General features: G+C 67.0%; 105 protein-coding genes, 2 tRNA genes and 1 riboswitch (2 of these 108 running past the window's edge). Of the genes, 46 read left to right on the forward strand and 61 right to left on the reverse strand.

The features are described from left to right. The 5 genes from KUD94_RS05375 to ahpC form a co-directional block, all read right to left on the reverse strand. Nucleotides 1-157, reverse strand: the start of a protein-coding gene (locus KUD94_RS05375; protein ID WP_218238770.1) for an ABC transporter ATP-binding protein. Its footprint begins 614 nt before the window's first position; only the first 157 of its 771 coding nucleotides appear in the window; it begins with the start codon at nt 155-157; the stop codon falls past the left edge of the window. 148 nt (nt 158-305) lie between these two features. After that, nucleotides 306-1,496 carry a substrate-binding domain-containing protein gene (locus KUD94_RS05380; protein ID WP_218238771.1) on the reverse strand — a complete coding sequence of 397 codons (1,191 nt, stop codon included), beginning with the start codon at nt 1,494-1,496 and terminating at the stop codon, nt 306-308. Between the two features lie 170 nt (nt 1,497-1,666). Continuing rightward, nucleotides 1,667-3,244, reverse strand: a complete 1,578-nt coding sequence (locus tag KUD94_RS05385) for a class I adenylate-forming enzyme family protein (RefSeq protein ID WP_255569098.1) — start codon at nt 3,242-3,244, stop codon at nt 1,667-1,669. A 91-nt stretch (nt 3,245-3,335) separates the two neighbouring features. After that, nucleotides 3,336-4,898, reverse strand: a complete 1,563-nt coding sequence (gene ahpF / locus KUD94_RS05390) for an alkyl hydroperoxide reductase subunit F (protein WP_218238772.1) — start codon at nt 4,896-4,898, stop codon at nt 3,336-3,338. A 96-nt stretch (nt 4,899-4,994) separates the two neighbouring features. Continuing rightward, nucleotides 4,995-5,570 (reverse strand): alkyl hydroperoxide reductase subunit C, encoded by a 576-nt coding sequence (gene ahpC, locus KUD94_RS05395; protein WP_146913709.1) that lies wholly within the window; start codon nt 5,568-5,570, stop codon nt 4,995-4,997. A 211-nt stretch (nt 5,571-5,781) separates the two neighbouring features. On the opposite strand from ahpC, the gene bfr reads away from it, so the two are divergent. The 5 genes from bfr to KUD94_RS05420 all read left to right on the forward strand — a co-directional run bounded on the left by bfr (nt 5,782) and on the right by KUD94_RS05420 (nt 11,404). Continuing rightward, complete coding sequence (gene bfr / locus KUD94_RS05400; RefSeq protein WP_218238773.1) at nt 5,782-6,258, forward strand: bacterioferritin; 477 nt, start codon at nt 5,782-5,784, stop codon at nt 6,256-6,258. A gap of 130 nt (nt 6,259-6,388) precedes the next feature. Then, nucleotides 6,389-6,934: a polyhydroxyalkanoate synthesis repressor PhaR gene (gene phaR, locus KUD94_RS05405; protein WP_218238774.1), complete on the forward strand. Its 546-nt coding sequence runs from the start codon at nt 6,389-6,391 to the stop codon at nt 6,932-6,934. A gap of 93 nt (nt 6,935-7,027) precedes the next feature. After that, a complete protein-coding gene (ovoA, locus tag KUD94_RS05410; RefSeq protein WP_218238775.1) occupies nt 7,028-9,172 on the forward strand; it encodes a 5-histidylcysteine sulfoxide synthase in 2,145 nt (714 codons plus the stop codon). 37 nt (nt 9,173-9,209) lie between these two features. Next, nucleotides 9,210-10,244 carry a peptidoglycan-binding protein gene (locus KUD94_RS05415; protein ID WP_218238776.1) on the forward strand — a complete coding sequence of 345 codons (1,035 nt, stop codon included), beginning with the start codon at nt 9,210-9,212 and terminating at the stop codon, nt 10,242-10,244. Nucleotides 10,245-10,321: 77 nt separating this feature from the next. Further along, nucleotides 10,322-11,404 carry an ADP-ribosylglycohydrolase family protein gene (locus tag KUD94_RS05420; protein WP_255569103.1) on the forward strand — a complete coding sequence of 361 codons (1,083 nt, stop codon included), beginning with the start codon at nt 10,322-10,324 and terminating at the stop codon, nt 11,402-11,404. Between the two features lie 70 nt (nt 11,405-11,474). Here the strand turns inward: KUD94_RS05420 and KUD94_RS05425 are convergent, their stop codons facing one another. From KUD94_RS05425 to KUD94_RS05455, 7 genes are read right to left on the reverse strand one after another with little or no spacing between them, the layout of a single operon-like run. Beyond that, the gene (locus KUD94_RS05425; protein WP_255569105.1) at nt 11,475-12,014 is read right to left on the reverse strand and encodes a TPM domain-containing protein; all 540 of its coding nucleotides are present in this window, start codon (nt 12,012-12,014) and stop codon (nt 11,475-11,477) included. A gap of 20 nt (nt 12,015-12,034) precedes the next feature. Next, nucleotides 12,035-12,949: a YgcG family protein gene (locus tag KUD94_RS05430; RefSeq protein WP_255569107.1), complete on the reverse strand. Its 915-nt coding sequence runs from the start codon at nt 12,947-12,949 to the stop codon at nt 12,035-12,037. A gap of 26 nt (nt 12,950-12,975) precedes the next feature. After that, nucleotides 12,976-13,575, reverse strand: a complete 600-nt coding sequence (locus tag KUD94_RS05435) for a LemA family protein (RefSeq protein ID WP_218238778.1) — start codon at nt 13,573-13,575, stop codon at nt 12,976-12,978. Nucleotides 13,576-13,602: 27 nt separating this feature from the next. Beyond that, nucleotides 13,603-14,103 (reverse strand): ecotin family protein, encoded by a 501-nt coding sequence (locus KUD94_RS05440; RefSeq protein ID WP_218238779.1) that lies wholly within the window; start codon nt 14,101-14,103, stop codon nt 13,603-13,605. A 26-nt stretch (nt 14,104-14,129) separates the two neighbouring features. Continuing rightward, nucleotides 14,130-14,621: a 2-C-methyl-D-erythritol 2,4-cyclodiphosphate synthase gene (gene ispF / locus KUD94_RS05445; protein WP_218238780.1), complete on the reverse strand. Its 492-nt coding sequence runs from the start codon at nt 14,619-14,621 to the stop codon at nt 14,130-14,132. Continuing rightward, nucleotides 14,618-15,313: a 2-C-methyl-D-erythritol 4-phosphate cytidylyltransferase gene (ispD, locus tag KUD94_RS05450; RefSeq protein ID WP_218238781.1), complete on the reverse strand. Its 696-nt coding sequence runs from the start codon at nt 15,311-15,313 to the stop codon at nt 14,618-14,620. Before ispD ends, ispF begins: the two co-directional genes overlap by 4 nt. Next, a complete protein-coding gene (locus KUD94_RS05455; protein ID WP_218238782.1) occupies nt 15,306-17,633 on the reverse strand; it encodes a xanthine dehydrogenase family protein molybdopterin-binding subunit in 2,328 nt (775 codons plus the stop codon). The genes ispD and KUD94_RS05455 overlap by 8 nt, the downstream gene beginning before the upstream one ends. A 443-nt stretch (nt 17,634-18,076) precedes the next feature. Between KUD94_RS05455 and mfd the strand changes: the two genes are divergently transcribed. The 4 genes from mfd to ccmI all read left to right on the forward strand — a co-directional run bounded on the left by mfd (nt 18,077) and on the right by ccmI (nt 25,977). Further along, complete coding sequence (mfd, locus tag KUD94_RS05465) at nt 18,077-21,679, forward strand: transcription-repair coupling factor (RefSeq protein ID WP_255569110.1); 3,603 nt, start codon at nt 18,077-18,079, stop codon at nt 21,677-21,679. 186 nt (nt 21,680-21,865) lie between these two features. Next, a complete protein-coding gene (locus tag KUD94_RS05470) occupies nt 21,866-23,626 on the forward strand; it encodes a multiheme c-type cytochrome (protein WP_218238783.1) in 1,761 nt (586 codons plus the stop codon). 54 nt (nt 23,627-23,680) lie between these two features. Continuing rightward, entirely contained in the window at nt 23,681-24,718 is a 1,038-nt protein-coding gene (gene haoB / locus KUD94_RS05475; protein WP_218238784.1) for a hydroxylamine oxidation protein HaoB, read from the forward strand. A 29-nt stretch (nt 24,719-24,747) separates the two neighbouring features. After that, a complete protein-coding gene (gene ccmI, locus KUD94_RS05480; RefSeq protein ID WP_218238785.1) occupies nt 24,748-25,977 on the forward strand; it encodes a c-type cytochrome biogenesis protein CcmI in 1,230 nt (409 codons plus the stop codon). A 42-nt stretch (nt 25,978-26,019) separates the two neighbouring features. Here the strand turns inward: ccmI and KUD94_RS05485 are convergent, their stop codons facing one another. The 3 genes from KUD94_RS05485 to KUD94_RS05495 form a co-directional block, all read right to left on the reverse strand. Beyond that, nucleotides 26,020-27,510, reverse strand: coding sequence for a PLP-dependent aminotransferase family protein (locus KUD94_RS05485; protein WP_218238786.1), 1,491 nt, complete (start codon nt 27,508-27,510; stop codon nt 26,020-26,022). 161 nt (nt 27,511-27,671) lie between these two features. After that, complete coding sequence (locus KUD94_RS05490) at nt 27,672-28,133, reverse strand: ATP-binding protein (protein ID WP_218238787.1); 462 nt, start codon at nt 28,131-28,133, stop codon at nt 27,672-27,674. 42 nt (nt 28,134-28,175) lie between these two features. Next, nucleotides 28,176-28,508 (reverse strand): STAS domain-containing protein, encoded by a 333-nt coding sequence (locus KUD94_RS05495; protein WP_218238788.1) that lies wholly within the window; start codon nt 28,506-28,508, stop codon nt 28,176-28,178. Between the two features lie 305 nt (nt 28,509-28,813). Here KUD94_RS05495 and KUD94_RS05500 point away from each other — a divergent pair, with 305 nt between their 5' ends. From KUD94_RS05500 to KUD94_RS05515, 4 genes are all read left to right on the forward strand, one after another. After that, on the forward strand, nt 28,814-29,983 hold the full coding sequence (locus KUD94_RS05500) for an acyl-protein synthase (RefSeq protein ID WP_218238789.1): 1,170 nt from the start codon (nt 28,814-28,816) through the stop codon (nt 29,981-29,983). A 115-nt stretch (nt 29,984-30,098) separates the two neighbouring features. Further along, nucleotides 30,099-32,615 (forward strand): acyl-CoA reductase, encoded by a 2,517-nt coding sequence (locus tag KUD94_RS05505; protein WP_218238790.1) that lies wholly within the window; start codon nt 30,099-30,101, stop codon nt 32,613-32,615. 29 nt (nt 32,616-32,644) lie between these two features. Continuing rightward, nucleotides 32,645-33,931: a phenylacetate--CoA ligase family protein gene (locus tag KUD94_RS05510; RefSeq protein WP_218238791.1), complete on the forward strand. Its 1,287-nt coding sequence runs from the start codon at nt 32,645-32,647 to the stop codon at nt 33,929-33,931. Beyond that, nucleotides 33,924-35,474 (forward strand): GNAT family N-acetyltransferase, encoded by a 1,551-nt coding sequence (locus KUD94_RS05515; RefSeq protein ID WP_218238792.1) that lies wholly within the window; start codon nt 33,924-33,926, stop codon nt 35,472-35,474. Before KUD94_RS05510 ends, KUD94_RS05515 begins: the two co-directional genes overlap by 8 nt. Before the next feature lie 21 nt (nt 35,475-35,495). Here KUD94_RS05515 and KUD94_RS05520 read toward each other — a convergent pair whose 3' ends face one another. Next, nucleotides 35,496-36,434, reverse strand: coding sequence for a LysR family transcriptional regulator (locus KUD94_RS05520; RefSeq protein WP_218238793.1), 939 nt, complete (start codon nt 36,432-36,434; stop codon nt 35,496-35,498). A 153-nt stretch (nt 36,435-36,587) separates the two neighbouring features. Here KUD94_RS05520 and wrbA point away from each other — a divergent pair, with 153 nt between their 5' ends. Then, the gene (wrbA, locus tag KUD94_RS05525; RefSeq protein ID WP_218238794.1) at nt 36,588-37,181 is read left to right on the forward strand and encodes an NAD(P)H:quinone oxidoreductase; all 594 of its coding nucleotides are present in this window, start codon (nt 36,588-36,590) and stop codon (nt 37,179-37,181) included. Between the two features lie 72 nt (nt 37,182-37,253). Here wrbA and KUD94_RS05530 read toward each other — a convergent pair whose 3' ends face one another. Continuing rightward, nucleotides 37,254-38,666, reverse strand: a complete 1,413-nt coding sequence (locus KUD94_RS05530; protein WP_218238795.1) for an MFS transporter — start codon at nt 38,664-38,666, stop codon at nt 37,254-37,256. Between the two features lie 139 nt (nt 38,667-38,805). Next, entirely contained in the window at nt 38,806-39,786 is a 981-nt protein-coding gene (locus KUD94_RS05535) for an MBL fold metallo-hydrolase (RefSeq protein WP_218238796.1), read from the reverse strand. Between the two features lie 95 nt (nt 39,787-39,881). Here KUD94_RS05535 and KUD94_RS05540 point away from each other — a divergent pair, with 95 nt between their 5' ends. Next, nucleotides 39,882-40,460, forward strand: a complete 579-nt coding sequence (locus KUD94_RS05540) for a Crp/Fnr family transcriptional regulator (protein ID WP_218238797.1) — start codon at nt 39,882-39,884, stop codon at nt 40,458-40,460. A 256-nt stretch (nt 40,461-40,716) separates the two neighbouring features. Continuing rightward, nucleotides 40,717-43,173 (forward strand): Tex family protein, encoded by a 2,457-nt coding sequence (locus tag KUD94_RS05545; protein WP_218239201.1) that lies wholly within the window; start codon nt 40,717-40,719, stop codon nt 43,171-43,173. Here the strand turns inward: KUD94_RS05545 and KUD94_RS05550 are convergent. After that, complete coding sequence (locus KUD94_RS05550) at nt 43,170-44,786, reverse strand: 4-hydroxyphenylacetate 3-hydroxylase N-terminal domain-containing protein (protein WP_218238798.1); 1,617 nt, start codon at nt 44,784-44,786, stop codon at nt 43,170-43,172. The two genes, KUD94_RS05545 and KUD94_RS05550, sit on opposite strands and share 4 nt — an antisense overlap. Nucleotides 44,787-44,860: 74 nt before the next feature. On the opposite strand from KUD94_RS05550, the gene KUD94_RS05555 reads away from it, so the two are divergent. After that, entirely contained in the window at nt 44,861-45,523 is a 663-nt protein-coding gene (locus KUD94_RS05555; protein ID WP_218238799.1) for a TetR/AcrR family transcriptional regulator, read from the forward strand. A 55-nt stretch (nt 45,524-45,578) separates the two neighbouring features. Here the strand turns inward: KUD94_RS05555 and KUD94_RS05560 are convergent, their stop codons facing one another. From KUD94_RS05560 to KUD94_RS05575, 4 genes are all read right to left on the reverse strand, one after another. Continuing rightward, nucleotides 45,579-46,754 (reverse strand): acetyl-CoA C-acyltransferase, encoded by a 1,176-nt coding sequence (locus KUD94_RS05560; protein ID WP_218238800.1) that lies wholly within the window; start codon nt 46,752-46,754, stop codon nt 45,579-45,581. Between the two features lie 31 nt (nt 46,755-46,785). Next, the gene (locus KUD94_RS05565; RefSeq protein ID WP_218238801.1) at nt 46,786-48,888 is read right to left on the reverse strand and encodes a 3-hydroxyacyl-CoA dehydrogenase NAD-binding domain-containing protein; all 2,103 of its coding nucleotides are present in this window, start codon (nt 48,886-48,888) and stop codon (nt 46,786-46,788) included. A 153-nt stretch (nt 48,889-49,041) separates the two neighbouring features. Beyond that, on the reverse strand, nt 49,042-50,301 hold the full coding sequence (locus tag KUD94_RS05570; RefSeq protein ID WP_218238802.1) for a D-amino acid dehydrogenase: 1,260 nt from the start codon (nt 50,299-50,301) through the stop codon (nt 49,042-49,044). A gap of 157 nt (nt 50,302-50,458) precedes the next feature. Continuing rightward, nucleotides 50,459-50,554, reverse strand: a riboswitch (glycine riboswitch). Between the two features lie 51 nt (nt 50,555-50,605). After that, a complete protein-coding gene (locus KUD94_RS05575) occupies nt 50,606-52,246 on the reverse strand; it encodes a 3-(methylthio)propionyl-CoA ligase (RefSeq protein WP_218239202.1) in 1,641 nt (546 codons plus the stop codon). A 167-nt stretch (nt 52,247-52,413) separates the two neighbouring features. On the opposite strand from KUD94_RS05575, the gene KUD94_RS05580 reads away from it, so the two are divergent. From KUD94_RS05580 to KUD94_RS05600, 5 genes are all read left to right on the forward strand, one after another. Beyond that, on the forward strand, nt 52,414-53,886 hold the full coding sequence (locus tag KUD94_RS05580; protein ID WP_370625895.1) for a YdiU family protein: 1,473 nt from the start codon (nt 52,414-52,416) through the stop codon (nt 53,884-53,886). After that, nucleotides 53,883-54,290, forward strand: a complete 408-nt coding sequence (msrB, locus tag KUD94_RS05585) for a peptide-methionine (R)-S-oxide reductase MsrB (protein ID WP_218238804.1) — start codon at nt 53,883-53,885, stop codon at nt 54,288-54,290. Before KUD94_RS05580 ends, msrB begins: the two co-directional genes overlap by 4 nt. Nucleotides 54,291-54,301: 11 nt before the next feature. Further along, nucleotides 54,302-54,871: a septation protein A gene (locus KUD94_RS05590; RefSeq protein WP_218238805.1), complete on the forward strand. Its 570-nt coding sequence runs from the start codon at nt 54,302-54,304 to the stop codon at nt 54,869-54,871. After that, nucleotides 54,868-55,161 (forward strand): BolA family transcriptional regulator, encoded by a 294-nt coding sequence (locus KUD94_RS05595; RefSeq protein WP_218238806.1) that lies wholly within the window; start codon nt 54,868-54,870, stop codon nt 55,159-55,161. Before KUD94_RS05590 ends, KUD94_RS05595 begins: the two co-directional genes overlap by 4 nt. A 64-nt stretch (nt 55,162-55,225) precedes the next feature. Further along, the gene (locus tag KUD94_RS05600; RefSeq protein ID WP_218238807.1) at nt 55,226-56,011 is read left to right on the forward strand and encodes a peptidylprolyl isomerase; all 786 of its coding nucleotides are present in this window, start codon (nt 55,226-55,228) and stop codon (nt 56,009-56,011) included. Between the two features lie 51 nt (nt 56,012-56,062). Here the strand turns inward: KUD94_RS05600 and KUD94_RS05605 are convergent, their stop codons facing one another. The 3 genes from KUD94_RS05605 to infA all read right to left on the reverse strand — a co-directional run bounded on the left by KUD94_RS05605 (nt 56,063) and on the right by infA (nt 57,251). Further along, nucleotides 56,063-56,833: a DUF1624 domain-containing protein gene (locus KUD94_RS05605; RefSeq protein ID WP_218238808.1), complete on the reverse strand. Its 771-nt coding sequence runs from the start codon at nt 56,831-56,833 to the stop codon at nt 56,063-56,065. A gap of 64 nt (nt 56,834-56,897) precedes the next feature. Next, nucleotides 56,898-56,974 (reverse strand) — tRNA-Pro (locus KUD94_RS05610). A 31-nt stretch (nt 56,975-57,005) separates the two neighbouring features. Then, nucleotides 57,006-57,251, reverse strand: coding sequence for a translation initiation factor IF-1 (infA, locus tag KUD94_RS05615; RefSeq protein WP_218238809.1), 246 nt, complete (start codon nt 57,249-57,251; stop codon nt 57,006-57,008). Nucleotides 57,252-57,389: 138 nt separating this feature from the next. On the opposite strand from infA, the gene asd reads away from it, so the two are divergent. Further along, complete coding sequence (gene asd / locus KUD94_RS05620) at nt 57,390-58,241, forward strand: archaetidylserine decarboxylase (RefSeq protein ID WP_218238810.1); 852 nt, start codon at nt 57,390-57,392, stop codon at nt 58,239-58,241. Here asd and KUD94_RS05625 read toward each other — a convergent pair. Beyond that, nucleotides 58,223-58,504: a hypothetical protein gene (locus tag KUD94_RS05625; protein ID WP_218238811.1), complete on the reverse strand. Its 282-nt coding sequence runs from the start codon at nt 58,502-58,504 to the stop codon at nt 58,223-58,225. The two genes, asd and KUD94_RS05625, sit on opposite strands and share 19 nt — an antisense overlap. A 117-nt stretch (nt 58,505-58,621) precedes the next feature. Beyond that, complete coding sequence (aceA, locus tag KUD94_RS05630) at nt 58,622-59,953, reverse strand: isocitrate lyase (protein ID WP_218238812.1); 1,332 nt, start codon at nt 59,951-59,953, stop codon at nt 58,622-58,624. Between the two features lie 304 nt (nt 59,954-60,257). On the opposite strand from aceA, the gene KUD94_RS05635 reads away from it, so the two are divergent. The 3 genes from KUD94_RS05635 (at nt 60,258) to KUD94_RS05645 (ending at nt 62,095) form a co-directional block, all read left to right on the forward strand. Then, on the forward strand, nt 60,258-61,208 hold the full coding sequence (locus KUD94_RS05635; protein ID WP_218238813.1) for a ketopantoate reductase family protein: 951 nt from the start codon (nt 60,258-60,260) through the stop codon (nt 61,206-61,208). Nucleotides 61,209-61,405: 197 nt separating this feature from the next. Continuing rightward, nucleotides 61,406-61,711, forward strand: a complete 306-nt coding sequence (locus KUD94_RS05640; protein ID WP_218238814.1) for a helix-turn-helix domain-containing protein — start codon at nt 61,406-61,408, stop codon at nt 61,709-61,711. Nucleotides 61,712-61,744: 33 nt separating this feature from the next. Further along, entirely contained in the window at nt 61,745-62,095 is a 351-nt protein-coding gene (locus KUD94_RS05645; RefSeq protein WP_218238815.1) for an FKBP-type peptidyl-prolyl cis-trans isomerase, read from the forward strand. A gap of 1 nt (nt 62,096) precedes the next feature. On the opposite strand, the gene KUD94_RS05650 is transcribed toward KUD94_RS05645, so the two are convergent. Genes KUD94_RS05650 through ppsA form a run of 3 tightly spaced genes read right to left on the reverse strand, consistent with a single transcriptional unit; the run spans nt 62,097 to nt 66,870 of the window. Next, on the reverse strand, nt 62,097-64,160 hold the full coding sequence (locus KUD94_RS05650) for a VC_2705 family sodium/solute symporter (RefSeq protein WP_218238816.1): 2,064 nt from the start codon (nt 64,158-64,160) through the stop codon (nt 62,097-62,099). Beyond that, nucleotides 64,157-64,468, reverse strand: a complete 312-nt coding sequence (locus KUD94_RS05655; protein WP_218238817.1) for a DUF4212 domain-containing protein — start codon at nt 64,466-64,468, stop codon at nt 64,157-64,159. The genes KUD94_RS05650 and KUD94_RS05655 overlap by 4 nt, the downstream gene beginning before the upstream one ends. An 11-nt stretch (nt 64,469-64,479) precedes the next feature. Further along, nucleotides 64,480-66,870: a phosphoenolpyruvate synthase gene (ppsA, locus tag KUD94_RS05660; RefSeq protein WP_218238818.1), complete on the reverse strand. Its 2,391-nt coding sequence runs from the start codon at nt 66,868-66,870 to the stop codon at nt 64,480-64,482. A 204-nt stretch (nt 66,871-67,074) separates the two neighbouring features. On the opposite strand from ppsA, the gene KUD94_RS05665 reads away from it, so the two are divergent. The 5 genes from KUD94_RS05665 (at nt 67,075) to KUD94_RS05685 (ending at nt 70,469) form a co-directional block, all read left to right on the forward strand. Then, nucleotides 67,075-67,896: a pyruvate, water dikinase regulatory protein gene (locus KUD94_RS05665; RefSeq protein WP_218238819.1), complete on the forward strand. Its 822-nt coding sequence runs from the start codon at nt 67,075-67,077 to the stop codon at nt 67,894-67,896. 94 nt (nt 67,897-67,990) lie between these two features. Then, the gene (locus KUD94_RS05670; RefSeq protein WP_218238820.1) at nt 67,991-68,866 is read left to right on the forward strand and encodes a pirin family protein; all 876 of its coding nucleotides are present in this window, start codon (nt 67,991-67,993) and stop codon (nt 68,864-68,866) included. A 14-nt stretch (nt 68,867-68,880) separates the two neighbouring features. Continuing rightward, on the forward strand, nt 68,881-69,756 hold the full coding sequence (locus KUD94_RS05675) for a pirin family protein (RefSeq protein ID WP_218238821.1): 876 nt from the start codon (nt 68,881-68,883) through the stop codon (nt 69,754-69,756). A gap of 76 nt (nt 69,757-69,832) precedes the next feature. Beyond that, the gene (locus KUD94_RS05680; protein ID WP_218238822.1) at nt 69,833-70,045 is read left to right on the forward strand and encodes a DUF2281 domain-containing protein; all 213 of its coding nucleotides are present in this window, start codon (nt 69,833-69,835) and stop codon (nt 70,043-70,045) included. Beyond that, nucleotides 70,035-70,469 carry a PIN domain-containing protein gene (locus KUD94_RS05685; protein ID WP_218238823.1) on the forward strand — a complete coding sequence of 145 codons (435 nt, stop codon included), beginning with the start codon at nt 70,035-70,037 and terminating at the stop codon, nt 70,467-70,469. The genes KUD94_RS05680 and KUD94_RS05685 overlap by 11 nt, the downstream gene beginning before the upstream one ends. A 115-nt stretch (nt 70,470-70,584) precedes the next feature. Here KUD94_RS05685 and aspS read toward each other — a convergent pair whose 3' ends face one another. From aspS to serA, 11 genes are all read right to left on the reverse strand, one after another. Then, nucleotides 70,585-72,381: an aspartate--tRNA ligase gene (gene aspS / locus KUD94_RS05690; protein ID WP_218238824.1), complete on the reverse strand. Its 1,797-nt coding sequence runs from the start codon at nt 72,379-72,381 to the stop codon at nt 70,585-70,587. 41 nt (nt 72,382-72,422) lie between these two features. Then, nucleotides 72,423-73,055: a DUF502 domain-containing protein gene (locus KUD94_RS05695; RefSeq protein WP_218238825.1), complete on the reverse strand. Its 633-nt coding sequence runs from the start codon at nt 73,053-73,055 to the stop codon at nt 72,423-72,425. A 12-nt stretch (nt 73,056-73,067) separates the two neighbouring features. Next, the gene (locus KUD94_RS05700) at nt 73,068-73,361 is read right to left on the reverse strand and encodes an FmdB family zinc ribbon protein (RefSeq protein WP_218238826.1); all 294 of its coding nucleotides are present in this window, start codon (nt 73,359-73,361) and stop codon (nt 73,068-73,070) included. Between the two features lie 82 nt (nt 73,362-73,443). Then, a complete protein-coding gene (locus KUD94_RS05705) occupies nt 73,444-74,892 on the reverse strand; it encodes a sodium:solute symporter family protein (RefSeq protein WP_218238827.1) in 1,449 nt (482 codons plus the stop codon). A 90-nt stretch (nt 74,893-74,982) separates the two neighbouring features. Continuing rightward, nucleotides 74,983-76,548, reverse strand: coding sequence for a ubiquinone biosynthesis regulatory protein kinase UbiB (ubiB, locus tag KUD94_RS05710; RefSeq protein WP_218238828.1), 1,566 nt, complete (start codon nt 76,546-76,548; stop codon nt 74,983-74,985). Then, nucleotides 76,545-77,105: a hypothetical protein gene (locus KUD94_RS05715; protein WP_218238829.1), complete on the reverse strand. Its 561-nt coding sequence runs from the start codon at nt 77,103-77,105 to the stop codon at nt 76,545-76,547. Before KUD94_RS05715 ends, ubiB begins: the two co-directional genes overlap by 4 nt. A 63-nt stretch (nt 77,106-77,168) precedes the next feature. Beyond that, a complete protein-coding gene (locus KUD94_RS05720; protein WP_218238830.1) occupies nt 77,169-78,155 on the reverse strand; it encodes a Tim44 domain-containing protein in 987 nt (328 codons plus the stop codon). A gap of 96 nt (nt 78,156-78,251) precedes the next feature. Continuing rightward, on the reverse strand, nt 78,252-78,983 hold the full coding sequence (gene ubiE / locus KUD94_RS05725) for a bifunctional demethylmenaquinone methyltransferase/2-methoxy-6-polyprenyl-1,4-benzoquinol methylase UbiE (RefSeq protein ID WP_218238831.1): 732 nt from the start codon (nt 78,981-78,983) through the stop codon (nt 78,252-78,254). Between the two features lie 96 nt (nt 78,984-79,079). Further along, the gene (locus tag KUD94_RS05730; RefSeq protein WP_218238832.1) at nt 79,080-79,499 is read right to left on the reverse strand and encodes a gamma-butyrobetaine hydroxylase-like domain-containing protein; all 420 of its coding nucleotides are present in this window, start codon (nt 79,497-79,499) and stop codon (nt 79,080-79,082) included. Between the two features lie 69 nt (nt 79,500-79,568). Beyond that, nucleotides 79,569-80,024 carry an HIT family protein gene (locus KUD94_RS05735; RefSeq protein WP_218238833.1) on the reverse strand — a complete coding sequence of 152 codons (456 nt, stop codon included), beginning with the start codon at nt 80,022-80,024 and terminating at the stop codon, nt 79,569-79,571. Nucleotides 80,025-80,027: 3 nt separating this feature from the next. Then, nucleotides 80,028-81,257, reverse strand: a complete 1,230-nt coding sequence (gene serA / locus KUD94_RS05740) for a phosphoglycerate dehydrogenase (protein WP_218238834.1) — start codon at nt 81,255-81,257, stop codon at nt 80,028-80,030. 303 nt (nt 81,258-81,560) lie between these two features. On the opposite strand from serA, the gene ugpB reads away from it, so the two are divergent. From ugpB to ugpQ, 5 genes are all read left to right on the forward strand, one after another. Then, nucleotides 81,561-82,877, forward strand: coding sequence for a sn-glycerol-3-phosphate ABC transporter substrate-binding protein UgpB (gene ugpB / locus KUD94_RS05745; protein ID WP_218238835.1), 1,317 nt, complete (start codon nt 81,561-81,563; stop codon nt 82,875-82,877). A gap of 148 nt (nt 82,878-83,025) precedes the next feature. Next, nucleotides 83,026-83,907 carry a sn-glycerol-3-phosphate ABC transporter permease UgpA gene (gene ugpA / locus KUD94_RS05750; protein WP_218238836.1) on the forward strand — a complete coding sequence of 294 codons (882 nt, stop codon included), beginning with the start codon at nt 83,026-83,028 and terminating at the stop codon, nt 83,905-83,907. 82 nt (nt 83,908-83,989) lie between these two features. Continuing rightward, nucleotides 83,990-84,844 carry a sn-glycerol-3-phosphate ABC transporter permease UgpE gene (gene ugpE / locus KUD94_RS05755; RefSeq protein ID WP_218238837.1) on the forward strand — a complete coding sequence of 285 codons (855 nt, stop codon included), beginning with the start codon at nt 83,990-83,992 and terminating at the stop codon, nt 84,842-84,844. Between the two features lies 1 nt (nt 84,845). Further along, entirely contained in the window at nt 84,846-85,868 is a 1,023-nt protein-coding gene (gene ugpC, locus KUD94_RS05760; RefSeq protein WP_218238838.1) for a sn-glycerol-3-phosphate ABC transporter ATP-binding protein UgpC, read from the forward strand. Nucleotides 85,869-85,923: 55 nt separating this feature from the next. Beyond that, nucleotides 85,924-86,676 carry a glycerophosphodiester phosphodiesterase gene (gene ugpQ, locus KUD94_RS05765; RefSeq protein ID WP_218238839.1) on the forward strand — a complete coding sequence of 251 codons (753 nt, stop codon included), beginning with the start codon at nt 85,924-85,926 and terminating at the stop codon, nt 86,674-86,676. Here ugpQ and KUD94_RS05770 read toward each other — a convergent pair whose 3' ends face one another. Then, complete coding sequence (locus KUD94_RS05770) at nt 86,677-86,952, reverse strand: hypothetical protein (protein ID WP_218238840.1); 276 nt, start codon at nt 86,950-86,952, stop codon at nt 86,677-86,679. Between the two features lie 39 nt (nt 86,953-86,991). Between KUD94_RS05770 and hemA the strand changes: the two genes are divergently transcribed. From hemA to grxD, 6 genes are all read left to right on the forward strand, one after another. Beyond that, on the forward strand, nt 86,992-88,296 hold the full coding sequence (gene hemA, locus KUD94_RS05775) for a glutamyl-tRNA reductase (RefSeq protein ID WP_218238841.1): 1,305 nt from the start codon (nt 86,992-86,994) through the stop codon (nt 88,294-88,296). 89 nt (nt 88,297-88,385) lie between these two features. Further along, nucleotides 88,386-89,465 carry a peptide chain release factor 1 gene (gene prfA, locus KUD94_RS05780; protein ID WP_218238842.1) on the forward strand — a complete coding sequence of 360 codons (1,080 nt, stop codon included), beginning with the start codon at nt 88,386-88,388 and terminating at the stop codon, nt 89,463-89,465. Nucleotides 89,466-89,592: 127 nt separating this feature from the next. Then, nucleotides 89,593-89,838 (forward strand): type II toxin-antitoxin system Phd/YefM family antitoxin, encoded by a 246-nt coding sequence (locus KUD94_RS05785; RefSeq protein WP_218238843.1) that lies wholly within the window; start codon nt 89,593-89,595, stop codon nt 89,836-89,838. Next, nucleotides 89,831-90,256, forward strand: a complete 426-nt coding sequence (locus tag KUD94_RS05790) for a putative toxin-antitoxin system toxin component, PIN family (RefSeq protein WP_255569120.1) — start codon at nt 89,831-89,833, stop codon at nt 90,254-90,256. The genes KUD94_RS05785 and KUD94_RS05790 overlap by 8 nt, the downstream gene beginning before the upstream one ends. Beyond that, nucleotides 90,253-91,113, forward strand: coding sequence for a peptide chain release factor N(5)-glutamine methyltransferase (prmC, locus tag KUD94_RS05795; protein WP_218238844.1), 861 nt, complete (start codon nt 90,253-90,255; stop codon nt 91,111-91,113). Before KUD94_RS05790 ends, prmC begins: the two co-directional genes overlap by 4 nt. Before the next feature lie 45 nt (nt 91,114-91,158). Beyond that, nucleotides 91,159-91,485 (forward strand): Grx4 family monothiol glutaredoxin, encoded by a 327-nt coding sequence (grxD, locus tag KUD94_RS05800; RefSeq protein WP_218238845.1) that lies wholly within the window; start codon nt 91,159-91,161, stop codon nt 91,483-91,485. Nucleotides 91,486-91,528: 43 nt separating this feature from the next. Here grxD and KUD94_RS05805 read toward each other — a convergent pair whose 3' ends face one another. The 3 genes from KUD94_RS05805 to KUD94_RS05815 are packed head-to-tail and all read right to left on the reverse strand — an operon-like array spanning nt 91,529 to nt 93,727. Then, a complete protein-coding gene (locus tag KUD94_RS05805) occupies nt 91,529-91,693 on the reverse strand; it encodes a hypothetical protein (RefSeq protein ID WP_218238846.1) in 165 nt (54 codons plus the stop codon). A gap of 4 nt (nt 91,694-91,697) precedes the next feature. Then, nucleotides 91,698-92,795 carry a YeeE/YedE family protein gene (locus KUD94_RS05810; RefSeq protein ID WP_218238847.1) on the reverse strand — a complete coding sequence of 366 codons (1,098 nt, stop codon included), beginning with the start codon at nt 92,793-92,795 and terminating at the stop codon, nt 91,698-91,700. Continuing rightward, nucleotides 92,792-93,727, reverse strand: a complete 936-nt coding sequence (locus KUD94_RS05815) for a sulfurtransferase (protein WP_218238848.1) — start codon at nt 93,725-93,727, stop codon at nt 92,792-92,794. Before KUD94_RS05815 ends, KUD94_RS05810 begins: the two co-directional genes overlap by 4 nt. Nucleotides 93,728-93,804: 77 nt before the next feature. On the opposite strand from KUD94_RS05815, the gene KUD94_RS05820 reads away from it, so the two are divergent. Next, nucleotides 93,805-94,026, forward strand: a complete 222-nt coding sequence (locus KUD94_RS05820; RefSeq protein WP_218238849.1) for a DNA gyrase inhibitor YacG — start codon at nt 93,805-93,807, stop codon at nt 94,024-94,026. 65 nt (nt 94,027-94,091) lie between these two features. Here the strand turns inward: KUD94_RS05820 and KUD94_RS05825 are convergent, their stop codons facing one another. The 5 genes from KUD94_RS05825 to KUD94_RS05845 form a co-directional block, all read right to left on the reverse strand. Further along, nucleotides 94,092-94,463: an NUDIX domain-containing protein gene (locus KUD94_RS05825; RefSeq protein ID WP_255569176.1), complete on the reverse strand. Its 372-nt coding sequence runs from the start codon at nt 94,461-94,463 to the stop codon at nt 94,092-94,094. A 53-nt stretch (nt 94,464-94,516) separates the two neighbouring features. Beyond that, on the reverse strand, nt 94,517-95,389 hold the full coding sequence (locus tag KUD94_RS05830) for an ATP-binding protein (RefSeq protein WP_218238851.1): 873 nt from the start codon (nt 95,387-95,389) through the stop codon (nt 94,517-94,519). 44 nt (nt 95,390-95,433) lie between these two features. Beyond that, nucleotides 95,434-96,663: a bifunctional glutamate N-acetyltransferase/amino-acid acetyltransferase ArgJ gene (argJ, locus tag KUD94_RS05835; RefSeq protein ID WP_218238852.1), complete on the reverse strand. Its 1,230-nt coding sequence runs from the start codon at nt 96,661-96,663 to the stop codon at nt 95,434-95,436. Nucleotides 96,664-96,678: 15 nt separating this feature from the next. Then, nucleotides 96,679-99,444 carry a preprotein translocase subunit SecA gene (secA, locus tag KUD94_RS05840; RefSeq protein ID WP_218238853.1) on the reverse strand — a complete coding sequence of 922 codons (2,766 nt, stop codon included), beginning with the start codon at nt 99,442-99,444 and terminating at the stop codon, nt 96,679-96,681. A gap of 148 nt (nt 99,445-99,592) precedes the next feature. Continuing rightward, on the reverse strand, nt 99,593-100,549 hold the full coding sequence (locus KUD94_RS05845) for a M23 family metallopeptidase (RefSeq protein WP_255569121.1): 957 nt from the start codon (nt 100,547-100,549) through the stop codon (nt 99,593-99,595). A gap of 35 nt (nt 100,550-100,584) precedes the next feature. Here KUD94_RS05845 and KUD94_RS05850 point away from each other — a divergent pair, with 35 nt between their 5' ends. Next, complete coding sequence (locus KUD94_RS05850) at nt 100,585-100,887, forward strand: DciA family protein (RefSeq protein WP_218238854.1); 303 nt, start codon at nt 100,585-100,587, stop codon at nt 100,885-100,887. Between the two features lie 28 nt (nt 100,888-100,915). Here KUD94_RS05850 and KUD94_RS05855 read toward each other — a convergent pair. From KUD94_RS05855 to petA, 6 genes are all read right to left on the reverse strand, one after another. Next, nucleotides 100,916-100,991 (reverse strand) — tRNA-Thr (locus tag KUD94_RS05855). A gap of 39 nt (nt 100,992-101,030) precedes the next feature. Further along, on the reverse strand, nt 101,031-101,534 hold the full coding sequence (locus KUD94_RS05860; protein ID WP_218238855.1) for a ClpXP protease specificity-enhancing factor: 504 nt from the start codon (nt 101,532-101,534) through the stop codon (nt 101,031-101,033). A gap of 34 nt (nt 101,535-101,568) precedes the next feature. After that, the gene (locus tag KUD94_RS05865; protein ID WP_146913617.1) at nt 101,569-102,180 is read right to left on the reverse strand and encodes a glutathione S-transferase N-terminal domain-containing protein; all 612 of its coding nucleotides are present in this window, start codon (nt 102,178-102,180) and stop codon (nt 101,569-101,571) included. A gap of 91 nt (nt 102,181-102,271) precedes the next feature. After that, nucleotides 102,272-103,027: a cytochrome c1 gene (locus KUD94_RS05870; RefSeq protein ID WP_218238856.1), complete on the reverse strand. Its 756-nt coding sequence runs from the start codon at nt 103,025-103,027 to the stop codon at nt 102,272-102,274. Between the two features lie 17 nt (nt 103,028-103,044). Continuing rightward, nucleotides 103,045-104,466 (reverse strand): cytochrome bc complex cytochrome b subunit, encoded by a 1,422-nt coding sequence (locus tag KUD94_RS05875; protein ID WP_218238857.1) that lies wholly within the window; start codon nt 104,464-104,466, stop codon nt 103,045-103,047. Nucleotides 104,467-104,477: 11 nt separating this feature from the next. Beyond that, a complete protein-coding gene (gene petA, locus KUD94_RS05880; protein ID WP_218238858.1) occupies nt 104,478-105,080 on the reverse strand; it encodes a ubiquinol-cytochrome c reductase iron-sulfur subunit in 603 nt (200 codons plus the stop codon). A 137-nt stretch (nt 105,081-105,217) separates the two neighbouring features. Here petA and mscL point away from each other — a divergent pair, with 137 nt between their 5' ends. Next, entirely contained in the window at nt 105,218-105,640 is a 423-nt protein-coding gene (mscL, locus tag KUD94_RS05885) for a large conductance mechanosensitive channel protein MscL (RefSeq protein WP_304516295.1), read from the forward strand. Nucleotides 105,641-105,663: 23 nt separating this feature from the next. On the opposite strand, the gene pdxA is transcribed toward mscL, so the two are convergent. After that, a complete protein-coding gene (pdxA, locus tag KUD94_RS05890; RefSeq protein ID WP_218238859.1) occupies nt 105,664-106,698 on the reverse strand; it encodes a 4-hydroxythreonine-4-phosphate dehydrogenase PdxA in 1,035 nt (344 codons plus the stop codon). A 25-nt stretch (nt 106,699-106,723) separates the two neighbouring features. Continuing rightward, complete coding sequence (locus KUD94_RS05895) at nt 106,724-107,476, reverse strand: Nif3-like dinuclear metal center hexameric protein (protein WP_218238860.1); 753 nt, start codon at nt 107,474-107,476, stop codon at nt 106,724-106,726. Between the two features lie 61 nt (nt 107,477-107,537). On the opposite strand from KUD94_RS05895, the gene KUD94_RS05900 reads away from it, so the two are divergent. Beyond that, a complete protein-coding gene (locus KUD94_RS05900) occupies nt 107,538-108,680 on the forward strand; it encodes a trypsin-like peptidase domain-containing protein (RefSeq protein WP_218238861.1) in 1,143 nt (380 codons plus the stop codon). A gap of 4 nt (nt 108,681-108,684) precedes the next feature. On the opposite strand, the gene tatC is transcribed toward KUD94_RS05900, so the two are convergent. After that, nucleotides 108,685-109,491 (reverse strand): twin-arginine translocase subunit TatC, encoded by an 807-nt coding sequence (gene tatC / locus KUD94_RS05905; protein ID WP_218238862.1) that lies wholly within the window; start codon nt 109,489-109,491, stop codon nt 108,685-108,687. Between the two features lie 74 nt (nt 109,492-109,565). Next, on the reverse strand, nt 109,566-109,999 hold the 3' portion of the coding sequence (gene tatB, locus KUD94_RS05910; protein ID WP_218238863.1) for a Sec-independent protein translocase protein TatB. It continues 52 nt past the right edge of the window; the window shows 434 of its 486 coding nt (coding positions 53-486); the start codon falls outside the window, past its right edge; the stop codon is at nt 109,566-109,568.

Genomic DNA, 109,999 nt, shown 5'->3' on the forward strand with positions numbered 1-109,999 from the left:
CCTTGAGCTGGCCAGAGATCAGATTGAAGTAGGTGGTCTTGCCCGCGCCATTGGGCCCGACGATGGCCGTGAGCGTGCCCGGCGCAAAACGGCAGGACACCGCATCGACGGCCACATGGCCGCCAAAGCGTATCGTCAGGTCGCGGGTTTCAAGCATGAAAGGCAGCAGGACAGTTGGCTCCTTCCCCCGCTGGGGGAAGGTTGGGCTGGGGACGTTCGGCCGGTCGGCGCGGTGACGTGGTGGGATACACAGGCGCGGCTGCCCCTACCACGGCCCTCCCCCGGAGGGGGAGGGAGCAGCAGCATCAGCGCTTGTTGCGGATCGGAATCTGCATTTCCTCGGGCTTGATCTCGCGCACCAGCTCGGGCACGCCCCAGGCGAAGGCCGGGTCGTCCTTGATGCGGAAGTGGTACATGCTCTGCATGGCCTGGTGGTCTTCGCGCCGGAAGGTCATCGTGCCCTTGGGCGTCTCGAAGCTCATGCCTTCCATGGTCTTGATGAGCTTGTTGGTAGCGGTGTCGCCGCCGGTCTTCTTCAGCGCGGTGACTATGGCCATGGCGGCCGAGAAACCGCCGGCGGTGAAGAAGTCCGGCGGGCTCTTGAACTCCTTGTAGTGCATCGCGACCATGGCGTCGTTCACCGGGTTCTTCGGGATGCCGAAGTAGTAGTAGGTTGCGCCCTCCATGCCCGGGAAGTTCTTGTAGGCGGCCATGGCCGGCAGGATGTTGCCGCCGGTGAACACCTCGATGCCGTAGCGCTTCTTCAGGTCTTGCGCGGCCAGGGCGTTGAAGGGCGGCGTGCCGCCGGCCCAGATGACCTCGATGGCCTTGCGTCCAGGCTTGTCCTTGAGCACGTCCACCAGGCGCTGGATGCCGGCGGTGAAGTCGGTGGTGGTCTGCGGCAGGTATTCCTCATGCACGATTTTTGCGTGCTTGAGCGCGTCCTTGAAGGCTTTGACGCCGTCGCGCCCGAAGGCGTAGTCCTGCGCCAGCGTGGCCACGGAGACGCCGTCCTTGTCCATCGCCACCGCGTTGCTGATCGCGTCCTGGCTGGAGTTGCGCCCCGTGCGGAAGATGTACTTGTTCCACTTGTCGCCGGTGATGGCATCGGCCACGGCGGGCTCGACCAGCAGGATCTTCTTGTATTCCTCGGCCACCGGCAGCATGGCCAGGGCCACGCCCGAGCTCGTCGGGCCCACGGCCAGATCCACCTTGTCGTCGGCATAGGCCGCGGCCAGCAGGCTCTTGCCCAGGTCGGGCTTGCCCTGGTCGTCCTTCTCGATGACCACGATCTTGCGCCCGTCTATGCTCATGCTGCCCTGCGTGGCGTAGTTCAGCCCCATCATCAGCCCGGTTTGCGTCTGCTTGCCATAGGCCTCCAGCGGGCCGGTCTTGCTGTAGACGTGGGCTATGCGGATGTCCTTGGATTGGCTGAATGCCGGCAAACCGACGGCGGTGGCAAGTGCGGCCAGGGCGACCAGGGTACGACGTTGCATGAGAGAGCCTCCTGTATGGGATGGCAGATGCCAATGCACGAGCCGTGCCAGGCCCAGGCTGCCCGGAAAACGCCGGGTTCTTGGCTTGCAATGTCTCTCAATCAGACGATGTCGTGTTCACAATCAAGACATTTGTCTGCAATTCGGACACTCTGCTCACAAGGCGGGCTTTAGTCCGGCACGACGCCGGAGCGCATCTGGCGCTCCAGCTCATGGCGCATGATCTTGCCCGTGGTGCTGCGCGGCAGGAAATCGTCCTGCACGAAGTGCACTTCCCTGGGCACCTTGTAGCCGGCGATCTGCGCGCGGCACAGCTCGGTCAGCGCCTGTGCGGTGAGCGAGGCGTCCTTGCGCACCACGTAGGCGACGGGCACCTCGCCCCATTGGGCGTCGGGGCGGCGCACCACCACCGCGTCGGCCACGCGCGGCTCGGTCAGCAGCACGCGCTCGATCTCGGCGGGGTAGATGTTCTCGCCGCCGGACTTGATCAGGTATTTGCGCCGATCCACGAAGGACAGCGTGCCGTCCGGGTTGCGCACGAACACGTCGCCCATGTGAAACCAGCCGCCGCGAAAGTCCTCGGCATTGGCCTCGGGGTTGTTCCAGTAGCCGGAAAACAGCGTGGGGCCGCGCATCGCCAGCTCGCCCGGCTCGCCGTCGGCCACCTCGCGGTCGTCGGCATCCACCAGCTTGATGCGGCAAAAGCTGCTCTGGATCTTGTTCAGGCTGGCGGGCACATGGCCGACCGCGATGGTGTGGCGCGTGGCCGGCGGCAGCCCGGTCTCGGTCGAGCCAAAGGTGTTCAGATAGGGCGCGCCCACGAGGCGCGTGACCTCGGCAATCTGCTCACGCGGCACCAGATCGGCCATCACGCCGACCCAGCGCATGCCGGCCACCGGCTGGCCGCTGGCGCGCAAGGCGTCCAGAAAGGGCCCGATCATGCCGGGCATGAGCGTGAAGCGCGCCAGGCGCTCGCACACCGCGATCCGCGCCAGCTCCGGCGCGTCAAACCCGTCGGTGACGATCACCTTCGCGCCCTGGATCAGCGTCATGAACACCGTGTCGGTGGAGACCATGTGAAACAGCGGCGCCCAGGCGACGAAATGCTCGTCGGGCGTGCTCGGCAGGTCGATCATCTGGTTCTGCGCGCGCGCGATCTCGGCGCGCTGGCTGATCAGCGCCCCCTTGGGCATGCCGGTGGTGCCGCTGGTGTAGAGGATGACCACGCCGTCCTCGGGCTCGCATTCGTCGGGCACGGCGTCAGCGCTCTGAACGGCAAGCGCTGCTTCGTATTCAGCGCCGAAGCTCAGGCTGGGCGCCAGCTCAGCGTAGCGTGCGGCAATGTCGGCATGGCGCGCCGAGGCATGGATGAGTTTGGGCGTGACCAGGCTCAGGCAGTGGTGCAGCTCGCGCTCGGCCAGGCGCCAGTTCTGGCAGGCGGCAATCACGCCGAGCTTGGCCGCAGCGACCAGCACCTCGACGTATTCCAGGCAGTTCTGCGCGAGCACCGCCACCCGGTCGCCCCGCCCTATGCCGCGCGACATCCAGTAGCGGCACAGGCGGTTGCTGCGCGCATCCAGCTCGGCGTAGCTCCATTGGTGCTCGCCCTGCTGCAGCGCGATGCGCTCAGGGCCCATGCGCACGCTCAACGCAAAAAGTGCGCCCAGCGTCAGGCCAGAGGCCTGGCGCGCAAGTTCAAAATCCACCGGCGACGCGGCCTGCTGCTCGGGCATCTCTTTGTCTCGCATTCCAAGTTGACGCCCCGCATCATGCGCCAAAACCCGTCCACGCCAAAGGGCCGGCCCGCGAGCGGCCGCCCTCCGGCGCAGCGACGGTCAGCTACTGGCCGCTGCGTATCAGGTGGTCAAACGCCGCCAGCGCCGCAGTGGCGCCCGCACCCGCGGCGATCACGATCTGCTTGAAAGGCACCGTGGTGCAGTCGCCCGCGGCAAACACGCCGGGCACGTTGGTCTGGCCGCGCGCATCGACCATGATCTCGCCGGTATGGGACAGCTCCACCGTGCCCTTGAGCCAGTCGGTATTGGGCAGCAGGCCGATCTGCACGAAGACGCCCTCCACCTCCAGACGCTGCTGCACCCCGCTGATGCGGTCCTTCCAGGCCAGGGCGTTGACCTTGCCGCCTTCGCCCAGCACCTCGGTGGTCTGGGCGTTCAGGATCACGTCCACATTGGGCAGGCTCTTGAGCTTCTTTTGCAGCACCGCGTCGGCCTTGAGCTCGGGCATGAACTCCAGCACCGTGACGTGCGCGACCACTCCGGCCAGGTCGATCGCCGCCTCGATGCCGGAATTGCCGCCGCCAATCACCGCCACGCGCTTGCCCTTGTACAGCGGGCCGTCGCAGCTCGGGCAGTAGGCCACGCCCTTGGTGCGGTATTCGTCTTCGCCGGGCACGCCCATGTTGCGCCAGCGCGCGCCGGTGGACAGCACCACGGACTTCGCCTTGAGCACACCGCCGTTTTCCAGCTCCACCTCGATCAGGCCGCCAGGCGTAGCCGCGGGCCGCAGCGCCTTGGCGCGCTGCAGGTTCATCACGTCCACCTCGTATTCGCGCACATGCTGCAGCAGGGCAGCGGAAAACTGCGGCCCCTCGGTGTGCGGCACCGAGATGTAGTTGTCGATATCGAGCGTGTCGTTCACCTGCCCGCCAAAGCGCTCTGCGACCACGCCGGTGCGTATGCCCTTGCGCGCCGCGTACACCGCCGCCGCTGCACCCGCCGGGCCGCCGCCGACGATGAGCATGTCGAACGCCTCCCTGGCCGAGAGCTTTTCGGCGTCGCGCCGGGCCGCGCCGGTGTCGAGTTTGGCAACGAACTGCGCCAGCTCCATGTGGCCGGCGGAAAACATCTCGCCGTTCAGGTACACCGTGGGCACGGCCATGATCTCGCGCTCGTTCACTTCCTGCTGGAAGGCGCCGCCCTCGATCACCGTGGTCTTTATCTTCGGGTTCAAGATGGCCATGAGCGAGAGCGCCTGCACCACGTCCGGGCAGCTATGGCAGGTGAGGCTCATGTAGACCTCGAAGTGCAGCTCGCCCTCGAGCTGCCTGACCTGCTCCAGCAAATCGGCCTCTTGCTTGGGCGGGTGTCCGCCCGACCAGAGCAGGGCCAGCACCAGCGAGGTGAATTCATGCCCCAGCGGCAAGCCGGCAAAGCGCAGCCGCCCCTCGTCGCCCTCGCGCACCAGCGTGAACGAGGGCTTGCGCGCGTCCTGCCCATCCTCGCGCAGCGTGATCATGTCGGGGCGCATGCCGGCAATGGTTTGCAGCATTTCGCGCATCTCGGCCGAGGTCGCGTCGTCGCCCAGCGAGGCCACCAGCGTGAACGGCCGCACCACGCGCTGCAGATAGGCGGCAAGCTGGGTTTTGAGTTGGTCATCAAACATGTTTCTTCTCCTCCACGGGGCGGTTCGGGGCATGAAAAAGCCGGACGGCAAGGCGCACGCGCGCCCTGCATCCGTCCGGCAGGCGGCGGGTGTCGCTCAGATCTTGCCGACCAGATCCAGCGAGGGCGTCAGCGTCTTCTCGCCTTCCTTCCACTTGGCCGGGCACACCTGGTCGGGGTGGGCGGCGGTGAACTGGGCGGCCTTGAGCTTGCGCAGCGTCTCGGTCACGTCGCGGGCGATTTCGTTGGAGTGCACTTCCATGGTCTTGATCACGCCATCGGGGTTGATCACGAAGGTGCCGCGCAGCGCCAGGCCTTCTTCAGGAATGTGCACGCCAAAGGCGTTGGTCAGCTGGTGCGTGGGGTCGCCCACCAGCGGGAACTTGGCCTTGCCCACGGCGTCGGAGGTTTCGTGCCAGACCTTGTGCGAGAAGTGCGTGTCGGTGGTCACCGCATAGACTTCGGCGCCGGCCTTCTGGAACTCGGCGTAGTGCTCGGCCGCATCTTCGATCTCGGTCGGGCAGTTGAAGGTGAAAGCCGCCGGCATGAAGATCAGCACCGACCACTTGCCCTTGAGCGTTTCATCGGTCACTTCGATGAACTCGCCCTTGCCACCGCGATTGACGTAGGCATTGACCTTGAAGGGCTGAACCTGGGTGTTGATGAGAGACATGCATTACTCCTTGTGAAATGGGCTAAGTACAAACCCTAGAATAAAGCCGAAGCCCGATTTGTCAATTTGATATAGCCAATTTTCATGATTGGTTTGCTCAATCTCCGCGGCGCACCGCCCGCCATTTCCATCGCGGCGCAGCGCGCTTGTCATCACCGCGAGGCGCACCCACAATCGTGCGTGCCCACCCGTCCCACAGCAAGGAGTCCACATGCAAGGCGACCCCCAAGTCATCCACTGGCTGCAGGCGCAGCTCAAGAACGAACTCACCGCCACCAACCAGTACTTCATGCACTACCGGCTGCTCAAGCACTGGGGGTTCGACCGCCTGGCGAAGAAGGAGCGTGAAGAATCGATAGGCGAGATGAAGCACGCAGACCGGCTCATGGACCGCATCCTGATGCTCGACGGCCTGCCCAATCTGCAAGACTTGGGCAAGCTGCAGATCGGCGAAGACGTGCCCGAAATCCTGCAGTGCGACCTGCGCCTGGAGCGCGCCGCGCAGGACACGGTCAAGCAAGGCATGGCCCATTGCGAGAGCGTGCGCGACTACGCCTCGCGCGATCTGCTGGGCGACATCCTGCGCGACACCGAAGAGCACATCGACTTCCTGGAAACCCAGATCGAGGTGCTCGCCAAGGTAGGCGTGCAAAACTACCTGCAATCGCAAATGGGCAGCGTGGACTGAGCACGCCCCGCGCCCCGGTCGCGCTCGTGCGGGCGCCGGTGCGGGGCACTCGGCCCGACGCTCTAGAATCGGTTGGTGCTGCAGCGCACCATTGCGCCGGCTGCAGCCCACCTGCACGAAGGAGACGCCAGTGCCAGACAAGACCACCGAGCAGCAGACGCCGCAAGCCGGCGCGCCGCGCACCATCAAGAAGTACCCCAACCGGCGCCTCTACGACACCTCCACCTCCACCTACATCACGCTGGCCGAGGTGCGCCAGCTCGTGATCGACGGCGTGCAGGTACAGGTGCGCGACGCCAAGTCGGGCGAAGACCTCACGCGCTCCATCCTGCTGCAGATCATTCTCGAAGAGGAAGCGGGCGGCACGCCCATGTTCACCGAGGCCGTGCTGGCCAACATCATCCGCTTCTACGGCCACGCCATGCAGGGCTTCATGGGTGCCTATCTGGAAAAGAACGTGCAGATGTTCACCGAGGTGCAGGCCCGTCTGGCCGAGCAGGCCAAGACCGTCACGCCCGAGATGTGGAGCCAGTTCATGAACCTGCAGTCGCCGATGATGCAAAACCTCATGGGCAGCTACATCGAGCAATCGCACAACATGTTCCAGCACATGCAGGAGCAGATGAACAAGCAGACCGAGCAGATGCTCGGCGCCTTCGGCATCAAGAAGCGCTGAGCGCGGGCCGGCGGCGGCAAAGAGCCGACTGGCACTGCGGCAATTGCTTGGTGTTACGCTTTTTGCTCCTTCGAACCGACCCAGCGCACCGCCATGACCCGCACCGACTCCGCCGTGCTCCAAACGCCGCCCCGCCCTGTTTCCCTGCCGCGGCGGCTGGCGCTGGATGCGGGCGGTCCGCAGGCGTTTCGCCGGGCGCTGCGCAGCTATTTCGTCGAGACCTTCGACGCCACCGAGTCGCTGTTTCGCACCCTGGCCCGTGACGAGGCCTGGTACCAGCGCCCGATCACGCTGCGCCATCCGCTGATCTTCTACTACGGACACGTTGCGACCTTCTTCGTCAACAAGCTCATGCTCACGCGCATGATCGACGAGCGGCTGGACCCGCACCTGGAGTCGATCTTCGCCGTCGGTGTCGACGAGATGAGCTGGGACGATCTGGACGACGCGCACTACGACTGGCCGCCCGTCGCGCAGGTGCGGGCCTACCGCGAGCGGGTGCGCGCCCTGGTGCTCGAGCTGATCGACAAGGCGCCGCTCACGCTGCCGGTGAACTGGGACAACCCCTGGTGGGCCATCGTCATGGGCGTGGAGCACGAGCGCATCCACATAGAGACCTCTTCGGTGCTGATCCGCCAGCAGCGCCTTGAATGGCTGCGCGAGCGGCCTGACTGGCCGGCCTGCCCGGACAGCGGCCCGGCGCCGCAGAATTCTCTGGTCGCAGTGCCCGCAGGCCATGTGCGCCTGGGCAAGCCTTTTGACAGCCCGCACTATGGCTGGGACAACGAATACGGCCACCACGAAGCCGACATCCCCGCCTTTGAGGCCGCCCGCCTGCTGGTGAGCAACGGCGAATTCCTCGACTTCGTCAAGGCCGGCGGCTATGGCAACGACGCCTTCTGGGACGACGAAGGCCTGCGCTGGCGCGACTACGCCAAGGCCGAGCACCCGAGCTTCTGGCTGCGCAAGGGCGCGCACTGGCATCTGCGCCTGCTGACCCGCGAGGTGCCCATGCCCTGGAACTGGCCGGTAGAAGTCAACTGCCTGGAGGCGCGCGCCTTCTGCCGCTGGAAGTCGCAGGAAAGCGGTCTCACGGTGCGCCTGCCGACGGAAGACGAATGGCAGCGCATCCTGGCCACGAGCGACTGGCAGCTCAACGACGGCGCGCCGGCCAATGCCAATCTCTATCTGGAGCATTGGGCCTCGCCCTGCCCGGTCGATCGCTTTGCGCACGGCGCCTTCTGCGACGTGGTCGGCAACGTCTGGCAGTGGACCGAGACACCCACCTACCCCTTCGAGGGCTTCAAGACCCACCCGATCTACGACGACTTCACCACGCCTACCTTCGACGAGCGCCACAACCTGATCAAGGGCGGCTCCTGGGTGTCGACCGGCAACGAGGCCGAGCCCGCATCGCGCTACGCCTTCCGGCGCCACTTCTTCCAGCACGCCGGGCTGCGCTACGTGGTGAGCGACGCGCCCATCGTCTCGCAAACCTCGCACTACGAGACCGACGAGCTCGTCACCCAGTACATGGAGTTTCACTACGGCGCCAAGTACTGGAATACGGCCAACTTCCCCAAGGCCGTGGCGGAACTGGCGATTGCGGCCGTGGGCGAAGGCCCGCGGCGCAGCGCCATGGACCTGGGCTGCGCCGTCGGGCGCAGCGTGTTCGAGCTGGCGCGCCACTTCGAGCAGGTAGTGGGCGTGGACTTTTCCGCACGCTTCATCGACCAGGGCGTGGCGCTGGCGCGCGGCGACGCGGTGCGCTACACCGTCACCGACGAGGGCGAGCTGCTTGAATACAAGGCGGTCAAGCTTGCCGACATGGGCTTGGCAGACAGTGCCGCGCGCGTGCAGTTCTGGCAAGGCGACGCCTGCAACCTCAAGCCCGGGTTCAGCGGCTACGACCTGATTCTTGCGGCCAATCTGATCGATCGGCTCTACGACCCGGCGCGCTTCCTGCAGATGGTGCACGAGCGCCTGAACCCGGGCGGCCTGCTCGTGCTGGCTTCGCCCTACACCTGGCTTGCCGAGCACACGCCGCGCGACAAATGGCTGGGCGGCTTCAAGAAGGACGGCGAGAGCTGGCGCACGCTCGATGCGCTGCGGGCGCTGCTGGGCGCGCACTTCGAGATGGTCGGCACGCCGCGCGAGCTGCCCTTCGTGATACGCGAGACGCGCCGCAAATTCCAGCATTCGCTGTCCGAAGTGACGCTCTGGAAGCGCGTGCGCTGAAGCGCACCAAAGCACTGCGCGGCCCTCCCCTTTTTTCATGCGACGCCCCCGCTCGTGTCCCGGCCTGCTCCGCGCTCTGGCGCTGCTGGCGTGCGCCGCCGCCGTGCCTTGCGGCGCGCAAGCCGGCACCGAACCGCCCGCGGCCGCAGTGGTGCGCCCCGCCAGCGCGCCCGCACCGCTGGCGCGCGAGCTGCGCTACAAATCAAGCGGCCCCGAGGTGCGCGAGCTGCAGATACGCCTGCGCCACGCCAGATTCCTTGCCACCTACGACGCGCACGACAAGTTCGACGGCAAGACGCGCGCCGCAGTGGAAAAATTCCAGCGCGAGCACGGCCTGCGCCCGAGCGGCGTCGTCGACCAGGCTACCTGGGACTTGCTGCGCCAGAAGTCGCACGAGCCGACCGCGGCCGAGCTCAACAACACCGATGTCGGCCCCTGGTTCACCGGGCCGCGCCATGCGGCCTTCATCATGGAGCTGCAATCGCGCCTGAAGCAGGCGGGCAGCTACCGCGGCCCGATCAACGGCGAGCTCGACCGCGCCACGCTCGACGCCATCGCCGCATTCCGGCTGAGAGTGGGCCTGCCCGCCGCCGAGGTCATGGACGAGCGCACCTGGGCGCGGCTGCTGCCGCTCACGCGCAACCCCGGCTACAAACAGCTCTTTGACGCGCCGCCCGAGAGCCACGCGGACCAGCAACTCGATCCGCGCTGCACCAGTGGCAAGGTGGTGTGCATCTCCAAGGCGCAAATGAAGCTCTCCTACGTGGTCGACGGTCAGATCAAGTTCACCCGCGAGGCGCGCTTTTCCCGCCCGGGCTGGGACAGCCCCGAAGGCGAATTTCGCATCTGGTACATGAACCGCGACACGGTCTCGGCCATCTTCGGCGAGCGCACGCCCATGCCCTACGCCATCTTCTACGACGGCAACGTGGCCATCCATTTTTCCGACGACTTTGCCGACAACGGCTACGCCAGCGGCTCGCACGGCTGCACCCAGATGCGCGACTACCAGGCGGCCAAGTGGCTCTACGAACAGGTCAAGGTGGGCGACCGCGTCGTGGTCTACCCTTGAGCCGAGGCCGCCATCGCGCCCGCCGGCTGCAGGCGGCACACGCGCGCAGTACCCTTGCCTGAGCAAGGAGTGAAGACATGGCACAAACCCAATGGCAGGAGCGCGCCAGCGGCGCATTGATGGGCGCGCTCGTCGGCGAGGCGCTGGCGGTGGGGCCGCACTGGTATTACGACCTCGATGCGCTGCGCGCCGCCTACGGAGACTGGATCAGCGACTACACCACGCCCAGGCCCGGGCACTACCACGACGGACTGAAGGCGGGCGAATCCTCGCAGGCCGGGCTGCTGCTGGAGCTGACCATGCGCTCGCTGGCGGACTGCGGCCGCTACGACGAGGCCGACTTCTGCCAGCGCCTGGACCGCGACTTCTTCCCGCTGATCGACGGCACGCCCAAGCACGGGCCGGGCGGCTACACCAGCCAGTCGATGCGCGAGACCTGGCGCCTGCGCGTGGCTCTGGGCAAACCCTGGGGCCAGGTGGCCGGCTGGGCGGACACCACGGAAGCGGCCGAGCGCGTGCTCGCCATCGCGGTGCGCAATGCCCGCGACCCGCTGGCCCTGGCGCGCGACGTGAGCAGCAACACCGCACTCACGCAGCAGGACGCCTGCGTCGCCGCCATGACCACCGCATACGCGCTGGCGCTGGGGCAACTGGTGCAGGGCGCGCGCCTGGACGGCCAGATCAGCGAGCGGCTGATGGTGCTGGTGCGCGACGGCAAGCTGCCGTTTCACAGCGTCACCCGCCCGGACGGCGCCGGCGTGCCCGACGGCCCGGAGCGCCCGCGCCAGGCGGGGCAATTCCCCTCGCCCGACGCGCTCATAGGCATGGGCTACATCGCCGGCGCGGCGCTGGATGCGGGCGTGCGCATCGAGCCGGCCTGGAAGGTCTCGCAGGTCTATGGCATGCCTTGCGCGGTCTACCACCAGTTCCCGGCGGTCTACCACCTGGCCGCGCGCTTTGCCGACGATTTTGAAAGCGCGGTGCTGCATGCGGTCAACGGCGGCGGGCAGAACCAGGCCCGCGCGATGCTGACCGGCGCGCTGGTCGGCGCCATGGTCGGCCTGCAAGGCATTCCCGAGCGCTTCATCACGGGGCTCGACCGCCATGAAGAGCGCCTGCAGCTCGCCCGGCGCATCGCTGCGCAGTCCGAGGCGGCCTGACGCTGCCAGGAGCGAGACACGGCGCGCGAGGCAAGATAACGAGCGCACCCAGGGCTGGATGGCTGTTGACTCAGAGCAAGGCCGGCTCGTCGGGCAACTCGTTGTCCACGCCCGCCGGCCCAGGCCCGGAGCGCGGAAAGTGCTGTTCGAGCAGCGCTGAGACCTCGGCGAGCGCGGCGCCCAGGCCGTCCTCGACCTGGCCCGCCTGCAAGGCCGTGGCCAGGCGCGCGAGCATCGCATCCCATTGCGCTTGTGGCACCACGCGCGCCAGAGCGCGGTCGGCGACGATCTCGATCGCGCGTTCGGCCAGCAGCAGGTAGATCAGCACGCCGTTGTTGCGCTCGGTGTCCCAGACGCGCAGCAGCGAGAACACCGTGAGCGCGCGCCCGCGCACCACCTGCGCCAGCGCGCGGCGGTGCAAAAGATGGCGCCACAGGTCGGCACCGGGCAGCGCCGCTTCGACGCACACGCGCAGCTGGCCGGTGTGCCGCGCCTCGCTCGCGGCCACCTTCTGGCGCAAGCGCTCGAGCACGGCTGCGGGCAGCGCCTGCCGCGCGCCGCGGGCGTTCATCCAGACGTGGCGCAGCCAGCGCCGCAACAAGGTCCACATGCTCGTCCTGCCTTCGCGCATCACCAGCTTCCGCTGGCGCCACCGCCGCCAAAATCACCGCCGCCGCCCGAGCTGAAGCCGCTGTCCGAGCCGCTGCCCCAGCCCGAGTCCGCGCCGCCGGTCCAGCGGATGCGATCGCCCTCAAACCCGCCCGCGCCGCCTGCCGAATGCGACCCGCGCCGCGTCGCGCGCAGCACGGTCCACATCATGGTCAGCAAAAACAGCATGGCGCTCCAGCCGATCAGCAGGTCCACGTTCTCGCCGCTGGGCGCGCCGCTCACGAGCAGCAGTCCCGCAGCGCCCACGCCCCAGATTGCCGCCAGCCGCAGGCCGAACAGGAAGTACAGCAGCGCCAGCACCACCGCCGCCAGGCCCAGCGCCGTCGCAAGGTCGTCGTCCTGGGCCTGGGCGCCGTCCTGGCCTGGTTTGGCCAGGGCCGGCTCACCGGCGATCAGCGCCGAAATGCGCTCGACGGCGTCGCCCAGGCCCTGGGCAAACCGGCCCTGGCGAAAGGCCGGCGTCAAGACATCGTCGATGATGCGCTTGGCCGCGATGTCGGGAACGCTGCCCTCCAGCGCCTTGGCCACTTCGATGCGCATGCGCCTGTCGTCCTTGGCGACGATGAGCAGCAGGCCGTCGCCCACCTCGCGGCGCCCGAGCTTCCAGGTGTTCGCCACCCGGTTGGCGTAGGCGGCAATGTCCTCGGGGGCGGTGCTCGGCACCAGCAGGAGCACCGCCTGGGCGCCGTGGGCGTTTTCCAGCGCCTCCAGCCGGCCGGAGAGATCTTCGAGCTCGGATGCGGACAAGGTATTCGTCTGGTCTATCACCCGGCCCGTCAGCGGCGGCACCGCAAGCAGCTGCGCCCAGGCGAGCGGCAGCGCGCAGACCAGCAAAAGCATAGCTGTCAGCGCATGTCCAGCATGGGCAAACGGCACTTTTTATCCTCAATCTTCAGCGAGAGTCACTGGGTGCTGAAATCCACCTTGGGCGGGCTTGTGATCGCCGCCTCGTTGGCCACGGTGAAATTGGGCTTGGCGCTGTAGTCAAACACCTTGGCGGTGAGATTGCTCGGGAAGCTGCGCACCAGCACGTTGTACTCCCTGACCGCATCGATGTAGCGCCCGCGTGCCACCGCGATGCGGTTTTCTGCGCCTTCGAGCGCCACGCGCAGATCGGCAAATGCCTTGTTGGCCTTGAGATCGGGGTAGCGCTCCACCGTGACCATCAGGCGGCTGAGCGCGCCCGAGAGCTCGCCCTGCGCGGCCTGGAACTGCTGCAAGGCTTGAGGGTTGCCCAGCAGTTCGGGCGTGAGCTGAATGCTCGAGGCCTTGGCGCGCGCCTCTATTACCTTGGTAAGCGTCTCCTGCTCGAAATTGGCCTCGCCCTTGACGGTAGCCACCAGGTTGTCGATCAGGTCGGCGCGGCGCTGGTACTGGTTGAGCACCTCGCTCCAGGCAGAGTTGCTGGCTTCATCGAGCCGCTGGAAATCGTTGTAGCCGCAGGCCGTCAGCATGCCGGCCAGCATCAACAGGGCAAATGCCCGAAAGAAACGCATCATCATGTTGCCTGCTCCTCTCCGTGCCGTAATTCAGCGCAGCGGCGCCTGCTGCAGTTCGCCCGCCTGCCACACGCGCCAGCGCAGTTGCATGCCCTCGGGCACGAAGACCACCACCGGCAGCTTGCTGTTGTAGCGCAGCAGCAGCGGCTCGGCCTGCACGAAGCCCGGTTTTTCAGTGCCCGGCGGGCACATCATCATGGTCGTGCGCACCTGGCCCTGGCTCTTGAGCACCCAGTAGGTATAGCCCCAGCCGGGCACGTCTTGCGCCTGAAAGCCGCCGTCCATGCCGCGCGCGTTGCAGTCCAGCGTCATGGCCTTGCCGCCGATCAGCTCCAGCTTGCGCGTGCTCTCGTCGGCCAGCGCGGGCAGCTCGATCACATGGCGCTCGTGGCCCGGCAAAGCCGCCGGGAAGGCCTTGAGTTCCTTGGCGAGATCGGCCGACGCTGGAACGGGTTGGGCCGCGCAGGCGGTGAGCAGCAGCGCCAGACACGGCCAGGCTGCGCGTTGAAGGGGTTTGGATAAACAGTTCATGCCATGCACTGTAGCCGCGTGCCGGCCTATGCGCCGCACAGCAGCACCACCGCGCGCGCTTCCATCGCCAGGCCCTGGCCCACGGGGCCGAGGCGCTCGGCGGTCTTGGCCTTCACGCTCACCTGCGCCGCATCCAGCCCCAGCAGCTGCGCGATGCCTGCGCGCATGGCCGGGATGTGCGCGGCCAGGCGCGGTGCCTGAGCGACGACGGTGCTGTCCAAGTTCACGATCTGCCAGCCGGCGGCGCGCACCCTGCGGGCGGCCTCGGCCAGCAGCGCGCGCGAGTCGGCTCCGCTCAAGCGCGGGTCGGTATCGGGGAAGTGGCTGCCGATGTCGCCCAGCGCTGCCGCGCCCAGCAGGGCGTCGGTGATGGCGTGCAGCAGCACGTCGGCATCCGAATGGCCGAGCAGCCCTTGCGGGTGCGCAATCGGCACGCCGCCCAGCACCAGCGGGCGACCCGGCACCAGGGCGTGGATGTCCCAGCCCTCGCCCACGCGCAGTCGGGGCAGATCCGTCATCGTGCATACCCTTTCAAAACGGCCTCGGCCAGCGCAAAGTCCTGCGGCCAGGTGATCTTCAGATTGAGCAGGCTGCCGCGCACCAGCAGGGGCGTGTGGCCCGCCAGCTCCATGGCGCTGGCCTCGTCGGTGATGCCGGCAAAGCCGGCTGCCCGGTGCGCCTCAAGAGCGGCCAGCAGCGTGCCCAGGCGAAACATCTGCGGCGTTTGCGCCAGCCACTTGTCGCCGCGCTCCAGGGTTTGCACGGCGCGGTCCGCGCGCGCGACCTTGAGCGTATCCGGCAGGGGCAGCGCCAGCAGGCCGCCCACCGCGTCGGGCAGGCAGGCGTCGATCAAGGCATCGACCAGCGCGGGCGTGATGAGGCAGCGCGCGGCGTCGTGCACCAGCACCCAATCGGCGGCACCGGCGCCGTGCGCCAGCAGGTGCTGCAAACCGTTGCACACGCTCTCGGCGCGCGTGGCGCCGCCGCAGCGCGCAATCTCTTGGCGCGGCGTGCACGCCAGATGTTCATCCCCGGGCGCCACCACTACCAGCGTGCGCTCGATGCGCTGCACCGCCGCCAGCGCGGCCAGCGTGTGTTCCACCAGCGGGCGGCCGGCCACGCTCTGGTATTGCTTGGGCCGCCCCGCGCCGGCGCGCGAGCCGCTGCCCGCGCAGGGCACGAGGGCGATCAGGCGGGCCGCATCAGCCATGCAGCAGAGTCCACAGGCGCGCCGCGCTCACCGGCATCTGCAGCCGCGGGGCGGCATCAGCGCGGCCGGCGCGCGCCAGCGCATCGGCCACGGCGTTGACCACGCAGGGCGCGGCGCCTATGGTGCCGAGCTCCCCCACGCCCTTGACGCCCAGCAGGTTGTTGCTGCAGGGCGTGGATTCGTCCATTTCCATGCGGAACTCGCAGGCGAAATCCTGGGCGCGCGGCGCGCAGTAGTCCATCAGGCTGCCGGTAAGCAGCTGGCCGCTGGCATCGTCGTAGACCACGCGCTCCATCAACGCCTGGCCCGCGCCCTGCACCGCGCCGCCCACGAGCTGGCCGCGCACGATCAAGGGATTCACCACGCGGCCAATGTCGTTCACCCCGGCGTAAGCCACGAGCCGCACCACGCAGGTCTGCGGGTCGATCTCCACCTCGCACAGGTGCGCGCCATTGGGCCAGGTAGGGCCGGCCACGGTGTGCGTGTGCTCCACGTAAATATGCCCCTCGGGCTGGCGAGCGGCGAGCTCGAAGAGGCCGATGCTGCGGTCCGTTCCCGCCACGGTAAAGCGCCCTTGCGCGTAGCGGATGTCGGGCTCGGCCACCTCCAGCTCGCTCGCCGCCAGGCGGCGCGCGCGCTGCAGCGTGTGCTGAGCGCCGGTGGCCATGGCAGAGCCCCCGGTAAAGAGCGAGCGCGAGCCGGCCGAGCCGTAGCCATTGCCCCGGTCGGTATCGCCCAGCACCACGCGCACGCTCGAAAGCGGCACGCCGAACACATCGACGACAAGCTGCGCGAGCGATGTGGCGATGCCCTGCCCCATCTGGTTGATTGCGGAATAGACCTCGATCACGCCGTCGGAGCGCAGGTCCAGGGTCACGCGCTCTTCAAACGCATTGCCGCCGGTCCATTCCAGAAAGGTGGCAAGCCCCAGGCCGCGCCACAGGCCGCGCTGGCGCGACGCCGCCGCGCGCGCCGCAAAGCCCTGCGCGTCGGCAAGCTGCAGCGCCTGGTCCAGCACATGCTCGAAACGCCCCACGTCGTAGGTCTGGCCCATGGGGTTGGTGTAGGGCATCTGCTCTGGGCGGATGAAGTTGCGCCGGCGCAGGGCGACGCGGTCCATGCCGATCTGGCGCGCGGCCTCGTCCATCAGGCGCTCGATGTTGAAGATGGCTTCGGGCCGGCCCGCGCCGCGGTAGGCGCCGGTGGGCGCCTGGTGGGTGAGCACGGCGCGAAAGTGAAAGTCGATCAGCGGGATGTCGTACACGCTGGTCTGCACCCAGGGGCCGACGAGCAACTGGATGGCGGTGTTGGTTGCGGTAGGAAAGGCGCCGACGTTGGCGTCCGAATGCACGCGCAGCGCGAGGATGCGCCCCTGCTCGTCGAGCGCGAGCGCCGCATGCGACTGCACGTCGCGCCCGTGGGTGGTCGAGAGAAATTCCTCGCTGCGCTCGCCCATCCAGCGCAGCGCCCGCCCCGAGGCGCGCGCGGCCCAGGCCAGCGCCGCCTCTTCGGGGTAGGAGCCGACCTTCATGCCAAAGCCCCCGCCCACATCGCCGACCTGCACGCGCACCGCCTCGGGCGCAAGCCCCAGGGCCAGCGCCACGTTCTTGCGCACCGAGGTCGGCATCTGCGAGGAGATCTGCATCAAGAGCCGCCCCGCGTGCGCATCCCAGAGCGCGCGCACGCTGCGCGGCTCCAGCGTCAGCGCCACCACGCGCTGGTGCACCAGCGTGAGCTGCACCACATGCGCCGCGCGCTCAAAAGCCGCAGCCGTCGCAGCCGCGTCGCCATGGCGGGCTTCGCAGGCGATGTTGTCCGGCACCTCGGGCGTGACCTGCGCCTGGCGCGCCAGCGCCGCCTCCAGGCTGGGCACGCAGGGCAGCGCCTCGTAGTCCACCTGCACCGCTTCGGCGGCGTCTTGCGCCTGCTGCAGGCTGAGCGCCAGCACCAGCGCCACCGCTTCGCCGACGTAATGCACGCGCTCGGCCGCAAGCAGATGGCGCGCCGGCGCCGCGCAGGGCGAGCCGTCTGCGCGCTTGAAGCCGACGCCGGCCTTCATCGCCGGCACCCCGGCCGCCTGCAGATCGGCGCCGCCATAGACCGCGACCACGCCGGGCATGGCGCGCGCCGCGGTCAGGTCCACGCCCAGAATGCGGGCATGGGCGTGGGGCGAGCGCACGAACACCGCCCAGGCGTCGCCCGGCGCGCACAGGTTCTGCACGTAGCGGCCCTGGCCTTGCAGCAAGGCGTCGTCTTCCATGCGTTGGACGGCGCGGCCACTGCCAAAGCGTGTGGCCACGGAATCGCTGGCTTCGGTCATCGATGGTCTGGGAGAGTAGGCAGGACGCATGAACTATAGAGCCTGGGCTGCGCCGCGGGCATCGTGGCGGCCACTGCCCGCGGGCGGCACTGACCCACATCGCGCAGCGCCTGCATGGTGCAAATGCCGCTCGGGCACGGGGCTTGCAGGCCGATGCAAGAAGAACGTTCATGCGCCGGTCTGCCCACGAATGAAACCCGCCGGCGCGCCTTGCGTATCGCGGTGCGGCCCGGCATCGGCGCGAACCCATTGGCCAAGCAAGGAGAGACTTCACCGCGTGGGCGTTTGCTGCAATTTGAATAGCTGCTCGCGCTTGCCAGTTCTGCGTTTCAGCCCTATTTGCCTTGAAACTTGTGAAATCGCATACCGCCCTAAAATAGCCGCCACGCACCCCCGTCCGCACCGGCCGGGGGTTTTGGTCGTTTCCGCCCTGCCCCACCCTCATGCAATTACCCAAGCTCATCCCCGGCAAGCGCCATGCGCTGCCACGCCCGCCCGGCTCCAGCGACGCGCTCTTGCTCGCGCGGCTGGCACAAGGCGTGTGCGCCGAGGGGCGACTCACCGCCATCGTCTGCGCCGACGCGGCCGACGCGCGCCGGCTGATCGACGAGATCGGCTTCTTCGCGCCCGAGCTGCGCTGCGCCCTCTTCCCCGACTGGGAAACCCTGCCCTACGACAACTTCTCGCCCCACCAGGACTTGATCAGCGAGCGCCTGTCCACGCTGTGGCGCATCAACCAGGGCGAACTGGACGTGGTGCTGGTGCCCGCCACCACCGCGCTGTACCGGTTGGCGCCGCCGTCCTTCCTCGCGGGCTATACCTTTCATTTCAAGACCGGGCAGAAGTTGAACGAGGCCCGCCTGCGCGCCCAGCTCACGCTCGCCGGCTACCAGCACGTCGCCCAGGTCGTGGGCCACGGCGAATACGCGGTGCGTGGCGGCCTGATCGACCTCTACCCCATGGGCGCGGCCCAGCCGCTGCGCGTGGATTTGTTCGACGACGAGATCGACTCCATCCGCACCTTCGACCCCGACACCCAGCGCAGCCTCTACCCCGTGCCTGAGGTGCGCCTGCTGCCGGGGCGCGAGTTCCCCATGGACGAGGAGGCGCGCACGCGCTTCAGAAACCGCTGGCGCGAGCTGCTCGAGGGCGACCCGACCAAGAGCCGCATCTACAAGGACATGGGCGCGGGCCTGGCCACCGCCGGCATCGAGTACTACCTGCCCTTGTTCTTTGAAGCCACCGCAACGGTTTTCGACTATGTGGGCGACGGCGCCACGCTGGTGCTGCATGGCGACCTGGAAGAGACGTTTCAGCGCTTCTGGCAAGACACGCGCGAGCGCTACCGCCTGCTGGCAGGCGACCCCGAGCACCCCGCCCTGCCGCCCGAGGCCTTGTTCCTCACCGCCGAGCAGTTCTACGGCCAGGCCAAGGCGCATGCACAACTGGCGCTGAGACCGGCGGCTTCGCTCCCTCGCCCCTCTGGGGAGAGGGCTGGGGAGAGGGGCGCAGCAGGACAAACCGCGCCTGAACCGGCCCCCACCCCTGCCCTCCCCCAGCGGGGGAGGGAGGAAATACCTTCCGCACGGCTGCCCCAAGGGGTGAGGGAGGAAATGCCTTTCGCGCCGCTGCCCGACCTCACCGCAGTGCGCGGCGCAGAAGACCCGATCGCCAAGCTGCACGCGCACATCGCCGGTACGGCGCACCGCGTGCTGCTGCTGGCCGAGAGCGACGGCCGGCGCGAGAGCCTGCTCGACTTCCTGCGCGCCAGCCACCTGAATCCGCCGGCCTTCGATTCGCTGGAGGAATTCCTCGGCGCCAGCGGCGAGCGCGTGGGCATTGCCACCTCCATGCTGGCCGCGGGCTTTGCCTGGCAGGGCGAAGGCATCGACTTCGTCACCGAAACCGAGCTGTTTGCCGCCACCGGCGGCGCGCGCCGGCGCAGGAGGCAGGAGCAGACCAGCGACCTGGAGTCCATGATCAAGGACCTCGCTGAGCTGCAAATCGGCGACCCCGTGGTGCATGCCCAGCACGGCATCGGCCGCTACCGAGGCCTCATCAACATGGACATGGGGCAGAAGAACCCCGACGGCACGCCCGCGCTGCAGGAGTTCCTGCACCTGGAATACGCCGACAAGGCGGTGCTCTACGTGCCGGTAAGCCAGTTGCAGCAGATCAGCCGCTACAGCGGCATTGCCGAGGGTGATGCGCCGCTGCACAAGCTCGGCGGCCACCAGTGGGAAAAAGCGCGCAAGAAAGCCGCCGAACAGGTGCGCGACACCGCTGCCGAACTGCTCAACATCTACGCGCGGCGTGCGGCGCGCGAGGGCTTTGCCTTTCGCTTCTCGCCACAGGACTACGAAGCTTTCGTCGCCGACTTCGGCTTCGAGGAAACCGCCGACCAGAACGCCGCGATCCACGCCGTCATCCAGGACATGATCAGCCCGCGCCCCATGGATCGCCTGGTCTGCGGCGACGTGGGTTTCGGCAAGACCGAGGTCGCCTTGCGCGCCGCCTTCATCGCCGTGACCGGCGGCAAACAAGTGGCGCTGCTCGCCCCGACCACGCTGCTCGCCGAGCAGCATTACCAGACACTGGTCGATCGCTTCGCGCGCTGGCCGGTCAAAGTGGCGCAGGTCAGCCGCTTTGCCTCGGGCAAGGAAACCACGGCCGCGCTCAAGGGCCTGGACGAGGGCACGGTAGACATCGTCGTCGGCACGCACAAGCTGCTCTCGGCGTCGACCAGATTCAAGAACCTGGGGCTCTTGATCATCGACGAGGAACACCGCTTCGGCGTACGCCACAAGGAAGCGATGAAAGCCATGCGTGCCGAGGTCGACGTGCTCACGCTCACCGCCACGCCGATTCCGCGCACCATGGGCATGGCGCTCGAAGGTCTGCGCGACCTCTCGGTCATCGCCACCGCGCCGCAACGGCGCCTGGCGATCAAGACCTTTTTGCGCGAAGAAAACCAGGGCGTGATCCGCGAGGCGGTGCTGCGCGAATTGAAGCGCGGCGGGCAGGTCTACTTTCTGCACAACGAGGTAGAGACCATTGAGGAGCGCCGCGCGCGCTTGCAAGAGGTGCTGCCCGAGGCGCGCATCGCCGTGGCCCACGGCCAGATGCCAGAGCGCCAGCTCGAACACGTGATGCGCGACTTCGTCGCCCAGCGCAGCAACGTGCTGCTGTGCTCGACCATCATCGAAACCGGCATCGACGTGCCCACGGCCAACACCATATTGATCAGCCGCGCCGACAAGTTCGGCCTGGCGCAACTGCACCAGTTGCGCGGCCGCGTGGGGCGCAGCCACCACCAGGCCTATGCCTATCTGATGGTGCCCGACCTCAAGGGACTCAAGGGCCACGCGGCCCAGCGCCTGGAAGCCATCCAGCAGATGGAGGACTTGGGCAGCGGTTTCTACCTGGCGATGCACGACCTGGAAATCCGCGGCGCGGGCGAGGTGCTGGGCGAGAACCAGTCGGGCAACATGATCGAGGTCGGCTTTCAGCTCTACAACGAAATGCTGGCCGAGGCGGTGCGCAGCCTCAAAGCCGGCAAAGAGCCCGACCTGCTCGCGCCCATGCAGGCGACGACCGACATCAACCTGCACGCTCCGGCACTGCTGCCCAGCACCTACTGCGCCGACGTGCAAACCCGCTTGTCGCTGTACAAAAAGCTCGCCACCGCGCGCAGCACGCAGCAGATCGACACCCTGCTGGAAGAAATCGTCGACCGCTTTGGCAAGCTGCCGGCGCAAACCCAGACCCTGATCGACACGCACCGCCTGCGCGTGCTGTGTGAGCCCTACGGCATCACCAAAGTGGACGCGGCGCCCGGCGTGATCCACATCAGCTTCGTGCCCGAGCCGCCGGTAGACCCCATGGCCATCATCCGGCTGGTGCAAAAGAACCGTGACATCAAGCTCGCGGGCAACGAGAAGCTGCGCATCGAGCGCCCCCTGCCCGAGCCCGGTCAGCGCGCGCAACTGGTGCGCGACCTGCTGCGCAGCCTGGGCGAGCCGCAGCGCGAAGTGCTCGCCGCCTGAACCGCCGCGCCCCTTGAGCGCGTGCGCGCCGGCCAGGCCGCGGCCGCCGCGCCCGGGCAAAAATCCGCGTGCATGCAAGGGTTTTCCCGCAGGCCGATGGCACCATCGCGCAAGACGTGCTTGGTACTAGCAGCAATGCGGCAAATGACCATGATGGGAAGAGGCCCAATCTGCCAGGAGGGAATCATGTGGTCACGTCTGCTCAGCTTCGTCGTACTGGCGTTCTGCCTGATGGCAGCACATCTTCCGGCCTCGGCAACGATCTGGGACTCCGTCCCGGACGAGCAGCTCAAGGCGCTTGAGCTCAGCCGCGACGCAACGCCCAAGGAACTCTTCGACAGCCTCTCCAAGCGCTACCGCGCGGAGCTGACCAAGGGCAAGCATGCCAAGCTCTGGGAACCCATCCCCATGGACATGTACCTCGCGCCGACGCTGTTCTACAAGGCGCCAGACCTGGACATGCAGGTCACGCGCGAGCAGTGCGCGAGCTGCCACAAGGACGTGACGCACGGCTGGGTCGCCTCGTGGGAGAAGAGCGTGCACGCCAACCTCGACCAGATCCGCGCGCTGCCCGCCGACGACGTGCGCGCCTACAAGAAGGACATCATCTCCGAGGTCGAATCCAACCTGCATTCCCAGGGCCTGCTGGCGCAAGGCGCCACGCTCAAGGACGTGGGCTGCGCCGACTGCCACATGGGCATAGGCGTGCAGGCCGGCAACCACAAGGACTTGCATCTGCCCGACCGCACGGTCTGCGGCAGCTGCCACCTGCGCCAGTTCGCCGAAGCCGAATCCGAACGCGACACCCTCACCTGGCCGCAGAAGCAGTGGGACAAGGGCCACCCCTCGCACACCGTGGACTACATGGCCAACGTCGAAACCGCCACCTGGGCGGCGCTGCAGCAGCGCGAGGTTGCCGCGAGCTGCACCATGTGCCACACCAACCAGACCAAGTGCGACAACTGCCACACCCGGCACGAGTTCTCCACCGTGGAGGCGCGCAAACCCGAAGCCTGTGCCACCTGCCACAACGGCGTGGACCACAACGAGTTCGAGCAGTACATGTTCTCCAAGCATGGCACGCAGTACCAGACGCGCGGCGACTCCTGGGACTGGAACGCGCGCCTTGCCGACCAGAACACCAAGGGCGGCTTCACCGGCCCCACCTGCCAGGGCTGCCACTTCGAGTACAAGGGGCAGTTCACGCACAACACCGTGCGCAAGGTGCGCTGGGGCTTTCTGCCGTTTCAGAACATCGTCGACAACCTGGACCACCCCTGGTTCCAGGAGCGCAAGGACGCCTGGGTCAGCACCTGCTCGCAGTGCCATTCGCCGCGCTTTGCCGAGACCTACCTGACCATGATGGACAAGGGCATCAAGGAAGGCACCAAACTCGTCGAGGAAACCCGCAAAGTGGTGCAAAAGCTCTACGACGACAAGCTGCTCGTGGGCCAGAAGACCAACCGCCCCGCCCTGCCCGCGCCGGAGCAGGACGAGCCCGGCGGCTTCTTCTCGCTGTTCTTCGCGCAGAAGAACCAGACCACGCTGGTGGACCGCACCTTCGCCGAGATGTGGGAGCAGCACGTGGCGCGCTACATGAAGGGTCTTGAGCACGTCAACCCGGGCGGCTGGACCTATTCGCACGGCTGGAGCGACCTGATCAAGGACCAGGCCATCATCAACGAGCAGGACACCATCCTGCGTGAGAAGGCGCAGCTCGAGCAGCGGGTGCAAAAGCTCGAAGGCAAGGCCGGCGCCAACGGCAAGCTCTCCTCGCTGGACAACCGCAAGCCGCAGAACCTGCTGGTCAGCCTTGGCGCAGACCCCTTGTATGCCGGTGGCACCCTGGCCTTCCTGGGCGGCGGGCTGCTGCTCGGTGGACTCGCCGGGCGCCGGCGCGCCCAGCGCGGCGACCAGGGCGACGGCTCGGGCGACGCCGCGCAATGAGGCCGGGCCAGTACGTGGCGCGGCCCTGATCCAACCACTCTGGAGGAGCGCAAATTGACCCACCAGCGCCCCCTTGTCGCCCGGCTCGCCATCGTCGGCGGTCTGGCGCTGATCGCGGCAGCAGCGCTGCTGCTTTGGCGGCACGCAAGTGCTCCGCCCATCTACCACTACGTGCTCGGCGAGCCCCTGGCCGCGTCCGACGCCGGGGCGCTGTCCGCCTACGCCGAGGCCGGCTACACGCTGCGCCGCGCCAGCGTGCAGGCGCCGCAGCAGGACACGCCACTGGCCACCCTGGACATCGCCGAAACAAGCGCCGGGCCGCTGCTGGTGAACTGGCAGGCGCGCGTCGACGACCCCTTTCTCACCCTCGCGGTAGCGCCGCAAGACGTGACGGCGCTCGCGCAGGTGCTCAAGCGCCACGCTGCGCAGGATGCGACGGTGCTCGCCTGGTGGGACAGCTCGCGCCAGTTCAAGACGCTCGCGGGTGTGGACGTCCAGTTCGCCAGCCACTTGGGCCTGCCGCTCTTCGTGCCGGCGCACTGGAGCGGCAGCCGCGCAAGCGTGGAGGCGATAGAGCGCGCCTTCTGGAGCGGCGACGACGCGGCAGCGGTCGCCAGCGAGCGTGAACGCTTCCGGCGCTTTGCCGAGGCTCTGGTCTCGCCCGAAGCCGAAGGCATCGCGGCGCTGCGCGCCCTGGCCGGCGAGGGCAAGCGTCTGGTGCTCGTGCTGCACTGGCGCGACGTCATCCTGCTTGGCCAGATGTTCCCCGACAAGCTCGGCGTGGCCTTCCAGGATTTCGGCGCGACCAACGACGTGCACGGCATGGTGCGCCGCGTGCATGCCTGGCTGCAGGAACACAAATACACCGCCTACGGCGTGCTGCAAGGCAGCGGCCAACCTCTGCGCGCCATCGCGCTCACCGATGAGCCCTCGGGCAATACCCTGGCCGCCCGGCTGCTGCCCTTCATGGGCAACGCCCAGCACGATGTGCAGGGCGCAACCCTGGTCTATCAGACGGGAGGCTTCTCGGTGTATGAGATCACGCCGTCGAGCCTGGCGAACGCGCCGGTGCAAGAGGCGCGCAAAGGCTGAGCGGCGCGCGGCGCACAGGAGAAGAACGAATGCTCGCTTTTGTGGCCCTGGCCGCCGCCATGGTGCTCACCGCATTGCTTGCGGTGCTCTTTCCCCTGCTGCGCCGCAGCCAGCGTCCGCTGCAGCGCGGCGAGGATCTGGCAGTGCTCGCCGACGGGCTGCGCGAGCTCGATGCGCAGCTGGCCGCGGGCGACGTAGGTGCAGCCGAGCACGAGAGGGCGCGCCTCGAGCTGCAGCGCCAGGCGCTGCATGCGGGCCAGGCTGCGCAGGCGCGGGCCCGCTCGAGCCAGCAGGCCAATTGGGCCGTCGCGCTGGCCACCGCCGTGGTACTTCCACTACTGGCGATTGGCGTCTATTTGACCGTGGGACAGCCGGGCGCAATCCATCCATCCGCACCCGCGGCGCGCAGCGCAAGCACCGGCGCCGCGCCACACGTCCAGGACGACGCCGCAGTGGCTGCGCTCCAGGCGCGCCTGGCACGCGACGGCGGCGATGCCGAGGGCTGGGTGTTGCTCGCGCGCTCCTACTACCAGATGGGCCGCATCGACGACGCGCTGAGCGCCTATGGCAAGGCGACCCAGCTCAGCAGCGACAACGCAGACCTCTGGGTCGAGTACGCCAACACCCTGGCGATCGCGCAGCAGCGCGACCTCTCGGGCGAGCCCACCCGGATGGTGCAGCGGGCGCTCGAGATCGACCCGAACAACTTCAACGCGCTGGCCTTCGCGGGCCTGGCGGCATTTCAGCAGAACGACAGAACGGCAGCGCTCGCGCACTGGCAAAAGCTCAAGGCGCTGCTGCCCGCAGACACCGAAGACGCACGGCGCATCGACAGCCTCATTGCCCGGGCGCGCGGCCAGGCGCCTGCTGCGCCGCTGGCAGCCAGCGCCCAGGCCGCCAAGCAGACCGGCGACGCCACCATCCGCGGCACGGTCACGCTCGATGAGCGTCTGCGCAGCCAGGTAGCGGCGGCCGACACGCTGTTCATCTTCGCGCGCGCAAGCGACGGCCCGCCCATGCCGCTGGCCGCGGTGCGCACGCGCGCCAGTGGCTGGCCGGTCTCGTTCACGCTGGACGACAGCAGTGCCATGGCGCCGGAGATGCGTCTGTCGCGCTTCGCCCAGGTGAGCGTGGTGGCGCGCGTCTCGCGCCTGGGCACGCCAGCAGCGCAGCCGGGCGACATCGAAGGGCGCGTCGAGCAGGTCGCGCTGGGCAGCAAGGAAGTGCGCATCGTGCTCGACCGCGTCGTCGAGCGTTGAGGCCGCACGCGCGCGCCGCATGCGCGCCCGGTGCCCGCGCTCCTACGCAAGCGCCGGCGCCGCTGCCAGCGCGCGGCGCATGCGCAGCAGCGCCTCGCTGATCTCGGTCTCGTCGAGCGCCGCGTAGCCGAGCAATAGCACGCGCTGCAAGGGGTCCTCGGGCGCGACGTCAAGCATCAGCGCGTTGCCCTTGTCGATGCCGTAGACACCCACGCCCTGGGCGTGCGCCAGCGCCTGAACCTCGTGCGCGCTGCCCTCGTGGGCCGGCAGATGCACCACCACATGCATGCCGCCTTCGCGCCCGTCAACCCACCATTGCGGCAGAAAGTGCGCAAGCCCCGCGCACAAGTGGTTGCGCCGGGCCGCATAGGACTGGCGCATGCGCCGCAGATGCTGTGCATAGCCGCCTTCCGAGATGAAGGCCGCAAGCGCCGCCTGCTCCAGCCAGGGCTGGCAGTTGTTGAGCAAGGCCTTGGCGTGGCAGCTGGGCTCGACCAGATCGGCCGGCAAGACCATGTAGCCAATGCGCAGGCCTGCGCCCAGGCTCTTGGAGAAGGTGCCCAGATAGATCACCACGTCGTCACGGTCCAGGCTCTTGAGCGCCGGCAGCGGCGTGCCGTCGTAGAAAAAATCGCTGTCGTAGTCGTCCTCGACGATGATTCCGCCACTGGCCCGCGCCCAGTCCAGCAGAGCCTGGCGCCGCGGCAAGGACAGCGTGGCCCCGAGCGGGTACTGGTGCGATGGCGTGGTGTAGACGAGCGCCGCCGCCTCGGGCAGGCGCGCCGGGTCTATGCCTTCGCGGTCCACGCGCACCGGCAGCAGCGCCGCGCCGTGGTTGAGGAAGACATTGGCCGCACCGCGGTAGCAGGGGTTTTCTACCGCCACCTGCACGCCGGGCTGAATCAGCAGACAGGCCAGCAGATTCAGCCCCTCCTGGATGCCGTTGGTGATGACGATGCGCCCCGGCTCGGTAGCGATGCCGCGCGTTGCGCCCACATGCGCGGCGATCGCCACGCGCAAGGCATGCAGGCCTTGCGGGTCGCCGTAGTCGCACAAATGGCGCGCGTTGCCGCGCAGCATGCGCACGAGCAACGACTGCCACAGGCGCAGCGGAAAGAGCCGTGCGTCGGGGCGCCCCACCCAGAAGTCGAACGGCAGTTCGCTGGCGTGCGGCGGCAGCACCTGGTGGGACTGCACGCGCAGCGCCAGATGGCGTCCCTGGCGCCGCGGCTGTGGTGCGGCGAAGTGGCTGGGCGCCAGAGGCAAAACCGACGGCCCTTCAGGCAGCGGGCGCTCGCTCACGAAGGTGCCGGCCGGCTCGCGCGCCTCGATCAGACCCTCGGCCACCAGGCGCGCATACGCGCCCATCACGGTGTTGCGCGAGACCTTGAGGTCGGCGGCCAGTTCACGGCTGGCCGGCATGCGCGCGCCCGGCGCCAGCCGGCCATCCAGAATCAGACCGCGGATCTGGCCGGCAATACGCGTTTGCAGGTTCTTGCCCGATGCGCCGTCGAGCCGTATGGGCAGCTGCATGGGTACCTCCTGCACAGTCCGCCACGCGTGCGCGCAACAGGCCGCGGCGCACGCAGCATCAACTAGCCAATGAACTTCTCCCGTCAGCGCATGTTACATGGCTTGCGCCGCCAAGGCAGCAGCGGCGCCGCCATGGCTCCATGCGGCTGCGCCGCATGGACCTAGGTCGCAAGCGCAAACACCAGCAGCAACTCGTTGCGCTGCGCCGCGCGCCGGTAGTGCATGGCGCGGGTGTAGTGGCGCATCAGGCGCAGGCCGTGCCCGCCGGGCACCGCCTCTTCAAGCGACGCGGCAAGCCCGGGGCTTGCCTGGCGCGTGGGGTCAAAGGGCGCTCCGTCATCGGCTACCAGCAGGCCGACTCCGCCGCCAAGCCGGCCAAACGCCAGCCATACCTGCGCCGGTGCGCCGCCCGGCGTGCGCGCATTGGCGGTGACGTTGGCCAGCGCCTCGTCCGCGCACAGGCCGACGACAAAGCCCAGTTGCGCCGGCAAGGCCAGTTCTTCACACAATGCCTCCAGCCAGGCGAGCGACGCGGCCAGCGCCTTCGGGCCGCTGCCCGGGGCCAGCTCGTGCGGGGCCTGCTGCCAGGCCGGCCAGGGCTCGGAAGGGGTGCGGTCCGTCATGTGAATACCGCGTGGCGGGGCCAGGCAAGCGGGTGCTGCGCGCTAGAACTTGGCGAGCGCATCCTGGCGCGTGGCCTGCACGTCCAGAATGGCCAGGAAGCCGCTGATCTCGAACACCTCGCGCACATGCGGCTGCATCGCGCACAGCACCAGGCGCCCGCCCTCCTGCTTCATGCGTTTGGCCAGCACCAGCACCAGGCGCAGGCCGGCGCTGGAGATGTAGTTGAGCCCGGCAAAGTCCAGCACCAGCTTGCGCGCACCGCCATCGACCAGAGCCAGCAGCCGCGTTTCCGCTTCGGCCGCATTGGCGCTGTTGATCTGCCCTTGCAGCGGCACGATGGTGGCCGTGGCGGTGGTCTCGGGAACGATATCCATGGATGTAGGCCTCTCGGGGCGCGCAGCCTGGGCCGGCGCAGTGCGGATTGCGCAGATGATAGCGCCCGCCACCCGCCCTGCCTGCCCGCGCCCTTGATCCGCCTGCCCAAGCGCCCCGCCCGCACCGGCTGCCTGGCCGACAGGATCAACACCGGCACCAGCGCCGGCCAGTCCTTGGTGCGTCTGCATTTCGGGCATTGAAGCGCGCGCGCCCGCCGCCTGCCGCCGGCGCACGCGCACGCACGGTGCAGGCTAGACTGCGCCCAACCAGGGCCCGCCAGAGGCCTTGCCACGGAGACAACACCATGCGAGTCGATTGCACTGCCAGTGCGCAGTCCGAGCTTGCCGCGCCGCCCAGCGTGCAGCAGTTTTGCGAGATCACCACGCCTTATTTGCCCGAAACGGACAGCGAGGCCGCCTTCATCACCGCCATGCGCGACATCACGCGCTGGCACCAGCAGCGCTCGCCCTGGTACGCGCGGCTGCTGGCCCAGCACCAGGTGGACGTCGATGCGCTGACCACGCTCGAGAGTCTGATTGCGCTGCCGCCGGTGCATGCCAACTTCTTCAAGCAGCATGAGATCCTGAGCGTGCCCGAAGACGCCATCACGCTGCACCTGACCTCATCGGGCACCACCGGGCAGAAGTCGCAGATGTTCTTTGACGCCTTCACCATAGGGCACGGGCGGCGCATGGCCGACGACTGCATGCAGGCGCGCGGCATGGTCAGCAGCGCGCCCGCGCACTACCTGGTCAACGCCTATGAACCCTACGACGGCCTGCGCGTGGGTACCTCCAACACCAACCAGTACCTGATGCGCTACGCCCCGGCGGCCGAGGTGTTCTGGACGCTGCGCGCGCTCGGTCAGGGCCAGCACGAGTTCGACGCCTTTGGCGCCGTGGCCCGGCTCCAGCGCTGGGCTGAGGGCAGCACGCCGGTGCGCATCATCGGCTTTCCGGCCTTCCTGCATTTCACGCTGCAGCGGCTGGAAAAAATGGGCATCGCGCCGCTGCAACTGGCGCCGGGCAGCGCCGTCATCCTGGGCGGCGGCTGGAAGGGCCATGCCGACCAGGCCATCGCCAAGGAGGCGATGCACGCCAGCATCACGCGCCAGCTGGGCATCGCCAGCGAGCGCATCGTGGAGACCTTCGGCTCGGTCGAGCACAGCATCCCCTACACCAGTTGCAGCCACCATCACCTGCATCAGCCCACCTGGTCACGCGTGCTGGTGCGCGACGTGGCCACGCTCAGGCCGCTGGCGCACGGGCAAGCGGGCTTTTTGTCCTTTCTCTCGCCCTACATCACCAGCGTGCCGGCGCACAGCGTGGTGATGGGCGACCTGGGCGTGCTGCACGCTGCGAGCAGTTGCGCCTGTGGCACGCCCACCCCCTGGTTCGAGATTCTGGGGCGTGCAGGCACCTCCTCGAACAAGAGCTGCGCGGCGGCGGCGGCGGAGCTGCTGCCTTCGGGCTGAGGCCTGCCTCTCTCGAAAATTTGAATGAAAAGCGGCCAGAACGCTTGCCACACAAGCGCACGCAGCTATTGATTTTGATACACCCCGGAACCCGCGATTGCAAGGACACCGTGCCATGAGCTCTCCCCTAGCCCCCACTGCCTGCTTCTGGTTCGGGCGCTGGCTGCAGACCGACGAGCTGCCAGCCGCGCTGCAGGGTCTGCCCGCGCACATCGACGCCACCCTGCCCCGTCCCTTCCCGCTGCAGGCCTTGGTAGCGGCCTGCCACAGCGTCTCGCGCCAGATCAGCGCGCAGAGCGGCTGCTACGGGGCGCTCTTGCAAGAGGCGCTGCGCACCAGCACCGAAGCCGATGCGCTGGCCATGCTGCAGGCCATGGCCGCCATCCTGGAGCAGGACGCGCTGCACGAAAAACTGCGCAGCGAACTGGGCAGCCACTACCCCGGCACGCTGCAGCGGCGCTACCCCGGCCGCCAGTTCGAAGCCTGGGCCGCCTGCGGCTGCGTGGTGCACATCGCGCCATCCAACGTCTTCACCGTGGCCGCGCTTGGCCTGGTGGAAGGGCTGCTCACGGGCAACGTCAACGTGGTCAAGACCAGCGCGCGCGACGGCCACGTGGCCCAGTTGTTTGCCCAGGCGCTGGTGCAGGCCGACGTGTCCGGGCACCTGGCCGACTACATCGCGGTGCTCGCCCTGCCCTCCAGCGAACAGCAGGCGCTGCACCAGCTCATGGCCTGCGCCGACGCGGTCTCTGCCTGGGGCGGCGAAAAGGCCATCAGCGCGGTGCGCTCCATGGTGCCTGGCCACGCGCGCCTGATCGCCTGGGGGCACAAGGTGTCGTTTGCCTATCTGGCCGCCGACTGCCTGGACGACGAGGCGGCGCTGCAAGGCTTTGCGCGCGACATCTGCCGCCTGGACCAGCAGGCCTGCTCCAGCCCGCAGACGCTGATGGCCGAAACCGACGAAGCCGGGCTGCACGCGCTGGCAGAGCGCCTGGCGGCACTGCTGGCACGCATATCCCCCACCATCGCCGCACAGCAGCCGGACAGCGCCGAGCAGGCCGAAATCACCAGCGTGGTGAGCGTCGCGCGCAGCGAGCAGGCGCTGGGCCTGACCCGGGTGATCGAAGACCCGGCGGGCGGCTGGCGCATCCTGCTCGATACCCGCCCTGGCCTGCGCCCCTCGCCGCTGTACCGCAGCATCTGGCTCAAGCCGGTGCAGCGCAGCCAGCTCGCCGCGCAGCTGCGCCCCATGCGCCCCTGGCTGCAGACCTGCGGCCTGGCGGCGGGGCTGGCCAGCATCGCGCCGCTCACGCGCCTGCTGCTCTCGGCCGGGGTCACGCGCATCACCCGTCCCGGCGAGATGGTCGACAGCTACCTGGGCGCGCCGCACGACGGCATGTATGCGCTGCAGCAACTGGCGCGGCGCGTCTCGGTCGACGGGCCCGAGCTGCTGCGCGAGCACGGCCAGATCGACGCGCTGGAAGCGCCCGAACGCATGCCGGCGCCGGACGTGCCCATCCTGAGCAAGGCGGGCTTTCAGGCGCTGCAAGGGACGGACCCCAGAACCGGCGTGATCGTGCGCAGCGGCGGCACCAGCGGCAAGATCGCCTACGCGGGCTACCGCTGGAGCGACTTCGACGTGCAGATGGCCACCTCGGGCGACGGCCTGGTTGCCGCAGGGCTCGACCCCGAGCGCGACTGCGTGATGAACCTGCTGCCCGCGGGCAACCTCTACGGCGGCTTTCTCAGCTTCTGGGGCATTCTGGAGCGGCTGAAGGTGCGCCAGCTGCCCATGGCCATGTCGCCGGACTACGACTTCATCGCCGAGCAGATCATCGCCCACGGCGCCAACACCTTGATCGGCGTGCCGCCGCACCTGCTGGCCTTGTTCAAGGACCAGGGCCAGCGCCTGCGCGACTGGGGCGGGGTGCAAAAAATCTTCTACGGCGGCGAGGCACTCTCCAGCGCCCAGCAAGGCTTCTTGACCCAAGACTGCGGCGTGGCCCTGGTGCGCTCGGCCGCCTATGGCTCCAATGATGCCGGCCCCATGGGCTACCAGTGTGCGCACAGCAGCGGCGGCGTACACCACTTGTACACGCGGCTGCAGACGCTGGAGATCGTCGAGCTGGACAGCGACACCCCGGTGCAGGGTGACGCCGTCGGGCGCCTGATCTTCACCCCGCTGGTGCGCGGCCTGCCGCGCATCGAGCGCTATGAAATCGGCGACCTCGGCCGCTGGCTGAGCGGCCCCTGCGCCTGCGGGCGCAAAGAGCCGCGCTTCGAACTGCTGGGGCGCCTGGGCGACGTGTTCAAGGCCGGGCCGCTGATGCGCTACGACAGCTTCGTGCAACTGCTGGGCGAGCGCTTTGCCTACCCCGGCCCGGTGCAGCTGCATCTGCGTGCGCGCCAGACGCACACCGAACTGGAAATCCGCCTGGACAACCAATGGAACAGCGCCAACACCCAGGCAGCGATAACCCATCTGCTGGCCAGCTACCCGCCGCTGCAGGACTGCCAGAGCCTGGGCATCGCGCTGGAGCTGAGCATCAGCGTGCACGAAGACGCCGGCTTCACGCGCAACCCGGTGAGCGGCAAGATCATCCACATCTGCGACCACCGCGTCGGCGCCTGAGCGCGCCGCCCATGCAAAGAAAGCCGCCCATGCCTCCCACGCCAGCCCCCGCATCCGCCCTGCTGCCCGAGCTGCTCGCCTTCGTGCGCACGCACTCGCCCTTCTACCGCGACTACTGGGCCCAGGTCCCCGCCGCCAGTACGCGGCTGGCCGACTACCCGCTGCTGGACAGCAAGCGCTTTTGGGCCGCCAACACGGTGCAAGACAACCGGGTGTTCACCGGGCCGCTCGATGGCGGCATCACCTTCAAGAGCGGCGGCACCACCGGCCAGCCCAAATACTCGGTCTTCACCAACTCCGAGTGGCAGGCCTTCACCCGGCGCAGCGGCGAGCGCCTGCGCCTGCTGCTGCGCCCGGGCGACCGCGTGGGCAACCTGTTCTACGCGGGCAAGCTCTACGCCTCCTTTCTGTTCTCGCAGCGCCTGATCGAGGCGGCCGACATGGGCATGGGCTTTCCCATCGCCGGCGACGACTTGCACGAGGCGCTGGCGATCTGGCGCCAGTTCGACCTGAACGTGCTCGCCGGCGTGCCCACCACCCTCATGAAGCTGCTGGAGCTGCTCACGCCCGAAGACAGGGGGCGTCTGTCGCTGCGCCTCATCCTGTTTGCCGGCGAGCCCATGTTCGCCGACCAGATCGCGCGCGTGCAGGCCGTGTTTCCGGGCTGCGTGGTGCGCTCCATCAGCGTGGCCGGAGTGGACTACGGCGAGCTGGGCTGGACCGACCCCGAGGCCGAGCCCGGCGTGCACCACAGCTATGACGACAGCACGGTGCTCGAGATCATCGACGAGGGCAGCGACGCCTCCATCGAGGAAGCGGGCGTGCCCGGGCGCCTGGTCGTCACCAATCTGCTGCGCCGGCTCATGCCCATCGTGCGCTACCCCGTGGGCGACCGCGGCGAATGGGTTGACCCGCCGGGCACGCCCGAGCGGCGCTTTCGTCTGCTCGGGCGCACCGAAGAAGGCGCGCGCGTCGGCCCCATGACGCTGTACGTGGACGACATCCGCCAGGCGCTCACCGCGCTGCAGGCGCAGGGCGTGCTGGCGGGCTTCAAGGACTTTCAGCTGCTGATCTCGCACCACGGCGAGCGCGACGAATGCTGCCTGCGTCTGGCGCTGGCCGAACCCGCAGGCCTGGACGACGCCTGCGCGGCGCAGATCGCCCAGGCCCTCTATGCCGCCCGCCCCATGTTCCGCGACCTGTTGGACGCCGGCGTGGTGCACCCGCTGCGCGTGCATGCGGTCACGCTCGATGGCCTGCAGACCAACGCGCGCAGCGGCAAGCTGCTGCGCGTGCTGGACCAGCGCCATGGCTGAGTCGCGCCCCGCTGGCTCTGCGACCGCCGCCGTGCCGCTCTGCCCCTGGCTGCAACTGCAGTTGCCCGCAAGCCTTGCCGCCCTGGCGCCGCTGCAGGCGGTGATGCAGCAACAGGCGCAGCTCCTCGGCTTTGATCACGCCGGCGTACAGCGCATCTGCGCCGCCTGCGACGAGGCCCTGGCCACGGTGTTGCGCCTGGGGCACGACGCCGCAGAAGACGCCAGCAACGAGCTGCAGGCCAGCATCCGCCTGCAGGGCTCGGCCTTGGAGCTGCGCCTGTCCGACAACGGCCTGCCCTACGACCTGAGCCTGTTGCCGCGCTACGACCCCGAGGCCCCCGAGACCGCCGACGAAGACGGGGCGGGCCTCGCCGCGTTTTTGATGCAGCGGCTGGCCGACCACTGCGAGGTGCTCAACCAGGGCCAGCAAGGCCACCACGTGCTGCTGCAATGGATGCTGCCGCAGGCCTCGGCCGGCGTGGCCCCGCCGCCCGCCATCCCCGCAGCGCAATCCGACGCCGACGCCCGTCGCAGCGGGGAGCCCGCCACCATCCGGCCCATGCAGCCCGAGGACGCGATCCATCTGGCGCGGCTGATGTTTCGCACCTACGGCTACTCCTACACCAACCCCGACATGTATACCGCCGAGGGCATACGCGGACTGATGCGCGACGGGCGTCTGACCTCCTGGGTCGCGGTGCATGGCGAGCAAGGCGTGCCCGTGGGCCACATCGCGCTGCTCAAACCGCAGGCGCAGGACCCGGCAGTGGAAATCGGCACGGCCGTCGTCGCCCCGAGCGAGCGCGGCAGCGCGCTGTTCACCCGGCTCGTAGCCGCAAGCCAGGAGGCGCTGCCCAGCCGCCCCGAGCGTGTGGCCTTCCTGCACGCAGTGGCGGCCCACCCCTATACGCAGAAAACCTTCAACCATCTGGGCTACCACCCCACGGCGCTGCTGCTCGGGCTGATTCCGGGCAGCGCCAGCTTTCGCGGCCTGGCGGGGCGCCGACAGGGCGAGCGCGTGAGCGCGTTTCACAGTTGCAAGCTGCTGCATCCGGTCGACCCGTTGCCGGTGTGGCTGCCGCCCGCGCTGCTGGAGCTGGTGCAGCCGGGCGCGCAGGCGATTGGCCTAGCCTTGCTGGTGCAGCACGCACCCGCGCCGACGCTGCAAGGCGACACGCGCCTGGCCAGCCAGATCGTGCCGGACATGGGCGCGGCCTTTCTCACACTGCAGCACGCCGGCCAGGACTTGCACGCCGCGCTGGCGCGCCTGCTGCGCCAGCTGTGCCGCGCGCGCCTGGACGTGGTCTACCTGCACCTGGACGCGGGTGAAGCCCATGCGCCAGCCACCTGCGCGGCCGCGCAGGCGCTGGGCTTCATTCCGGCGGGCCTCACCCCCTTCATGCCCTGGCCGGCCACGCTGTGCCTGCAGTACCTGAACAACCTGGAGCTCGACGAAGCCCAGGTGCACGCCGTCGGCCCCGCGGCCGAGGCGCTGCGCGGCGCGCTGTTCAAGGCCTGGCGCGCACAGGAATGGCTGGATTGAAGCGCGCGGTGCGCAGTCCGCTCACGCCGCCGGCGTGACCGGCAGGCCGGCGCAAGACTCGGGCGCGTGCGGGGGAAACACCTCGCCCAGAAAATCGAGAAAGCTGCGCACTGCGGGCGACATGCCACGGCGCGAGGCAAACACCGCATGCACGATGGACTTGGGCTGGCTCCATTCGGGCAGCAGCCGCACGAGGCTGCCCTCGGCCAGCTCGCGAGCCACCATGTAATCGGGCAGCCAGCCCATGCCGGTGCCGGCCATCGCGGCGAACTTGAGCGACAGCAAGTCGTCGATCACGCAGCGCGGCAACAGCTCCAGCGTCTGCATCCGGCCCTGCGCGCCGATCAGGCGCACACTCGCGCGCCCTTCGCTCTCCGAAGGCATGAGCACGTCCATGTCCGCAAGCTCGTCCAGGCTGCGCGGCGTGCCCTGGCGGCGCAGTTGCGCGGGGCTGGCCACCAGCACCTGGCAGACTTCGTCCAGGCGCTTGACCACCATGGAGCCGCTGTCTTCCAGCGAGCTGCGCACGCGCAGCGCCACGTCCACACCCTCTTCCACCACGTTGACCACGCGGTTGCTGATCTGCAAGTCCAGCCGCACCGCAGGGTAGCGGTCCAGATAGAACGGCAGCTGGCGCGCCAGCACCGTCTGCGCCAGCGTCACCGGGCAGGTCACGCGCACCGTGCCGCGCGGCTCGGCCTGCACCTGGGCCACGGCGTCGGCCGCGGCCTGGGCGGATTCACGCACCGCCACGCAGTGCGCCAGAAAGGCCTGCCCCGCGTCGGTGAGCGAAAGCGTGCGCGTGGTGCGCTGCAGCAGGCGCACGCTGAGCTGCGCCTCCAGCTCGGAGATGCGCCGCGACAGGCGCGACTTGGGTATGCCCATTGCCCGTCCTGCAGCGGCAAAGCTGCCCCGCTCCACCACCTCGGCAAAGTAGAGCATGTCGTTCAAATCGTGCATAGTTCTATTTTCAGGACAATCAAACGCTGAAACACCTATCAATCCCGGATAGGCGCGTGTTTGATAATACTGCTGGAGCAAGTTTCGGGGTTTACCCGGCGCATTGCCTGTCTTTACCGCACCCCAACACACCACCTCGCAAGGAGAAGAAACATGAGCAAGGTCCATCTCGCAGTCGTCTACTACAGCAGCTACGGCACCAACCACCGTCTGGCGGAGATCGCGGTCAAGGCGGCCGAGGAAGCCGGCGCCGAGGTGCGCCTGCGCAAGGCCGCCGAGACCGCGCCGCAAGCGGTCATCGACAAGGTGCAGGCCTGGAAGGAGTTCCAGCAGAAAACGGCCGACGTCGCCGAAGCCAAGCCCGAAGACCTGCAATGGGCCAATGCCTTTTTGTTCAGCGCGCCCACGCGCTTTGGCACCGTGGCAAGCCAGATGCGCGCCTTCATCGACACCCTGGGCCCGATCTGGCAAAAGGGCGACCTCGCCGGCAAGGCGGTGAGCGTGATGACCAGCGCACAGAACCTGCACGGCGGGCAGGAATCGACGCTGCTGGGCATGTACACCACGTTTGCGCACTGGGGCTCGGTCATCGTGCCGCCGGGCTTTACCGACCCGGCCATGTTCAAGGGCCTGGGCAACCCCTATGGCGCCAGCAGCACGATGGGCGAAATCAAGGACGAGGTGCAGGACATCGTGCGCTACCAGGTGCGCCGCCTGCTGCAGGTAGCGGGCAAGCTGATCGCCTGAGCGTCTTGCGCCGCACACGCCGCACGCCACCCTCGTGTGGCGTTTTTCATGCCTGCGGCAGGTCGCGCCGCGCTACCACGCGCCCTTGTGTTCGGGCACCTGACGCACCAGCGCCAGCAGCGCGCCCACCACGGCCAGCGCGGTCACCGCATAGATCCAGGCCTGGGCAATGCCCGGGTCGCGCACGGCCGCGAGCACCGCGGTGCTCACCGAGATGAAGACGATGGTGCCCACCTGCATGAACATGGAGCGCATCGCCGCCACCGAAGACGAATGCTGCGGCGCCAATTGCAGGCCGGCATTGCGGCTGGCCGGGTTGATCATGCCCATGCCCACGCCGGCGAGCAGCGCGCCGCCCGCCAGCCAGACATAGGGCGTGGCGCCAAGCTGCGGCGCCATGGCCAGCACCAGCAGACCCGCAGCCGTGATCGCGCCGCCCACGGCAATCGGCGCGCGGTAGCCGCTGCGACGAAGCGCCAGCACCGCCAGCACCGACATCACCACCGACGCGAGGCCCTGGGCGATCAGGAGCGTGCCCGAAGCCAGCGCGTCGATGCCATAGCGGTTGGTCGCATACAGCGGCGCCAGCACGATGGCTCCGAGCGGCACCCCGCCCAGCAGCACGTTGACCAGGTTCACCACCCCAAAGTCGGGCCCATGGAGCAAGCGCGGCTCTATGAAGGGCTCGCGCGTGCGCGCCAGATGGCGCACGAAGGCCCAGCCGGCCAGCACCGACACCGCCAGCGGCGCCCATACCAGCGGAGCAAGAAAGGACACGCCGCGCTCACCCAGGTAGTTCACGCCCAGCATGCCGCCAAGCACGCAGGCGGCCAGCAGCGCCATGCCGGTGACGTCCATGCTGCCCGCACTCTGGTGCTGCTTGCGGTCGTGCGGAATCAGGCGCCAGGCAAAAAACAGGATCACCGCGCCTATGGGCACGTTCACCAGAAACACGCCGCGCCAGTCCCAGTAGTTGACGAACAAACCGCCGAAGATGGGGCCGATCATCGCGCCGATCGGAAAGATGCTGCCAAACAGACTCACCGCCCGATCGCGCGCGCTGCCGAAGTGGTCCACGATGATGCCAGTAGCCGAAGGCGTGAACCCCGCCCCGCCCGCCGCCTGCAGCACGCGCAGCGCAATCAGCGTGTAGATGTTGGTCGCCAGTCCGCACAGCAGCGACGCCAGCGTGAACACCACCACCGAGGCAATGAACACCCGCCGGCGCCCGTAGCGCTCGCTGAGCTTGCCGGTGATCGGCACAGCGACGACGAAACCCAGCGAATACGCCGTCAGCGTCCAGCCCGCCCAGTTGATCGTCGTGCCCAGACCGTGCTGCAGCGCATGCAAGGCCGTCGCGACGATGGTCGAGTCGACGGACATCATCAGGAGCGCCAGCGCGATCACCAGGAAGATGCGCACGCGCGGCACGTCGCCGGGTGCGCTTGCGTCGTCACCGTGCGGCGGCTCAGCGTCCGGGGCCATGTGCAGCCTGAGTGCTGCTGCAGCACCAGCCGGTAAGAAGGGTTGCAGGCATGGGCCGATTCTGCATCACCCAAGCCTCAAGCGCTTGTCTTGCAAGCGTGACAAGCTGCGCTTTTCGGAGCGCGCGGCGCGCCCGCGCTCATCCGGGCCGCTGCGCTTCGGAGTGCAGCGGGGGCGGGGGCGAGGCGTCGAGGGCCGGCAAACTGCGCAGCGCCCGGGCGTCGTGTGCGGGAATGAAGCGGATGTCCGGGCAAGCGCGATGCAGCGCCGCAAGCCGATGCACGAGCCGGCGCAGCTCTGTGGGCGCGTAATCGGCCAACAAGCGGCTGAGCCAGGGCTTGGGTACGTCGCGCTCAAGCCCTTCCATCTGCCAGACGATGTCTCCGATGAATGCCAGGCGCTGGCCGTCGGACAGCGTGACGAATGCGATGATCGAGCCCGGCGTGTGCCCGGCCGCAGGCACCAGCACCACGCAACCGTCGCCCCATACGTCGTGGCTGGCTTCAAACCCCATGTAGGGCGGACCGTTGAACGCATAAATGCACAGCGGCCGCGGCGCAAGCATGCGGGCCACGCGCGTCGAGCGATGGCCGCTGGCAATGAAACGACGCTCCGTCTCGTTCATCAGCACCGGCACGCCAGCAAAATCCTCGCTCCCGCTGATATGGTCCCAGTGCGCATGGGTCGGCAAGATCGCGCGCAGTCGAGCGCGGTCGTAACCGCTGCGCGCCAGTTGCTGCGCAGCCGGAACGCCTGCATGCACCACCATGGATCGGCGCTGCAGCCACAACAATTGCCGCGCGTGTGCCTGCCATCGCTCACCTATGCCTGCATCCAGCAACAGGTCGCCTGCCGGATGGCGCAGCAGCACGGCACACAGCGCAAATTGCCGAAGCTCGTTGCGCGAGCCGCCCACAAATGCATGCGAGGCACGCGCCTCGATCGCGCCGGTCCATATCGCTGCCACCGAGACGCCGGATGCAGGCTCGGTCACGGCAGGGTAAAAGTCGTACGCTGGCAGAGCCGGCTGCAGGTCGCCTTCGGGCCCGCGCTGGGCCGAGGCCATCAGCAGTGCATCGAAGCTGGCAAAGACCGGGCTGCAAGAGATCGGAATGTCCATCGTGCCCCTTCGTCATCGGCATGCAAATCGCGGCCACACTGTAGAACCGCGCTGCCCTGGCGTCCTTATCTCTTGCTAAGACACCCTGCCCCACCATGAAGCTGATCGACGCATTCCAGCCGCAAGGGGCGGCGCCGCTCCCGGAGGTCGAGCGGCTGCAATCCGAGGTACGGCCGAGCGCCCACGCGCGCCGCGAGGCGATTTTTCGGCTTGGAGACATGCCGGCCGATCTTTTTTTCGTCCGCGAAGGCCTGGTCAAACTCGAATACGCCACGGCAAGCGGACAGGCACGGGTGCGCGACTTCGTGGAAGAAGGGCGAGTGTTTGCGGCGCTGGAGTCGTTGCAGGAGCCGCCGGCGCCGGTCACCTACACGGCTGTCGCGCTTGAACCCACGGTGCTTGAGCGCGTACCCCTCGCCGTCCTGATGCAGCTTGGGCAGCAACACCCGGCCTGGGCCTATCGCCTCTCGCTGCTGCTGTTGGAGACGGCGCGCAACCGCGCCGCACACGAGCAGCGCCTCCTCACCTTGCCAGCGCTGGAGCGCTACGCTGCCGTGCTCGCGCAACGTCCCTGGCTCGAAACGCGGGTGCGGCAATACGAGCTCGCAGCCTATATCGGACTGACACCGGTATCGCTTTCTCGTCTGCGTTCGCGTGCCTGCGCCAGCAGCTAAGGCGACGCTGAACAAGCCCCCGTGATGGCGCGCGCCCAGCATGGGGATGGGCTGCAAGGCGCAAACCGCAGCAATAGCCAAAGCTATTGCGAGGATTTGCAAGGCCGGAGAACCGCCCCAGACTGGGATGCGCGACGCGCGAGGGGCTTGTTCAGCGTTGCCCTAACTTCGCCTGGTCTGGCGGGCCGGCGTCCGCAGCGCTGCGTGGCACACTTGGCCGCCTTTGTGTCCTTCAAAGTTGCCTTTCTTGTCCCACATGTCCCTCATCCTGCGCCAGATCGCAAGCGAAATCCACGCCTCTGAATCCCAGGTCAAGGCCGCCGTCGAACTGCTCGATGGCGGCGCCACCGTTCCCTTCATCGCCCGCTACCGCAAGGAAGCGACCGGCGGCCTGGACGATGCCCAGTTGCGCGAGCTGCAAACGCGCCTGTCCTACCTGCGCGAGCTCCAGGACAGGCGTGCGGCCGTCCTCAAAAGCATCGATGAGCAAGGCAAGCTCACTGCAGAGCTGCGCGCCGCGATCGAAACCGCGCCGACCAAGCAGGAGCTGGAAGACCTCTACCTGCCCTACAAACCCAAGCGCCGCACCAAGGGGCAGATCGCGCGGGAGTTCGGCATGGAACCGCTGGCCGACGCCTTGTTTGCCGACCCTGGCCTTGACCCGCAAACCGCCGCCCAGCCCTACGTGAAGGCGGAAAAAGGCGAAGGCGGCGAAGACTTCACCAGCGTGCAGGCGGTGCTCGACGGCGTGCGCGATATCCTGAGCGAACGCTGGGCCGAAGACGCCGCGCTGGTGCAGAACCTGCGTGAATGGCTCTGGGCCGAAGGCCTGCTGCAAAGCAAGCTCGTCGCAGGCAAGAACGAAGCCGACCCCGAGGTAGCCAAGTTCCGCGACTACTTCGACTACGACGAACCCATTGCGCGCGTGCCCAGCCACCGGGCGCTGGCAGTGTTTCGCGGGCGCCAGCTTGAGATTCTGGATGCCAGGCTGGTGCTGCCCGAGGCCTTGTCTCCCTCCCCCTCTGGGCGAAGGCCGGGGTGGGGGCCTGCGAAGGTAGCTGCCTCAGCCGGCCAGCCTCCATTCCCGCCTTCTCCCAGCGGGGGAAGGAGCAACAGCCCCAGCCTGGCCGAGGGCCGCATTGCCCTGCACCTGGGCTGGAGCCACCAGGGCCGCCCGGCCGACGAGCTGCTGCGCAAATGCGTCGCCTGGACCTGGCGCGTCAAGCTCAGCCTGTCGCTGGAGCGCGACCTGTTCGCCCGCCTGCGGGAAGGCGCAGAGGCCGTGGCGATCAAGGTCTTTGCCGACAATCTGCGCGACCTGCTGCTGGCCGCACCCGCCGGGCAGAAGGTGGTGATGGGGCTGGACCCCGGCATCCGCACCGGCGTGAAGGTGGCAGTAGTGGACGCCACCGGCAAGCTGCTGGAGACCGCCACCATTTACCCGCACGAGCCCCGGCGCGACTGGGACGGGAGTCTGGCCACCCTCGGGCGCCTGGTGCAAAAGCACGGCGTAGAGCTGATTGCCATCGGCAATGGCACCGCCAGTCGCGAGACGGACAAGCTGGCTGGCGAACTCATGAAATTAATACAAAAATCGGCTCAAACGCAGGCGGGACAAGCGCCAGCAGCTATCCAAAAAGTAGTGGTCAGCGAAGCCGGTGCCTCGGTCTATTCGGCCAGCGAATACGCTTCGCAGGAGCTGCCCGACGTGGACGTGAGCCTGCGCGGCGCTGCCAGCATCGCGCGCCGCCTGCAAGACCCCCTGGCCGAGCTGGTGAAGATAGACCCCAAGAGCATAGGCGTGGGCCAGTACCAGCACGACGTGAACCAGAGCCAGCTTGCGCACACCCTGGGCGCGGTGGTGGAAGACTGCGTGAACGGCGTGGGCGTGGACTTGAACACCGCCAGCGCCCCACTGCTGGCGCGCGTCTCTGGCCTGACGCAGACCACCGCCAAAGCCATCGTGCGCTGGCGCGAGCAGCACGGCGCTTTTGCCAACCGCCAGCAACTGCTCAAGGTCACCGGCCTGGGGCCCAAAACCTTCGAGCAATCCGCCGGCTTTCTGCGCATACGTGGCGGCGACAACCCGCTGGACGTGACCGGCGTGCACCCGGAGACCTATCCGGTCATCGAACAAATCATCGCCCAGACCGGCAAACCCATAGACCAGCTCATGGGCCGCTCCGAAGTGCTCAAGAGCCTGAAGTCCGAGCAGTTCACCACGCCCCAGTTTGGTGCCATCACCGTCGGTGACATCCTGCAGGAGCTGGAAAAGCCAGGCCGCGACCCACGCCCCGACTTTGCCGTGGCCCGCTTCAACGAGGGCGTGGAGGACATTGCCGACCTCAAGGAAGGCATGGTGCTTGAAGGCACGGTGAGCAACGTCGCCGCCTTTGGCGCCTTTGTCGATCTGGGCGTGCACCAGGACGGTCTGGTACATGTGAGTCAGCTGGCCCACCGCTTCGTGCAGGACGCGCGCGAAGTCGTCAAGACCGGCCAGATCGTGAAGGTAAAGGTGCTGGAAGTGGACGCAGCGCGCAAACGCATCAGCCTGACGATGAAGCTGGACGCAGCCCCCGCGCGGCGCGACGCCCCGCGTGAAAACCGCTACGAAGCCGCAGGGCGCGGCCAGCAGCGCGGGCGAGCGCAGGAGGCGCAGGCGCCTTCGGCCATGGCCGCGGCCTTCGCCAAGCTGCGCCAGGGCGGGCGCTAGTCGCCGCGCGTGCGCTGCACCGTCAGTGGCGCCATGATCGCCTGCCCCGGGGCGCTGCAGCCGTTGTCGCAGCACTTGCCCGGTTCGCGGTTTTGCGTGATCGGGCGATTCGGGTCGTGCAGCACGCCGCGCTCCAGCAGGCGCTCCACCAGCTCCACCTTGCTGCCCACCGGGTAGTTGCGCCAGATCTCCTGCTTCATCGCGGCGGGCGAGCCGCCGCCGTGCAGACTGATGAGCGAATACCAGCCGCCCTGGTAGGAGGCGGTGAGGTCCTCGATCAGACGCGCGGCCTCGATGCGCTTGTCGTAGGGCACGGACGGGTTGGCGCGCAGCACCTCGGAGAGGCTCGCGCTGGTGGCCGGGTTGTGATCTTCGTCCGGCCCTGGCAGCGCCACGATCAAGCCGCCCGAGACCTCGTGCGCCAGGCGGTGCATGTCGTAGATCTGCGTGGCCAGCAGCAGCTTGCCGATGTTGGCGAAAACCGGCTCGGGCATAAAGGTTTTGCTGTATTTGTCCGGCGCGGCGTAGACGCTCGCAGCGACGCCGCAGGCATAAAAGCCTTCGACGATCTTGATCAGTTCCACCATGGGTTCGCGCAGACTGCTCACCTTGCCCGGGTCGTCAAAACCGTTGGCCTCGCACATCAGCGCGCCCGCGCCGATCAAGAGGTCGCCAAAGCCCGCGCGCGCCGCGATGCAGCTGTGGCGGTGGTGCGTGGCGTAGCTGTAGGTAAGGATGTGGCTGTGCTCCCAGTCGCCGGCGTAGAACACCCGCTCCCAGGGCACGAAGACTTCCTCGAACAGCACCACGGCGGTGGACTGGCCGTATTTGCGCGAGAACAGCGCCGCGCCGTGCTCCAGCTTCTCGCCCGGGCGCCCGGCCACGCGCGAGACGATGGTGACACCGGGCGCATCCACCGCCACCGCGCAGCACACGGCAAAGGCCGCGTCCTGCGGGCCCATGTTGCGGCTGGGCATGACCAGCAGCTCGTGCATGTAGGGCGCGCCGGTCACGATGGCCTTGGCACCACTGATCCAGATGCCCTTGCCGTCTTGGCGCACCACGTGCACATAGGCGTCCTGCACCGGCTGTTCATGCGGTTTTCTGGTGCGGTCGCCCTTGGCATCGGTCATGGCGATGCCGATGGCCAGGTCATGGTCCTGGGCATGCGCAAGGTAGGCGCGAAAGCGGTCACCGGCCTCGCGCGTGCCGCTGGCGTCGTCGATCGCGCCGGTGGCTTGCGCCAGGCCGTTGAGCGCGTCGTGCGCCAGATAGCGCTGGGCGCAGCCGGTTTCCTGGCACAGCACGCGCACGGCTTCGAGCTTGTTGAGCAAATCGCCCGCCGCCTCGTTCACGTGCAGCATGCGCGGCACCACCTTGGCGCGACTGGTCTGGTTGGCCAGGGCAATCGGCGCCAGTTCCTCGCGCAGCGCGAAGTCGTAGGTGTAGGCCAGCGCGTTCACGCCGGGCGCAAGCTCGGGCGCGTCCACTACCGAGTCGATCTGCCGCCCGTCGACGAAGACGCGCGGCTTCAGGCGCCGCAGCGATTCGCGGTAGGCCTCGCCGCTCATCAGCGGGACGCGGGGCAAGACGCAGCGGTCGGGTTCGGTCATGGCGTGGCCTCAATAACGCGGGTGGCCATATTTGAACGGTGTTCAATATGTTTGTCAATCCTACAATGCCCGCCATGCCGGTCAGCAGAAAGAAAGCCAGCCCCGCCCCGCCCTCGGCCCACGAGCTGCGCGCCGAGCGTCGCCGCCGCCTGGCGGACGTGCGTCAGGAACTGGTGCTCGATGCGGCGCGCTCGGCCTTCTTCGAGCTCGGCATGGAAAAGACCAGCATCCGCGAGATTGCCCGGCGCGCCGGCTATACGCCCGGCGCGCTGTACAGCTACTTCCCGAGCAAAGAGCACATCTACGGCGCGCTGCTGGGCGAATCGCTGGAGCGCCTGAACACCCAGGTGCAACTGGCGCTGCAGACAAGCGAACGCCCCGCCGAGCGCCTGCGCGCGGGCGCCAGCGCCTTTTTCGACTTCTACCGCGTCAACCCGCACGACCTGGATCTGGGTTTTTACCTGTTCCAGGGCATGGCGCCGCGCGGCCTCACGCCCGAACTCGATGCGCGCCTGAACACCCGCCTGCGCGACGCGCTGCTGCCCTGCCATGCGGCGCTGCAGGCGCTGGGCCTTGACAACGCACGCGCCACTGCCGAGGTCACTGCATTGTTTGCCCACATCGTCGGGCTGCTGGTGATGAGCCACACCGGACGCATACGCATGTTCGGCCAGTCCTCGCAGGCGCTGTTCGCCGCCTATCTGGACAGCCTGCTGGAGCGCGCGCGGCGCCCATGAAAAAGGGCCGCATGTCTGCGGCCCGCTCGCTCCGGGTCGTGCGCCGCCGGCGCCTTCAGAGCACCTCGAACACGCCCGCCGCGCCCATGCCGCCGCCTATGCACATGGTCACGCACACGCGCTTGGCCCCACGGCGCTTGCCTTCGATCAGCGCATGGCCGGTCAGGCGCTGGCCGGTCACGCCGTAGGGGTGGCCCACGGCTATCGCCCCGCCGTTGACGTTCAGCCGATCGGCCGGAATGCCGAGCTTGTCGCGGCAGTAGATCACCTGCACCGCGAAAGCTTCGTTCAGCTCCCACAGGTCGATATCCTGAACCGCAAGGCCCAGGCGCTTGAGCACCTTGGGCACCGCAAACACCGGGCCTATGCCCATCTCGTCGGGCTCGCAGCCTGCAACTGCAAAACCCAGAAAGCGCCCCAAGGGTTTCAGGTTCTTGCGACTGGCGTAGTCTTCGCTCACCACCACGCAGGCGCCCGCGCCATCCGAGAACTGGCTCGCGTTGCCCGCCGCCACCAGGCCGCCGGGCAGCGCCGGCTTGATGCCGCTGATGGCGGCCACCGTCGTGCCCTCGCGCAGGCCCTCGTCCTTGCTGACGGTGACTTGCTTCGTGATCAGCCCCAGGGTCTTGTCGGCGATGCCCGCAGTCACGGTGATGGGTGCGATCTCGGCCTCGAACAGGCCCGCGGCCTGCGCGGCGCAGGCCTTTTGCTGGCTGGCCGCGCCGTACTCGTCCATGGCTTCGCGGCCAATGCCGTAGCGCTTGGCCACCTGCTCGGCGGTCTGCAGCATGCTCCAGTAGATCTCGGGCTTTTTCTTCTGCAAGGCCGGGTCGAACAACATGTGTGTATTCATCTCCTGCTGCACGCAGGAGATGCTCTCCACGCCGCCGGCCACGTAGACCTCGCCCTCGCCCGCGATGATGCGCTGGCTGGCCAGCGCAATCGTCTGCAAGCCCGAGGAGCAAAAGCGGTTCACCGTCATGCCGCTGGTGGTCACCGGCAGGTCGGCCATCAGCGCGATCTGGCGTGCGATGTTCATGCCGGTCGCGCCCTCGGGGTTGGCGCAGCCCATGAGGACGTCTTCGACTTGCCCGCCCTCGATGCCCGCGCGCTCGACAGCGGCGCGCACCACATGGCCGCCCAGCGTGGCGCCATGCGTCATGTTGAAGGAGCCCTTCCAGCTCTTGGCGAGCGGCGTGCGGGCGGTAGAAACAATCACTGCGCTGGTCATGGCGATATTCCTTGTGCTGTCTTTCTCGGGCTCAGGCGAAGTGCTTGCCTTCGGCCACCAGGCGCGCCAGCAAGGGCGCGGGCTGCCAGAAGGCGGCGTCGTCGTGCGGGTTGCGCGCAAAGCGCTGCATGGCCGCCACCACGTTGAACAGGCCGACCTCGTTGGCGTAGTTCAGCGGGCCGCCGCGGAACACCGGAAAGCCGTAGCCAAAGATGTAGACCACGTCGATGTCGCTCGCCTTGTTGGCGATGCCTTCTTGCAGAACGTGCGCGGCCTCGTTGACCAGGCTGAACACCAGGCGCTGCACGATTTCCTCGTCGCCGATCTTGCGCGCCGTGATGCCTTCGCTCTTGCGGTAGTCCTCGATCATCGCCACCACCTCGGCATTGGGGATTGCGTCGCGCTTGCCTGGCAGGTAGTCGTACCAGCCCTTGCCCACTTTCTGGCCAAAGCGCCCCTGCTCGCACAGCAAGTCGGCCGTCTTGCTGTACTTCATGTCGGGGTATTCCACACGGCGGCGCTTGCGGATGGCCCAGCCGATGTCGTTGCCCGCCAGGTCGCTCATGCGAAACGGCCCCATGGCAAAGCCGAATTTCTCGATCGCCTTGTCCACCTGCGCCGGGGTGCAGCCCTCGTCAATCAAAAAGCCCGCCTGGCGCACGTATTGCTCGATCATGCGGTTGCCGATGAAGCCGTCGCACACGCCCGCGACCACCGCCGTCTTGCGGATCTTTTTGGCCACGGCCATCACCGTGGCGAGCACATCCTTGGCGGTCTTCTCGCCGCGCACCACCTCGAGCAGCTTCATCACGTTGGCCGGGCTGAAGAAGTGCAGGCCCACCACGTCCTGCGGGCGGGCGGTGAAGGCGGCAATCTGGTTGACGTCCAGCGTCGAGGTGTTGCTGGCCAGAATCGCGCCGGGTTTGGCCACCGCGTCGAGCTGCCTGAATACTGCCTCCTTCACCGCCATGTCTTCGAACACTGCCTCGATGATCAGGTCGGCGTCCTTGAGGTCGTCGTAGCTCAGCGTGGTCGTGAGCAAGGCCATGCGCTGCTCGTACTTGTCCTGCTTGAGCTTGCCCTTCTTGACCTGCGCCTCGTAGTTCTTGCGCATCACGCCCACGCCGCGCTCAATCGCTTCCTGCTTCATCTCCAGCAGGGTCACCGGGATGCCGGCGTTGAGGAAGTTCATCGCGATGCCGCCGCCCATGGTGCCTGCACCAATGACGGCCACTTTCTCGATCTTGCGCAGCGGCGTAGCGGCGGGCACGTCGGGAATCTTGCTCGCGGCGCGCTCGGCAAAGAACAGGTGACGCAGCGCGCGCGACTCGGGCGACCACATCAGCCGCGTGAACAGCTCGCGCTCGACCACCAGGCCATCGGCAAACATCCTCTTGCTCGCTGCCGCCTGCACCGCGTCCACGCACATCGCCGGCGCGGGGAAGTGCTTCGCCATGCCCTTGACCATGTTGCGCGCAAACTGAAAGTAGGCCTCGCCCTGGGGGTGTGCGCAGGGCAGATTGCGCACCAAGGGCAAGGGGCGCACATCGGCCACGCTGCGCGCAAAGGCCAAGGCTTCGTCCAGCAAGGCTTCGGGCGAACTGGCGAGCTTGTCAAAGAGCTTTTGCCCCGGTACCCCGGCGATGAATTCGCTCTTGAGCGCTTCGCCGCTGACGATCAGATTGAGCGCCGCCTCCACCCCCAGCACCCGCGGCAGGCGCTGGGTGCCACCGGCGCCCGGCAGCAGGCCCAGCTTGACCTCGGGCAGCGCCACGCTGCAGCCGGGCGCGGCCACGCGGTAGTGGCAGGCAAGCGAAAGCTCCAGCCCGCCGCCCATGCAGACGCTGTGGATCGCCGCGACCACCGGCTTGCTGCACTGCTCCACCATGGCGATCACGGTGTGCAGATTGGGCTCGGCAAAGGCCTTGTCGGTGCCAAACTCGGTAATGTCCGCACCACCCGAAAACGCCTTGCCCGCGCCGGTGAGCACAATGGCCTTGACGGCCGCGTCCTGCTGCGCCTGGCGCAGCCCCTCGCCCAAGGCCTTGCGCGTGGCTAGCCCCAGGCCGTTGACCGGCGGGTTGTTCAGCGTGATGAGGGCGATATCGCCCTGGACCTGGTATTGGGCTGTCACTGGCAGAGCTCCTTCTTGATTGGCCGCGCAAACGCGGGGCCCGCGCATGGCACATGCGCCGGCCCGGGCTCAAAGAGTGTAGGAGCTTTGCCGCGGCCTGCTCTGCGCGGCTGTCACGGGTGGGACGCGGCAGCGGCGCACCCGTGTGCCGCTTCAGGCGCCCTGCAGCGCCACCCGCGCGCCGCCCGCACTGCGCCCGAGGGCCGAGCTGGCCAGCTCGGCCACCATGTCCGCCGTAGCCGCCGACAACGTCCAGCCCAGGTGGCCGTGGCCGGTGTTGTAGAACACATTGGGCTTGCGACCCTGGCCCACGCGCGGCAGCATGCTCGGGGTCATCGGGCGCAGGCCGGCCCAGGGCACGACCTGGCGCGTGCTCACGCCGGGAAAGCAGGCGTTGACCCAGCGCACCAGCGGCGCGATGCGGTCGGCCCGGATATCCCTGTTCACGCCATTGAACTCGGCCGTGCCGGCCACGCGAAAGCGCGTCGCGCCCAGGCGGCTCGTGACGAGCTTGGTCTCGTCGTCGAGCAGGCTGACGGTGGGCGCGGCCTGCTGGCTTGCCTCGTCCTGCAGGTGCACGGTGATCGAGTAGCCCTTGACCGGGTAGATGTTGATGCGGTCGCCCAGTTGCGCCGCCAGCGCGCGGCTGGCCACGCCGGCGCAGACCAGCACCGCGTCGAAGGACTGCTCGCGCGGGCCGTCTTCGCCGCTCCAGCGCACCAGCGCGCGGCGTCCGTCGCTTTCAAGGCCTTGCACCTGCGCGCCATAGAGGCAGTGCACCCCCAGGCGCTCGGCGGCAGCGGCCAGGCCGGCGGTGAAGAGATGAATGTCCCCGGTGCAATCGCTTTCGGTGAAGTAGCCGCCGTAGTAGTTGCCCGCGAGTGTGGGCTCGATCGCGCGCATCTCCTCGGGCGTGACCGCCCGGCGCTGCAGACCGCCTTCGGCCAGCAGCCTGGAGACCTCGCCCGCATGCTCGAAACCGGCGCGGTCGCGGTAGATGTGCAAGATGCCCTGCCGGCGCAGATCAAAGTGCAGGCCTTCGCGCTCGGCCCAGTCAAACAGATGCTGGCGCGCGGCGATCGCCAGGCGCGTGGTCTGCACCGTGTGCTCGCGGTAGCGGGGAAGCTGGGCGATGAATTCGGCAAACCAGGACAGCTTGTGCCAAGTGGGCCGGGGATTGACCAGCAGCGGCGCATCGCTGCGCAGCATCCACTTGAGGCCCTTGAGCAGCGTGGACGGGTGGTTCCACACCTCCGCGTTGGAAGCGGAGAGCTGTCCGCCATTGGCGAACGAGGTCTCCATGCCGGCGTAGCGATGGCCCTCCAGCAGGCTTACATCAAAACCGCGCCGGGCCAGCGCGTAGGCAGAAGTGACGCCGGTGATACCGGCGCCGATGACGGCGATCGAAGTCATGTCAGCTCCAAACGTCAGGATGGGTGACGCGGCATGCACCATGCATGCGGCGTGCCCCCTCTGTTCGGAACCTGAGAGATTCGTGTGCCGGCGCTGGGGCGGCACACTTGCTCCTTCGGTGAGGCAAGAGACGAAGCTGCCTGCTCTTCAGAGTGTGGACGACGGGCCGGTTCCTGTGCCTGAGAGTTTCCGGGGCAGTTGCTCCTTCGGCGTCGCCGGGCGCATGCCCGGCAAGCTCTCCCGACCCATCCAAGGCCGCCATCCTAGCAGAGAGTGAGGCCTGCTCAGCGGCCGGCCAAACCACTCAAAGGCCGGGCAGCTTGTAGTCCTTGAGCTGCTCGCGCAGCTTGCTCTTTTGCATCTTGCCGGTAGCGCCCAGCGGGATCGCCTCGACGAACACCACGTCGTCGGGGATCTGCCACTTGGCCATCTTGCCTTCGTAGAACCCGAGCAGCTCTTCGCGCGTGACCTCGGCGCCGGGTTTGGTCACCACGGCGATGATCGGGCGTTCGTCCCACTTGGGGTGGGCCATGCCGACGCAGGCGGCCATGGCCACGGCCGGGTGCGCCATGGCGATGTTCTCGATGTCGATGGAACTGATCCATTCGCCGCCGGACTTGATCACGTCCTTGCTGCGGTCGGTGATCTGCATGAAGCCGTCGGCATCGATGGTGGCCACGTCGCCCGTGGGAAACCAGCCGTGCCCGGCCTCGTCGTAGACCAGCGGATCGGTCGTGCCCTTGAAGTAGCGCGCCAATATCCAGGGGCCGCGCACCAGCAGGTCGCCATAGGTCTTGCCGTCCCAGGGCTGGTCCTTGCCGTCGTCCCCGACGATCTTCATGTCCACGCCAAAGAGCGCCCGCCCCTGCTTGGTGCGGATGTGCAGTTGCTCTTCGGGCGAGAGCTTGAGCTGCTTGTTCTTGAGCGTGCACAGCGTGCCCAGCGGACTGGTCTCGGTCATGCCCCAGGCGTGCAGCACGTCCACGCCGTACTGGTCGCGGAAGGTGTCGATCATCGCGGGCGGGCAGGCCGAGCCGCCGATCACGGTGCGCGTGAGGGTGGAGAACTTGAGCCCGTTGGCCGCCATGTGCGACAGCAGCATCTGCCAGATCGTCGGCACGCCGGCGGCAAACGTCACCTGCTCGGCCTCCATCAGCTCGTAGATCGACTTGCCATCCATCGCGGGGCCGGGAAAGACCACTTTGCAGCCGGTGAGCGCCGCGCCGTAGGGCAGGCCCCAGGCGTTGACGTGAAACATCGGCACGACCGGCATCATGGAGTCGCGCGCCGACAGGTTCATCGCGTCGGGCAGGCAGCCGCCATAGGCGTGCAGCACGGTAGAGCGGTGGCTGTACAGCGCGCCCTTGGGATCGCCCGTGGTGCCACTGGTGTAGCACAGCCCGGCGGCGGTGTTCTCGTCGAACTGCGGCCAGCTGTATTGCTCGGAGGCTGCCGCAATCCAGGCCTCGTAGCTCAGCAGACCGGGGATGCCGCTGTCCGCGGGCAACTTGTCGGCCTCGCACAGCAGCACCCAGGATTTGACCGTGGGGCACTTGGCGTGCACCGCCTGCACCAGCGGCAGGAAGCTGGCGTCAAAGCACACCACCTTGTCTTCGGCGTGGTTGATGATCCACACCAGTTGCGCCGGATGCAGGCGCGGGTTGAGCGTATGCATCACGCGCCCCGAACCGGCGACGCCGAAGTACAGCTCCATGTGCCGATAGCCATTCCATGCGATGGAGGCAATGCGGTCGCCCGGCTCGGTACCCGCCGCCTCCAGCGCATTGGCCAGGCGTTTGGCGCGCCGCGCCAGATCGGCGTAGGTGTAGCGGTGCATGTCGCCCTCCACCCGGCGCGAGACGATCTCGCCGTCGCCATGGTGGCGCTCGGCGAAGTCGATCAGCATGGAAATCAACAAGGGTTGGCTCTGCATCTGTCCGAGCAGCATGGGGTCTCCTTTTTCGGTCGGCAAACGAAACGCCGCCATGTTAGCTCTGGCCTGCGGCCGCCTCGTGCGTGCGCCCCGCGTGGCTGCACGCGACTTGTCCCCTACAGGACAAGAGCGCACGCGCCAGCAGCGCTTGCCGCTTCGTCCCACAATGGGCCATGGATATGCGCGCCACGCCTGCCCCCGAAGCACGAGGCCCCGCCTGGCAAGCGGGCTTTGCCACGCTGGGCGAGCCCTTCTTCACGGCGCTTGCGCCCAGCCCCCTGCCCGAGCCGCATTGGATCGCGCGCAACCGTGAGCTTGCCGCAGAACTGGGCCTGGAGCCCGCCTGGCTCGACAGCGACCAGGCCTTGCAAGCCCTGAGCGGCAATGCCACGCTGCCCGGCAGCACGCCGCTGGCAAGCGTCTATGGCGGACATCAGTTCGGCGTCTGGGCCGGGCGTCTGGGCGACGGGCGCGCGCTGCTGCTGGGCGAGACGGCGCAAGGTCAGGAACTGCAGCTCAAGGGTAGCGGACGCACGCCTTATTCGCGCGGCGCCGACGGGCGCGCGGTGCTGCGCTCGAGCATTCGTGAATACCTGGCCAGCTGCGCCATGCACGGCCTGGCGATACCCAGCACCCAGGCGCTCGCCCTGGTCGGCTCGCCCCTGCCGGTGCAGCGCGAGACGCTGGAGAGCGCTGCCGTGCTCACGCGCGTGGCACCGAGCTTCATCCGCTTTGGCCACTTCGAGTGGTTTGCCGCGCAGGGGCAGGAGCCGGCGCTGCGCCGCCTGGCCGATTACGTGATCGAGCGCTACTACCCCGCCTGCCGCACGGCCGATGCCGCCCAGGGCAATGCCTACGCCGCGCTGCTGCGCGCGGTGAGCGAGCGCACCGCCGCCCTGATCGCGCAGTGGCAGGCGGTAGGCTTCATGCACGGCGTGATGAATACCGACAACATGAGCATCCTGGGCCTGACGCTGGACTACGGCCCGTTTCAGTTCATGGACGGCTTTGACCCGCAGCACATCTGCAACCACAGCGACCAGCTCGGTCGCTACGCCTTCGACGAGCAGCCGGCCGTGGCCCACTGGAACCTGGCCTGCCTGGCACGCGCGCTGCTGCCGCTGATCGAGGAGCTGCCCCACGCCCAGGCAGCGATCTCCGCCTACCCCGGCGCGTTCGAGGCGCATTACATGGCACAGATGCGGCGCAAGCTGGGGCTGAGCGCGCCCTTCGAAGGCGACGCCGAATCCCTTGCGCAGCTGCTGCGGCTGCTGGCGCGCGAAGGCGTGGACTACAGCATCTTTTGGCGCAGCTATTCGCAAGCCTGTGCCAGCGGCACGCCGAAAGCGGCGGCCGATCTGTTCATCGACCGCACGGCGTTCCACGATTGGTTGCTAGCGTTTTCAGAGCTGTTAGCGCAGGCTGGTATTGTGCAAAACCCCGATTTGATGCTCAAAACCAATCCGAAATTCGTGCTGCGCAACCATCTGGCAGAGCTGTGCATCCGCGCGGCGAAACTTCAGGACTTTTCCGTCATCGAAGCTCTGCAGCAGGTGCTCATGCGCCCGTTCGACGACCATCCCGACCACCAAGCCTGGGCCGGCCCGCCGCCCGACTGGGCGGCCTCTCTCACCCTGAGTTGCTCCTCATGACCTATCCGATACGCAAGACCGACGACGAATGGCGCTCGCTGCTCGCCGGCAAGCAGGCGGAAGCCGGCGCCTACGAGGTGACGCGCCACGCCGCCACCGAGCGCCCGTTTACCGGCAAATACGAAAGCCACTGGCAGGACGGGCGTTACCACTGCATCTGCTGCGGCGCGCAGCTGTTCGAATCGGGCACCAAGTTCGATGCCGGCTGCGGCTGGCCCAGCTTCTCGCAGGCGCTGCCCGGCGCCATCCGCGAAACCGTGGACCGCAGTCACGGCATGGTGCGCACCGAGACCACTTGCGCGCAGTGCGGCGCCCACCTGGGCCACGTCTTCGAAGACGGCCCCGCACCCACAGGCCTGCGTTACTGCATGAATTCGGCGGCGCTGGACTTCGAACCGCGATAATCCGGCACTCCATGCGTCTGCTGCTCGACTTCTTCCCCATCCTGCTGTTCTTCGTTGCCTACAAATGGCAAGGCATTTACATGGGCACCGCGGTGCTCATGGGTGCCACCGTGGTGCAGATGGCCATCGTCTGGCGCCTGGACAAGAAGCTCAGCACCATGCACAAGGCGACGCTGGTGCTGATTCTGCTTTTCGGCGCGCTCACGCTGGCGCTGCAGGACGAACGCTTCATCAAATGGAAGCCCACGGTGCTCTACGCCGCGATGGCGCTGGCCTTGGCGGTCGCGCTGTGGATCTACCACAAGAACTTTCTCAAGATCATGCTGGGCAGCCAGATCGCGCTGCCCGAGATGGTCTGGCAACGGCTCACGCTGGCCTGGGTCGGCTACTGCGTCTTTATGGCGGTGCTCAATGGCTATGTGGCCGCCTACTTTTCCACCGACGCCTGGATGGACTTCAAGCTCTGGGGCTATGTCTTCCCGGTGCTTTTCATCCTGGGCCAAGGCCTGTATATCGCGCGCCACCTGAGTGAGGCGCCCCAGGGCGCAGCGTCGTCCGCGGCCTCGGAGGCGCCTGAATGAGTACCACCGTCACGCCGGCGGGCACGGGCAACGCGGTGACCGCCGAAGCCATGGACGCGCGCCTGCGCGAGCTGCTTGACCCCGGCCTGCTCGAAGTGCTGGACGAAAGCCGTCTGCACGAGGGGCACGCCGGCGCCAACGGCACGGGCTACGGCACCCATTTTCGGGTGCGCATTGCGGCTGCTTCCCTGCAAGGCCACAGCCGGGTGCAGCAGCACCGGCTTGTGTATGATGCGCTGCGCCCCTTCATAGCGGCGGGTGCGCACGCGATCGCCATCGAAATTCTCTGACCCGGATGCTTGCACCCTCCCGGGTTTTTTGCTCTCTCCCCTTCCCTCCTCCTCGCACATTTCCATGCAAAACAAGCTCTTGTCCGGCCTGATGGCCGTTGCCGTCGTTGCTGCCACCGCCCTGCCGGCGGCCGCCCAGAACCTGGCCATCGTCAATGGCAAGGCCGTGCCCACGGCGCGCGCCGAGCTGATCGAGCAGCAACTGCAGCAGGCGGGCCGCGAAGTCACGCCCGACATCAAGAAGCAGGTGCGCGAAGAAGTCATCGCGCGCGAAATCTTCATGCAGGAGGCGCAAAAGCGCGGCCTGCAAAACAGCAAGGACTTCAAGGACCAGATGGAACTGGCTCGCCAGGCCCTTCTGATTCGCGAGCTGTTTGCCGACTACCAGAAGAAAAACCCGGTGACCGACGCCGAAATCCAGGCCGAGTACGACAAGTTCGTCGCCGCCAACGCCGGCAAGGAATACAAGGCCAGCCACATCCTGGTCGAAAACGAAGACCAGGCCAAGGCCATCATCGCCCAGCTCGACAAGGGCGGCAATTTCGAGGAAATCGCCAAGAAGGAATCCAAGGACCCGGGCTCTGGCGCCAAGGGCGGCGACCTGGGCTGGGCCAACCCGAGCAGCTACGTGCCCGAATTCACCGAAGCCATGATCAAGCTTGAAAAAGGCAAGGTCACCCAGACGCCGGTGAAGAGCCAGTTCGGCTGGCACGTCATCCGCCTGGACGATACGCGCGATGCCCAGCTGCCCAAGCTCGACGAGGTCAAGGACCAGGTGCGCCAGCAGCTGGAGCAGCAAAAGCTGATGCAATTCCAGCAGGACCTGCGCACCAAGGCCAAGGTGGAATGAAGCGCCGCCACTGACGCCAGCCAAACGCAGCGCGGCCTTCGGGCCGCGTTTTCATTGCGCCAGCGCCCAGCCCGCGAGCATCAGCGCACCGATCAACACCGGCTGGTGCAGCATGTAGTACGGCAGGCTGTGGCGCCCCAGCAGCATCAGGGTGCGCCCGGGCCAGCCAGGCGCTCGCCGTGCGAGCCACGCCGGCCGGCGCGCAAGCAGCCACTGCCCCAGCGCCATCCCCCACCAGAACACGCCCATCCAGGGAAACAGCGGCACATAGTCTTCGGTGATCGGCTTGTGCGTGATGAAGCCCAGCCAGTTGAGCCAGCGTCCGTTGAAGGCATCGGCCCAACCGGCAGGCGCGGCATCGAGCAGATGGCGCGCAAGCCAGGGCAGCAGCAGCGCAAGCAGACCCGCAAGCCACAGGCCGCGTCCCCAGCCCGCGCTAAGGCGCGCCAGCAGCCACATCAGCGCGATGCCGTGCAGCACGCCGAAGTAGATGAAGCTGTGCGGGAACATGAGCAGTGAGCCGGCGCTTACCAGCAGCGCGCAGCCGGCGATCTGCAACCAGCGCTTGCCAAAGCGCCGCCAGCCCACGCCCTGGGCTTGCGCCACCGCTTGCGCCATGCCCGCGCACAGCAGGAACAGGCTCAGGATCAGGGTGCGCTGCACCGTCCACAGCGGGTCGCGGTAGAAGTCCTGGCGCCACCAGCCGAAGTGGTTCAGATCGAAACCGAAGTGGTAGAGCGTCATCCACACCAACGCCAGGCCGCGCAGTGCGTCCAGTGCGCCGTAGCGCGGCGCCCCGCTCGAACGGTTGCTCGCATGCATGCGCTTCACTCCCAGGCTGCGCGGCAAAACAAAAGGGGCCGGCGCAATGCCGGCCCCATGGTACTGGTCGGAGCGATAGGATTCGAACCTACGACCCTCTGGTCCCAAACCAGATGCGCTACCAGACTGCGCTACGCTCCGATAGCCTGTGCTGCCACGCGGGCCGCGCCGCTCAGCGGCTGGGCGCGGGGCCGCGTCCCGCCAGGTGGCGGAAGGTGATGCGCCCCTTGCTCAGGTCGTAGGGCGACATCTCGAGCGACACCTTGTCGCCCGCGAGAATGCGAATGTGGTGCTTGCGCATCTTGCCGCCGGTGTAGGCGATGAGCTGGTGGCCGTTGTCCAGCGTGACGCGAAAACGCGAATCGGGCAGCACCTCGGTGACGCTGCCCTGCATTTCTATGAGTTCTTCCTTTGCCATAAAGGTCTGTGCTTTTCTCCGGATGGGTCGCTGCCGCGCTCAAGACAACCCCGCCGCGCAAGCAAAAAACAATCGCGTATTGTACTTCAGGCCTCGGTTTGTGCCCAAACCGCTACACTGCATGCTTTTGCATCCGCCGTGCCAGACCGTCTCGCCATCGCCCTTCAACACCTCGCGCCCAAGCAGGCCCTGACGCAACTGGCCGGCTATGGGGCGACGGCGCAAGCCGGGCGCTGGACCACCGCCGTCATACGCTGGTTCGTGCGGCGCTACGGCGTGGACATGACGGAAGCAGAGCAAGCCGACATTGCCGCCTACGCCAGCTTCAACGCCTTTTTCACCCGGGCGCTCAAGCCCGGAGCGCGCCCGCTGGCAGACAGCGACCTCGTCTGCCCGGTGGACGGCCAGCTCAGCCAGTTCGGCAGCCTGCGCGAGGGGCGCCTGCTGCAAGCCAAGGGACACGACTACAGCGCTGCGGCGCTGCTCGGCGCCGATGCGCCGCTCGCCGCCCGGTTCGAGGACGGGCTGTTTGCCACCCTCTACCTGAGCCCGCGTGACTACCACCGCGTGCACATGCCGTGTCGCGCCCGGCTGCTGCGCATGCGGCACGTGCCCGGCAGCCTGTATTCGGTCAATCCGCTGACCGCACGCCATGTGCCCGGCCTGTTCGCGCGCAATGAACGCGTGGTCTGCCTGTTTGAAACCGAGTTCGGCCCCATGGCCATGGTGCTCGTGGGCGCCACCATCGTGGGCAGCATCTGCACCACCTGGCATGGGCAGGTGAATCCGCCGCGCGGCGCGCCCATGCGCCACTGGGATTACAGCGATCAGGAGATCGTGCTTGCGCAGGGGCAGGAGATGGGCCGCTTTCAGCTCGGCTCGACCGTCATCGTGCTGCTGCCGAGAGGCGAATTGCGCTGGTCGGACGGCTGGAGCACACCGGGCCCGGTGCGCATGGGCCAAGCCATGGCTTACAGGCCGTGCGAATAGCCGATGTTTTCCACCGTCGGCACACGCTCGGTGGTGAAGAGCAGTGGTGACACCTCAAGCTCGCGCGTTGCCACCGGCTCGTTGCGGCCCACCAGATAGACCATCAGTTCAAGCCGGCGCAGTTTCACGTAGTCCACGGTTTCCCAGCGTCCCGCATGCTTGACCTGCGTGCCCTGGCGAAACAGCGGCATGGTGAAGCGCCGGCTCCAGCCCTGAGGAACGATCTCGGGCAGCGCTTCATTGGGCTTGGCTTGGATCTGCATACATCCTGCTTATCGGCAGATTCGCGGCAAACATGAGCGACAAAAAACCACCCTTGCGGGTGGTTCGTGGCCCCGCCGGCGCCAGCGCCGACCGGGGGCGGGCCCGGGCGCAGCCGTTCAGTGGAACTGCGCTTCTTCGGTCGAGCCGGTGAGCGCCTTGACCGAGGAACTGCCGCCCTGGATCACGGTCGTCACATCGTCGAAGTAGCCTGCGCCGACCTCTTGCTGGTGGCTCACGAAGGTATAGCCTTGCTGGCGCGCGGCGAACTCGGGCTCCTGCACCATTTCGACATAGTGCTTCATGCCTTCACCCTGGGCATAGGCATGGGCCAGCTTGAAGGTGTTGTACCAGTTGCTGTGGATGCCGGCCAGGGTAATGAACTGGAATTTGTAGCCCAGCGCCGACAGGTCGTCCTGGAAGGAGGCAATCTGCTTGTCGTCGAGGTTCTTCTTCCAGTTGAACGAAGGCGAGCAGTTGTAGGCCAGCAGCTTGTTGGGCGAGGAAGCCAGCACGGCCTGGGCGAATTCACGCGCAAAGCCGATGTCCGGCACGCCGGTTTCGCACCACACCAGGTCGGCGTAGGGCGCGTAGGCAACACCGCGGCTGATGGCCTGCTCCAGCCCGTTCTTGACGCGGAAGAAGCCTTCTTGCGTGCGCTCGCCGGTCAGGAAGGCCTTGTCGTTGGCGTCGTGGTCGCTGGTCAGCAGATTGGCCGCTTCGGCATCGGTGCGGGCCAGGATCAGCGTGGGCACGCCCATCACGTCGGCGGCAAAGCGCGCGGCGGTGAGCTTTTCGACCGCCTCCTGCGTAGGCACCAGCACCTTGCCGCCCATGTGACCGCACTTCTTCACCGCGGCCAGCTGGTCTTCGAAGTGCACGCCCGCGGCGCCGGCGCCTATCATGTTCTTCATCAGCTCGAAGGCGTTGAGCACGCCGCCGAAGCCGGCTTCGGCATCGGCCACGATGGGCAGGAAGTAGTCGATGAATTCCTTGCTGCCCGGCTCGATCCCGCGGCCCCACTGGATCTCGTCGGCGCGCTTGAAGGTGTTGTTGATGCGGCGCACCATGGTCGGCACCGAGTCATAGGCATAGAGCGACTGGTCGGGGTACATGGTTTCGGACGTGTTGCCGTCGGCCGCCACCTGCCAGCCCGAGAGATACACCGCTTCCAGGCCGGCCTTGGCCTGTTGCATGGCCTGACCCGCGGTGATTGCACCGAAGGCGTTCACATAGCCCTTGCGCGCACCGCCGTGCAGCTTGTCCCAGAGCTTTTCTGCCCCCAGGCGTGCCAGCGTGTGCTCGGGCTGGACGCTGCCACGCAGACGCACCACGTCGGCCGCCTTGTAGCCGCGCTTGACGTCCTTCCAGCGCGGGTTCTGCGCCCAATCCTTTTCCAAGGCGGCAATCTGTTGGTCACGGCTGAGTTGGGCATTCAGCGATTGGGGCATGGTCTTCTCCGAAGGTTGAAAAAACGAAGGCTCCAGGGCGGGGCCGTGCTGGCATTGTATGTCTTATACAAGACCTGTCGTGCGTCTTGTGTCTTATATAAGACATATATTTTTTCTATTCAAATCAAAGACTTGCAGCAGCACTTCTACGATGTGGAAAGGAATTTCTCATATCGAGAAATTTTCGTGCACTGCAACATCAGTGATTTCATTGCAAGAATTCTCGTTCCGCAATACGAAAAGACCGGCGTACGCAGCTTCGATGCACACTTGTGCCCTGTCCCAGCCAACAAGAAACACCGCCATGCACCCGAGCCATTCCGCGGCGCCCGAGCGCCTACTGTCCTTTGCCGTCATGGGGGCCGGCGCCGTCGGCTGCTATTTCGGCGCACTGCTGGCGCGGGCGGGGCATGGCGTCACCTTGATCGGCCGCGACGCGCATGTGCGCGCGATCCGGGGCGCGGGCCTGCGTCTGCAAACACAAAGCGAAGACCTGCACCTGCCCATGGCCGCCAGCACCGAAGCCAGTGCCGCCAGCGGCGCGGACGTGGTGTTGCTCTGCGTCAAGTCGGCCGACACCGAAGAGGCGGCGCGGCAATTGCTCCCGCACGTGCGCCCGGACACGCTGGTGCTGACGCTGCAAAACGGCGTGGACAACGACTTGCGGGCCGCCAAGGTGCTCGGCAGCGCCTGCGAGGTCGCGCCCGCCGTGGTCTACGTGGCCACGGCCATGGCGGGCGCTGGCCACGTGCGCCACTATGGCCGCGGCGACCTGGTGATTGCGCCCAGCGCGCGCAGCGCAGAGCTGGCGCGCCAGTTGCAGGCCGCCGGCATACCGACCCAGATTTCCGACAACGTGCGCGGTGCGCTCTGGGCCAAGCTGATCATCAACAGCGCCTACAACGCCCTGTCTGCCGTGCTGCAGCAACCCTATGGCTGGCTCATGCAGCAGCCGGGCGCCGCCGATGTGGTGCAGGACATCGTCAATGAATGCCTGGCGGTGGCGCGCGCCGAGGGCGTGCAGCTGCCCGGCGACATCCACGCGGCGCTGCGCTCCATCGTGCAGACCATGCCGGGACAGCTGTCCTCCACCGCGCAGGATCTGGCGCGCGGCAAGACGACCGAAATCGAGCACCTGAACGGCTACGTGGTGCGCCGTGGCGACGCGCTCGGCATTGCCACGCCGGTCAACCGCACCATGCTGGTGCTGGTGCGCATGCTCGAGCAGCGCCAGGCCGGGCAAGCCGCCGGCTGAAGACCGAAGGCGCGCAGCCCCGCGGGTGGAAAAGCAACAAATCTGCCGGTTGCCGCCGCAGCCGTGTGCAGGCTCCAGACTTCTTGATGCGAAAACTGGCGGCAGCCACGTTTGCACGTTAACATAACGCTATCTTTTTAGATGCTTTTGCGTACACTGACGCATCCCGGCATCGCTCAGCACCAGGAGATACGTTCATGGGTTCGAAAGAAAATGCCGCCGTCAATCAGCTCCTTGAACGGCTGGAACGCCGCTACGCACTGCGCGTACTCTGGGCCTTGCGCGACGGCCACCCGCAGACCTTCCGGCTGCTGCAGGACAGCGTGGGCAACATCACCCCGAACACCCTGAACACCCGCATCAAGGAGCTGCGCGAAGCCGGTTTTCTCGACCACGGCAGCGAAGGCTATATCGTGACTTCGTCCGGGCAGGATCTGCTCAAGCGCCTGTCCGACCTGCAGGCCTTTGCCACCCGCTGGACCGCCGCGCGCAACAAGAAATAGTCTCTCCCGCTACCGCTTCATTACCTCCTAGCCATGATCTCCACCGCTTCCGGCCTGCAATACGAAGACACCCGCCTGGGCGAGGGCCCGCGCGCCGAGCGCGGCCATACCGTGAAGGTGCACTACACCGGCTGGCTGCACCAGGACGGCGCCAAGGGGGCGCGCTTTGACTCCAGCCACGACCGCGGCGAACCGTTTGAATTTCACCTGGGCGCGGGCATGGTGATCCGCGGCTGGGACGAAGGCGTGCAAGGCATGCAGGTGGGCGGTGAGCGCACGCTGCTGATCCCTGCCGCGCTGGGCTATGGTGCGCGCGGTGCGGGCGGCGTGATCCCGCCCAACGCCACGCTGCTGTTCGAGGTGCAACTGCTCTCGTTGGCCTGAGTCAGCGCGCCCGCCGGGCCCGTGTCAGCAGGCTCACGGCCCAGGTCGCGATCAAGCCCATGGGTGCGCCGAACACCCCGGCCGAGATCGGATCAATCCCCCACCACAGCCCCGGCACCAAAATGGCCTGCGGCAAAAGGCCGCGCAGCGCATTGTTGTGCAGCACCAGGTAGTACACCGTCACTGCCAGCCCCACCAGCATGCCGGCCACCGCCCCCTGGCGCGTGGTGTGGCGCCAGTAGATGCCCAGCACCATGGCCGGCACGAAAGTGGCCGCCGCAATGGAAAACGAGGCCGACACCAGCGGCAGTATCTCGGACGGCTTGAGTGCCGCGACAAAGGCGGCCGCCAGCGCCACGGTAAGCAGCGTGAACTTGGTCAGAATCACACGCTGCTCTGGCGAGGCCTTGTGACCGGTGGACTGGAAATACAGATCGCGCACCAGCGCATTGCTGATGGTCAGCAGCAAGCCGTCTGCGGTGGACAGGGCCGCGGCCAAGCCGCCGGCGGCCACCAGCCCCGAAATCACGTAGGGCAGCCCGCCGATCTCGGGTGTGGCCAGCACCAGCAGGTCCGCGCCCAGGCGCACCTCGCCAAACTGCACGATGCCGTCGCCATTCATGTCCTGCACCGACAGCAGCGAAGCGTCCACCCGGGCCCATTGCGCAATCCAGGCCGGCAACTCATCGAAGCGGCTGCCCACGAGGTGGGTCATCACCTCGAACTTGACCAGCGCGGCCAGCGCCGGCACGCTCAGGTACAGCAGCGCAATGAACAGCAGCGACCAGGCCACCGAGGCGCGCGCTCCGGCCACCGTGGGCACGGTGTAGTAGCGCATCAAAAGGTGCGGCATGCCGGCGGTGCCCAGCATCAGGCAAAACAGCAGCGCCATGAAGTTGCGCCGCGAAATTTCGTACTGCGCCTGCTGGATCTCGTCGCCCTGCGGGTCGGCGGCAAACGGCAGGCTGTGGCGCGGCAGGCCGCCCAGGGGCTGGGCGCGTTCCTGGTTTTCGCGCAACTCGCGGCTCCAGCGCTCGCGCGCCTCGGCTTCGTCGCGCGGCATGGACAGCAGCTCGCGGCTGGCGGTGACGATCAGATCCACGTCGGCGCCGCGCGAGCGCAGCTCCTGAATGCGCTGGCGCGCCTCGTTGCGCTCGCGCTCCAGCGCCGCCGGCACGTCGGCCAGGCGTTCCTGGTATTCGCGCACCTTCTGCTGGTAGGCGGCGATGACCTGCTTTTCGGCGTCGGAAGCGAGCAGCGCCGCCTCGCGCTCGGCGATCTTGCCCAATTGCTGGCCGTAGGCCAGGGGCGCCGCCGGGTTGCCCAACTGCTTGTAAGCCAGCCAGGACACCGGGATCAGAAAGGCCAGCAGCAACACCACATACTGCGCCACCTGCGTCCAGGTGATGGCGCGCATGCCGCCCAGGAAGGAGCACAGCAATACCCCGCCCAGGCCGAGCATGATGCCAATCTCGAACTGCACGCCGGTCAGGCGCGAGGCAATCAGCCCGACGCCGTAGATTTGCGCGACCACGTAGGTGAAGGAGCACAGCACCGCGCCCACGGCCGCCAGGATGCGCGGCCAGTCGCCGCCGAAACGCACTTGGAAAAAGTCGGGAATGGTGTAGAGCTTCATGGCCCTGAGCGGCGGCGCGATCAGCATCGCCACCAGCACGAAGCCGCCGGTCCAGCCCAGCATGTAGGCCAAGCCCCCGGGCGCACCCGGCATGCCGGAAAAGCCCTGCAGATACAGCGCGCCCGAGAGGCTGATGAAGGACGCCGCGCTCATCCAGTCGGCCGCGGTGGCCATGCCGTTGTAGATCGGCGGAATGCGCCGCCCGGCCACGTAGTATTCGTCCGGGTCGGAGGTGCGCCCGTACACGCCGATCACCGCATACATCATCACCGTCAGGAACAGGAAGATCGGGCCTATCCAGTGGCGCGAGAGGCCGCGCTGCTCGGCCCATGCCATGGCGGCGACGAAACCCACCAGGCCCAGCACATACAGGCCGAGGATGCGGTTGAGCTGGGCGATGTAAGAGCGCCCGGTCACCGGTTCAGTCATTGGGAGCCCTGCTGCGGCTCGCGCCCGCCCGCCTTGCCGCTGCGCTCATAGTGGCGCATGCCCAGGTAGTACACCCAGGTCAAGAGGATGAAGACCAGCACCCCGCCCTGCGCCGCCACCCAATAGCTGAAGGGCCAGGGGCCGACCTGAAACTGCAGCGCTTCGGCAAAGTAGCTCACGCCAAAAGACACCGCAAACCACAGCCCGAAGAGCACCAGCTTGAAGCCCAGATGGTGCAGATCGGCAAGCTGCGGATCCAGCGGCACGCCCACCCGCTCGGTGCCGGAGTCGGGCGTGGAAGTGGGCATGACGCGGGTGTTCAGCCAGCCAGGCGCTGCCAGGTGGCGACCACGGTATCGGGGTTGAGCGATATCGAGGCGATGCCTTCGCCCGCCAGCCACAGCGCGAAGTCGGGATGGTCGCTGGGCCCCTGGCCGCAGATGCCGATGTACTTGCCCTGGGCCTTGCACGCGGCAATCGCCTGCTTGAGCAAGGCCTTGACTGCGGGGTCGCGCTCATCGAAATCGTGCGCCAGCAGCTCCAGGCCCGAATCGCGATCCAGCCCCAGCGTGAGCTGGGTCAAGTCGTTGGAGCCGACCGAGAAGCCGTCGAAAAACTCGAGGAATTCATGGGCCAGCACGGCGTTGCTCGGCACCTCGCACATCATGATGAGCTTGAGTTCGTCCTCGCCGCGCTTGAGACCGTGCTCGGCCAGCAACTCGGTCACGCGCCGGGCCTGGCCGAGCGTGCGCACGAAAGGCACCATGACCTGCACGTTGGTCAGGCCCATCTCGCCGCGCACGCGTCGGATGGCCTCGCACTCCATCGCGAAAGCCTCGGCAAAGTCTTCGCTGATGTAGCGCGCCGCGCCGCGAAAGCCCAGCATGGGGTTTTCTTCGTCCGGCTCGTAGCGGCTGCCGCCGATCAGCTTGCGATATTCGTTGCTCTTGAAATCCGACAGGCGCACGATGACGGGCTTCGGATAGAACGCAGCGGCAATCGTCGCCACGCCTTCGGCCACCTTGTCCACGTAAAACGCCCGCGGACTGGCGTGGCCGCGCGCCACGCTCTCAACGGCTTTCTTCAGGTCGGCATCGACGGCGGGGTAGTCCAGGATGGCCTTGGGGTGTACGCCGATGTTGTTGTTGATGATGAATTCCAGCCGCGCCAGGCCCACGCCCTCGTTGGGCAGCTGGGCAAAATCAAACGCCAGCTGGGGGTTGCCGACGTTCATCATGATCTTGGTCGCGATTTTGGGCATTTCGCCGCGCTGCACCTCGGTGACTTCGGTTTCGAGCAGGCCGTCATAGATCTTGCCCGTGTCGCCCTCGGCGCAGCTCACCGTCACCAGGGTGCCGTCCTTGAGCAGCTCGGTCGCGTCGCCGCAGCCCACCACAGCCGGGATGCCGAGCTCGCGCGCAATGATCGCCGCGTGGCAGGTACGCCCGCCGCGGTTGGTGACGATGGCGCTGGCCTTCTTCATCACCGGCTCCCAGTTGGGGTCGGTCATGTCGGTCACCAGCACGTCGCCGGCCTGCACCGTGTCCATCTCGGCAATGCTGTGCACCAGGCGCACCGGACCGGTGCCTATCTTCTGGCCGATGGCGCGGCCCTCGACCAGCACCGCGCCCGAGCTCTTGAGCTTGAAACGCTGCTCGGCCTGGCCCTTGGTCTGGCTCTTCACCGTCTCCGGGCGCGCCTGCAGGATGTAGAGCTGGCCGTCGATGCCGTCCTTGCCCCACTCGATGTCCATGGGGCGGCCGTAGTGCTGCTCGATGATCAGGGCGTAATGGGCGAGTTGTTCGACCTCGGCGTCGCTCAGGGAGTAGCGGTTGCGCTGCTCGGCGACGACCTCGGTGGTCGTGACCAGCTTGCCGCTGGCCGCGCGCTCGGCGTCCGTGGCAAAGACCATCTGGATCAGCTTGGAGCCGAGGTTGCGCCGTATCAGCGCGCGCTTGCCCGCGCGCAGCATGGGTTTGTGCACGTAGAACTCGTCGGGGTTGACGGCGCCCTGCACCACCGTCTCGCCCAGGCCGTAGCTCGAGGTGATGAACACCACCTCCTCAAAGCCCGATTCGGTGTCTATGGTGAACATCACGCCGGCCGCCCCCTTGTCCGAGCGCACCATGCGCTGCACGCCGGCCGAGAGCGCAACCACGTCGTGCGCAAAGCCCTTGTGCACGCGATAACTGATCGCGCGGTCGTTGTACAGGCTGGCAAACACCTCCTTCATCTTGTGCAGCACGTCTTCGATGCCGACGACGTTGAGAAAAGTCTCTTGCTGACCGGCAAAAGAGGCATCGGGCAGGTCTTCGGCCGTGGCCGAGCTGCGCACCGCAAAACTGGCTTGGGTGTTGTCGCCGCAAAGCTGGGCAAAGGCCTCGCGCACGGCGTGTTCCAGGTCGGCCGGGAAGGGCTGGTTTTCCACCCAGGAGCGGATTTCGGCCCCGGCGGCGGCCAGCGCGCGCACGTCGTCCACATCCAGGGTCGCCAGGCGCGCGCTGATACGCGCATGCAGGCCTTCGTGTTTCAGGAACTCGCGAAACGCGTGCGCCGTGGTGGCAAAGCCCGTGGGCACGCGCACACCCTGGGGCAGCTGCGAGATCATCTCGCCGAGGCTGGCGTTCTTGCCGCCGACGACCTCGACGTCGCTCATCCTCAGGTTTTCAAACGGTACGACCAGGGCGGTCGCCTCATAGCGTGCAGACATGGGAAAGCTCCAGAAGTTGAAACCGGGTCTGCCGCCGCACCTTCATGAACAGGTGGACGCGCGCCCACGCAAGCCGCCGGGCTTTGTGGTTGGAGGTATGGGCCGGCGCACTGCATGGTGGGAATGGGAATAATCGCGCGATTGTAGGCGCAGGCCGCCAGCGCGCATGCAGCCCCTCTTGACCCCCTTGCAGGTTTTGCAGCCATGAACCCACGTACCGTGTTTTTCGTCTCGGACAGCACCGGCATCACCGCCGAGACCTTCGGCAACGCCATCCTGGCGCAGTTCGACATCGAACCGCGGCGCGTGCGCATGCCCTTCATCGATTCGCAGGACAAGGCCCACCAGGTGGTGCGCCAGATCAACCACACGGCGCAGCAGGAGGCCAACCGCCCCATCGTCTTCACCACGCTGGTGGACATGCAGGTGCTCAAAGTCATCCAGCAGGGCTGCAAAGGCATGCTGCTGGACATGTTCGGCACCTTCGTGCGGCCGCTGGAGGATGAGCTCGGCATGAAGAGCCACCACCGCGTGGGGCGCTTCTCCGACATCAGCCAGAACAAGGAATACCACGAACGCATCGAGGCGATCAACTTCAGCCTGGCGCACGACGATGGCCAGACGCACGAAGACCTGGCGGGCGCCGACGTGATCCTGGTCGGCGTGAGCCGCAGCGGCAAGACGCCCACCAGCCTGTACCTGGCGATGCAGCACGGGCTGAAGGCAGCCAACTACCCCTTGATACCCGAAGACTTCGAGCGCAAGCAGCTGCCCACCGCGCTGTTGCCGTTTCGCAGCAAGATCTTCGGGCTGACGATCAGCCCGCAGCGCCTGTCGGAGATCCGCAGCGAGCGCCGCCCGGGCTCGCGCTACGCCAGCCTGGACAACTGCCGCGCCGAGGTGCACGAGGCCGAGGCCATGATGCGCCGCTCGGGCATACGCTGGCTGTCGTCCACTACCAAGTCGATCGAAGAGATCGCGACGACCATCCTGCAGGAGATCCGGCCCGAGCGGCTCAGCTACTGAGACTCCATTGGCGCCACCAGCAGGACGATGTGGCCGGTTTGGGCCCTCTAGTCTTTTGCCGTCTCGATCCCACAATCAGGACATGGAGATTGCGATGAAACATGTCGAGCAGATCTGGAGCACCCCGCGCGGGCATTGGGTGGGCGACGGCTTTCCGGTGCGCACGCTGTTCAACTACAACCAGCACGCGCCGGTGCTGTCGCCCTTTTTGATGCTGGACTACGGCGGCCCGGTGCAGTTTCAGCCTACCGAGGCGCGCCGTGGCGTGGGCGAGCACCCGCACCGCGGGTTCGAGACCGTGACCATCGTCTTTGATGGCGAAGTCGAGCACCTGGATTCCACCGGCCGGGGCGGCACCATAGGCCCGGGCGACGTGCAGTGGATGACCGCGGCCAGCGGCATCCTGCACGAGGAATTCCATGGACGCGAGTGGGCGCGCAAGGGCGGCAAGTTCGAGATGGCCCAGCTCTGGGTCAACCTGCCGGCGAAGGACAAGCGCGCCGCGCCCGGCTACCAGGGCATCACGGCGGCGCAGATTCCCACCGTGGCGCTGGCAAACGGCGCGGGCAGCGCACGCATCATCGCCGGTGAGCTCGATGGCCAGCGCGGCCCGGCGCGCAGCTTTACGCCGATGCATGTATGGGACGTGCGGCTCAAGGCAGGCTGCGCGGCCGAGTTGCCCTTGCCCGAGGGCTGGACCGGCGCCCTCGTCGTGCTGCAGGGCCGCATCGACGTGGACGGCACCGAAGCCGCCGACGCGCAGACCGTGCACCTGAGCCGCGCGGGCAGCGCCGTCGCGCTCAAGGCACTCGAAGAAACCCATATGCTGGTGCTCAGCGGCCAGCCCATAGACGAGCCCATCGCGGCCTACGGCCCCTTCGTGATGAATACCGAGGCGGAAATCCGCCAGGCTTTCATCGACTTGCAAGCCGGCCATTTCGGCGAGATGCCGCGCGCGGCCAAGAACTGAAGGAGACCAATGCCATGTCGCAAGCGCAAGACGGCGTGATCGAGATCATCAGCGCGCGCGAGCGGCCGCTGGGCGGCTTTACGGTGCGCCGTCTGCTGCCCACGGCGCGGCGCAAGACCGTGGGGCCGTGGATCTTCCTTGACCACATGGGGCCGGCAGATTTTGCGCCCGACCAAGGCATCGACGTGCGCCCGCACCCGCACATCGGCCTGGCCACGGTGACCTATCTCTTCGAGGGAGAGATCCTGCACCGCGACAGCCTGGGCAACACCCAGACCATCACACCGGGCGACATCAATCTGATGGTAGCCGGGCGCGGCATCACGCACTCCGAGCGCGAAAGGCCACAGGTGCGCGCCAGCGCTCACCGCCTGCACGGGCTGCAACTGTGGCTGGCACTGCCTGACGCCGACGAGGAATGCGCGCCGTCCTTTCACCACTACGCGGCCGACGCGCTGCCGCGCGTGCAGATCGACGGCGTCAGCGCCCGCGTGATGATGGGCGCCGCCTGGGGTGTGAGGTCTCCAGTGCCGACCTATGCCGGCGCGCTGTACGCCGAGGCCGAGCTGCAAGCAGGGCAGCGTCTGCCACTGCCGCAGGCCACGCAACTGGCGATCTACCTTGCCCGGGGCAGCCTGCGCATCGGCGGGGCCACCGTGCCCGAGCACACGCTGGCCGTCGTCGACAGCAGCGTAGCAAGCCAGATGCAGGCAAGCAGCGACACCCGCATCGCCCTCATCGGCGGCGATGGCGTGGGAGAGCGCTTCATCGACTGGAACTTCGTCGCCAGCACCCGGGAGCGCATCGCGCAGGCGCGCGAGGACTGGGAGCAGCAGCGCTTTGCCAAGGTTGTAGGGGACACGCAGGAGTACATCGCGCTGCCGAAGTGACCGACTGATATACGACTACCGGGGGAAAACCAAGTCCGGTAGCATTCGCTTCATGCCGCCTCAACGGAGCACTGTCATGAACATCGCCGCTCGCATCTACAACAAGGTATTGACGCTGCCTCAGCAAGCAGCCAGCGAGGTACTGCAATTCGCGGAGTTCCTCGCTTCACGACACGCCCAGTCAGAAACGCAAGCGGCCGTTCGGCAAGAAGCCTCTAGGTTCTATGAGCGCTACAAGGCAGATCTCTCCCGCTACCGCTTTGATCGCGATGAGGCCAATGCCCGCTGAACCGCCAGCGCCCAAGGTCTTCCTGGACAGCAACGTCCTGATTTACGCCCTGGGGCAGGAACCGACCAAAAAGGCGGCGGCGATAGCGCTGCTTGATAGGCCCGCTACGGTGTCCACGCAGGTGCTCTCCGAGGTGGCCAACGTGATGCGACGCAAGCTTGGCTTCGGGCCGGAACATGCACAGGAAGTCGTCACCGACTTGATCACCCGCCTGGATGTGGTGCTGATAGGCACGCACACCGTACTTCATGCGCTGCGGCTAGCACAGCGCTATGCCCTCTCGCAATTTGACGCACAAATCGTGGCCAGCGCTCTGGAAGCTGATTGCGATAGCCTGTACTCGGAAGACATGCAGGCGGGGCAAGTTTTCGAAGGGCGCCTGCGCGTGATCAATCCGTTTGGCATGCCCGCACCGCTGACTTGACGCCCTCAAATGAATAGCAGCTAGCGCATGCCAGGCAAGGATTTCAGGCAGCTAAGTGCTTGAAATCCTTTGCCTGAAAGCGCAAGCAGCTCACTTTTTTGAGTTCTGTCGCTGCTCATTGCGCCGCGGCCGGGTTGCGCAAGCGGATGTGCAGCTCGCGCAGCTGCTTCTCGTCGACCGGGGACGGCGCCTGGGTCAGCAGGTCTTGCGCGCGTTGGGTCTTGGGAAAGGCGATCACGTCGCGAATCGACTCGGCGCCGGTCATCAGGGTGATGAGCCGGTCCAGCCCAAAGGCCAGGCCGCCGTGCGGCGGCGCGCCGTATTGCAGCGCGTCGAGCAGGTAGCCGAACTTGGCGCGCGCGTCCTCGGGGCCGATCTTGAGCGCGGCGAACACCTTGCTCTGCACCTCGGCGCGGTGGATACGCACCGAGCCGCCGCCCAGCTCCCAGCCGTTCAAGACCATGTCGTAGGCCTTCGAGAGGCAGGCGCCGGGGTCCGTATCCATCAGGTCCTCGTGCCCGTCCTTGGGGCTGGTGAAGGGGTGGTGCACGGCCACCCAGCGGTCTTCCTCGTCGTCGCGCTCGAACATCGGGAAGTCCACGACCCACAGCGGCGCCCAGCGGTCTTCAAACAAGCCGTGCTTGCGGCCAAACTCGCTCAGGCCGATCTTCAGGCGCAGCGCGCCGATGCTGTCGTTGACGATTTTGGCCTTGTCCGCGCCAAAGAAGATCAGGTCGCCGTCCTGCGCGCCGCTGCGCTGCAAGATCTCGGCAATCGCCGCGTCATGGATGTTCTTGACGATGGGCGACTGCAGCCCTTCCCTGCCCTTGGCCGCCTCGTTGACCTTGATCCAGGCCAGGCCCTTGGCGCCGTAGATCTTGACGAAGTCGGTGTAGCCGTCGATTTCGCCGCGCGAGATCTGCGCACCGCCGGGCACGCGCAGTGCAACGACGCGCCCGCCCGGCGTGGTGGCGGGGCCTGAGAAGACCTTGAAATCCACGTCGCGCATCACCTCGGTCAGCTCGGTGAATTCGAGCTTCACGCGCAGATCGGGCTTGTCCGAGCCAAAGCGGTGCATGGCCTCGGCGTATTGCATGACCGGGAATTCACCCAGGTCCACGCCGAGCTGGGTCTCGAAGACTTCCTTGATCATGCGCTGGAAGATGTCGCGGATTTCCTCTTCGCCCAGAAACGAGGTTTCGCAGTCGATCTGCGTGAACTCGGGCTGGCGGTCGGCGCGCAGGTCTTCGTCGCGAAAGCACTTGGTGATCTGGTAGTAGCGGTCGTAGCCGGCGACCATCAGCATCTGCTTGTACAGCTGGGGCGACTGCGGCAGCGCGAAGAACTGGCCGTCGTGCACGCGGCTCGGGACGAGGTAGTCGCGCGCGCCCTCGGGCGTGCTCTTGCCCAGCATGGGGGTTTCGATGTCGATGAAGCCTTCCCGATCCAGAAAGTTGCGCACCTGCAGCGCGGTGCGGTAGCGCAGCATCATGTTGCGCTGCATGACCGGGCGGCGCAAGTCCATCACCCGGTGCGTGAGGCGCGTGGTCTCCGACAGGTTGTCGTCGTCCATCTGGAAGGGCGGCGTGACCGAGGGGTTGAGCACCGTGAGTTCGTGGCACAGCACCTCGATCTGACCGCTCTTGAGCTTGTCGTTGGTCGTGCCCTCGGGGCGCGCGCGCACCAGGCCCTTGACCTGGATGCAAAACTCATTGCGAATGTCTTCAGCGACGGCGAACATCTCGGGGCGGTCGGGGTCGCAGACCACCTGCACATAGCCCTCGCGGTCGCGCAGGTCGATGAAGATCACGCCGCCGTGATCGCGCCGACGATTGACCCAGCCGCACAGGGTGACGGTCTGGCCCATCAGGGCTTCGGTCACGAGACCGCAGTAGTGGGAACGCATGGGCATGGTGTGTTTCTTCCTGCGCCCGCCGCGGGGCGCGCTATCGGTCATTGAGTGGCGCGGCTGGCGTCGGCGAGCACCGGATCGGGCGGCACAACCACCCCCATCGAGACGATGTACTTGAGCGCCTCATCGATGCTCATCTCGAGCTCTATGCATTCGCTCTTGCGCATCAGCACGAAGTAGCCGCTGGTCGGGTTCGGCGTGGTCGGCACGTAGACGCTGACGAATTCGTCGCGCAGGTAACCGGCCACCTCGCCGTTGGGCGTGCCGGTGACAAAGGCCACCGTCCACACCCCGTCGCGCGGCCACTGCACCAGCACGGCGGTGCGAAAGGCGTTGCCGCTTTCGGAAAACAGCGTCTCCGACACCTGCTTGACGCTGGAATAAATGGAGCGCACCACAGGGATGCGACTGACCAGCGCATCGCCCATGGCGACGAGCTTGCGGCCGAAGAAGTTGCGCGCCAGCGCCCCCACGACCAGCAGGATGAGCAGCGTGAGCACCACGCCAAAGCCGGGGATGTGAAAGCCCAGCAGGCGATCCGGCTGCCACGATTCGGGCAGGATGGCCAGCGTCTGGTCCAGCAGCCCCACCACCCAGGTCAACACCCAGGCGGTGATGATCACCGGAACGATCACCAGCAGACCGGAAAACAGCCATTTGCGCAAAGCGGCCATCAAGCGGTTCTCTCAGGCGTCCGAACTGGCCGCAGCGCTTGCCGGGGCTGCGGCGGGCGCTTGTGTTTTGGTAGCATCAGCGCCCACGGCCGCAGTGTCGCCGCCGGCCGGCGCGCTGCTCTTGCGGCCGCTGAAATCGGTTGCATACCAGCCCGTGCCCTTGAGCTGAAAACCGGCGGCCGTCAGCTGCTTGGCGTAGCTCTGCTGCCCGCAGGCGGGGCAGGTGCTCAGGGGAGCGTCCGAGATCTTTTGCAGCACGTCCTGGGCGTGGCCACAGTGGCTGCAGCGGTAGGCATAGATGGGCATCTGAAGCGGTGCAAAATTCTTGCAAAGCCCACGATTATAGGTAGCGCCCGCTGCATTCGCGGGCGCGTGCGCCGGCTGCGGCTCAGGCGGGCGCGGCCTCGTAATGGTGCACGCGCCCCTTCTGGTCGGCAATGAACTGCGGCGCGAGCGAGCCGCCGATCATGCCGGCAAACGAGCCGATCAAGCCCGCCAGCTGCTGCGGAAAGGCTTCGTTGAGCACTGGACTCGCGACGAACCACAGCCACACGCCGATCCCCATGACCACCGCCAGCAGCGCCCCCTGGGTGGTTGCGCGCTTCCAGTACACGCCCATGAGCAGCGGCACGAAGGCGCCCACCAGCGGCACCTGGTAGGCGCCCGAGACCAATTCGTAGATGGACGAGCCTTCCATGGTGATGGAATACACCAGCACGCAAAAGGTGAAGACCAGCACGCTCACGCGCATGGCCTTGAGCGTCTGCTGGTCGCTCATACCGGGCTTGAGGTTGCGCAGGATGTTTTCCACGAAGGTGGTCGCGGGCGCCAGCAGCGTGGCGGACGCGGTGGACATGATGGCCGAGAGCAGCGCGCCAAAAAAAGCCACCTGCAGCGCCACCGGCATGTGCGTGAGCACCAGCGTGGGCAGCACTTTCTGCGGATCGTCTTCCAGCAGCGCGGCCGTGCCCGGCAGCACCAGCAGCGCCGCCATGACCACGAACATGGGCACGAAGGCAAAGCCGATGTAGAGCAGCCCGCCTATGACCGGCCCCTTGCGCGCGGTCTCGGCGTTGTTGGACGACATCACGCGCTGGAACACGTCCTGCTGCGGGATGGAGCCCAGCATCATGGTGATGGCCGCGGCAAAGAAAAAAGTCCATTCCTTGGCGCCGCCCTTGGGCAGAAACTGCAGCTTGCCTTCGCTCGCGGCGTAGGAGATCACGCGCTCGGCGCCGCCGGCAATCTCGGCCGCATACCAGGCAATCGCCAGCAGGCCTGCGGCGATCACGATCATCTGCACGAAGTCGGTCAGCGCCACCGACCACATGCCGCCATAGAGCGTGTAGATGAGCACGATGAGCGTGCCTATGACCATGCCCCAGGCGAGCGTGATCGCGCTGTCGCTCAGGATGTTGAACACCAGCCCCAGCGCGGTGATCTGCGCTCCCACCCAGCCCAGATAGCTCAGGATGATGATGCTCGAGCACAGCACCTCCACCACGCGCCCATAGCGGCGGCGGTAGTAGTCGCCGATGGTGATGATGTTCATCGCGTAGAGCTTGCGCGCGAAGAACAGCCCCACCAGCACCAGGCACATGCCCGCGCCAAACGGGTCTTCCACCGTGCCGTGCAGCCCCTCCTTGACGAACTGCGCCGGCGCGCCCAGCACCGTCTCCGAGCCGAACCAGGTGGCAAAGGTAGTGGCAATCACCACCGCCAGTGGCAGGCTGCGCCCCGCGACCGCGTAGTCGGCGGTGTTCTGCACGCGCCGCGCAGCCAGCAGGCCGATGGCGATGGACACCAGCAGATACAGGACGATGAAAGTCACCAGCATGGGCGGCTCCGGCTGCAGTTGGAAAAAGCGCGCGGATTATCAGCGCAAGCTGCGGCAAAGCGCGCCACGTGCGGGCGCAATGCGCGGTATTTACAACACCCGGATGCGCACGATCAGCTGGAACACCACCAGCCCCAGCACAAAGCCCAGCCACGCGTACAGCAGGCGCTGCAGCAGGCGGTTGGTGCGCTGCTGTTCGGCCAGCAGCTGGCGCAGCTCGGCGGACTCGGCCTGCGGGCCGCGGCGCAGGTAGCCATGCAGCAGGCGCGGCAGCTCGGGCAGCAGCTTGGCGTAGCGCGGCGCTTCGGCCTGCAGCTCGCGCCACAGGCGCCGCGGACCGAGCTGCTCGCGCATCCACCTCTCCAGGAAGGGCTTGGCCGTGCTCCACAAGTCCAGGTCGGGGTCGAGCTGGCGCCCCAGACCCTCGATGTTCAGCAGCGTCTTTTGCAGCAGCACCAGTTGCGGCTGGATCTCCACCTGAAAGCGCCGCGAGGTCTGGAACAGCCGCAGCAGCACCATGCCCAGCGAGATCTCCTTGAGCGGGCGGTCGAAGTAAGGTTCGCACACCGCGCGGATCGCGCCTTCAAGCTCATTGACCCGGGTGTCGGCAGGCACCCAGCCGCTTTCCACGTGCAGCTCGGCCACGCGCTTGTAGTCACGCCGGAAGAAGGCGGTGAAGTTCTGCGCGAGGTATTCCTTGTCCACCTCGGTGAGCGAGCCGACGATGCCGAAATCCACCGAGATGTAGCGCCCGAAGGTCTCGGGCTCGGTGCTCACCATGATGTTGCCCGGGTGCATGTCGGCGTGAAAGAAGCCGTCGCGAAACACCTGGGTGAAGAAGATGGTGACGCCATCGCGCGCCAGCCGCGGGATGTCCACGCCGGCCTCGCGCAAGGCCTCGATCTGGCTGATGGGCAGGCCCTTCATGCGCTGCATCACCAGCACGTCGCTGTGGCACCAGTCCCAGAACACCTCGGGGATCAGCACCAGCGCCAGCCCCGCCATGTTGCGCCGCAGTTGCGCCGCGTTGGCCGCTTCGCGCAGCAAGTCGAGCTCGTCGTGCAGGTAATTGTCGAACTCGCGCACCACCTCGCGCGGCTTGAGCCGCCGCCCGTCGGCCGAGAGGCGGCTGACCCAGCCCGCCACCATGTGCATCAGCGCCAGGTCTTTCTCGATCGCCGCCAGCATGCCGGGGCGCAGCACCTTCACCGCCACCTCGCGCTCGCGTCCCTGCTTGTCGCGCAGCACCGCAAAATGCACCTGGGCGATCGAGGCGCTGGCCACCGGTTCGCGCTCGAAGGAGACGAAGATCTCATCGAGCGGACGGCGAAACGAGCGCTCTATCGTGGCCACCGCAATGGCCGGGTCAAAGGGCGGCACGCGGTCTTGCAGCAGCGCCAGCTCGTCGGCGATGTCCGGCGCCAGCAGGTCGCGGCGAGTGGAGAGCACCTGGCCGAACTTGACGAAGATCGGGCCCAGCTGCTGCAGCGCCTCGCGCAGGCGCTGCCCGCGCGGCGCGTCCAGGCGCCGCCCTATGGTGATGACGCGCGTGAAACCGCGCACCCAGGGACGGGAAAAGCCCGAGAGCACCAGCTCATCGAGGCCGTAGCGCAGGGCCACCCAGAGGATGGCCACACCGCGAAAGAAACGGCTCATGTGCCGGCCGCAGCGTCCGTTTTGGCGCCGGCCTGCGCCCGCCCGCGTGCGACGAAGCGGCGTAGCGCCGCCAGCACCTGCTGCGCCCCGCCGGCCAGCAGGTGCGCGGGCGTGTCGCCCAGCAGGCGCGCCAGGTCTTCCTCGATGTCCCAGCGCAGGTTCTGCGCCAGCCACTGGATGTCGGCAGCCAGCTGCACGTCGCCTTCGATGCGAATCTCGGGCCGCTCGCCGGCCAGCGCGCCGCGCGCCAGCTCCAGCGGCGCCGTCTGGGTAAACCAGGCCTGCAGGTCGGCGCGCGCGCCTTCGGGCGCGAGATCAAGCAGCCCTGCGGGCGTGACCTGCAGCGCCATGTGCAGGCTGCGCCAATGCAAGCGCGCCACGCGGCCGCCCTGGCGTTGCAGACGCTGCATGGCAGCGGGCTCCTGCTGCAGCACGTGGTTGAGCAGCAGCACCAGCCGGTGCTGCGTGCCCTTGACCAGCCATTGCGGCGCCCGGGGCGGGCGCGGCAGTTGCGCCACAAGCCGGTGCAGGAAAGAAAAAGGGGACCGTGTGTTCATGGTCCCCGATTATTCCCCGAACGGCGCTCGGCGCCACGGGCCGCAGACACGGCCCGCAGCGCGCTACTGCAGCGCCTGCAGCCCGGCAACCAGCCAGCCGCTCCTGCCGTCCTTGGGCTTGGTCATGTTCCAGACCTCGCGGAAGGGGTTGGGGCCGGCCGAGCGGTCTTCACGGATCACGCCGGAAAACTCCACGCTGGCCAGGTATTCGCCGTCCAGCTCCTCGATGCCGAGCAGCTTGGCTTCGAGCATCAGCACCTCGGTCTGGTTCGGACCCTGGCCGCCGCGCTGCGCCTCGCGCTCCTGCAGCTGGCTGCGCACCTCTTCGAGCATGCTGTCGGTCATCATGGAACGCAGCGTGACGAAGTCGCTGCGGTCCCAGGCCGACTGCAATGTGGTGAAGTTGCGCTTGGCCGCTTCGAGAAAGCCCTGCACGTCAAAGCCCTCGGGCACGCCCCAGGCCTGCGAGCCGGCCAGCGCCGAGCCTATGGCCACGCCGGCGCCGGCCGCAGGCGCGGCGTCAAAGGCCATGCGCGGGTCTTCCCAGGGGCGAGCCGATGCGTCGTTGCCCACCTTGGCCGGGTTGTACTGGCCTGGCATGCGCGCCGCTGCCTCGCCCCCCGCGCCCTGAAAGGCCAGCGGCGAAGCGCCCGAGCCCGCGCCCGCCTTGGGGCGCATGAGCATGCGCAAAACCGCCACGCCCACCAGCACCAGCAGGGCAATCAGAAGGAACTGGCCGAACTCGGCCCCTAGCCCCAGCGCGCTGGCGAGCCAGGCCAGACCCAGGCCCGCGGCCAGGCCGCCGAGCATGCCGGCCCAGGGCTTGCGCGGCGCGGCATTGGCTGCGCCCGGTGCGGCCGCGGGTTTGGCGGCGTTGGCGCTGTTTTGCGCCGCGTTGGGCGCCTTGGCCGGCGCGCGCACCGCCTCGCGCTGCGTCACGTTGGCCGATTGGCGCCCGAGCGAGCGGCCGCCGCCCAGGCGCGCCGCCTCGGCATCGGCATAGACCAACGTCAGCAGCGTCAGCAGAACCACGGACCACAGATGCTTCATAGTTACCTCATCACTCCATCAAATCAAATACAAGCACACTCAAAAAACCAGAAGATTCAAGGCAAAAGCCATACCAGTCACAACCATGGGCGACGATCAACATTTCACCCCCACATGCAGCGCCACCACGCCGCCGGTCAGGTTGTGGTAGTCCACATGCCCGAAACCCTGGCGCTGCATCAGCGCCTTGAGCTCATCCTGGCCCGGATGCATGCGTATCGACTCCGCCAGGTAGCGGTAGCTTTGCGCGTCGCCCGCTACCCACTTGCCTAAACGCGGCAGCACCTGAAAAGAATACAAGTCGTAGATTTTTTCCAGTGGCGGCGCCACCTTGGAGAACTCCAGCACCAGCAGGCGCCCGCCGGCGCGCAGCACGCGCGCCATCTCGGCCAGGGCGCGGTCCTTGTGCGTCATGTTGCGCAGTCCGAAGGCCACGCTGACCAGGTCGAAATGCCCGTCCGCAAACGGCAGGCGCTCGGCGTCGCAGACCAGCGTGGGCAGCACCACGCCGCGGTTGAGGAGACGTTCGCGCCCGGTGCGCAGCATGGCTTCATTGATGTCTGTGTGCACCACCTGGCCGCCGGTTCCCACCTTTTTCGCGAACGCGAGCGCCAGGTCGCCCGTGCCGCCGGCGATGTCGAGCACACGATCGCCCTCGCGCAGATTGGCGACCATGACGGTATAGGCCTTCCACAGGCGGTGCAGGCCGACGGACATCAGGTCGTTCATGATGTCGTAGCGCGGCGCGACCGAGTCGAACACGCCGCGCACGCGCTCGGCCTTCTCGCCCTCGTCTACCGTCTGGAATCCGAAATGTGTAGCAGCCATGCCTCGATCGTAGGCGAGGCCGGGCGCAAACGTGACAAGGCCGGCGCTATCCCCGGCACTTGTGTCGCTATTTCGCTGAAACGCCGTGTGCGGGTTTCAGTGCGACTTCTTTTTGGAGACGGTAGCGCCGCGCCGCACCATGGGCGTGTCGCGGTCGGCGCCCGCCTCCTGCAGACGCTGCAGGTAGTTGGCCCACAGCGTCTGCTGCTCGCGCCCGAGCTTGTAGAGGTAGCTCCAGGTGAACAGGCCGCTGTCGTGCCCGTCGGAAAAAATCGGGCGGATCGCGTAGTTGCCCATGGGCTCGATGCCGTTGACCGTGACCTCGCGCTTGCCGGTCTGCAGCACCTCCTGCCCCGGTCCGTGGCCGGTGACCTCCGCCGAGGGCGAGTACACGCGCATGAGTTCGAAGGGGATGTGAAAGTGCTCACCACTGGAGAAGGAAATCTCCAGCACCCGCGAGCGCTGGTGCACGGTGATGGACAAGGGCACGGGCGTGCCAGAGGTCTGCTCTGCCATGGTCTCTCAAGGAATGCAATTTCTGATCAAACAGGCTTCAAACGCTTGCCCAGTACGCGCAAGCAGCTATCAAACCGATAGAGACTGCTGCCACTGCGCCAGGCGCGCGTTCAGCCGATCATGCACCAGGGGCTGCTTTGCCGCGATGGCCGCAATGCGCGCAGTGTCTTGCGCGCGCCGCGCCGGCGCCCAGATGGCGTCGGGGAAGTGGCTGTCCCAGGCAAAGCGCGCCAGCACATGCCAATGCAGGTGCGCGACCTGGTTGCCCAGCGCAGCGAGGTTGATCTTGCGCGGCGCGAGCAGCTCGCGCAGCACCTCTTCGACCAGCACCACGGCTTGCATGCAGCGGCCGCGCTGCGCGGCGGACAGCTCGGAAAATTCCGCCACATGGGCATTCCACACCACGCGGTAGAAGGCCGGGAAACCCGGCTCATCGGCCTGGATGACGCGCAGCTCCTGCCCGCGCCAGACCAGCGCACCGCCCGCCGACTGGCACAGCGGGCAGCCGCTCAGCGCCGTCGCCATGCGTCAGAACAGCACGCGGGTGCGAATGGTGCCGGGCACCTTGGCGAGCTTTTCCAGCGCCATGTCGGACGAACGCGCGTCCAGATCGACCACCACGTAGCCGACGTTGTCGCGCGTCTGCAGGAACTGCGCCGAGATGTTCACCTCGCCGTCCGAGAGGATGCGGTTGATCTCGGACATCACGCCCGGAATGTTGCGGTGGATGTGCAGCAGCCGGTTCTTGCCCGGGTGTGCGGGCAGCGCCACCTCGGGCAGGTTGACCGAGCTCGTCGAGGTGCCGGTGTCGCTGTAGGTGATGAGCTTGTGCGCGACCTCCAGGCCGATGTTGGCCTGCGCCTCCAGCGTGGAGCCGCCGATGTGCGGCGTGAGGATGACGTTGTCCAGCCCGCGCAGCGGCGAGACGAACTCGTCCCCGGTGCTCTTGGGCTCCACCGGGAAGACGTCGATCGCCGCGCCCACGATGCGCCCGGCCTTGACAGCCTCGGCCAGCGGCTCGATCTCCACCACCGTGCCGCGCGAAGCGTTGATCAGAATGCTGCCCGGCTTCATCTGCGCGATCTGCTCGGCGCCCATCATCCACTGGGTAGAAGGCAGTTGCGGCACGTGCAGGCTGACGATGTCCGATTGCGCGAGCAGCGTCTTGAGCGAATCGACCTGGTGCGCATTGCCCAGCGGCAGCTTGGCGATGACGTCGTGAAAGATCACGTGCATGCCCAGGCTCTCGGCCAGCACCGAAAGCTGCGAGCCGATCGCGCCGTAGCCGACGATGCCCAGCGTCTTGCCGCGCGCCTCGTGCGAGTTGTCCGCGCTCTTGAGCCAGCCGCCCCGGTGCGCGGCGGCGTTGCGCGCGGGGATGCCGCGCAGCAGCAGGATGGCCTCTGCCAGCACCAGCTCGGCGACCGAGCGGGTGTTGGAATACGGCGCGTTGAACACCGCAATGCCCTTGTCGCGCGCGGTGTTCAGATCGACCTGGTTGGTGCCTATGCAAAAGCACCCTATGCCCACGAGCTTGTGCGCATGCTGCAACACCTCGCCGGTGAGTTGGGTGCGCGAGCGCACGCCGATGAAATGCACGTCGGCAATCTTGTCCAGCAGCTCCTGCCCTTCCAGCGCGCGCGGCAGCAGCTCCACGTTGGAATAGTCGGCCGCGTGCAGCGCATCCACCGCGCACTGGTGGATGCCTTCGAGCAGCAGAAACTTGATCTTGCTTTTATCCAGGGAGGTCTTGGGCATGTGCTCTTCCGTTCGTTGTGGCGCCTGCGCGTGCAGGCAGGGAAACCGTGCGTTCAAGGCCCGATTGTGCATCGCACAAAAAACCTCTGCCAAGCCCGGGCGCGCCAGCCCGGCCCGCGATGCCGGCATGCGTGTCGCGTGAATTACCCCGTTTGGGCGCCAAGAGCTGCCACAATTTGCGGCGGGTAAACCCGGTTGCGCCAAACAAACCGCTGTGCGAAAAAAGGCAACCGAGCACAGTGGACCGAGGCCGCGCAGCCTGCGCGGCGGCCGTTCCCTTTTCCGATAGAACAAGGAGCATTCATGCGATTCAAACCCTTGGCGCTGGCCGGCGCCGCCATGCTGTCTCTGGCCATGGCCGTGCCCGCGCAGGCACAGACCGAGATCCAGTGGTGGCATTCCATGGGCGGCGCCCTGGGCGAATGGGTCAACGACCTGGCCAACCAGTTCAACGCCAGCCAGAAGGACTACAAGGTAGTGCCCACCTTCAAGGGCAGCTACGACGAATCCATGACCGCCGCGATCGCCGCCTTTCGCGCCGGCAACGCGCCCGACATCCTGCAGGTGTTCGAAGTGGGCACCGCGACCATGATGGCCAGCAAGGGCGCGATCAAGCCGGTGGCCGAGGTCATGAAGATGGCCGGCGTCAACTTCGACCCCAAGGCCTACGTGCCTGCCGTGGCCGGCTACTACACCGCGCCCAACGGCCAGATGCTGAGCATGCCCTTCAACAGCTCGACGGTGGTGTTTTACTACAACAAGGACGCGTTCAAGTCCGCCGGGCTCGATGCCAGCAAGCCGCCCAAGACCTGGCCCGAAGTGGTGCTGGCCGCAGGCAAGCTCAAGGCCGCGGGCCACAAGTGCCCGTTCACCACGAGCTGGATCAGCTGGACGCAGCTGGAGAACTTCTCCGCCTGGCACAACGTGCTGTTCTCTTCGCTGAACAACGGCTTTGGCGGCATGGGCACGCGCCTGGAGTTCAACAGCCCGCTGCACGTGCGCCACTTTGAAAACCTGGCCAACATGGCCAAGCAGGGTTTGTTCGTCTACAAGGGGCGCAACAACGCTGCCGACGCGACGCTGGTCTCGGGCGAATGCGCGATGGGCACCGCCTCCGCCGGGCTGCTGGGCAACCTCAAGCGCAACGCCAAGTTCGACTTCGGCGTGAGCACCATGCCCTACTACCCCGACGTGGCCGGCGCGCCGCAGAACTCGGTGATCGGCGGGGCCAGCCTGTGGGTAATGGCCGGCAAGAAGAACGAGGTCTACAAGGGCGTGGGCGAATTCCTGAGCTACCTGGCCAAGCCTGAAGTGGCCGCCGCCAGCCACCAGCGCACCGGCTACCTGCCGGTGACCACGGCAGCCTACGAGCTGACCGAAAAGTCCGGCTTCTACAAGGAAAACCCGGGCGCCGACGTGGCCGTGACACAGATGATCCGCAAGACCACCGACAAGTCGCGCGGCATCCGCATCGGCAACTTCGTGCAGGTGCGCACCATCATCGACGAGGAGACCGAAAACATCTGGTCGGGCAAGAAGACGCCCAAGGAAGGGCTGGACGCCGCGGTCAAGCGCGGCAACGAACAGCTCGAACGCTTCCAGAAGGCAAACAAGGGCTGATTTGCACGCCGGGGGCTTGCGCCGCGACTTTCTGACGATTTTTGCCCGCAAGCCCCGCCAATAGCGCGCAAGGCGCTATTGTTTTTCATATCTCCCTGAGCCTGGCGCGCCTGCGGCAGCGGCCGGGCGTCGATTACCATCGCCCTCCATGGAAAAACGCGTTCGCTTCAAGTCCGCCTGGCTGCCCTGGGTGCTGGTGGCGCCGCAGATGGCGATCGTGCTGGTGTTCTTCTTCTGGCCTGCGGGCCAGGCGCTCTACCAGAGCGTGCTGCAGGAGGACGCCTTCGGCACCAGCCGCGAATTCGTCGGGCTGGAGAACTTTCGCCGGCTCTGGGAAGACCCGAGCTACGTCGATTCCTTCTACACCACCGCCCTCTTTTCCGTGCTGGTAGCGGCCATCGGCATCTGCGTGGCGCTGTTGCTGGCGGTGATGGCCAACCGCGTGGTGCGCGGCGCGGCCATCTACAAGACGCTGCTGATCTGGCCGTATGCGGTTGCGCCCGTGGTCGCCGGCGTGCTCTGGCTGATGATATTCGCCTCGCCCTGGGGCGTGGTCTCCTACACCCTGCAGGCGCTGGGCTACGACTGGAACCACCTGCTGAGCGGGCGCGACGCAATGGCGCTGATCGTCATGGCCTCGGTGTGGAAGCAGATTTCCTACAACTTCCTGTTCTTTCTCGCGGGGCTGCAGTCTGTGCCCTCGTCGGTGATCGAGGCGGCCACCATAGACGGCGCCTCGCCCTGGAAGCGCTTCTGGAGCATCGTCTTTCCGCTGCTCTCGCCGATCACCTTCTTCCTGCTGGTGATGAACGTGATCTACGCCTTCTTCGACACCTTTGCCATCGTGGACGCGGCCACCCAGGGCGGGCCGGGCAAGGACACCTCCATCCTGGTCTACAAGGTGTATTACGACGGCTTCAAGGCGCTGGACATGGGCGGCTCGGCCGCGCAGTCGGTGGTGCTGATGGCGGTCGTCATCCTGCTGACCGTGTTCCAGTTTCGCTTCGTCGAAAAGAAGGTCCAGTACTGAAACTGATCATGCCCCCACGCTCACTTCGTTCGCTGCCCCCCGAGGGGGCCTCAGCGCCTTCGGGCGGCCGGGCGGCGCTGACGTGATCGAGCGCCGCCCCGTCCTGGACTTCGTCTCGCACGCCGTGCTCATCCTGGGCGTGCTGGTCATCGCCTTCCCGGTCTATGTGGCGTTCGTCGCCAGCACCCAGACGGCCGCGCAGATCACCGGCAGCAACCCGCTGTCGCTGCTGCCCGGGGGCAACATCGTCAACAGCTACTACCTCGCGCTCATGGGCGGCAAGGTGGCCGCGGGCGGCACCATTCCGCCGGGCTGGCCCATGCTGTGGGTGAGCTTTGTCACCGCCATGGGCATAGCGCTGGGCAAGATCGCGATCTCGCTGCTGTCGGCCTTCGCCATCGTGTACTTTCGCTTTCCGTTTCGCGGCCTGGTGTTCTGGATGATTTTCATCACGCTGATGCTGCCGGTGGAGGTGCGCATTGGCCCGACCTACCAGGTGGTCTCCGACCTGAAGATGCTCAACAGCTACGCCGGCCTGACGGTGCCCCTGATCGCCTCGGCGACGGCCACCTTCCTGTTTCGCCAGTTCTTCCTCACGGTACCCGACGAGCTCGCCGAAGCCGCACGCATAGACGGCGCGGGGCCGATGCGCTTCTTCAAGGACATCCTGCTGCCGCTGTCCAAGACGACCATGGCCGCGCTGTTCGTGATCCAGTTCATCTACGGCTGGAACCAGTACCTGTGGCCGCTGATCGCGACGACGAGCGAGGACATGTACCCCATCGTGCTCGGCATCAAGCGCGCCATCTTCGGCGAGATCTACGTCGAATGGAACGTGGTCATGGCCACCGCCATCCTTGCGATGATTCCGCCGGCCATCGTCGTCATCCTCATGCAGAAGTGGTTCGTCAAGGGCCTGGTCGACACCGAAAAGTAACATGGCTTCCATCCAGTTTTCCCAGGTCATCAAGCGCTACGGCAGCGGGCCCAAAGCCAACCAGGTCATCCACGGCGTGACGGCCGACATCGCGGACGGCGAGTTCGTCGTCATCGTCGGCCCCTCGGGCTGCGGCAAGTCGACGCTCTTGCGCATGGTGGCGGGGCTGGAGGAGATCAGCGAAGGCACGATCTCCATCGGCGCGCGCGTGGTCAACCAGCTCGAACCGTCCGAGCGCGACATCGCCATGGTGTTCCAGAACTACGCGCTCTATCCGCACATGAGCGTGTTCGACAACATGGCCTACGGGCTGAAGATCAAGAAAGTGCCCGCACCCGATATCAAGGCGCGGGTGGACAAGGCCGCCGCCATTCTGGAGCTCTCCGGGCTGCTCGCGCGCAAGCCGCGCGAGCTCTCGGGCGGGCAGCGCCAGCGCGTGGCCATGGGCCGCGCCATCGTGCGCCAGCCGCAGGTGTTTCTGTTCGACGAGCCGCTGTCCAACCTGGACGCCAAGCTGCGCGCCCAGACCCGCCTGGAGATCGAGAAACTGCACCGCGAGCTGGGCATCACCAGCCTGTTCGTCACCCACGACCAGGTGGAGGCGATGACGCTTGCGCAGCGCATGATCGTGATGAACGCCGGGCGCATGGAGCAGTTCGGCACGCCCGAAGAGGTCTACCACCGCCCCGCGTCCACCTTCGTCGCCGGCTTCATCGGCGCGCCGCCGATGAACCTGCTCTCGGGCGTCCCCGGCGTGCGCGACGGCGTGCTGCTGGGCATACGCCCCGAGCATCTGCGCGTGGTCGCCTCGGGCGGCTGGGAGCTGCAGGTGGACACGGTGGAGATGCTCGGCGCCGAGCGCCTGGTACACGGCCACCTGGCCGGCCCCCAGGGCGAGCGCATGATCGTGCGCATGAACGAAACCGAAGAGCGCCCCCTGCCCGGCCAGACGCTGCACGTGCTGCCGCTGGAAGACCGCATCCACGGCTTTGATGCCGGCACCGGCCTGCGCATCGAAGCCTGAACTACGCTTTTGCTAGCTGCCAGCGCTCGCCACACAAGGGCTGGAACCTGAAAACATGCCAAAGTCTGAACTCCCTGCCTGGCCGTATCCGCGCTGGATCGCGCACCGCGGAGCGGGCAAGCTCGCGCCCGAGAACACCCTGGCCGCATTTCGCCTTGGCGCGCGCCACGGCTGGCGCATGTTCGAATGCGACGCCAAGCTCAGCAGCGACGGGGTGCTCTTCCTGCTGCACGACACCGGCCTTGAGCGCACCACCAACGGCCAGGGCTGCGCCGGCGAGCGCAGCTGGGGCGAACTGGCCCAGCTGGACGCGGGCAGCTGGCATTCGCGCGAATTCGCCGGCGAGCCGCTGCCCACGCTCGAGCGCGTCGCGCGCTGGTGCCTGGCCAACCACCTGCAGTTGAACATCGAAATCAAGCCCACGCCCGGCACCGAACACGCCAGCGGCCTAGCCGTGGCGCGCCTGGCCGCACGGCTGTGGCAGGGGCAGGCGACGGGGCCACTGCTGACTTCGTTTCAGCCGGCGGCCCTGGCCGGCGCGCGCGAGGGCGCACCCGAGCTGGCGCGCGGCTTGCTGCTCGACGAGGCGCGCCCCGACGCCCTGGAGCTCGCGCGCGAGCACGCCTGCGTGGCCCTGGTGTGCAACCACCGGCTGTGGCATGCCGACAGCGTCGCCGCCGCCCACGCGGCGGGCCTGCGCGCGCTGAGCTATACGGTCAACGACGAAGAGACCGCCGGCCGCCTCTGGCAGCTCGGCGTCGACGGCATCATCAGCGACCGGGTAGAGCTCTTCAGCCCCGCCGGCTGATCAACGCCAGGCACGCAGCTGCAGCCAGTGGGCGCTGGCCAGCACCAGCACCAGCGCCGCCCAGGTAGCCATGCGCCCGTCGCTGCCCAGCAGCCACAAGCCGGCCAGCAGCACCGCGCAGCCCAGCACGGTGAGCAGCGCCATCGGCGCCAGCCAGCCACGGGGTTTGACCTGCGCGCGCAGCATGAGCTGACCGAGCAACACCAAGCCCAGCGCCACCGCCGGCGCGGGGGCAAAAAAAGCGAGCAGATGCTTGAGGAAGGACAAAGTGCTCATGGTAGGCGCGGGGGCGCACAAATTTTATAATCCCCGCCCATGGCAGTCTGGACCCTGGGCATCAACCACCATACGGCGCCGCTGGATCTGCGTGGCCGTTTCGCCTTCGCCCTCGACCAGGTCGCGCCGGCGCTGCAAGGCCTGCGCGCCGCGCTCGGCGCCCAGAGCCGGCCGGTGGAAACCGCGCTGCTGTCCACCTGCAACCGCACCGAGATCTATTGCGCCGCCGAGCAGGCGGTCACCGAGCACACCCTGGGCTGGCTGGCCGCGCGTGGCGGCATCAGCGTGCAGCAGCTGCAGCCCCACGCCTACCTCTACCAGGGCGACGGCGCCGCGCGCCACGCCTTTCGCGTGGCCAGCGGCCTGGACAGCATGGTGCTGGGCGAGGCGCAAATCCTCGGCCAGATGAAGAACGCGGTGCGCGCGGCCGAAGGCGCGGGCGCACTCGGCTCCACGCTCAACCAGTTGTTCCAGCGCAGCTTTGCGGTCGCCAAGGAGGTGCGCAGCAGCACCGACATCGGCGCGCACAGCATCAGCATGGCGGCGGCCGCAGTGCGCCTGGCCGGGCAGCTCTTCGAAGACCTGGCGCAGATCCGCGTGCTCTTCGTCGGCGCGGGCGAGATGGTCGAGCTGTGCGCCACCCACTTTGCCGCGCGCACGCCGCGCCAGATGGTCGTGGCCAACCGCACCATGGAGCGCGGCGAGAAGCTTGCCGGGCGCTTTGACGCCAGCGTGATGCGCCTGGCCGACCTGCCCGAGCACCTGCACGAGTTCGACGCAGTCATCAGCTGCACCGCCAGCCAGCTGCCCATCATCGGCCTGGGCGCGATCGAGCGCGCGCTGAAAAAGCGCCGCCACCGCCCGATCTTCATGGTCGATCTGGCGGTGCCGCGCGACATCGAGCCCGAGGTCAAGGAGCTGCCCGACGTCTACCTCTACACCGTCGACGACCTGGCCGGCGTGGTGCAGACCGGCCAGGCCCAGCGCGAAGCCGCCGTGGCCCAGGCCGAAGCCATCATCGACGTCGGCGTGCAAGGCTTCATGCACTGGATGGACTTGCGCAAGGGCGGCGAAGCGGCCGGCGCCGTGGTGCCGCTGATCCAGCAACTGCATGCCCAGACCGACGACTGGCGCGCGCAGGAAATCGCCCGCGCCAAAAAGCTCCTGGCCAAGGGACAGGACGTGGACAGCGTGCTCGAGGCGCTCTCGCGCGGGCTCACGCAGAAGATACTGCACGGCGCCCTGGCCGAACTGCGCGCCGGCGACGCCGAAGCCCGCAGCCAAGCGGCGCAAACCGTCTCGCGCCTGTTCCTGCGCTCGAGCCGCCAGCGCAGCGGCTTGTAGCGAACTTCAAGCCAAATCCGCCTCTTGCGCTTGCCCAGCAAGCGCCACCAGCTATCAGATCGGTAGCTATCCCCTTTTTGGCTCACGCGATGAAACCCTTCCTCCGCCAGCAATTGCAGCGCCATGCCGAGCGCCTGGGCGAGCTCGACTTCCTGCTCTCGCGCGAAGACATCATGGGCGACATGCAGCACTACCGCCTGCTGTCGCGCGAGCACGCCGAGCTCAGCGTCGTCGCCGGCCGCTGGGCACGCCTGCAGCAGCGCGAGGCCGACATGCACACCGCCAGCGCGCTGCTGGACGACCCCGAGATGGCGCAGATGGCGCAAGAGGAAATCGACGCCGCCCAGGCCGAATGCGCGCAGCTCGAAGCCGACCTGCAGCGCCTGCTGCTGCCCCGGGACCCCGACGACGAGCGCAATGCCTTCGTGGAAATCCGCGCCGGCACCGGCGGCGACGAGTCGGCGCTGTTTGCCGCCGACCTGGCGCGCATGTATACCCGCCACGCCGCCAACGTCGGCTGGCGCGTGGAAGTGATGAGCGCGCACGAAAGCGAGCTCGGCGGCTACAAGGAAGTGGTGCTGCGCATCGAGGGCGAGCAGGTGTTTGGCTGGCTGCGCTTTGAATCGGGCGGGCACCGCGTGCAGCGCGTGCCGGTGACCGAGACCCAGGGGCGCATCCACACCAGCGCCTGCACCGTCGCCGTCATGCCCGAGCCCGACGAGCACGAGGCGATCACGCTCAACCCGGCAGACCTGCGCATCGACACCTTTCGCGCCAGCGGCGCGGGCGGGCAGCACATCAACAAGACCGACTCGGCCGTGCGCGTGGTGCACCTGCCCACCGGCATCGTTGCCGAATGCCAGGACGGGCGCAGCCAGCACGCCAACAAGGCCCAGGCGCTGCGCGTGCTGCAGGCGCGCATCCAGGAAAAAGAGCGCAGCGAACGCGCCGCCAAAGAGGCCGCCCTGCGCAAAGGCCTGGTAGGCAGCGGCGACCGTTCCGATCGCATCCGCACCTACAACTTCCCGCAGGGACGCCTGACCGACCACCGCATCAACCTCACGCTCTACAAGCTGCAGGCGGTGATGGACGGCGACCTCGTTGAAGTGCTCGAAGCCCTGCGCAACGCGCGCGAGGCGGAGCTGATGGCGGAGCTGGAAGAAGCGTAAACCAAATTCGGCTCTAGCTGTTGCAGGCCATGCGCTTCGCGCTATATTTGTAATAGTACCAAGCCGTGAGAATCCGTGCGCTATAATTCGTACAATTTGTACAATTCGTGCATTTTCAGGAGTCGCCATGCAAACCATCACCGCCACCCAGGCCCGGCAGGAATTTGCCCAGCTGATGGACGCCGCACGCCTGCAGCCCGTGATGATCCAGCGCCAGAACCGTGACGTGGCCGTCGTCATGTCGGTAGAGGAATACCAGCGCCTGGCACACCTGAACGTCGAGCGCTTCCAGCAGTTCTGCGAGCAGATTGGCGCCCGCGCCGAAGCCGCCGGCCTGAACGAAACCCGGTTGCAGGCGCTGCTGCGTGACTGAACGGCTGGAACGCGTGCTGGTGCTGGACACCAATGTCTGGATCAGCCAGCTGCTGCTGCCCCGTTCAACCGCTGCCCTGGCAGTTCAGGCCGCATTGCGCTGGGGCACCCCGGTAGTGTCGGAACAGACGCTGCAGGAACTCGGCCAGGTGCTCTCCAGGGCGAAGTTCGACAAATACCTCAGCTTGGACGAGCGCCGCGAGTTCATGCGCCTGCTCGGCGGCGTTGCCAGGCTCGTCCCGGTGACCCAGCAACTGCGCGCTTGTCGCGACCCCGGGGACGACAAGTTCCTGGACCTCGCCCTGAGCGCCCGCGCCAGTCACTTGATTACCGGCGACGATGACCTGTTGGTGCTCGACCCCTTTCACGGGGTGCATATCTGCACTCCAGCGCAATTCCTCGCCAAGGTCGGCACGTGACTGCCGCTACCGTGCGCCTCGCCCTGCAGCAAGCCCAAACCTGGGGCCTGGCGCGCATTGATGCGCAGATGTTGCTGCTGCACGCACTTGGGCGCGCCCTGCATGAGCGCGCCTGGCTGATCGCGCACGACGACGAGCTGCTGCCCCCTGCCCTTGCCAGCGCCTACGCCGCGCTGTGCGAGCGGCGGCTCGGCGGCGAGCCCGTCGCTTATCTCACGGGGCGCAAGGCCTTTCATGGTCTGGAGCTGCAGGTGGACGCGCGCGTGCTCGACCCGCGGCCCGATACCGAAACCCTGGTCGACTGGGCGCTGCACTTGCTGCGGCCGCTGTCCGCACCACAGGTCGCCGACCTGGGCACGGGCAGCGGCGCGGTTGCGCTGGCCATCAAGGCGCAGCAGCCGCAGGCGCAGCTCACCGCCATCGACGCCAGCAGCGAGGCGCTGGCAGTGGCCGAGGGCAACGCCCGGCGCCTGGGCCTGCCGCTGCGGCTGCGTCATGGCAACTGGCTCGAGGGTTGTGCCACGCTGTTTGATCTGATCGTCAGCAACCCGCCCTACATCGCCGAGGGCGATGCGCACCTGGCGGCGCTCGGGCACGAGCCGCGCATGGCCCTCGTGAGCGGCGCCGACGGGCTGGACGCGATCTGCCAGATCACCGCGCAGGCGCCTGCGCACCTCAAGCCCGGCGGCTGGCTGCTGCTGGAGCATGGCCACGACCAGGCAGGCCAGGTTCAAGGCTTGATGCAAGAATGCGGCTTCACGCAGGTGCAAAGCCGCAAGGATCTTGCGGGCATCACCCGCTGCACCGGCGGGGCAATACCCCTGCGCCCCATCACCACGGCCACGGCAGTGGAATAATTCAGCCCCCGCTGCCAGCGGTGGCACGGTTATCAGGAGTTTTTCATGAGCGACGTCCAGCAACGCATAGACCAATTGGTCAAGAGCAATCCCATTCTGCTTTTCATGAAGGGCGACGCCCATTTCCCGATGTGCGGCTTTTCCGGCCGCGCGGTGCAGATCCTCAAGGCCCTCGATGTGGACCTGGACCAGCTCGCGACGGTGAACGTGCTCGACGACGAGGAAATCCGCCAGGGCGTGAAGGAATACAGCAACTGGCCGACGATTCCCCAGCTCTACATCAAGGGTGAGCTCGTCGGCGGCGCCGACATCATGATGGAGATGTACGAATCGGGCGAACTCAAGACCCTGCTGGCGAGCGCGCAGTCGTAAGCCGGCCCGGCGGCAGCGGGTGCCCTGCAGGCCTGTCGCCGCGCTACTCGGGCATGGAGCAATGCCCGCCCTGCGTCGCCTGGCCCGAGCCGGCCGCAACCGGCGCCAGCTCCCAGCGCAGGTCCACCGGCGGCGAAACGCCGTAGTCCCAGGCGAGGAAGGCGGTGAAGACCGCCCAGAAGACCAGGCGCAGCGTATAGGCCTTCATCGTCTCAATACCCCAGCCGCCTGCGTATGCGCAGGCCGAAAATCGTTCCCGCGAAGGCCATCGGCGCCCAGATCCAGCCGTGGACGGATCCTGTGGAGATGCCCGAGAACATTGCCCCGATGTTGCAGCCAAACGCCAGGCGCGAGCTGTAGCCCAGCAGCAGCCCGGCGAACAGCGCCACGCTCCATTGCCTGCCCGTCATGGGTTTGTGCGCTGCCGGTTTGCCCGCGCTCACCCAGAGCGCCCCGGCCAGAATGCCGATGTTGGTGATGGTAGTCACATCGAGCAGCACGGTCTGCTGCAGGATGGCGGCGTTGTCCGGCAGACTCCAGAACCAGTTGCGCGCCGGATCCACCACGCCGGCCGCAGTGGCCATCTTCGCCACCCACAGCCCCGGCGCGTAGATGATGCCCCAGGGATTGCCCGAGATGAACAACACCAGCGCCGCAAACAGCGCAATCATGATTGCGCCCACCACCCACTTGCGCGCCCACGGACTCGGCGCCGCTTGCCCGCGCGCGCGGTGCCAGCGGCGCGTATACCAGGCCACGCCCGTGCCAATCAAGGCCAGCGCCAGCAGCGTGAGCGCCAATGCCCGCTGCCAGCCCAGCAGGCTGACGAAGCCCACCGGCTCGGTACGTCCCAGCTCCAGCCACCAGCCCAGGTGCCAGCTGCCCAGAAAGCTGCCCAGCGCAAACAGCGGCAGGATCGCGGTATTGAGCGGTATGCCCATGCCTGCCTTGTAGAACACGCCGCTGCCGCAGCCGTCGGCCACCTGCATGCACAGGCCGAAGGTGAATGCACCGATGAGCAGGCTGACGCTGGGCGGGCCCAGGGCCGCGGTCAGCTCGCTGTAGTGTCCGAGCAGCGGCATGCACAAGACGGCCGCGAGCCCGAAGGCGATGAGCTGGCCGAAGACGCCGCTCGGGTTCTTGTCTTCCACCAGGATGCGCCAGGCCGTGGTGAAGCCAAAACGCTGCCCCGCCAGCGCCACGCCCAGGCCGATGCCGACGAGAAACAGCAGCGCCTGGCGCATGGAAACACTCCAGAGCATCCAGGCAAAAAAGGCCGCCATCATGGCGACGATGGGCAGACGTTTCATTTCTTCAGGTTCTTCCACGCCTGTGCAAACGCTTGCACGATCTGCTCGCTGCGGCTGGGCGCGTTGAGCGTGGGCAGCATGGGCACGGCCTGCACCCAATCCACCATGGAGCCGGGGTAGATCTTCACGTCCTTCATGCCGAGGATTTCATGCATCTCGAACCACACCAGCGCGGACCATACGCCGGTATTGCAAAACAGCACCAGGTCTTGCCCATCGGGGCGTCTTATCTCCTGCGCCAGGCGGCGCGCCTGCTCGGGCGCAACCGACAGGGCCGAGCCGTTTTGCACCCAGCGCGTGAAGTCCTGCTGCAGCGCGCCGGGGATGGTGCCGGGCATGCGCGCCATCGGCGCCTTGAACTGGCCGAGGTAGAAATTCTGCGGGCGCACGTCCAGCAGCACCGCATCGCCCTTTTGCACATGCGCCAGCACCTCATCGCGCGTGGCGCTCCAGCGCGGGCTCCATTGCGGCTGCCACTCGCTGGGCGCGGGCGCGCTCACGGCCTTCGTAGTCGCCATGCCGTCGAAATCCCAGGACTGCATGCCGCCGTCCAGGATGGACAACTGCTTCACGCCCAGGGACTTGAGCATCCAGTACACCCGCGCAGCGGCGCCGAAGTCGGTGCCGTCGCTGCCGGCGGACACCACGACCGCATGGCTGTCGGGCGTGAGCGCCAGGCGCTGCACCAGCGCCGCCATGTCTTGCGCCGGGGGCAGAATGCCGAAGTTCTCCGGCGGGCCCAGCCATTCGTTGTAGGGGGCGTTGAGCGCGCCCTCGATGTGGCCGCCGGCAAAGCTCTGCGCGTCGCGGATATCGACGATGCGCAGTTCGGGCGCGGACAGCATCGGCTCAAGCTCGTCCGAGCCGAGCAAGGGCTGCGCGGCCAGCGCCGCACCGCACCACAGCAAGAAGGCAAACAGCCAATACTTCATGTTTCATCCGCCCGCAGCCAACCGGTTATTGTCTGGCCCATGCTCCGCGCGACCAAGGACATTTTTCCATTTTGCTTATGACTGAAAAGCCTGAAGAACCCGTCGGCACGCCGGTCACCGTGCCCTGCCCCACCTGCGGCCAGCCCAGCGTGTTTGCCCCGGGCAACCGCTACCGGCCGTTTTGCAGCCAGCGCTGCCGCCAGATCGACCTGGGCGCCTGGGCCGCGGAGGAATTTCGCGTCCCGAGCGATACCCCGCCCGACGAGGCGCCGTTTGGCGATCCGAAGCAACTGCCCTGAAATCTCAGGCAAATCGGCCTCCAGCGCAATACCAGCAAGCGCTGGCAGCTAGTCTTTTTATAGTATCAAGCCCCCAGCGCCCGCGCATCGAAGGGCAGACCCCATTCCTGCGCCAGCATCTGCAGCACCGGGAAGGCCCCGGGCAGCAAGGGGCGCACGGTGGGCGGCCAGCTCTGCCAGGCCATTCGCTGGCCTTCGCGCATCTGCAGCTCGCCCTGCCAGTCGAACACCTTGCACCAGTGCAGGCGCACGAGCGCGTGCGGGTAGTCGTGCTCGGTCACCTGCCAGGGGTGAGCGGCGGCGATGGTGATGCCCAGTTCCTCCTGCAGCTCGCGGCGCAGCGCCTGCTCCACGCTCTCGCCCGCCTCCAGCTTGCCGCCGGGAAACTCCCAGTAGAGTGCATAGGGTTTGCCTTCGGGGCGGCTGGTAAGCAGCATCTGCCCGTCTGCGCGCAGCAGGATGCCGGCCGCAACCTCGGTGTGGCGGCGCGTCACGCCGCCGTGCGCCCGGCGTAATCGCGGGCGAACTGCCAGGCCACGCGGCCGCTGCGTGAACCACGTTCCAGCGCCCACAAGAGCGCCTGCGGCCGCGCCGCCTCGATGTCCGCCGGCGCGACGCCAAAGTGCGCAAGCCACTGGCCCGCGATCGCGAGGTATTCGTCCTGGTTGAAAGGATAAAAGCTCAGCCACAGGCCAAAGCGCTCGGAGAGCGAAATCTTTTCCTCGACCACCTCGCCGGGATGCAGCTCGCCGTCCTCGGAGTGCTGGTAGCTCAGGTTCTCCTTCATGTATTCGGGCAGCAGATGGCGGCGGTTGCTGGTGGCGTAGATCAGCACATTGGGCGTGGACGCAGCCACCGAGCCGTCCAGAATGCTCTTGAGCGCCTTGTAGCCCGGCTCTCCCTCGTCAAAGCTCAGGTCGTCGCTGAAGATGATGAATTTTTCCGGCCGCGCGGCCACGATCTCGACGATATCGGGCAGATCGGTGAGGTCGCTCTTGTCCACCTCGATCAGGCGCAGCCCCCGGGGCGCGTAGGCCTGCAGGCAAGCACGGATGAGCGAGGACTTGCCGGTGCCGCGCGCGCCGGTCAGCAGCACGTTGTTGGCCGGCTTGCCGGCGACGAACTGCTCGGTGTTGCGCCGCAGTTTTTCCTTCTGCGGCTCGACCTCCTTGAGGTCGTCGAGCTGCATCGCGGCAATGTGGCGCACCGGCTCCAGCGCGCTGCCGCCGCTGGCGCGGCGCCGGTAGCGCCAGGCGATGGCGCCGTCCCAGTCGGGTGCGGCAAGCGGCCGCGGCAAGATGGCCTCGATGCGCGTGATGAGCTGGTTGGCACGCTCCAGCAGCAAATCCAGTTTATCGTTCATTTTGGCTTGCAGCCCGCACCGGACAAGCGCAAGCCGCTATGTTTTCAGGACCTGTAGTCGGCGTTGATGGTGACGTAGTCGTGGCTCAGGTCGCAGGTCCAGACGCTGTCTTGCGCGCTGCCGCGCCCGAGCAGCACGCGCACCGTGATCTCGCTTTGCTGCATCACGCGCTGGCCGTCTTCCTCGCGATAGGCCGGGTTGCGCCCGCCGCGCGTGGCCACGTGCACCTCGTCCAGGTAGAGCTCTATCCTCGTCTGGTCCAGGTCCGCAATGCCGGCGTAGCCGACGGCCGCCAGGATGCGCCCGAGGTTGGGGTCGCTGGCAAAGAAGGCGGTCTTGACCAGAGGTGAATGCGCGATGGCGTAGGCCACTTTCAGGCATTCCGCGGTGTCCGCGCCCTGCTCCACGCGCACGGTGATGAATTTGGTTGCGCCCTCGCCGTCGCGCACGATGGCCTGCGCCAGTTGCTGCGCCACGCTGCGCAGCGCCGCCATCAAGGCCTGGCCCTCATCGCTGTCCAGCGCGGTGATCGGCGCGTGCTTCGCCTTGCGCGTGGCCATCAGGATGAAGGAGTCGTTGGTCGAGGTGTCGCCATCGACCGTCACGCGGTTGAAGGACTGCTCGGCCAGCTCGTGCACGGCGACGCGCAGCAGCTCGGGGGCGATGTTCGCGTCGGTAGCGACAAAGCCCAGCATGGTCGCCATGTTCGGGTGGATCATGCCCGCGCCCTTGGCCATGCCGGTGACGTGCACCGTCGTGCCGGCGATCGTGGTCTGCGTGCTGCAGGCCTTGGGCACGGTGTCCGTCGTCATGATGGCCTGGGCGGCGCGCAGCCAGTGCTGCGGCTGCGCATCGGAAACCGCCGCCGGCATGCCGGCGAGGATGCGCTCAAGCGGCAGCGGCTCCATGATCACCCCGGTGGAAAACGGCAGCACCTGCTGGGGCTGCACGCCCAGTTGCCAGGCCAGTTGCGCGCAGCTCTTGCGTGCATCGAGCAGACCTTGCTCGCCGGTGCCGGCGTTGGCCACGCCGGTGTTGATCAGCAGCGCGCGCACGTCGCTGCCCGCAGCCAGGTGCTCACGACAGACCTGCACGGGCGCGGCGCAAAAGCGGTTTTGCGTGAACACGCCCGCCACCGCCGCCCCTTCATCGAGCAGCAAGACGGTAAGGTCTTTGCGCCCGGGCTTGCGCACGCCGGCTTCGGTGCTGCCCAGGCGCAGGCCGTCCACGGGGTGCAGGTGTTCGGCCAGCGGGGCCTGAAGATTGACGGGCATCTCGACTCCCAGGGTTCAGGCCAGCTTGCCGTGGCAATGCTTGTACTTCTTGCCGCTGCCGCAGGGGCAGGGCTCGTTGCGACCGACACGCGCGACGGCCGCAGCCGCCGCTGCCGCCCCTGCTCCCGCCGCAGGCGCCGCAGCCGTCACCGCGGCCTCGCCGGTTTCGGTGGGCGCGCTGTAGGTGACGTTGGTGACGCTTTCGTTGCGCGCGTTGACGGCTTCGGCCGCCTGATCGACCTGTTCGGGCGACTGCACCTGCACCGTCATCATCACGCGCGTGACCTCGTCGCGGATGTGGTCCAGCAACTGGCGGAACATCTCGAAGGATTCGCGCTTGTATTCCTGCTTGGGCTGCACCTGGGCGTAGCTGCGCAGGTGTATGCCCTGGCGCAGGTAGTCGAGCGCGGTGAGGTGGTCGCGCCAGCTCGTGTCCAGGCTTTGCAGCAACACCGCACGCTCGAACTGGTGGAAGTTCTCCTTGCCCACCAACGCCACCTTGGCCTCGAAGGAGGCACGCGCCGCGTCCACCACCTGCTCGACGATGTCTTCGTCGGACAACACTTCGGACGCCTGCACCTGCTGCACCAGCGGCACGTTCAGCTGCCAGTTGGAGGCCAGGTCTTTTTCCAGACCCGGCAGGTCCCACTGCTCTTCCACCGACTCGGCGGGCACGTACAGACGCACCACGTCGCTCATGCAGGCGTCGCGCATGGCGGCGATCATGTCCGACAGGTCGGCCGCGTCCAGAATCTCGTTGCGCTGGCGGTAGATCACCTTGCGCTGTTCGTTGGAGACGTCGTCGTATTCGAGCAGCTGCTTGCGCATGTCGAAGTTGCGCCCTTCCACCTTGCGCTGGGCGCTTTCTATGCTGCGCGAGACCATGCCCGCCTCGATCGCCTCGCCGTCGGGCATCTTCAGGCGCTCCATGATGGCCTTGACGCGGTCGCCCGCGAAAATGCGCATGAGCGGATCGTCCAGGCTGAGGTAAAAACGCGAAGACCCGGGGTCGCCCTGGCGGCCCGAGCGTCCGCGCAACTGGTTGTCGATGCGCCGCGATTCGTGGCGCTCGGTGGCGATGATGCGCAAACCGCCCAGCGCCATCACCTTCTCATTGTCGGCCTTCCACTGCGCGCGCAGCTCCTCGATCTTGCGCTCGCGTTCGGACTGCGAGAGCGACTCGTCGGCCTGCAGCGCCGCAATGCTCTTGTCGATGTTGCCGCCCAGCACGATGTCTGTGCCGCGCCCTGCCATGTTGGTGGCGATGGTGATCGACTTGGTGTGCCCGGCCTGGGCAATGATCTCGGCCTCGCGCTCGTGCTGCTTGGCGTTGAGCACCTGGTGCGGCAAGCCGGCCTTGGTCAGCAGCTCGTCGATGATTTCCGAATTCTCGATGGACGAGGTGCCGACCAGCACCGGCTGGCCGCGTTCGTAGCACTCGCGGATGTCGGCGATCGCCGCCTCGTACTTCTCGCGCGTGGTCTTGTAGACGCGGTCAAGCTGGTCGTCGCGCCGGCTCGGTTTGTTCGGCGGGATGATGACGGTTTCCAGGCCGTAGATGTCCTGGAATTCATAGGCCTCGGTGTCGGCCGTGCCGGTCATGCCCGAAAGCTTGGCGTAGAGGCGAAAGTAGTTCTGGAAGGTGATCGAGGCGAGCGTCTGGTTCTCGGCCTGGATATTCACGCCTTCCTTGGCCTCCACCGCCTGGTGCAGGCCTTCGCTCCAGCGCCGACCGGCCATCAGGCGGCCGGTGAATTCGTCGACGATCATCACCTCGCCGTCCTGCACCACGTAGTGCTCGTCGCGGTTGAAGAGGTGGTGCGCGCGCAGCGCGGCGTACAAATGGTGTACCAGCGAAATGTTGGCCGCCGCATAGAGCGACTGCCCTTCGGGTATCAAGCCCTGGCTCGCGAGGATGCGCTCGGCGCTTTCAAAGCCCTGCTCGGTCAGCGTGACCTGGCGCTGCTTTTCATCCACCGTGAAGTCGCCCGGCGTGATCACGCCTTCGCCGGTGCGCGCGTTGGCCTCACCCTCCTGGCGCTTGAGCAGCGGCACCACCTTGTTCATCGCCAGATAAGTGGCGGTCTGGTCCTCGGCCTGACCGCTGATGATGAGCGGCGTGCGCGCCTCGTCGATCAGGATGGAGTCCACCTCGTCGACGATCGCGTAGTTCAGCGGCCGCTGCACGCGGTCGCGTCCCTCGTAGACCATGTTGTCGCGCAGGTAGTCGAAACCGTATTCGTTGTTCGTGCCGTAGGTGATGTCGGCGTTGTAGGCGGCCTGTTTCTCTTCGCGCGGCATCTGCGGCAGATTGATGCCCACCGTCAGGCCCAGGTAGTTGTACAGCCGCCCCATCCACTGCGCGTCGCGGCTGGCCAGGTAGTCGTTCACCGTGACCACGTGCACGCCCTTGCCGGCCAGCGCATTCAGATAGACCGCGAGCGTCGCGGTGAGCGTCTTGCCCTCGCCAGTGCGCATTTCGGCGATCTTGCCGTAGTGCAACACCATGCCGCCGATGAGCTGCACGTCGAAGTGGCGCATCTTCATCACGCGCTTGGATGCTTCGCGCACCACCGCAAAGGCTTCGGGCAACAGGTCGTCCAGGGTTTCTCCCTTGGCCAGACGGTCACGGAACTCCTGCGTCTTGCCGCGCAGCTCCTGTTCGCTCAGCTTCTCGTAGTCGGCCTCCATCGCATTGATGCGGCGAACGGACTTGCGGTATTGCTTGAGCAGCCGGTCGTTGCGGCTGCCCAGGAGTTTGGTGAAGAAATTGGTGCCCATGCGGATGCCGCCGCCACGCCGGGCCGGGGGCCGGCGGACGGTGATTGACCTCAAAGAAGAAACAGGTGCAGATGCAGGCCGTGGGAGCCGATTGCAAGAGTTGGCAACTCAGCGCTCGCGAGCCAGGCACAGCCCGAAACCGAGCATTTTACTGTTGCCCGGGCTCGACACTGTGTTCGCGTCCGGCAACCATCTGCACCGGCGACTTGCCCTTGCCGGCAAACAGAAAGCTGCTCGGGTTCTGCCAGGCGCCGTCCTTGAGCACCTCGAAATGCAGGTGTGCGCCCGTCACCCGGCCCGTGGCGCCAACCTCGGCAATTTTTTGCCCCTGGCGCACCAGGTCGCCCTTCTTGACCAGCACCCTGGAGGCGTGGGCGTAGCGCGTGACGAGACCGTTGCCGTGGCTGATCTCCAGCATGTTGCCGTACTCGCGATGAAATTCCTGCGTGACCACCACACCGCCCGCGGCTGCGGTAATCGCGGTGCCGGACGGAGCGGGGAAATCCAGCCCGGTATGGCGCGCCACGTGGCCGTTGATCGGGTCGATACGGGTGCCAAAGGGCGAACCCACGGGGCGCCCGGCCACCGGCAGCATGGATGGTACGAGCGTGGTGCTGGCCTGCTGGTCCACCAGGCGCGATTCGATGGTCAGCATGCGGTCATGCCGTGCATCGGTGCGCCGCGCCAGGGCGTTCAGCATGTCGTCGAACTCCTGCATGCTCAGCGGCCGGTCGTCCAGCAAGATGCCGCCCTGCCCCGGCACCGGCTCCCATTTGACCGGCGGCAGTCCCGCGAGGCCGCGCACGCGCTCGTCCAGCGATTCGAGCTGCAGCAGGCGCGCCTGCATCTCGCCAACCTTGCGCGCCATCGCATCCAGACGCGCACGGGCGGCGCGCTCCTGGCGTTCGAGCACGCGGTCGGGCGCCGGCCAGAGCGTCGCGGTGCGCTCGGCCACGGCGGCGGGCAGCTTGTCGGTTTGCAGCGTCAGCCACATCAGGGCCGCGCCCAGCAGGATCAGCGCCGCCATCGCGGCCAGCGCATGCATCCAGCCCACCTTCAGGACGCGACTCCTGGTCGCATGCAGATCGGTAATGATCAGGTGCACAATGCACACTCCTCTTTGCGCAACAAGCTTTGCCCGTGCAGCGCCGCCACTACGCCATCACACTCGAACAGGCCAGCCAGGAAGCGCCGACGCTGGCCAGGCTGACGGCGCTGGCCAATGAATCGCGCGAGCGGCTGCAATCCCTGCAAGCGCTCATCCCCACACCGCTGCACGCACAGGTACAGGCCGGCCCGATCGAAGGCGACACCTGGTGCCTGCTGGTACGCAGCAACGCCGCCGCGAACAAGTTCCGCCAGCTGCTGCCCGCGTTTCTCGCGCATCTGCGCAGCAAAGGCTGGGAGGTTAGCGCGATCAGGTTGAAAATTCAACCCGACTGAAGCGGCCCCGGGCGGGCCTGCGCTGCAATGGTGCCGGTTGTCGGTTTCGAACTGACGACCTTCCGCTTACAAGGCGGGTGCTCTACCAACTGAGCTAAACCGGCAAGGGCCGTGATTCTAACCAGAGCAGTCCGCGCCAGCGCCTATTTGACGCGCTTGAGCGCCGGTTTGCGCCGCCGGGGCGTGGGCGTGTCGGGGCCATCCGGCTCTGGCCTGGAGTCTGCCGGCGCCGGCGCCTTGACCGACTGCAAGGCCGGTGCCGGCTCGCGTCCCTCTTGCGGCCCGGCGCCTTCTGGCGGCACGGCGGACAGGCCAGCGGCGCCGTCCTGCACCGGGAACGCCATGCCCTGCCCGTTCTCGCGCGCATAGATCGCGCTGACCCTGCCGATCGGGACCGAGATATCGCGCGGCTTGCCGCCGAAACGCGCCTTGAACACGATGAAGTCGTTGGAAATCTGCAGCGCGCTCGTGGCCTCGTCGCTGATGTTGAGCACGATCTCCCCGCGGGAGACGTACTCCTGTGGCACGTGCACGCTGTCGTCCACCTGCACCACGACATAGGGCGTGAGCCCATTGTCGGAACACCATTCATGCAGCGCCCGTATCAGATAGGGGCGCGTCGAAACTCCCGTGGGGTCGGTGCTCATCTCGTCTCTCGGCCAGCTGGCGGCGCTGCGGCGCTTATTTGCGCATGACCTTTTCCGAAGGCGTCAATGCCTCGATGTAGGCCGGACGCGAGAACACGCGCTCGGCGTACTTGAGCAGCGGCGCCGCGTTGCGCGAGAGCTCGATGCCGTAGTAGTCAAGGCGCCACAGCAGCGGCGCGATCGCCACGTCGAGCATGGAAAAGCCGTCGCCCAGCATGTACTTGTTCTTCAGAAAGATGGGCGCCAGCTGCGTGAGCCGGTCGCGGATGTGGCCGCGCGCCTTCTCCAGCGCCTTCTCGTTGCCCTTGGTAGCGCGCGACTCCAGCGTGTTCACGTGCACGAACAGCTCTTTTTCGAAGTTGAGCAGGAACAGGCGCACGCGCGCGCGGTCGACCGGGTCGCCCGGCATGAGCTGGGGGTGCGGAAAACGCTCGTCGATGTACTCGTTGATGATGTTGGACTCGTACAGGATGAGGTCGCGCTCGACCAGGATGGGCACCTGGCCATACGGGTTCATGACGCTGATGTCTTCGGGTTTGTTGAACAGATCGACATCCCGGATCTCGAAATCCATGCCCTTTTCAAAAAGGACAAAACGGCAACGGTGAGAGAACGGGCAGGTCGTCCCCGAATAAAGCACCATCATGCAGGCAGCTCCTCAAAAATCAAAAGAGTGGGCACGCCAGGCGCCCACTCCGTATCCACAAGTGCGCCCGGCAGGGGCGCACGCGAAGGTCCTACTTGACGTCCTTCCAGTACGCGGCGTTCAGGCGCCAGGCGATCAGGATGAAGACCGAAATGAAGAGCAGCACCCACACGCCGATGCGCACCCGGGTGTTTTGCGCGGGCTCGCCCATCCATTGCAGGTAGTTGACCAGGTCGCCCACGGTCTGGTCGAACTCGACGGTCGACTGCGTACCGGCCGAGATCTGCTCCCAGCCCTTGAACTGCTGCACCTTCTCGCCGTGGCTCTCGATCTCGTCGAACAGCGCCTTGCGTTCACCCTGCAACTGCCAGAGCACATGCGGCATGCCCACGCTGGGGAACACCAGGTTGTTCCAGCCCGTGGCCTTGGTGTCGTCGCGGTAGAAGGTGCGCAGGAAGGTGTAGAGGTAGTCGGCACCGGTGCCGCCATTGCCCGAACGCGAACGCGCGATCACGGTGAGGTCGGGCGGATTGCCGCCGAACCAGTCCTTGGCCTCGTTCGGGTTGATTGCCGCCTTCATGGTCTCGCCCACCTTGTCGGTAGTGATCAGGAGGTTGTCCTTGATCTGCTGCTCGGTCAGACCGATGTCGGTCAGGCGGTTGTAGCGCATGAAGGCCGCAGAGTGGCAGCTCAGGCAGTAATTGACGAAGGTGCGCGCGCCGCGCTGCAGCGAGACGTTGTCCGTCACGTTGACCGGTGCCTTGTCCAGCGGAAAGCCGCCGCCCGAGGCCTGTACGCCGCCCACCAGGCCAAGGCTTGCAATCAGGGCAAAGATGAATTTTTTCATGGTGATGACTCCGGCTCTCAGTGCGCCACAAACTTCACGCGCTCGGGCACCGGCTTGGGCGTACCCAGGCGGCTCCACCAGGGCATGAGCAGGAAGAAGCCGAAATAAAACAGCGTACCGATCTGCGAAATGCGCTCGCCCAGCGGGAAGGGCGCCAGCATGCCGAGATAGCCCAGCACGAAGAACACCACGACAAACAGCGCGTAGAGCCACTTGTGCCAGCTCGGGCGGTAGCGGATGGAGCGCGCCGGGCTGCAGTCCAGCCAGGGCAGGAAGAACAGGATGACCACGGCGCCGCCCATGGCCACCACACCCCAGAACTTGGCGTCGATGGCTAGCATGAGCGCGATCACCACGATGCCGGCCACCAGGACGGCGCCCTTGACAAGGCCAGCCAGGCGCGACTTGAACACGCCGTAGGCGGTGCCCAGGGCCACGCAGGCAATCAGCGCATACATCATCTCGCTGGTGACGGCACGCAGCATCGAATAGAAGGGCGTGAAATACCAGACCGGCGCAATGTGCGCAGGCGTCTTCAGCGGGTCGGCCGGAATGAAGTTGTTGTACTCGAGGAAATAGCCGCCGAACTCCGGCGCGAGGAACACGATGGCCGAGAAGATGAACAGGAAGATGGAGACACCGAAGATGTCGTGCACCGTGTAGTAGGGATGAAAGGGCACGCCATCAAGCGGATGACCTTGCGCGTCCACCGCCTTGCCCGGGCCCTTGATCTCGATGCCGTCGGGGTTGTTCGAGCCCACGTCGTGCAGCGCCAGCAGGTGCGCGACCACCAGGCCCAGCAGCACCAGCGGCACGGCGATCACGTGGAAGCTGAAGAAGCGGTTCAGCGTGGCGTCACCGACCACGTAGTCGCCGCGGATGAAAATCGACAGGTCCGGCCCGATGAAGGGAATCGCCGAGAACAGGTTCACGATCACCTGCGCGCCCCAGTAGGACATCTGGCCCCAGGGCAGCAGGTAGCCCATGAAGGCTTCGGCCATCAGCGCCAGGAAGATGGCGCAGCCGAAGATCCAGACCAGCTCGCGCGGCTTGCGGTAGCTGCCGTACAAGAGGCCGCGGAACATGTGCAGGTACACGACCACGAAGAAGGCCGATGCGCCCGTGGAGTGCATGTAGCGGATGAGCCAGCCCCAGGGCACGTCGCGCATGATGTACTCGACCGACTCGAAGGCCTTGGCGGCGTCGGGCTTGTAGTGCATCACCAGGAAGATGCCGGTGACGATCTGGATCACCAGCACCAGGAGGGCCAGCGAGCCGAAGATGTACCAGAAGTTGAAATTCTTCGGAGCGTAGTACTCCGACATGTGCACCCTGTAGGCGTCAAAGGCCGTCGGGAACCGGTTTTCCAGCCAGTTCATGGTCTTCGCGCCCATGGAGGCGTTGGGCGAGATTTGCTTGAATTCGCGATAGGCAGCCATGGATCTTCCCTTCAAGCCTTCTTCTTGTCTTCGCCGATCAGCAGGCGCGTGTCCGACAGGTACATGTAGGGCGGCACCGGCAGATTGTCCGGAGACGGTTTGTTCTTGAACACGCGACCGGCCAGATCGAAGGTGGAACCGTGGCAGGGGCAGAGCCAGCCGCCGGCCCAGTCGCTCGGCAGGGAAGGCTGCGGACCGGTGGCGAACTTGTCGGTGGGCGAGCAGCCCAGGTGCGGGCAGATACCGACCACGACCAGGATTTCAGGCTTGATCGAGCGCCATTCATTGCGCGCGTACGGCGGCGTGAATTCGTCGGGATGGCGCTTGGATTCCGGGTCGGCAAGCTCGCTGTCGTGCTTGGCCAGGGCCTCCACCTCTTCCTTGGAGCGGCGCAGGATCCAGACCGGCTTGCCGCGCCATTCCACCGTGATCTTCTCGCCTTCCTTGAGTGCGGAAATGTCCACTTCGACCGGAGCCCCAGCCGCCTTCGCTTTCTCGGACGGCTGAAAGCTGCTCACGAAGGGCACGGCCGTGGCCACGCCGCCCACCGCGCCGGCGCAACTGGTTGCGATCAGCCAGTTGCGCTTGCTGGAATCGATCGGAGTATCACTCATGGGGGAATCCTTGCTATGCGTCAGTCTGCGAGACGATCAACCGCAAATTGTAGCGGACGCCCACGCCCCGACTGCGCTCGCCGGCCGTGCGAAGTCGCGCGATACTTGCGCCGATTGACACAACACAAGGAAAACCCATGGGCATGTTGCAGGAGTTCAAGGAATTCGCCGTCAAGGGCAATGCCATCGACCTGGCCGTCGGCGTGATCATCGGCGCGGCCTTCAGCAAGATCGTCGATTCCATCGTCGGAGACCTGATCATGCCGGTGGTCGGCAAGGCCACCGGCGGGCTGGATTTTTCCAACTACTACATCCCGCTCGCCGGTCAGGCTGCGGGCTTGACGCTGGAAGAAGCAAAAAAAGGCGGCGCGGTCTTCGCTTACGGCAACTTCATCACCATCCTGGTCAACTTCATCATCCTGGCCTTCATCATTTTCATGATGGTCAAGCAGATCAATCGCCTGAAGAAGGAAGCCCCTCCCGAGCCTGAGCAGCCGGCAGCGCCGCCCGAGGACATCGTGCTGCTGCGTGAAATCCGCGACAGCCTGAAAAAAGGCTGACCCGCAGCCAGCTGCAGGCGACCTCAGGCACCTCCGGCCAGCGCCCTGGCCATGCGCACGGCCTCGATCAGGCTGGTGGCGTTGGCGCTGCCCTGGCCGGCGATGTCGAAGGCAGTGCCGTGGTCCGGGCTGGTGCGCACCAGTGGCAGGCCCAGGGTCACGTTCACGCCCTGCTCCACGCCGAGGTATTTCACCGGGATCAGTCCCTGGTCGTGGTACATCGCGACCACCACGTCGAACTCGCCAGCATGGTCCGGCGCATTGCGCGCACGCATGAAGACGGTGTCGGGCGCAAACGGCCCGTGCACATCAAGCCCCAGCGCGCGCGCCTGCGCCACGGCGGGCGCAATCTGCTCGACTTCCTCGCGCCCGAACAAGCCGCCTTCGCCCGCGTGCGGGTTCAGCCCGGCCACCGCAATGCGCGGCGCACGGCCCAGACTGGCCGACAGCGCCGCATGCGTGATCTGCAGGGTTTGCAGTACGCGGGCCTCGGTGACTGCGGCGATGGCCTCGCGCAGCGCGACGTGAATGCTGACGAGCACCGTGCGCAGCTCTTCGTTGGCCAGCATCATGCGCACCGGCATCTCGCCCAGAGGCACGCCCGCATGCTCGGCCGCCAGCGCCTGCAGCAGCTCGGTATGCCCCGGATAGGGGATGCCGGCCAGCGACAGCGCCTCCTTGTGCAGCGGCGCGGTCACGAGCGCCGCGAGCTCGCCGCGCAAGGCCGCGCGCGCCGCCCAGTCCACGCAGGCCGCCGCGTCGCTGCCCGCAGCCGCGCTCACCTGGCCAAAGGCCGCCGGCCCGTGCAGATGATCGAGCTGCCAGACCGGCAGGCAGCGCGGCGGCAGCGCGGCCACCTCGTCCAGCGACTGCAGCCGCGCCACCGGCAGCGGCGGCTCGCCCGGGCGCAGGATGCAGGCGGCGGCGCGGCGCAAGGTGGCGAGATCGCCCACCGCAAAGCAGCCCTGCAGCGCCTCGGGCGCATCGCGAAAGGCCTTGGCGACGATCTCCGGGCCTATGCCGGCCGGGTCCCCTTGGGTGATGGCGATGGGAAGCATGCGCTGTGCTCGCTGAGCCACGGCTTCAGGCCGGGTTGTCGATGTCGATGAAGCGGTGCTCCAGACCGAGCTGCGCCGCCACATGGCCGGCGAGCGCAGGCGCGCCGTAGCGCTCGGTCGCATGGTGGCCGGCGGCAATGAAGACGACGCCCGTCTCCCGCGCCAGGTGGGTCTGCGGCTCGGAGATCTCACCGGTCACGAAAGCGTCCGCCCCGGCGGCAATCGCGGCTTCGAAATAGCCTTGGGCGCCGCCCGTGCACCAGGCGATGCGCCGTATCGGGCGCGGCTGCTCGGCGCCGGTTACCAGCACCGGGCGCTGCAGCAGCGCGCGCAATTGCGCCGCCAGCGCGCCCGCATCGGCATAGTCGGCCGAACCGACGAATCCCAGGTCTTGCTCGCCGAAATGGCCGTCCGCCACCCAGCCCAGGCGCTGGCCAAGCTGCGCGTTGTTGCCCAGCTCGGGGTGGGCATCCAGCGGCAGGTGGTAGGCAAACAGGTTGATGTCGTGCGCCAGCAGGCGCTGCAGCCGCTCCTTCATCCAGCCGACGACGCGCCCGTCCTGGCCGCGCCAGAACAGGCCGTGGTGCACGAAGAGCGCATCGGCGCCGGCAGCGATCGCGGCGTCGACCAGTGCGCGGCTGGCGGTCACGCCGCTGACGATGCGCGCAATGCTGGCCTTGCCCTGCACCTGCAGGCCATTGGGGCCGTAGTCCTTGAAGCGCTCGGGCGTGAGCAGCGCGTCAAAGCGCGCCAGCAGATCTTCTCGCGGGATGCTCATGGGCACGATTGTGCCCGCACAAACACGCGACAATGCAGCACCGTCCGCCTCCTTGCCTCCCATGAAACGTTTGTGGCTCGTTTTTACCCAGGCCGTCACCGTCGCCCTGGCGCTGTGGTTCGTCGTGGCGACCCTGCAGCCGGGCTGGCTGGGGCGCGCCACGCTGCGCACGCCGGCCGGCATCACGCTGTATGAAGCGCCGGGTCAGGCGAGCACGGGGCAGGAGGCCGCGCCGGGCAGCTTCAGCCCGGCCGCACGCAAGGCCTCGCCCGCCGTGGTCAGCATCACCACCAGCAAGGCGGTGCGCGACCCGCGCAACAACGACCCGTGGTTTCGCTTTTTCTTCGGTGAACAGGGGCCGCGCTCGCAAAGCGGCCTGGGCAGCGGCGTCATCGTCAGCCCCGACGGCTACATCCTGACCAACAACCACGTGGTGGAAGGCGCCGACGAGATCGAGGTGGCGCTGGCCGACAGCCGCCACGCCAGCGCCCAGGTGATAGGCACCGACCCTGAAACCGACCTGGCGATCCTGAAGATCAGCCTGGACAAGCTGCCCGTGATCGTGCTGGGCGACTCCAGCCACCTTGCCGTGGGCGACCGCGTGCTGGCCATAGGCAACCCCTTCGGCATGGGGCAGACGGTCACCAGCGGCATCGTCTCGGCGCTGGAGCGCAGCGAGCTGGGCATCAACACCTTCGAGAACTTCATCCAGACCGACGCGGCGATCAACCCCGGCAATTCCGGCGGCGCGCTGGTGGACGTCAACGGCAACCTCATGGGCATCAACACCGCGATCTATTCGCGCGACGGCGGCAGCCTGGGCATAGGCTTTGCCATTCCGGTGGCCACGGCGCGCTACGTGCTCGAGAGCATCGTGCGCGAGGGGCGCGTCACGCGCGGCTGGATCGGCGTGGAGCCGAGCACACTCTCGCCCGAGCTCGCGCAGGTCTTTGGCGTGCGCGCGAGCGAAGGCGTGATCATCACCGGCGTACTGCACAACGGGCCGGCAGCCCAGGGCGGCATGCTGCCCGGCGACGTGGTGCTGCAGGTGCAGGGCAAGCCGGTGCGCACGGTGCGGCAATTGCTCTCGGCGGTGGCCGCGCTCACGCCGGCGGTCAGCGCGGACTTTGCGGTCCAGCGCGGCGACAAGCAGTTGCAACTGGCGCTCGTGCCCAGCGTGCGCCCCAGCCAGCGCCGGCGCTAGCGGTTCATCCCGGCTCCGATGAAGAACCACCGCCCTGCTCGGCGGGCTGCGCTTCGGGCTTGCTGCGGGCAAAGACCTGCGCGGCCCAGATGCCGACTTCATAGAGCAGACACATGGGAATCGCCAGCGCGAGCTGCGAGACCACGTCGGGCGGCGTGATGATGGCGGCAATGATGAACGAGCCGACGATGAAGTAGCCGCGCCCGTGCTTGAGCTTTTCCACGCTGATCACGCCCAGCCGCACCAGTACCACGACAGCGATCGGCACTTCGAAGGTCACGCCGAAGGCGAGAAACATGGTGAGCACGAAGCCGAGGTAGGCCTCGATGTCGGGCGCTGCGGTGATGCTCTTGGGCGCAAAGCTCTGGATGAAGGCAAACACCCGCCCGAACACGAAGTAGTAGCAAAAAGCCACGCCCAGGAAGAACAAGATGGTGCTCGACACCACCAGCGGCAGCACGGTCTTCTTCTCGTGCGAATACAGACCGGGGGCAACGAAGGCCCAGAGCTGGTAGAGCACCACCGGCAGCGCAATCAGGAAGGCCGTCATCAAGAGGATCTTGAGCGGCACCATGAAGGGCGAGATCACCGAGGTCGCGATCATCGTCGCGCCCTGGGGCAGGTGCGCCACCAGCGGCGCCGCCAGGAAGTCGTACAGCGGGCCGGGCCCGGGGTAGAGAAAAAGCACGCCCGCCACCACGCCGACGGCCAGCACCGCCTTGACCAGCCGGTTGCGCAGCTCCATCAGGTGCTCGACAAAGGGCTGCTCGCTGCCGGCAAGTTCGTCTTCGGGGTCTGGGGTCTGGGCCATAAGCTAGGGTGTCCGGCGCCCGGGCAGACCCGGCGCGTCGGCGTGTCGCGCGGCGGCGGGCCGGCGCAAGGGGTTCAACGGGATTGCCTGGGTCGAAAGCGCGCCACCCGGGCCGCGCCCGACTGCACGTGCGTGCGCATGCGGCTGCGCGCCTTGTACCACTGCGGTATCGCGCCGCGCCGGGCACGCCAGTGCTTGTCCGGGCGCTGGTAAGGCGGCACGTAGCGCGCAAGCGCCGCAGGGTCGTCGGGCAGGGGGTCGTCGCGGCTGTCGGCCAGGTCGCCGACCGCGTCCTTCCAGTCTTTCTCGAACGCGCTCGCGCTGGTCTGGATGCTTTGCTCGACGTCGCGCGCGGCGTTTTCCACCGAGCTCTTCATCTTGCGCAGCTCATCGAGCTCCATGGAACGGTTGACCTCGGCCTTGACGTCGGCCACGTAGCGCTGCGCCTTGCCCAGCAGCGCGCCCACGGTGCGCGCCACGCGCGGCAGCTTCTCGGGGCCGATGACGA

It is taken from the genome of Comamonas sp. NLF-1-9 (assembly GCF_019195435.1).
Lineage (GTDB): Bacteria > Pseudomonadota > Gammaproteobacteria > Burkholderiales > Burkholderiaceae_C > Comamonas_C.

What these genes read in the sequence shown, in the direction of transcription:
- KUD94_RS05900 (WP_218238861.1), top strand. Translation starts at nt 107,538, where the DNA reads ATGAAACGTTTGTGGCTCGTTTTTACCCAGGCCGTCACCGTCGCCCTG.
- KUD94_RS05560 (WP_218238800.1), bottom strand. Translation starts at nt 46,754, where the DNA reads ATGACCAGCGCAGTGATTGTTTCTACCGCCCGCACGCCGCTCGCCAAG.
- ppsA (WP_218238818.1), bottom strand. Translation starts at nt 66,870, where the DNA reads ATGTCTGCACGCTATGAGGCGACCGCCCTGGTCGTACCGTTTGAAAAC.
- KUD94_RS05655 (WP_218238817.1), bottom strand. Translation starts at nt 64,468, where the DNA reads ATGCCCACTTCCACGCCCGACTCCGGCACCGAGCGGGTGGGCGTGCCG.
- KUD94_RS05555 (WP_218238799.1), top strand. Translation starts at nt 44,861, where the DNA reads ATGCCGGTCAGCAGAAAGAAAGCCAGCCCCGCCCCGCCCTCGGCCCAC.
- KUD94_RS05720 (WP_218238830.1), bottom strand. Translation starts at nt 78,155, where the DNA reads ATGAAGCATCTGTGGTCCGTGGTTCTGCTGACGCTGCTGACGTTGGTC.
- ubiB (WP_218238828.1), bottom strand. Translation starts at nt 76,548, where the DNA reads ATGAGCCGTTTCTTTCGCGGTGTGGCCATCCTCTGGGTGGCCCTGCGC.
- KUD94_RS05705 (WP_218238827.1), bottom strand. Translation starts at nt 74,892, where the DNA reads ATGCTGGTGACTTTCATCGTCCTGTATCTGCTGGTGTCCATCGCCATC.
- mscL (WP_304516295.1), top strand. Translation starts at nt 105,218, where the DNA reads ATGGGCATGTTGCAGGAGTTCAAGGAATTCGCCGTCAAGGGCAATGCC.
- ahpC (WP_146913709.1), bottom strand. Translation starts at nt 5,570, where the DNA reads ATGTCTCTCATCAACACCCAGGTTCAGCCCTTCAAGGTCAATGCCTAC.
- KUD94_RS05875 (WP_218238857.1), bottom strand. Translation starts at nt 104,466, where the DNA reads ATGGCTGCCTATCGCGAATTCAAGCAAATCTCGCCCAACGCCTCCATG.
- KUD94_RS05770 (WP_218238840.1), bottom strand. Translation starts at nt 86,952, where the DNA reads ATGAGCACTTTGTCCTTCCTCAAGCATCTGCTCGCTTTTTTTGCCCCC.
- ubiE (WP_218238831.1), bottom strand. Translation starts at nt 78,983, where the DNA reads ATGGCTGCTACACATTTCGGATTCCAGACGGTAGACGAGGGCGAGAAG.
- wrbA (WP_218238794.1), top strand. Translation starts at nt 36,588, where the DNA reads ATGAGCAAGGTCCATCTCGCAGTCGTCTACTACAGCAGCTACGGCACC.
- ugpQ (WP_218238839.1), top strand. Translation starts at nt 85,924, where the DNA reads ATGCCAAAGTCTGAACTCCCTGCCTGGCCGTATCCGCGCTGGATCGCG.
- KUD94_RS05520 (WP_218238793.1), bottom strand. Translation starts at nt 36,434, where the DNA reads ATGCACGATTTGAACGACATGCTCTACTTTGCCGAGGTGGTGGAGCGG.
- ahpF (WP_218238772.1), bottom strand. Translation starts at nt 4,898, where the DNA reads ATGTTTGATGACCAACTCAAAACCCAGCTTGCCGCCTATCTGCAGCGC.
- KUD94_RS05715 (WP_218238829.1), bottom strand. Translation starts at nt 77,105, where the DNA reads ATGAACACACGGTCCCCTTTTTCTTTCCTGCACCGGCTTGTGGCGCAA.
- prfA (WP_218238842.1), top strand. Translation starts at nt 88,386, where the DNA reads ATGAAACCCTTCCTCCGCCAGCAATTGCAGCGCCATGCCGAGCGCCTG.
- ccmI (WP_218238785.1), top strand. Translation starts at nt 24,748, where the DNA reads ATGCTCGCTTTTGTGGCCCTGGCCGCCGCCATGGTGCTCACCGCATTG.
- KUD94_RS05685 (WP_218238823.1), top strand. Translation starts at nt 70,035, where the DNA reads ATGCCCGCTGAACCGCCAGCGCCCAAGGTCTTCCTGGACAGCAACGTC.
- msrB (WP_218238804.1), top strand. Translation starts at nt 53,883, where the DNA reads ATGACCTATCCGATACGCAAGACCGACGACGAATGGCGCTCGCTGCTC.
- ugpA (WP_218238836.1), top strand. Translation starts at nt 83,026, where the DNA reads ATGGAAAAACGCGTTCGCTTCAAGTCCGCCTGGCTGCCCTGGGTGCTG.
- ispF (WP_218238780.1), bottom strand. Translation starts at nt 14,621, where the DNA reads ATGACGGATCTGCCCCGACTGCGCGTGGGCGAGGGCTGGGACATCCAC.
- KUD94_RS05545 (WP_218239201.1), top strand. Translation starts at nt 40,717, where the DNA reads ATGTCCCTCATCCTGCGCCAGATCGCAAGCGAAATCCACGCCTCTGAA.
- KUD94_RS05600 (WP_218238807.1), top strand. Translation starts at nt 55,226, where the DNA reads ATGCAAAACAAGCTCTTGTCCGGCCTGATGGCCGTTGCCGTCGTTGCT.
- KUD94_RS05510 (WP_218238791.1), top strand. Translation starts at nt 32,645, where the DNA reads ATGCCTCCCACGCCAGCCCCCGCATCCGCCCTGCTGCCCGAGCTGCTC.
- KUD94_RS05670 (WP_218238820.1), top strand. Translation starts at nt 67,991, where the DNA reads ATGAAACATGTCGAGCAGATCTGGAGCACCCCGCGCGGGCATTGGGTG.
- KUD94_RS05665 (WP_218238819.1), top strand. Translation starts at nt 67,075, where the DNA reads ATGAACCCACGTACCGTGTTTTTCGTCTCGGACAGCACCGGCATCACC.
- KUD94_RS05815 (WP_218238848.1), bottom strand. Translation starts at nt 93,727, where the DNA reads ATGAAGTATTGGCTGTTTGCCTTCTTGCTGTGGTGCGGTGCGGCGCTG.
- KUD94_RS05820 (WP_218238849.1), top strand. Translation starts at nt 93,805, where the DNA reads ATGACTGAAAAGCCTGAAGAACCCGTCGGCACGCCGGTCACCGTGCCC.
- KUD94_RS05515 (WP_218238792.1), top strand. Translation starts at nt 33,924, where the DNA reads ATGGCTGAGTCGCGCCCCGCTGGCTCTGCGACCGCCGCCGTGCCGCTC.
- KUD94_RS05455 (WP_218238782.1), bottom strand. Translation starts at nt 17,633, where the DNA reads ATGACCGAAGCCAGCGATTCCGTGGCCACACGCTTTGGCAGTGGCCGC.
- KUD94_RS05785 (WP_218238843.1), top strand. Translation starts at nt 89,593, where the DNA reads ATGCAAACCATCACCGCCACCCAGGCCCGGCAGGAATTTGCCCAGCTG.
- serA (WP_218238834.1), bottom strand. Translation starts at nt 81,257, where the DNA reads ATGCCCAAGACCTCCCTGGATAAAAGCAAGATCAAGTTTCTGCTGCTC.
- KUD94_RS05385 (WP_255569098.1), bottom strand. Translation starts at nt 3,244, where the DNA reads ATGCGAGACAAAGAGATGCCCGAGCAGCAGGCCGCGTCGCCGGTGGAT.
- KUD94_RS05435 (WP_218238778.1), bottom strand. Translation starts at nt 13,575, where the DNA reads ATGATGATGCGTTTCTTTCGGGCATTTGCCCTGTTGATGCTGGCCGGC.
- KUD94_RS05580 (WP_370625895.1), top strand. Translation starts at nt 52,414, where the DNA reads ATGCGCGCCACGCCTGCCCCCGAAGCACGAGGCCCCGCCTGGCAAGCG.
- bfr (WP_218238773.1), top strand. Translation starts at nt 5,782, where the DNA reads ATGCAAGGCGACCCCCAAGTCATCCACTGGCTGCAGGCGCAGCTCAAG.
- KUD94_RS05830 (WP_218238851.1), bottom strand. Translation starts at nt 95,389, where the DNA reads ATGAACGATAAACTGGATTTGCTGCTGGAGCGTGCCAACCAGCTCATC.
- KUD94_RS05595 (WP_218238806.1), top strand. Translation starts at nt 54,868, where the DNA reads ATGAGTACCACCGTCACGCCGGCGGGCACGGGCAACGCGGTGACCGCC.
- KUD94_RS05470 (WP_218238783.1), top strand. Translation starts at nt 21,866, where the DNA reads ATGTGGTCACGTCTGCTCAGCTTCGTCGTACTGGCGTTCTGCCTGATG.
- pdxA (WP_218238859.1), bottom strand. Translation starts at nt 106,698, where the DNA reads ATGCTTCCCATCGCCATCACCCAAGGGGACCCGGCCGGCATAGGCCCG.
- KUD94_RS05415 (WP_218238776.1), top strand. Translation starts at nt 9,210, where the DNA reads ATGCGACGCCCCCGCTCGTGTCCCGGCCTGCTCCGCGCTCTGGCGCTG.
- KUD94_RS05420 (WP_255569103.1), top strand. Translation starts at nt 10,322, where the DNA reads ATGGCACAAACCCAATGGCAGGAGCGCGCCAGCGGCGCATTGATGGGC.
- KUD94_RS05440 (WP_218238779.1), bottom strand. Translation starts at nt 14,103, where the DNA reads ATGAACTGTTTATCCAAACCCCTTCAACGCGCAGCCTGGCCGTGTCTG.
- KUD94_RS05635 (WP_218238813.1), top strand. Translation starts at nt 60,258, where the DNA reads ATGCACCCGAGCCATTCCGCGGCGCCCGAGCGCCTACTGTCCTTTGCC.
- KUD94_RS05645 (WP_218238815.1), top strand. Translation starts at nt 61,745, where the DNA reads ATGATCTCCACCGCTTCCGGCCTGCAATACGAAGACACCCGCCTGGGC.
- ugpB (WP_218238835.1), top strand. Translation starts at nt 81,561, where the DNA reads ATGCGATTCAAACCCTTGGCGCTGGCCGGCGCCGCCATGCTGTCTCTG.
- mfd (WP_255569110.1), top strand. Translation starts at nt 18,077, where the DNA reads ATGCAATTACCCAAGCTCATCCCCGGCAAGCGCCATGCGCTGCCACGC.
- KUD94_RS05425 (WP_255569105.1), bottom strand. Translation starts at nt 12,014, where the DNA reads ATGTGGACCTTGTTGCGGCGCTGGCTGCGCCACGTCTGGATGAACGCC.
- KUD94_RS05680 (WP_218238822.1), top strand. Translation starts at nt 69,833, where the DNA reads ATGAACATCGCCGCTCGCATCTACAACAAGGTATTGACGCTGCCTCAG.
- KUD94_RS05735 (WP_218238833.1), bottom strand. Translation starts at nt 80,024, where the DNA reads ATGGCGACGGCGCTGAGCGGCTGCCCGCTGTGCCAGTCGGCGGGCGGT.
- ispD (WP_218238781.1), bottom strand. Translation starts at nt 15,313, where the DNA reads ATGGCTGATGCGGCCCGCCTGATCGCCCTCGTGCCCTGCGCGGGCAGC.
- hemA (WP_218238841.1), top strand. Translation starts at nt 86,992, where the DNA reads ATGGCAGTCTGGACCCTGGGCATCAACCACCATACGGCGCCGCTGGAT.
- KUD94_RS05625 (WP_218238811.1), bottom strand. Translation starts at nt 58,504, where the DNA reads ATGCAGATCCAAGCCAAGCCCAATGAAGCGCTGCCCGAGATCGTTCCT.
- ugpC (WP_218238838.1), top strand. Translation starts at nt 84,846, where the DNA reads ATGGCTTCCATCCAGTTTTCCCAGGTCATCAAGCGCTACGGCAGCGGG.
- secA (WP_218238853.1), bottom strand. Translation starts at nt 99,444, where the DNA reads ATGGGCACCAATTTCTTCACCAAACTCCTGGGCAGCCGCAACGACCGG.
- grxD (WP_218238845.1), top strand. Translation starts at nt 91,159, where the DNA reads ATGAGCGACGTCCAGCAACGCATAGACCAATTGGTCAAGAGCAATCCC.
- KUD94_RS05570 (WP_218238802.1), bottom strand. Translation starts at nt 50,301, where the DNA reads ATGACTTCGATCGCCGTCATCGGCGCCGGTATCACCGGCGTCACTTCT.
- KUD94_RS05490 (WP_218238787.1), bottom strand. Translation starts at nt 28,133, where the DNA reads ATGACGGACCGCACCCCTTCCGAGCCCTGGCCGGCCTGGCAGCAGGCC.
- KUD94_RS05530 (WP_218238795.1), bottom strand. Translation starts at nt 38,666, where the DNA reads ATGGCCCCGGACGCTGAGCCGCCGCACGGTGACGACGCAAGCGCACCC.
- KUD94_RS05605 (WP_218238808.1), bottom strand. Translation starts at nt 56,833, where the DNA reads ATGCATGCGAGCAACCGTTCGAGCGGGGCGCCGCGCTACGGCGCACTG.
- KUD94_RS05675 (WP_218238821.1), top strand. Translation starts at nt 68,881, where the DNA reads ATGTCGCAAGCGCAAGACGGCGTGATCGAGATCATCAGCGCGCGCGAG.
- KUD94_RS05860 (WP_218238855.1), bottom strand. Translation starts at nt 101,534, where the DNA reads ATGAGCACCGACCCCACGGGAGTTTCGACGCGCCCCTATCTGATACGG.
- KUD94_RS05695 (WP_218238825.1), bottom strand. Translation starts at nt 73,055, where the DNA reads ATGGCCGCTTTGCGCAAATGGCTGTTTTCCGGTCTGCTGGTGATCGTT.
- KUD94_RS05535 (WP_218238796.1), bottom strand. Translation starts at nt 39,786, where the DNA reads ATGGACATTCCGATCTCTTGCAGCCCGGTCTTTGCCAGCTTCGATGCA.
- KUD94_RS05700 (WP_218238826.1), bottom strand. Translation starts at nt 73,361, where the DNA reads ATGCCCATCTATGCCTACCGCTGCAGCCACTGTGGCCACGCCCAGGAC.
- ovoA (WP_218238775.1), top strand. Translation starts at nt 7,028, where the DNA reads ATGACCCGCACCGACTCCGCCGTGCTCCAAACGCCGCCCCGCCCTGTT.
- KUD94_RS05650 (WP_218238816.1), bottom strand. Translation starts at nt 64,160, where the DNA reads ATGACTGAACCGGTGACCGGGCGCTCTTACATCGCCCAGCTCAACCGC.
- aceA (WP_218238812.1), bottom strand. Translation starts at nt 59,953, where the DNA reads ATGCCCCAATCGCTGAATGCCCAACTCAGCCGTGACCAACAGATTGCC.
- petA (WP_218238858.1), bottom strand. Translation starts at nt 105,080, where the DNA reads ATGAGTGATACTCCGATCGATTCCAGCAAGCGCAACTGGCTGATCGCA.
- argJ (WP_218238852.1), bottom strand. Translation starts at nt 96,663, where the DNA reads ATGCCCGTCAATCTTCAGGCCCCGCTGGCCGAACACCTGCACCCCGTG.
- KUD94_RS05895 (WP_218238860.1), bottom strand. Translation starts at nt 107,476, where the DNA reads ATGAGCATCCCGCGAGAAGATCTGCTGGCGCGCTTTGACGCGCTGCTC.
- KUD94_RS05810 (WP_218238847.1), bottom strand. Translation starts at nt 92,795, where the DNA reads ATGAAACGTCTGCCCATCGTCGCCATGATGGCGGCCTTTTTTGCCTGG.
- aspS (WP_218238824.1), bottom strand. Translation starts at nt 72,381, where the DNA reads ATGCCCATGCGTTCCCACTACTGCGGTCTCGTGACCGAAGCCCTGATG.
- KUD94_RS05870 (WP_218238856.1), bottom strand. Translation starts at nt 103,027, where the DNA reads ATGAAAAAATTCATCTTTGCCCTGATTGCAAGCCTTGGCCTGGTGGGC.
- KUD94_RS05730 (WP_218238832.1), bottom strand. Translation starts at nt 79,499, where the DNA reads ATGGCAGAGCAGACCTCTGGCACGCCCGTGCCCTTGTCCATCACCGTG.
- KUD94_RS05805 (WP_218238846.1), bottom strand. Translation starts at nt 91,693, where the DNA reads ATGAAGGCCTATACGCTGCGCCTGGTCTTCTGGGCGGTCTTCACCGCC.
- KUD94_RS05485 (WP_218238786.1), bottom strand. Translation starts at nt 27,510, where the DNA reads ATGCAGCTGCCCATACGGCTCGACGGCGCATCGGGCAAGAACCTGCAA.
- KUD94_RS05550 (WP_218238798.1), bottom strand. Translation starts at nt 44,786, where the DNA reads ATGACCGAACCCGACCGCTGCGTCTTGCCCCGCGTCCCGCTGATGAGC.
- KUD94_RS05500 (WP_218238789.1), top strand. Translation starts at nt 28,814, where the DNA reads ATGCGAGTCGATTGCACTGCCAGTGCGCAGTCCGAGCTTGCCGCGCCG.
- KUD94_RS05590 (WP_218238805.1), top strand. Translation starts at nt 54,302, where the DNA reads ATGCGTCTGCTGCTCGACTTCTTCCCCATCCTGCTGTTCTTCGTTGCC.
- KUD94_RS05495 (WP_218238788.1), bottom strand. Translation starts at nt 28,508, where the DNA reads ATGGATATCGTTCCCGAGACCACCGCCACGGCCACCATCGTGCCGCTG.
- KUD94_RS05540 (WP_218238797.1), top strand. Translation starts at nt 39,882, where the DNA reads ATGAAGCTGATCGACGCATTCCAGCCGCAAGGGGCGGCGCCGCTCCCG.
- KUD94_RS05505 (WP_218238790.1), top strand. Translation starts at nt 30,099, where the DNA reads ATGAGCTCTCCCCTAGCCCCCACTGCCTGCTTCTGGTTCGGGCGCTGG.
- tatC (WP_218238862.1), bottom strand. Translation starts at nt 109,491, where the DNA reads ATGGCCCAGACCCCAGACCCCGAAGACGAACTTGCCGGCAGCGAGCAG.
- KUD94_RS05640 (WP_218238814.1), top strand. Translation starts at nt 61,406, where the DNA reads ATGGGTTCGAAAGAAAATGCCGCCGTCAATCAGCTCCTTGAACGGCTG.
- KUD94_RS05865 (WP_146913617.1), bottom strand. Translation starts at nt 102,180, where the DNA reads ATGATGGTGCTTTATTCGGGGACGACCTGCCCGTTCTCTCACCGTTGC.
- KUD94_RS05380 (WP_218238771.1), bottom strand. Translation starts at nt 1,496, where the DNA reads ATGCAACGTCGTACCCTGGTCGCCCTGGCCGCACTTGCCACCGCCGTC.
- infA (WP_218238809.1), bottom strand. Translation starts at nt 57,251, where the DNA reads ATGGCAAAGGAAGAACTCATAGAAATGCAGGGCAGCGTCACCGAGGTG.
- KUD94_RS05825 (WP_255569176.1), bottom strand. Translation starts at nt 94,463, where the DNA reads ATGCTGCTTACCAGCCGCCCCGAAGGCAAACCCTATGCACTCTACTGG.